98 protein-coding genes, 1 tRNA gene and 1 riboswitch (2 of these 100 cut by a window edge) are annotated in these 115343 nt (G+C 67.3%); of the genes, 37 read left to right on the top strand and 62 right to left on the bottom strand.

What is annotated here, in order from left to right; translation table 11 throughout:
* The 5 genes from DTA22_RS25155 to DTA22_RS25175 all read right to left on the bottom strand — a co-directional run.
* Window positions 1-450, bottom strand: the 5' portion of a protein-coding gene (locus DTA22_RS25155; protein WP_037230656.1) for a PepSY domain-containing protein. Its footprint begins 147 nt before the window's first position; only the first 450 of its 597 coding nucleotides appear in the window; it begins with the start codon at window positions 448-450; the stop codon falls past the left edge of the window.
* A gap of 107 nt (window positions 451-557) precedes the next feature.
* Window positions 558-971 carry a DUF1707 SHOCT-like domain-containing protein gene (locus tag DTA22_RS25160; protein WP_037230657.1) on the bottom strand — a complete coding sequence of 138 codons (414 nt, stop codon included), beginning with the start codon at window positions 969-971 and terminating at the stop codon, window positions 558-560.
* Window positions 972-1027: 56 nt separating this feature from the next.
* Entirely contained in the window at window positions 1028-1315 is a 288-nt protein-coding gene (locus DTA22_RS25165; protein ID WP_112301274.1) for a PLDc N-terminal domain-containing protein, read from the bottom strand.
* Window positions 1316-1416: 101 nt separating this feature from the next.
* Window positions 1417-2583, bottom strand: a complete 1167-nt coding sequence (locus DTA22_RS25170; protein WP_112301275.1) for a pyridoxal phosphate-dependent aminotransferase — start codon at window positions 2581-2583, stop codon at window positions 1417-1419.
* 23 nt (window positions 2584-2606) lie between these two features.
* Entirely contained in the window at window positions 2607-3515 is a 909-nt protein-coding gene (locus DTA22_RS25175; RefSeq protein ID WP_037230660.1) for a LysR family transcriptional regulator, read from the bottom strand.
* A 131-nt stretch (window positions 3516-3646) separates the two neighbouring features.
* Here DTA22_RS25175 and DTA22_RS25180 point away from each other — a divergent pair, with 131 nt between their 5' ends.
* Window positions 3647-5035 (top strand): MFS transporter, encoded by a 1389-nt coding sequence (locus DTA22_RS25180; RefSeq protein ID WP_112301276.1) that lies wholly within the window; start codon window positions 3647-3649, stop codon window positions 5033-5035.
* A complete protein-coding gene (locus DTA22_RS25185) occupies window positions 5032-5784 on the top strand; it encodes a 3-hydroxybutyrate dehydrogenase (protein ID WP_112301277.1) in 753 nt (250 codons plus the stop codon). The genes DTA22_RS25180 and DTA22_RS25185 overlap by 4 nt, the downstream gene beginning before the upstream one ends.
* 72 nt (window positions 5785-5856) lie before the next feature.
* On the opposite strand, the gene purD is transcribed toward DTA22_RS25185, so the two are convergent.
* On the bottom strand, window positions 5857-7110 hold the full coding sequence (gene purD, locus DTA22_RS25190; RefSeq protein WP_037230664.1) for a phosphoribosylamine--glycine ligase: 1254 nt from the start codon (window positions 7108-7110) through the stop codon (window positions 5857-5859).
* Between the two features lie 138 nt (window positions 7111-7248).
* Here purD and DTA22_RS25195 point away from each other — a divergent pair, with 138 nt between their 5' ends.
* Window positions 7249-8337, top strand: a complete 1089-nt coding sequence (locus tag DTA22_RS25195; protein WP_174233858.1) for a serine hydrolase — start codon at window positions 7249-7251, stop codon at window positions 8335-8337.
* Window positions 8334-8807, top strand: coding sequence for an ArsR/SmtB family transcription factor (locus DTA22_RS25200; RefSeq protein WP_112301278.1), 474 nt, complete (start codon window positions 8334-8336; stop codon window positions 8805-8807). The genes DTA22_RS25195 and DTA22_RS25200 overlap by 4 nt, the downstream gene beginning before the upstream one ends.
* Window positions 8808-8828: 21 nt before the next feature.
* Here the strand turns inward: DTA22_RS25200 and DTA22_RS25205 are convergent, their stop codons facing one another.
* On the bottom strand, window positions 8829-10172 hold the full coding sequence (locus DTA22_RS25205; RefSeq protein WP_112301279.1) for an FAD-dependent oxidoreductase: 1344 nt from the start codon (window positions 10170-10172) through the stop codon (window positions 8829-8831).
* Window positions 10173-10301: 129 nt separating this feature from the next.
* On the opposite strand from DTA22_RS25205, the gene DTA22_RS25210 reads away from it, so the two are divergent.
* Window positions 10302-11573, top strand: a complete 1272-nt coding sequence (locus tag DTA22_RS25210) for an ABC transporter substrate-binding protein (RefSeq protein ID WP_255309516.1) — start codon at window positions 10302-10304, stop codon at window positions 11571-11573.
* Between the two features lie 84 nt (window positions 11574-11657).
* Here DTA22_RS25210 and DTA22_RS25215 read toward each other — a convergent pair whose 3' ends face one another.
* The 4 genes from DTA22_RS25215 to DTA22_RS25230 all read right to left on the bottom strand — a co-directional run bounded on the left by DTA22_RS25215 (window position 11658) and on the right by DTA22_RS25230 (window position 17983).
* On the bottom strand, window positions 11658-12455 hold the full coding sequence (locus DTA22_RS25215) for an SDR family NAD(P)-dependent oxidoreductase (RefSeq protein WP_112301281.1): 798 nt from the start codon (window positions 12453-12455) through the stop codon (window positions 11658-11660).
* Between the two features lie 46 nt (window positions 12456-12501).
* Entirely contained in the window at window positions 12502-15066 is a 2565-nt protein-coding gene (locus DTA22_RS25220) for an ATP-binding cassette domain-containing protein (protein WP_112301282.1), read from the bottom strand.
* A gap of 4 nt (window positions 15067-15070) precedes the next feature.
* Window positions 15071-15940 (bottom strand): branched-chain amino acid ABC transporter permease, encoded by an 870-nt coding sequence (locus DTA22_RS25225; protein WP_112301283.1) that lies wholly within the window; start codon window positions 15938-15940, stop codon window positions 15071-15073.
* Window positions 15941-16048: 108 nt separating this feature from the next.
* Complete coding sequence (locus tag DTA22_RS25230) at window positions 16049-17983, bottom strand: oxidoreductase (RefSeq protein WP_112301284.1); 1935 nt, start codon at window positions 17981-17983, stop codon at window positions 16049-16051.
* Between the two features lie 107 nt (window positions 17984-18090).
* Between DTA22_RS25230 and DTA22_RS25235 the strand changes: the two genes are divergently transcribed.
* From DTA22_RS25235 to DTA22_RS25260, 6 genes are all read left to right on the top strand, one after another.
* On the top strand, window positions 18091-18786 hold the full coding sequence (locus tag DTA22_RS25235) for an alpha/beta fold hydrolase (protein ID WP_112301285.1): 696 nt from the start codon (window positions 18091-18093) through the stop codon (window positions 18784-18786).
* A gap of 79 nt (window positions 18787-18865) precedes the next feature.
* Complete coding sequence (locus tag DTA22_RS25240; protein ID WP_112301286.1) at window positions 18866-19903, top strand: ABC transporter substrate-binding protein; 1038 nt, start codon at window positions 18866-18868, stop codon at window positions 19901-19903.
* Window positions 19900-20715, top strand: coding sequence for an SDR family NAD(P)-dependent oxidoreductase (locus DTA22_RS25245; RefSeq protein ID WP_112301287.1), 816 nt, complete (start codon window positions 19900-19902; stop codon window positions 20713-20715). Before DTA22_RS25240 ends, DTA22_RS25245 begins: the two co-directional genes overlap by 4 nt.
* Window positions 20712-21875, top strand: coding sequence for an ABC transporter ATP-binding protein (locus tag DTA22_RS25250; RefSeq protein ID WP_112301288.1), 1164 nt, complete (start codon window positions 20712-20714; stop codon window positions 21873-21875). The genes DTA22_RS25245 and DTA22_RS25250 overlap by 4 nt, the downstream gene beginning before the upstream one ends.
* Window positions 21875-23575, top strand: a complete 1701-nt coding sequence (locus DTA22_RS25255; protein ID WP_112301289.1) for an ABC transporter permease — start codon at window positions 21875-21877, stop codon at window positions 23573-23575. Before DTA22_RS25250 ends, DTA22_RS25255 begins: the two co-directional genes overlap by 1 nt.
* Before the next feature lie 45 nt (window positions 23576-23620).
* Window positions 23621-24385 carry an SDR family NAD(P)-dependent oxidoreductase gene (locus DTA22_RS25260; RefSeq protein WP_112301290.1) on the top strand — a complete coding sequence of 255 codons (765 nt, stop codon included), beginning with the start codon at window positions 23621-23623 and terminating at the stop codon, window positions 24383-24385.
* Window positions 24386-24452: 67 nt separating this feature from the next.
* Here the strand turns inward: DTA22_RS25260 and DTA22_RS25265 are convergent, their stop codons facing one another.
* The 15 genes from DTA22_RS25265 to DTA22_RS25335 all read right to left on the bottom strand — a co-directional run bounded on the left by DTA22_RS25265 (window position 24453) and on the right by DTA22_RS25335 (window position 38878).
* The gene (locus DTA22_RS25265) at window positions 24453-25484 is read right to left on the bottom strand and encodes an NADP-dependent oxidoreductase (protein ID WP_112301291.1); all 1032 of its coding nucleotides are present in this window, start codon (window positions 25482-25484) and stop codon (window positions 24453-24455) included.
* 16 nt (window positions 25485-25500) lie between these two features.
* Window positions 25501-26502 (bottom strand): MBL fold metallo-hydrolase, encoded by a 1002-nt coding sequence (locus DTA22_RS25270; RefSeq protein ID WP_112301292.1) that lies wholly within the window; start codon window positions 26500-26502, stop codon window positions 25501-25503.
* A gap of 11 nt (window positions 26503-26513) precedes the next feature.
* Window positions 26514-26849 (bottom strand): EthD family reductase, encoded by a 336-nt coding sequence (locus tag DTA22_RS25275; RefSeq protein ID WP_174233859.1) that lies wholly within the window; start codon window positions 26847-26849, stop codon window positions 26514-26516.
* A 75-nt stretch (window positions 26850-26924) separates the two neighbouring features.
* Complete coding sequence (locus DTA22_RS25280; RefSeq protein WP_112301294.1) at window positions 26925-27533, bottom strand: TetR/AcrR family transcriptional regulator; 609 nt, start codon at window positions 27531-27533, stop codon at window positions 26925-26927.
* A gap of 90 nt (window positions 27534-27623) precedes the next feature.
* The gene (locus DTA22_RS25285; RefSeq protein ID WP_112301295.1) at window positions 27624-29126 is read right to left on the bottom strand and encodes a class I adenylate-forming enzyme family protein; all 1503 of its coding nucleotides are present in this window, start codon (window positions 29124-29126) and stop codon (window positions 27624-27626) included.
* 73 nt (window positions 29127-29199) lie between these two features.
* Window positions 29200-30267, bottom strand: a complete 1068-nt coding sequence (locus tag DTA22_RS25290; protein WP_112301357.1) for an NAD(P)-dependent alcohol dehydrogenase — start codon at window positions 30265-30267, stop codon at window positions 29200-29202.
* Between the two features lie 15 nt (window positions 30268-30282).
* The gene (locus tag DTA22_RS25295) at window positions 30283-31044 is read right to left on the bottom strand and encodes an SDR family NAD(P)-dependent oxidoreductase (RefSeq protein ID WP_112301296.1); all 762 of its coding nucleotides are present in this window, start codon (window positions 31042-31044) and stop codon (window positions 30283-30285) included.
* Window positions 31045-31081: 37 nt separating this feature from the next.
* Complete coding sequence (locus DTA22_RS25300) at window positions 31082-31843, bottom strand: SDR family NAD(P)-dependent oxidoreductase (protein ID WP_065489208.1); 762 nt, start codon at window positions 31841-31843, stop codon at window positions 31082-31084.
* On the bottom strand, window positions 31840-33042 hold the full coding sequence (locus DTA22_RS25305) for an acyl-CoA dehydrogenase family protein (protein ID WP_112301297.1): 1203 nt from the start codon (window positions 33040-33042) through the stop codon (window positions 31840-31842). The genes DTA22_RS25300 and DTA22_RS25305 overlap by 4 nt, the downstream gene beginning before the upstream one ends.
* Window positions 33043-33092: 50 nt before the next feature.
* Window positions 33093-34055 carry a phosphotransferase family protein gene (locus DTA22_RS25310; protein WP_112301298.1) on the bottom strand — a complete coding sequence of 321 codons (963 nt, stop codon included), beginning with the start codon at window positions 34053-34055 and terminating at the stop codon, window positions 33093-33095.
* Window positions 34052-35257, bottom strand: a complete 1206-nt coding sequence (locus DTA22_RS25315; protein WP_235214533.1) for an acyl-CoA dehydrogenase family protein — start codon at window positions 35255-35257, stop codon at window positions 34052-34054. Before DTA22_RS25315 ends, DTA22_RS25310 begins: the two co-directional genes overlap by 4 nt.
* A gap of 9 nt (window positions 35258-35266) precedes the next feature.
* Window positions 35267-36415 carry a thiolase family protein gene (locus DTA22_RS25320; RefSeq protein ID WP_112301300.1) on the bottom strand — a complete coding sequence of 383 codons (1149 nt, stop codon included), beginning with the start codon at window positions 36413-36415 and terminating at the stop codon, window positions 35267-35269.
* The gene (locus DTA22_RS25325) at window positions 36415-36792 is read right to left on the bottom strand and encodes a Zn-ribbon domain-containing OB-fold protein (protein ID WP_112301301.1); all 378 of its coding nucleotides are present in this window, start codon (window positions 36790-36792) and stop codon (window positions 36415-36417) included. Before DTA22_RS25325 ends, DTA22_RS25320 begins: the two co-directional genes overlap by 1 nt.
* Window positions 36793-36829: 37 nt before the next feature.
* Window positions 36830-37618 carry an enoyl-CoA hydratase/isomerase family protein gene (locus DTA22_RS25330; protein WP_112301302.1) on the bottom strand — a complete coding sequence of 263 codons (789 nt, stop codon included), beginning with the start codon at window positions 37616-37618 and terminating at the stop codon, window positions 36830-36832.
* A 120-nt stretch (window positions 37619-37738) separates the two neighbouring features.
* Complete coding sequence (locus DTA22_RS25335; protein WP_112301303.1) at window positions 37739-38878, bottom strand: acyl-CoA dehydrogenase family protein; 1140 nt, start codon at window positions 38876-38878, stop codon at window positions 37739-37741.
* 101 nt (window positions 38879-38979) lie between these two features.
* Here DTA22_RS25335 and DTA22_RS25340 point away from each other — a divergent pair, with 101 nt between their 5' ends.
* The gene (locus DTA22_RS25340; RefSeq protein WP_112301304.1) at window positions 38980-39366 is read left to right on the top strand and encodes a hypothetical protein; all 387 of its coding nucleotides are present in this window, start codon (window positions 38980-38982) and stop codon (window positions 39364-39366) included.
* Window positions 39350-39748, top strand: coding sequence for a hypothetical protein (locus tag DTA22_RS25345; RefSeq protein ID WP_112301305.1), 399 nt, complete (start codon window positions 39350-39352; stop codon window positions 39746-39748). The genes DTA22_RS25340 and DTA22_RS25345 overlap by 17 nt, the downstream gene beginning before the upstream one ends.
* A gap of 59 nt (window positions 39749-39807) precedes the next feature.
* On the opposite strand, the gene DTA22_RS25350 is transcribed toward DTA22_RS25345, so the two are convergent.
* Window positions 39808-41898, bottom strand: a complete 2091-nt coding sequence (locus DTA22_RS25350) for an ArnT family glycosyltransferase (protein WP_112301306.1) — start codon at window positions 41896-41898, stop codon at window positions 39808-39810.
* Window positions 41895-43148 (bottom strand): bifunctional glycosyltransferase family 2/GtrA family protein, encoded by a 1254-nt coding sequence (locus DTA22_RS25355; RefSeq protein WP_112301307.1) that lies wholly within the window; start codon window positions 43146-43148, stop codon window positions 41895-41897. The genes DTA22_RS25350 and DTA22_RS25355 overlap by 4 nt, the downstream gene beginning before the upstream one ends.
* A gap of 140 nt (window positions 43149-43288) precedes the next feature.
* Here DTA22_RS25355 and DTA22_RS25360 point away from each other — a divergent pair, with 140 nt between their 5' ends.
* Window positions 43289-43714: an HIT family protein gene (locus DTA22_RS25360; protein WP_174233860.1), complete on the top strand. Its 426-nt coding sequence runs from the start codon at window positions 43289-43291 to the stop codon at window positions 43712-43714.
* Between the two features lie 3 nt (window positions 43715-43717).
* Here the strand turns inward: DTA22_RS25360 and DTA22_RS25365 are convergent, their stop codons facing one another.
* Window positions 43718-45100 (bottom strand): sensor histidine kinase, encoded by a 1383-nt coding sequence (locus tag DTA22_RS25365; protein ID WP_037241483.1) that lies wholly within the window; start codon window positions 45098-45100, stop codon window positions 43718-43720.
* Window positions 45101-45180: 80 nt separating this feature from the next.
* Window positions 45181-45897: a response regulator transcription factor gene (locus DTA22_RS25370; RefSeq protein WP_167344067.1), complete on the bottom strand. Its 717-nt coding sequence runs from the start codon at window positions 45895-45897 to the stop codon at window positions 45181-45183.
* A 772-nt stretch (window positions 45898-46669) separates the two neighbouring features.
* Window positions 46670-46731, top strand: a riboswitch (guanidine-III (ykkC-III) riboswitch).
* A gap of 10 nt (window positions 46732-46741) precedes the next feature.
* Between DTA22_RS25370 and DTA22_RS25375 the strand changes: the two genes are divergently transcribed.
* Genes DTA22_RS25375 through DTA22_RS25395 form a run of 5 tightly spaced genes read left to right on the top strand, consistent with a single transcriptional unit; the run spans window position 46742 to window position 50397 of the window.
* A complete protein-coding gene (locus DTA22_RS25375) occupies window positions 46742-47056 on the top strand; it encodes a DMT family transporter (RefSeq protein WP_009477809.1) in 315 nt (104 codons plus the stop codon).
* A 48-nt stretch (window positions 47057-47104) separates the two neighbouring features.
* Window positions 47105-47908 carry a hypothetical protein gene (locus DTA22_RS25380; protein ID WP_005244499.1) on the top strand — a complete coding sequence of 268 codons (804 nt, stop codon included), beginning with the start codon at window positions 47105-47107 and terminating at the stop codon, window positions 47906-47908.
* A gap of 41 nt (window positions 47909-47949) precedes the next feature.
* Complete coding sequence (locus DTA22_RS25385) at window positions 47950-48777, top strand: LLM class F420-dependent oxidoreductase (RefSeq protein ID WP_112301308.1); 828 nt, start codon at window positions 47950-47952, stop codon at window positions 48775-48777.
* Window positions 48778-48826: 49 nt separating this feature from the next.
* Window positions 48827-49177 (top strand): hypothetical protein, encoded by a 351-nt coding sequence (locus tag DTA22_RS25390; protein ID WP_037241490.1) that lies wholly within the window; start codon window positions 48827-48829, stop codon window positions 49175-49177.
* A 56-nt stretch (window positions 49178-49233) separates the two neighbouring features.
* Window positions 49234-50397 carry an epoxide hydrolase family protein gene (locus DTA22_RS25395; protein ID WP_112301309.1) on the top strand — a complete coding sequence of 388 codons (1164 nt, stop codon included), beginning with the start codon at window positions 49234-49236 and terminating at the stop codon, window positions 50395-50397.
* Window positions 50398-50460: 63 nt separating this feature from the next.
* On the opposite strand, the gene DTA22_RS25400 is transcribed toward DTA22_RS25395, so the two are convergent.
* The 3 genes from DTA22_RS25400 to DTA22_RS25410 all read right to left on the bottom strand — a co-directional run bounded on the left by DTA22_RS25400 (window position 50461) and on the right by DTA22_RS25410 (window position 52408).
* Window positions 50461-51426: a ferritin-like domain-containing protein gene (locus DTA22_RS25400; RefSeq protein ID WP_112301310.1), complete on the bottom strand. Its 966-nt coding sequence runs from the start codon at window positions 51424-51426 to the stop codon at window positions 50461-50463.
* A gap of 29 nt (window positions 51427-51455) precedes the next feature.
* Entirely contained in the window at window positions 51456-51683 is a 228-nt protein-coding gene (locus tag DTA22_RS25405; protein ID WP_112301311.1) for a hypothetical protein, read from the bottom strand.
* Between the two features lie 416 nt (window positions 51684-52099).
* The gene (locus tag DTA22_RS25410; RefSeq protein ID WP_037241504.1) at window positions 52100-52408 is read right to left on the bottom strand and encodes a MerR family transcriptional regulator; all 309 of its coding nucleotides are present in this window, start codon (window positions 52406-52408) and stop codon (window positions 52100-52102) included.
* Window positions 52409-52648: 240 nt separating this feature from the next.
* Here DTA22_RS25410 and DTA22_RS25415 point away from each other — a divergent pair, with 240 nt between their 5' ends.
* Window positions 52649-53032: a hypothetical protein gene (locus tag DTA22_RS25415; RefSeq protein ID WP_112301312.1), complete on the top strand. Its 384-nt coding sequence runs from the start codon at window positions 52649-52651 to the stop codon at window positions 53030-53032.
* 15 nt (window positions 53033-53047) lie between these two features.
* Here the strand turns inward: DTA22_RS25415 and DTA22_RS25420 are convergent, their stop codons facing one another.
* Window positions 53048-53374: a MerR family transcriptional regulator gene (locus DTA22_RS25420; RefSeq protein WP_112301313.1), complete on the bottom strand. Its 327-nt coding sequence runs from the start codon at window positions 53372-53374 to the stop codon at window positions 53048-53050.
* A 312-nt stretch (window positions 53375-53686) separates the two neighbouring features.
* Here DTA22_RS25420 and DTA22_RS36345 point away from each other — a divergent pair, with 312 nt between their 5' ends.
* From DTA22_RS36345 to DTA22_RS25425, 3 genes are read left to right on the top strand one after another with little or no spacing between them, the layout of a single operon-like run.
* Window positions 53687-53830 (top strand): hypothetical protein, encoded by a 144-nt coding sequence (locus DTA22_RS36345; protein ID WP_174233862.1) that lies wholly within the window; start codon window positions 53687-53689, stop codon window positions 53828-53830.
* A gap of 59 nt (window positions 53831-53889) precedes the next feature.
* Entirely contained in the window at window positions 53890-54036 is a 147-nt protein-coding gene (locus DTA22_RS36350) for a hypothetical protein (RefSeq protein WP_167344068.1), read from the top strand.
* Between the two features lie 43 nt (window positions 54037-54079).
* Entirely contained in the window at window positions 54080-54994 is a 915-nt protein-coding gene (locus tag DTA22_RS25425) for a SigB/SigF/SigG family RNA polymerase sigma factor (protein ID WP_112301314.1), read from the top strand.
* Here the strand turns inward: DTA22_RS25425 and DTA22_RS25430 are convergent.
* Window positions 54979-55743, bottom strand: a complete 765-nt coding sequence (locus DTA22_RS25430; protein WP_112301315.1) for an SDR family oxidoreductase — start codon at window positions 55741-55743, stop codon at window positions 54979-54981. The two genes, DTA22_RS25425 and DTA22_RS25430, sit on opposite strands and share 16 nt — an antisense overlap.
* Window positions 55744-55848: 105 nt before the next feature.
* Here DTA22_RS25430 and DTA22_RS25435 point away from each other — a divergent pair, with 105 nt between their 5' ends.
* The 4 genes from DTA22_RS25435 to DTA22_RS25450 all read left to right on the top strand — a co-directional run bounded on the left by DTA22_RS25435 (window position 55849) and on the right by DTA22_RS25450 (window position 60911).
* Window positions 55849-56736 (top strand): sigma-70 family RNA polymerase sigma factor, encoded by an 888-nt coding sequence (locus tag DTA22_RS25435; protein ID WP_112301316.1) that lies wholly within the window; start codon window positions 55849-55851, stop codon window positions 56734-56736.
* Window positions 56737-56828: 92 nt separating this feature from the next.
* Window positions 56829-58721, top strand: coding sequence for a glycoside hydrolase family 15 protein (locus DTA22_RS25440; RefSeq protein ID WP_112301317.1), 1893 nt, complete (start codon window positions 56829-56831; stop codon window positions 58719-58721).
* 42 nt (window positions 58722-58763) lie between these two features.
* On the top strand, window positions 58764-59399 hold the full coding sequence (locus DTA22_RS25445) for a TetR/AcrR family transcriptional regulator (RefSeq protein ID WP_112301318.1): 636 nt from the start codon (window positions 58764-58766) through the stop codon (window positions 59397-59399).
* Window positions 59400-59498: 99 nt separating this feature from the next.
* Entirely contained in the window at window positions 59499-60911 is a 1413-nt protein-coding gene (locus tag DTA22_RS25450) for a lipase family protein (protein ID WP_112301319.1), read from the top strand.
* Between the two features lie 10 nt (window positions 60912-60921).
* On the opposite strand, the gene DTA22_RS25455 is transcribed toward DTA22_RS25450, so the two are convergent.
* Both DTA22_RS25455 and DTA22_RS25460 read right to left on the bottom strand, forming a co-directional pair.
* Window positions 60922-61125 (bottom strand): RNA polymerase sigma factor, encoded by a 204-nt coding sequence (locus tag DTA22_RS25455; RefSeq protein ID WP_037241533.1) that lies wholly within the window; start codon window positions 61123-61125, stop codon window positions 60922-60924.
* Window positions 61126-61268: 143 nt separating this feature from the next.
* A tRNA-Thr gene (locus DTA22_RS25460) sits at window positions 61269-61343 on the bottom strand.
* Between the two features lie 72 nt (window positions 61344-61415).
* On the opposite strand from DTA22_RS25460, the gene DTA22_RS25465 reads away from it, so the two are divergent.
* Window positions 61416-61793 (top strand): nuclear transport factor 2 family protein, encoded by a 378-nt coding sequence (locus DTA22_RS25465; RefSeq protein WP_037241536.1) that lies wholly within the window; start codon window positions 61416-61418, stop codon window positions 61791-61793.
* A gap of 1 nt (window position 61794) precedes the next feature.
* Window positions 61795-63234, top strand: coding sequence for a threonine/serine exporter family protein (locus DTA22_RS25470; protein WP_037241538.1), 1440 nt, complete (start codon window positions 61795-61797; stop codon window positions 63232-63234).
* Window positions 63235-63340: 106 nt separating this feature from the next.
* Here DTA22_RS25470 and DTA22_RS25475 read toward each other — a convergent pair whose 3' ends face one another.
* The 5 genes from DTA22_RS25475 to DTA22_RS25495 all read right to left on the bottom strand — a co-directional run bounded on the left by DTA22_RS25475 (window position 63341) and on the right by DTA22_RS25495 (window position 84163).
* Window positions 63341-63592, bottom strand: coding sequence for an MbtH family protein (locus DTA22_RS25475; protein WP_005244517.1), 252 nt, complete (start codon window positions 63590-63592; stop codon window positions 63341-63343).
* Window positions 63589-64935, bottom strand: coding sequence for a lysine N(6)-hydroxylase/L-ornithine N(5)-oxygenase family protein (locus tag DTA22_RS25480; protein ID WP_037241540.1), 1347 nt, complete (start codon window positions 64933-64935; stop codon window positions 63589-63591). Before DTA22_RS25480 ends, DTA22_RS25475 begins: the two co-directional genes overlap by 4 nt.
* A gap of 162 nt (window positions 64936-65097) precedes the next feature.
* A complete protein-coding gene (locus tag DTA22_RS25485; RefSeq protein ID WP_112301320.1) occupies window positions 65098-81822 on the bottom strand; it encodes a non-ribosomal peptide synthetase in 16725 nt (5574 codons plus the stop codon).
* A gap of 291 nt (window positions 81823-82113) precedes the next feature.
* A complete protein-coding gene (locus DTA22_RS25490) occupies window positions 82114-83313 on the bottom strand; it encodes a sensor domain-containing diguanylate cyclase (RefSeq protein ID WP_112301321.1) in 1200 nt (399 codons plus the stop codon).
* Window positions 83314-83359: 46 nt separating this feature from the next.
* Window positions 83360-84163 carry an alpha/beta fold hydrolase gene (locus DTA22_RS25495; protein WP_037241549.1) on the bottom strand — a complete coding sequence of 268 codons (804 nt, stop codon included), beginning with the start codon at window positions 84161-84163 and terminating at the stop codon, window positions 83360-83362.
* A gap of 110 nt (window positions 84164-84273) precedes the next feature.
* On the opposite strand from DTA22_RS25495, the gene DTA22_RS25500 reads away from it, so the two are divergent.
* Window positions 84274-85209, top strand: coding sequence for a methionyl-tRNA formyltransferase (locus tag DTA22_RS25500; protein WP_037241552.1), 936 nt, complete (start codon window positions 84274-84276; stop codon window positions 85207-85209).
* A 61-nt stretch (window positions 85210-85270) separates the two neighbouring features.
* Here the strand turns inward: DTA22_RS25500 and DTA22_RS25505 are convergent, their stop codons facing one another.
* The gene (locus tag DTA22_RS25505; RefSeq protein ID WP_112301322.1) at window positions 85271-87019 is read right to left on the bottom strand and encodes an ABC transporter ATP-binding protein; all 1749 of its coding nucleotides are present in this window, start codon (window positions 87017-87019) and stop codon (window positions 85271-85273) included.
* Window positions 87016-88719 carry an ABC transporter ATP-binding protein gene (locus DTA22_RS25510; protein ID WP_037241558.1) on the bottom strand — a complete coding sequence of 568 codons (1704 nt, stop codon included), beginning with the start codon at window positions 88717-88719 and terminating at the stop codon, window positions 87016-87018. The genes DTA22_RS25505 and DTA22_RS25510 overlap by 4 nt, the downstream gene beginning before the upstream one ends.
* Before the next feature lie 167 nt (window positions 88720-88886).
* On the opposite strand from DTA22_RS25510, the gene DTA22_RS36355 reads away from it, so the two are divergent.
* Both DTA22_RS36355 and DTA22_RS25515 read left to right on the top strand, forming a co-directional pair.
* The gene (locus DTA22_RS36355) at window positions 88887-89060 is read left to right on the top strand and encodes a hypothetical protein (RefSeq protein WP_005262874.1); all 174 of its coding nucleotides are present in this window, start codon (window positions 88887-88889) and stop codon (window positions 89058-89060) included.
* A 33-nt stretch (window positions 89061-89093) separates the two neighbouring features.
* The gene (locus tag DTA22_RS25515) at window positions 89094-90641 is read left to right on the top strand and encodes an alpha,alpha-trehalose-phosphate synthase (UDP-forming) (protein ID WP_037241561.1); all 1548 of its coding nucleotides are present in this window, start codon (window positions 89094-89096) and stop codon (window positions 90639-90641) included.
* Here the strand turns inward: DTA22_RS25515 and DTA22_RS25520 are convergent.
* The 14 genes from DTA22_RS25520 to DTA22_RS25585 all read right to left on the bottom strand — a co-directional run bounded on the left by DTA22_RS25520 (window position 90611) and on the right by DTA22_RS25585 (window position 104400).
* Window positions 90611-91621 carry an NAD-dependent epimerase/dehydratase family protein gene (locus DTA22_RS25520; RefSeq protein ID WP_037241564.1) on the bottom strand — a complete coding sequence of 337 codons (1011 nt, stop codon included), beginning with the start codon at window positions 91619-91621 and terminating at the stop codon, window positions 90611-90613. The genes DTA22_RS25515 and DTA22_RS25520 overlap by 31 nt on opposite strands.
* Window positions 91622-91709: 88 nt before the next feature.
* Window positions 91710-92534 carry a nuclear transport factor 2 family protein gene (locus DTA22_RS25525; protein WP_037241566.1) on the bottom strand — a complete coding sequence of 275 codons (825 nt, stop codon included), beginning with the start codon at window positions 92532-92534 and terminating at the stop codon, window positions 91710-91712.
* 2 nt (window positions 92535-92536) lie between these two features.
* Window positions 92537-93055: a h domain protein gene (locus tag DTA22_RS25530; protein ID WP_112301323.1), complete on the bottom strand. Its 519-nt coding sequence runs from the start codon at window positions 93053-93055 to the stop codon at window positions 92537-92539.
* Window positions 93052-93795, bottom strand: coding sequence for a hypothetical protein (locus tag DTA22_RS25535; protein ID WP_112301324.1), 744 nt, complete (start codon window positions 93793-93795; stop codon window positions 93052-93054). Before DTA22_RS25535 ends, DTA22_RS25530 begins: the two co-directional genes overlap by 4 nt.
* A complete protein-coding gene (locus DTA22_RS25540) occupies window positions 93792-95207 on the bottom strand; it encodes an MCE family protein (protein ID WP_112301325.1) in 1416 nt (471 codons plus the stop codon). Before DTA22_RS25540 ends, DTA22_RS25535 begins: the two co-directional genes overlap by 4 nt.
* A complete protein-coding gene (locus DTA22_RS25545) occupies window positions 95204-96433 on the bottom strand; it encodes an MCE family protein (protein WP_112301326.1) in 1230 nt (409 codons plus the stop codon). Before DTA22_RS25545 ends, DTA22_RS25540 begins: the two co-directional genes overlap by 4 nt.
* Entirely contained in the window at window positions 96430-97722 is a 1293-nt protein-coding gene (locus DTA22_RS25550; RefSeq protein ID WP_112301327.1) for an MCE family protein, read from the bottom strand. The genes DTA22_RS25545 and DTA22_RS25550 overlap by 4 nt, the downstream gene beginning before the upstream one ends.
* Window positions 97719-98774, bottom strand: a complete 1056-nt coding sequence (locus DTA22_RS25555; protein ID WP_037241584.1) for an MCE family protein — start codon at window positions 98772-98774, stop codon at window positions 97719-97721. Before DTA22_RS25555 ends, DTA22_RS25550 begins: the two co-directional genes overlap by 4 nt.
* A gap of 2 nt (window positions 98775-98776) precedes the next feature.
* Window positions 98777-99799 carry an MCE family protein gene (locus DTA22_RS25560; RefSeq protein WP_016883999.1) on the bottom strand — a complete coding sequence of 341 codons (1023 nt, stop codon included), beginning with the start codon at window positions 99797-99799 and terminating at the stop codon, window positions 98777-98779.
* On the bottom strand, window positions 99796-100971 hold the full coding sequence (locus DTA22_RS25565) for an MCE family protein (RefSeq protein WP_037241586.1): 1176 nt from the start codon (window positions 100969-100971) through the stop codon (window positions 99796-99798). The genes DTA22_RS25560 and DTA22_RS25565 overlap by 4 nt, the downstream gene beginning before the upstream one ends.
* Before the next feature lie 12 nt (window positions 100972-100983).
* Window positions 100984-101835, bottom strand: a complete 852-nt coding sequence (locus DTA22_RS25570) for an MlaE family ABC transporter permease (protein ID WP_005244538.1) — start codon at window positions 101833-101835, stop codon at window positions 100984-100986.
* A gap of 20 nt (window positions 101836-101855) precedes the next feature.
* Entirely contained in the window at window positions 101856-102620 is a 765-nt protein-coding gene (locus DTA22_RS25575; protein ID WP_015888557.1) for an MlaE family ABC transporter permease, read from the bottom strand.
* Between the two features lie 567 nt (window positions 102621-103187).
* Window positions 103188-104105 carry a 3-oxoacyl-ACP reductase gene (locus tag DTA22_RS25580; RefSeq protein WP_037241591.1) on the bottom strand — a complete coding sequence of 306 codons (918 nt, stop codon included), beginning with the start codon at window positions 104103-104105 and terminating at the stop codon, window positions 103188-103190.
* A gap of 103 nt (window positions 104106-104208) precedes the next feature.
* Window positions 104209-104400, bottom strand: a complete 192-nt coding sequence (locus tag DTA22_RS25585) for a ferredoxin (protein ID WP_005262894.1) — start codon at window positions 104398-104400, stop codon at window positions 104209-104211.
* Window positions 104401-104647: 247 nt separating this feature from the next.
* Here DTA22_RS25585 and DTA22_RS25590 point away from each other — a divergent pair, with 247 nt between their 5' ends.
* The 3 genes from DTA22_RS25590 to DTA22_RS25600 are packed head-to-tail and all read left to right on the top strand — an operon-like array spanning window position 104648 to window position 108529.
* Window positions 104648-105829 (top strand): acyl-CoA dehydrogenase family protein, encoded by a 1182-nt coding sequence (locus DTA22_RS25590; protein ID WP_112301328.1) that lies wholly within the window; start codon window positions 104648-104650, stop codon window positions 105827-105829.
* A gap of 10 nt (window positions 105830-105839) precedes the next feature.
* Window positions 105840-106961 (top strand): acyl-CoA dehydrogenase family protein, encoded by a 1122-nt coding sequence (locus tag DTA22_RS25595; protein WP_112301329.1) that lies wholly within the window; start codon window positions 105840-105842, stop codon window positions 106959-106961.
* Window positions 106958-108529 carry a long-chain-fatty-acid--CoA ligase gene (locus DTA22_RS25600; RefSeq protein WP_112301330.1) on the top strand — a complete coding sequence of 524 codons (1572 nt, stop codon included), beginning with the start codon at window positions 106958-106960 and terminating at the stop codon, window positions 108527-108529. Before DTA22_RS25595 ends, DTA22_RS25600 begins: the two co-directional genes overlap by 4 nt.
* Before the next feature lie 40 nt (window positions 108530-108569).
* Here the strand turns inward: DTA22_RS25600 and DTA22_RS25605 are convergent, their stop codons facing one another.
* A complete protein-coding gene (locus DTA22_RS25605) occupies window positions 108570-109685 on the bottom strand; it encodes an NAD(P)H-dependent flavin oxidoreductase (protein WP_037241600.1) in 1116 nt (371 codons plus the stop codon).
* Window positions 109685-111337 (bottom strand): acyl-CoA synthetase, encoded by a 1653-nt coding sequence (locus DTA22_RS25610; RefSeq protein WP_112301331.1) that lies wholly within the window; start codon window positions 111335-111337, stop codon window positions 109685-109687. Before DTA22_RS25610 ends, DTA22_RS25605 begins: the two co-directional genes overlap by 1 nt.
* Window positions 111338-111416: 79 nt before the next feature.
* On the opposite strand from DTA22_RS25610, the gene DTA22_RS25615 reads away from it, so the two are divergent.
* The gene (locus DTA22_RS25615; protein WP_112301332.1) at window positions 111417-112241 is read left to right on the top strand and encodes a crotonase/enoyl-CoA hydratase family protein; all 825 of its coding nucleotides are present in this window, start codon (window positions 111417-111419) and stop codon (window positions 112239-112241) included.
* Window positions 112242-112323: 82 nt separating this feature from the next.
* Here DTA22_RS25615 and DTA22_RS25620 read toward each other — a convergent pair whose 3' ends face one another.
* Both DTA22_RS25620 and DTA22_RS25625 read right to left on the bottom strand, forming a co-directional pair.
* Window positions 112324-113271: a hypothetical protein gene (locus tag DTA22_RS25620; RefSeq protein ID WP_112301333.1), complete on the bottom strand. Its 948-nt coding sequence runs from the start codon at window positions 113269-113271 to the stop codon at window positions 112324-112326.
* Between the two features lie 153 nt (window positions 113272-113424).
* A complete protein-coding gene (locus DTA22_RS25625; RefSeq protein ID WP_037241614.1) occupies window positions 113425-114462 on the bottom strand; it encodes an LLM class F420-dependent oxidoreductase in 1038 nt (345 codons plus the stop codon).
* A 79-nt stretch (window positions 114463-114541) separates the two neighbouring features.
* On the opposite strand from DTA22_RS25625, the gene DTA22_RS25630 reads away from it, so the two are divergent.
* Window positions 114542-115343, top strand: partial view of a Zn-ribbon domain-containing OB-fold protein gene (locus tag DTA22_RS25630; protein ID WP_037241617.1) — the 5' portion only. 179 nt of this gene lie beyond the right edge of the window; the window shows 802 of its 981 coding nt (coding positions 1-802); it begins with the start codon at window positions 114542-114544; its stop codon lies beyond the right edge, outside the window.

Below are 115343 nucleotides of genomic sequence, written 5' to 3' on the forward strand. Positions count from 1 at the left end.
CGCGACGGCGATCTGCTCCGCCTGCTCCTGGGTCACCGCTCCGCCGGCGGGTGGCGCGGGTGCGGGTGTCGCGGTGGTCTCCCGATTCTGACTGTCGGGCACCACCGCGCCGGTCGCCGCGTCGACGTTCACGTCGTAGTCCCAGCCCTTGGCATCGCGGATGTGGACGTGCCACACCGTCTTACCGTCCCGCTGCTGTTCCTCGGAGTTCACGACCGTGCCGCCCGGGACCGTCGCCACAGCGATCTGCTCCGCCTGCTGCTTGCCGACCGCCGACGCCGCCGCGGTGCCCGTCGTTGTCGGCGCAGCCGTCGTGGCCGTGGCCGACGCCGTGGCGCTGGCAGATGTCGACGAGGTGTCACTGCTGTCGGAACCGCATCCGCCCAGCAACAGCGCGGAGGCCGCGACAATCGGAATCAGGCTCGCACATCGCACAATTCTGGTGGTCATCGTGGCTCCTCGATCGCTCGACGGCGTGGACCTGCCTGTCAGAGTACGGGAGCGACAACCGACCTCGCGGTAGTTTTCAGCAGTTCTCGCCGGTCCGAGTCAGGGCGTCACCACGCCCGGCACGACCGCCTGCCGAAGCCGCGTCGGGCCAGCACGAGCCAGACGATGGGCAGGAAGACGAGCGGGGGGACGCGGACCAGGGCGACCCACAGGATCGCGGCGAGCACGGCCACCACGAACACCAGTGTCCGCAACGCCGCTGCCTCCCGTCCCGGATCGCGTCGTACGCGATCGGGTTCGGGTGCGAAGCGCTGCTTGTCCGGAAGGTCCGCGAAGAGCGGCGTGAGGTCGGCTGCGGTCTTGGCGAGGTACGCCTGGCGCACCCTCGCGTCGAACTCGTCGGTCTCGAGCCGTCCGGCTGCGAAATGTTCGGCGAGTGCCGCCGCGGCTTGCTCCCGTTCCACGGTCCCGATGCGGACTCCGCCGGGAACGGGTGGCTGTGGATGACTGATGTCGCTCATGTCGTCGCCTCAGGGCCGGTGTGTAACACTGTAATCCTAGCCACAGTGTAGGCCCTCTACTCCTGGTCGCGCCCGTGGAAACCTTCCCGGCGCTGCTCCTCGGCCCGTTCCCGGCATCGCCGCACGAACTCGGCTTCCTCCGGGTCGGCGGGCAGCCGATCGCCCGGGTCCTTCTGCGGCCGCCCGACGACGAGCCACAGCACCGAACCGACGAGCGGAAGCAGCAGCACGATCACCAGCCAGCCCTCCTTCGAGAGGTTCCGGAACTGGTCGTCGTCGGTGGTGATGGAGTCGGCGAAGCACAGGACCCACAACACGAATGCGAACAACGCGACGTACAGCATCGCCGTTCTCCTTGCCTGGCACGCCCGAACACGCAGTGCGCCCAAGTCCATCGAACAACTGCGGCGGCGGCGCCGCAAGAGCCGTGGCCGGGAAACTCCGGCTACAGCCAGCGACTCAGGCGCACCAGCGATTCGCGGACCTCGGCGGTGGATCCGGCGAACGACAGCCGGACCGTCCGGTCGCCGTGGACGGTGTCGAAATCGATGCCCGGGGCCAGTGCCAGACCGGTGTCCTGCAGCAGTCGCGAACACCATTCCGTCGACGTCGCGCCGTGGGATCCGCCGAGCAGGTGCCCGATGTCGGCGTACACGTAGAACGCGCCGTCGGCGGGCGCCAGGTCGGTGATGCCCAGTTCCGGAAGACCGGTGAGCAGCAGCTCCCGGTTGACGGCGTAGCGCTGGACGTGGCCGTCGAGCTCTGCCCTCGATTCCGCGGTGAACGCGGCGATCGCCGCGTACTGGGAGATGGCAGGCGGGCACACGGTCATGTTCGAGGCCAGGCGCTGCAACGCGCGGCGCAGTCCCTCGGGGACCAGCATCCAGCCCAGCCGCCAGCCCGTCATCGAGAAGTACTTGGACACCGATCCGACGACGACGGATTCGCGCGACGTCTCCCAGGAGCTGGTCATCGCCTGCTCGCCGTACCCGATGCCGTGGTAGATCTCGTCGGAGATCAGCAGCGTCCCGTGATCGTCGCACCAGCGGGCGAGGGCGGCCAGTTCGTCGGGGTCGATGACGGTGCCGGTGGGGTTGGCGGGGCTGGCCACGATCAGTCCGGCCGGCGGCTCGGGCAGGGCGTCGAGCATCGCGACCGTCGGCTGGAACCGGGTGTCCGCTCCGCAGTCGATCTCGATGACGTCGCAGCCGAGCGCGGCGAGCGTGTTCCGGTAGGCGGGGTAGCCGGGGCGGGCCACCACGACGGTGTCGCCGGCGTCGAAGGCGGCGAGGAACAGCAGCGTGAACGCGCCCGAGGATCCGGTGGTCACGACGACGTCCTCGGCGTCGACGTCGATACCGGACTTGGCGGAGTGGTATCCGGCGATCGCCTCCCGCAGCGGCAGGATCCCGAACGTCTCCGTGTAGCCGAGCAGGTGCCCGTCGAGCACTTCCCGTGTGGCGCGAAGCACCGGCTGCGGTGCGGGAGTGGACGGCTGCCCCGCCGCGAGCGTCAGCACGTCACCGTGTGTGCGCTGACGCTCGGTGGCCGCCTTCCACACGTCCATCACGTGGAAGGTCTGGATGTTGGACCGCTGGGATTCGGGACGCACCCCTTGACGCTAGCGTGACGCGCTCACTGCCCCGCCAACGCGTCCCGCTGCGACTCCACCGTCTCCCGGATCGCCCCCACCACCGCGGCGACCTCCGGTCGGCGCAACGACTCGGGTCGCGCGACGAGCCAGTAGGCCAGCGTGGCCTCGACCTGCCCGGGCAGCACCCGCACGAGGTCGTCGTGGCGGTCGGCCATGAAGCACGGCAGCAATCCGATGCCCGCCGACGCCCGGGTGGCCTCGACGTGGACGAACACGTTGGTCGACGTCACCGATTCGCGCATGGACACGGTGAGGCGGCGCGCGAGATCGAGTTCGTCGACCTGCAGCATCGAGTCGATGAAGTAGACGAGTGAATGATCGGCCAGATCCCCCACCTGTCTCGGTGTGCCGTGTTCGTCCAGGTACGACCTCGCGCCGTACAGGCCGAGGGTGTAGTCGGCCAGCCACAGCGCCTCCGCCCGGTGGACCTGCGGCTTGCCCACGACGATCTCGATGTCGAGCCCCGAGCGATGTTGTGAGGCCCGTCGGGTGATCGCGACGATCTCCACAGACACCTCGGGGTGTCTGCTGCGGATCAGTGCGCCGGCGGGTGCCGCGATGTAGGCGCTGAACCCGTCGGTCGCCGATACCCGGACCACGCCCTTCAGGTGGTCGGCGCGGCCTGGTTCGGCGACGAGCCCGTGGACAGCGGCCTCCACGCGTTCGGCCGCGGTCAGCGCCTGCCGCCCGAGGTCGGTGAGTTCCCACCCGCCCGCGGCCTTCACGAGTACCCGGCCGCCGAGGCTTTTCTCCAGACTCGCGATCCGACGCGAGATGGTCGTGTGGTTGACACCCAGGTCGTCGGCGGCGGTGTTGAAGCGGCCGGTTCGCCCGACTGCCAGCAGTACGAGCAGGTCGTCGGCGCTGGGCAGGGCTGTTCCAGAGCTCATCTCTGCATATTTGCACATGCCGACTGCAGGTTGCGTCATTGTGTGCGCACAAATATGCATCAATACTCGGCAGGACCAATGAACTGTGTCCCCAGTCACAACGGGGTACGGAGTGTAACGAGGAGCGACAGATGAGCGTCGACGAAACAGCGCACGCGAAGGAAGCCCCGCCGTCCGGGCTGAAGAAGGTGGTCGGCGCGTCCATGGCCGGCACCGTCGTCGAATGGTACGAGTTCTTCCTCTACGGGACCGCGGCGACGCTCGTGTTCAGCAAGGTCTTCTTCGCGGCCGGAGGCAACGAACTCGACGCGATCATCGCGGCATTCGTCACCTACGCCGTCGGCTTCGTCGCCCGGCCTCTCGGCGGCATCGTCTTCGGTCACTTCGGCGACAAGTTCGGCCGCAAGCAACTACTCCAGTTCAGCCTGCTCCTCGTCGGCACGGCCACGTTCCTGATGGGCTGCCTGCCCACGTACGGCCAGATCGGGTACTGGGCCCCGGCCCTGCTCGTCACCCTCCGCTTCATCCAGGGATTCGCAGTCGGCGGCGAGTGGGGTGGCGCGGTGCTGCTGGTGGCCGAGCACAGCCCGAACAAGTCCCGCGGCTTCTGGTCGTCGTGGCCCCAGGCCGGCGTGCCTGCGGGCAACCTCGTCGCGACCGTCGTCCTGCTGATCCTGACGACGACGCTGTCCGACGCGGCATTCCTCAGCTGGGGCTGGCGTGTGGCGTTCTGGCTGTCGGCCGTGATCGTCCTCGTCGGTTACTACATCCGCACAAAGGTCACGGACGCCCCGATCTTCATCCAGGCGCAGAAGGAAGCGGAGCACATCAAGGAGACGTCGTTCAGCGTCTTCGAGGTGCTCAAGCGCTACCCGCGTGGCGTGCTGACGGCGATGGGCCTGCGTTTCGGTGAGAACGTCATGTACTACCTGGTGGTCACGTTCTCGATCACCTATCTCAAGGTGGTCGTTCACACGGACACCGCGCAGATCCTCTGGTGGATGCTGATCGCGCATGCCGTGCACTTCGCGGTGATCCCGCTCGTCGGGCGGCTGTCCGACACCATCGGCCGGCGTCCCGTCTACATGATCGGCGCGCTGACCGCGGGCACGTGGGGCTTCTTCGCCTTCCCGATGATGAACAGCGGGCACAATGCCGTCATCCTCGGAGCGATCATCATCGGCCTGGTGTTCCACGCCTTCATGTACGCCGGCCAGCCCGCGATCATGGCCGAGATGTTCCCGACGCGCATGCGGTACTCGGGTGTCTCCCTCGGCTACCAGGTGACGTCGATCGTGGCCGGTTCGCTGGCGCCGATCATCGCGGCCAGCCTGCTCAGCAAGTACGACTCGTCCGTTCCGATTGCGATCTACCTGGCGATCGCGTGCCTCGTCACCGTCGTCGCCGTGATCGTCGCCCGGGAGACCAAGGGCATCTCGCTCGAATCGATCGACGCCGCGGACGCCCAGATCCTGGCGGACGAGAAGGCGGCCGGCGCGAAGGACGGGGTCCCCGCATGACCGAGCAGAGCCTCACCGGACGCACCGCGCTCGTCACCGGCGGCGCCAGCGGGATCGGCGCAGCCTGCGCCCGGACGCTCGCCGCACGCGGAGCCCACGTCACGGTCGCCGATCTCGACGACGTGGCCGCCAAGAGCCTCGCCGACGAAATCGACGGAACCGCGTGGCACGTCGACCTCCTCGACACCGATCCGCTCACCGAGCTGCAGCTCGAGACCGACATCCTGGTCAACAACGCCGGTATCCAAACCATCAGTCCCATCGAGGAATTCCGCCCCGAGGACTTCCGGCGCATCCAGACGCTGATGGTCGAGGCACCCTTCCTGCTGATCCGTGCCGCCCTGCCGCACATGTATTCCACGGGATTCGGGCGCATCGTCAACGTGTCGTCCGTGCACGGGCTCCGCGCCTCGGCGTACAAGGCCGCGTACGTCACCGCCAAGCACGGACTCGAGGGACTGTCGAAGGTGACGGCTCTCGAGGGCGGCCCGCACGGCGTCACCAGCAACTGCGTCAACCCTGGTTACGTGCTGACACCGTTGGTGCAGAAGCAGATCGCGGATCAGGCACAGGTGCACGGCATCAGCGAGGCAGACGTGATCGAGAAGGTGATGCTCACCGAGAGCGCGATCAAGCGACTGGTGGAACCGTCGGAGGTGGCGTCCCTCGTCGCGTGGCTCGCGTCCGCCGACGCCGGCATGGTCACCGGCGCCTCCTACACGATCGACGGAGGATGGACCGCCCGCTGACGTGACGATAAAGGCGTGCACCCCCGGATGTTCCGGGGGTGCACGCCTGTCAGTCGTCGGAGTTCCTCGACCTCAGGGAATGGCGATGCGTCCCTCGACAGCGGCCAGACCGATGTCCTTGCGGAAGTGGCTTCCCGGCAGCTTGATCGCGGAGATCTTGGAGTACGCGTCGGCGCGCGCCTCGTCGAGGTCCGCTCCGACTCCGACCACGCTGAGCACGCGTCCGCCGGCGGAGACCACCTGATCGTCTACGAGCTTGGTGCCTGCGTGCAGGACACCCTCACCGTCGGCGCCCGTGATCACGTCACCGGTGCGCGGGGTGGCCGGGTAGTGCTCGGCCGCGACCACGACGGTCACCGCCGAGCCGTCCTGCCATTCGAGCGGCGCGACCTGATCGAGCGTTCCGGTGGCCGCCGCATTGAGCAGTTCGCCGAGCGGGCTCTTCAGCAGTGCGAGTACGGCCTGCGTCTCGGGGTCGCCGAAACGGCAGTTGAACTCGACCACTGCGGGGCCGTCCTTGCCGATCGCCAGACCGGCATACAGCAGGCCACTGAAGGCGCTGCCCCGGGCGACGAGCTCGGCCGCGACGGGCTTGACGACGTCGTCGACGATCTGAGTCACGGTCTGTTCGGGCAGCCACGGCAGCGGCGTGTAGGCGCCCATGCCGCCGGTGTTGGGTCCGGTGTCGCCGTCTCCGACGCGCTTGTGATCCTGGGCAGGCAGCAGCGGCACGACGGTCTCGCCGTCGACGACGCAGAACAGCGACACCTCGGGACCGTCGAGGAAGGATTCGAGGAGAACGGGGTGACCGTTCTCGAGCAATTCGGCCGCGTGATCGCGGGCGGCGTCCCGATCGGTGGTGACCACGACGCCCTTGCCTGCGGCGAGGCCGTCGTCCTTGACCACCCAGTTGGGACCGAAGCGGTCGAGCGCCTCGTCCAGCTTGGCGGGCGAATCGACGATCTCGCTGTGCGCGGTCTTCACGCCGGCGGTGGCCATGACGTCCTTGGCGAATGCCTTGGAACCCTCGATGCGCGCGGCGTCGGCCGACGGGCCGAAGCAGGCGATGCCCGCCGCGCGGACGGCGTCCGCGACACCCAGCACCAGCGGGACCTCGGGACCCACCACGACGAGGTCGGCGTCGAGCTTCTTCGCGAGGGCGGCCACCGCCTCCCCGGACGCGATGTCGACGGGGTGCTGCTCGGCGATCTTGCCGATCCCGGCATTGCCGGGCGCGCACATCAGGGCACTGACACCCGGATCGCGGGCGAGGGCGAGAAGGAGGGCATGTTCACGGGCTCCGGAGCCGATAACGAGTACGCGCACGGGTGTCAGCCTACGGGCCCCGCCGAACGGGTTGTTCGGAGCGTGCGGTCTCGACAGTCCCGCCGGTTCGGGCTACCGTGATTCTAGAATTCCGCAATTCCGAATTATCGAATTTCCACAGGTGGAGGGATCTACTCGATGACCAGGAAGCTGGGCACGATCACAGCAGCAGTCGCGGTCGCGGTGAGCCTGGGCGCGTGCAGCACCGATGGCGGCGCCGCCACCTCCAGCGAGCACGCAGCGCCGCCGGCCGTATGCGCACCCCTGCCGCCCGCCGACATCACGACCGCCTCCGGATGGGTCGGATACGTCGGCTCCCACCCCGACGACGTCGCCTTCGTCGTCGACGACGGTCGCGGCCGAACGGTCGAGCACCGCGCCGCCGACACCGTTCCGCTGGCGTCCGCGATCAAGGTGGTGCACCTGGCCGCCTACGCGCGGGCCGTCGCGTCAGGTGAACTCGACCCGGCCGAACCGGTACCGCTGTCCGACTGGGAACGGTGGTATCTCCCGAACACCGACGGCGGCGCCCACCCGAAGGCCCTGCAGCGGCTCGGCGTCACCGATCCGGACGCCACGGTCCCGCTCGAGCAGATGGTGACCGCGATGATCCAGGAGAGCGACAACGCCGTCCCCGACTATCTGCGCGACCGGCTCGGCGACGCCGCCCTCGCCGACGCCGCCGCGCAGGGCGGCTGGGACGACCTGGAGGTGCCGACCCTGCTGGGCTCGACCATCGCCCTCCTCGACCCGGCGATGTCGCGGGATGCCCGGTGGGACGCCGCCCAGCGTTACGCGCACGACGGCGCCTACCGCGAACAGGTGATGCGGATGGCGCCCGGCGACGACTTTCCGGCGGTCACGGCCCGGGTGCAGGAATCCGGGGTGACGGGTTCGGCCGCGGGCCTGGCCTCGCTGCACCGCGCGATCGCGACCGGCGACTTCGGCCCCGGCTCCGACGTCGCGCGGGAACACCTCGAATGGCAGCCCGCCCCACCCGGGCTGGACGGCCTGGGTTTCAAGGGCGGCAACCTTCCGGGGGTCGTCACCGAAGCGATGACGATCCGCCGTTCCGACGGCACCGTCGCCACCGCGGTGCTGCTGACGTCGCACCTGTCGAGCGAGGACTACCTGAACGTCATCGGCGGGAACTTCGCGCACCAGCAGCTGCTTCTCGAGGCGATGACCGATCCCGACACGGCGTCGCAGCTAAGTTGTGCCGTGTGAACGACGAGTACGACGCCCGGCTGGCCGACCTCGAGGCGCGCGTCCACGCCCTCGAAGCGGCCCGGCCCGCCGGATCCCCGACAGCCGACGTCGGCGAGAGCCTCGGACAGATCGGGTATCAGGGCACCGTCGACCTGGGCGGCGAGATCCAGTGGACGATCCGCTACGACGCCGGCGCCACCCTCGACCTGTCCCCCACCGCCGTATCGAATGTGCTCGCCGCCCTGGGACATCCGACCCGACTCGAGATCGTCCGCACACTGCTGCGCGGTCCTGCCGGCGCGGCCGAACTGCAGACCGCGGTCGGGCTGTCCTCGCCCGGTCAGCTCTACCACCACCTGCGCGCCCTCGGCGGCGCACGCATCGTCGAGCAGGAGTCGAGGAACCACTACCGCATCGCGGCGGCGAAGGTGGTGCCGTTGCTGGTCATCACCCTCGCCGCAGCGGATGTCGGGGAACACCACCTGTGAGTACTTGTTAACCGCGGGGGGTTAACAAGTACTCACAGGTGGGGTGAGGTCGGCCACCGCTCGATCCGCGGCGGCCAGGCCGAACACCAGTGCAGGGGCGATACCGCCGGTGTACGCGCGGTTGTAGAGGCCGCCGGTATCCGACCCGGCCGCGAACAGTCCGCTGATCGTGTCGCCCTTCGCATTCAGGACACCGCCATGCTCGTCGATGCGGATGCCGTGGAAGGGGAATGTCAGCGCCGGGCATGCCTCGACGATGTAGTACGGCCCCTCATCAAGTGCCTGCGAGTCGTAGCGACGCGGTGGCTGACTGTCCGGACCTGCCGCGTCGAGTGCCCGGATCTGATCCGCGATCGCGGCACCGTCGTAGCCCCATTCCTCGGGAAGATAGGCGAACTCGTCGAGATTCTCGGCGATTCCGCACCGCCCACCCCGGCGCTGCGCGAGGTCGAACTTGTCGAGCGCCGCGGCGCCCTCGACGTAGCTGCCGGTGATCCACTCGCGGTACACCCGTGCGTCGGCGACGAGCAATCCACGCGACTCGGGCTGCTCCAGCAGATCCATCGTGGTCAGATGGTCACCGACGGTCTCGTCGGTAAACCGACGGTTGTCGAGATTGAACAGCAGCGCATGCTCGCTGTAGTAGAGCGACAGCGCGACGAAGTCGGCCGTGTCGCGGAAACGCACGCCCGTCGGGATGAGATGCCCGTAGAAGCCGGACCGGTCCGTGCCGGAGGCAGCCCCGACGGCCTCGGCCAGACGTAGTCCGTCACCCGCACTCGTAGGATTCGAGCGCAGTTGCATCTCGGTCGCGGCGGGATGGATGTGCTCACCGGACAGTTCGGGACTCGCCTGAAATCCCCCGGTCGCGAGAATCGTCGCGTGGGAACGTATCTCACATTCCTCTCCGGTCGCCAGGCGCACACGGGCACCTATGACTCCGCCGTCTTGTGTGAGCAACGACAGGGTCTCGGCGCTCATGTACAACTCACCGCCGTGATCGCGAATTCGCCGACGACACTCGTCGATGTATCCGTTGGTGTCGAACTGGTGACCCGTGCCGTAACGGAGAACTGTCACCGCATCGGCGCACTCGATGCCGAGTGAGCGGATCCAGGCAATTCCGTCCGCAAATCGGTCGACGAGCGCCCGACGTAGTGCGGGGTCGCCGTTCGGGTTGACCTCTTCCATGACCTCGTGTGAGGGCGCAGTCCACGCGTATCCCGCGAACTGGGCGGACCCGCCAATCGTTGCAGACTTCTCGACGACGACGACCGACCGTCCTCCGGCCACCGCCCGAGCCGCCGCGGTCAACCCGGCCATGCCGGCGCCGATGACGAGTAGATCGGTGTCGATTCCTGGCATCTGGTGCTCCTCATAGTGCGAACAGTTGCATTGTCACCCAACACCGTAGTTCCTCAACTGAAGTCAGTTCAAGCATTGGGGATGCATTTGCGACGAACAATCACCCCACCCCCTTACCCCCCATGCCCCGTGACGACATCGACCACCGGTAGGAATCCACATTTCGGTCCGCGATGTGATTGCCGACACAACAATTCCTCGATAGCATACTTTGAACTGAACTCAATTCAAGGAGTGGATGTGCGGAAAACCCTTCTCACAGTCGGTGTAGTCCTCGCCACGGCATTGACGGCATGCGGAACACAAGCCGGCGGGGGCGATGCGGGCGGGCCGATCAAACTCGGCGCATGGCTTCCCCTTTCGGGGCCACAGGCCTCGGGGGGTCTGCCCCAGGAAGCCGGCACCCACGCGTTCTTCGATCAGCTCAACGAGGCTGGAGGAATCCACGGTCGCCCCGTCGAGTGGACCCCAGTCGACAACGCTTTCGACCCACAGCAGACGATTCAGGTGGCTCGACAGTTGGTCTCTCGCGACCGGGTTGTCGCGATCGTCAACGCAAACGGCACGGCAACCACGGAGGCGACGTTTCCATTCGTGCTCGAACAGAACGACATACCCATCTTCGGAACCTACGGCGGCTCCACCGCCTGGTACGACCCGCCGCGGGACGCTTTGTTCGGCAGCCAGACGCTCTACGAGAACCAGGCGCGCGCCGCCGCGCAGTGGGCGCTCCACGAGGGTGCCAAGAAGGTCACGATCATCCGCAACGATCCGGCAGCGTTCGTCAATGTGGGCGCAGTCGCCACGACCGAACTCGAGAAGGCCGGCGCGGAGGTCTCGACGGTGGAGGTCAAGCTCGGTACCACGGACTACAGCCCGTTCGTGTCCCAGATCCGTTCGGCTGCACCCGATGCAGTCCTGACGATCCTGCCGATCCAGGAGGCCGCTGCGTACCTCAACGAGATGGCTCTGCAGGGTGTCAAGATTCCCAGTTACGGCTACTCCCCCACGGTGGGTAACAGCTTGCTCGACCTCGCAGGTACGAACGCGGAAGGGTTCCGCGCCGTGTCACTGACGCTGCCGCCCACCGCCGATAACCCTGCGGTCGAGGAATACCGACAAGCGCTTGCGAAGTACAAGCCGGGCGAGAAGCCCGATTTCTACTCGCTGGCAACCTATGGCTCGGCGAAAGCGTTTGCTCAGGTCCTCGCGAGCATCGACGGCGAGATCACGTCCAAGTCAATCACCGACGCGATAGTCACGAGCGGCACCCTCGACACCGGCGTGATGCCTCCACTCACGTTCGGTGTGGATGAGCACCTCGGTACCGACAGCGTGGTCCGAGTCCAGGTAGAGGGCGGCAAGTTCGTTCCCATCGGAGACTTCGTGTCACCGCAGTAACACGTCGAGCGCATCCAGCTCGACGAGTCCGACCTGGATGCGCTCGTGGCGAATACCGTCTTCCTGTTCCGCTCGGATGACCAGTCAGACGGTGAACCGTCCACGGTTGCTGAGTAGCACCGCACCCACGACGTTTCTGGCCTGCTCCGAAGCGAGAAACAGCACATTGTCCGCGATCTCGTCCGGGGTCGCGTACGGCACCGGTGTGTTGTTGACCCACTGCACTTTGAGTTCTTCTGGTGTGCGAGCGGCCATCCCGGTCTCCGTCGGGCCGGGAGCGACGAGGTTGAGTCGGATACCGAACGCCACGACCTCCTTGGCGACAGCCTGGCAGAAGGCATGGACAGCAGCTTTCGACGCCGCGTAGTGCGGGTATCCCGTCAAGGTATCGAACGCTGAGGACGAGCCGATCACGACGATCGAGCCGCCTTTCGGTTTCATCGCCCGTACGGCGGCGCGAACGACATGGAATGTTCCGTCCAGATTGACCGACATCACTCGGCGCCACTGCGTATCAGTGAGGTTCGCCGTCAGGTCGATCGGTCTGCCGGCGGCGGTCGCCTCCGTGATGATCTTCTTGGACTCCGCGTCGTCGACGCCGGCGGCGTGCACGACGACGTCGAGCCGCCCCTCGGCGTCGAGGACCTCCGCCATCGCGGCATCGACGGCCCCCGGGTCCGAGACGTCGACCCCTCGTGCGACCGTCGTGGAGTCGTCCCCGTACCGTCGGCGCACATTCTCGACCACGATGTCGGCCACGTAGACGCGGGCAGCTCCCTCACCGACGAGTTGCGCGACGACGGCCGCTCCGATTCCTGATCCGCCTCCAGTGACCAGGGCAACCGCGCCCTCGAATCTGCCGTGTCCTGCTGTTCTGTCCATCTTCGTCGGTATTCCCTTCGTCAGAGCCTGATCGAGCGCACTGCAGTCACCGGTCGATCTCGCCGACAACTGCAGGGATGTCTGTACCGAAGTAGGCAGCCTCGGCGATGCGGCTGAAGCCCGGAGTACTGCTGTTGCCGCGCGCGACGGCCTCACCTTGGCGCAGAACAATGACCTCGCTGCAGGCTTCGAGCGCGCGGGCGAGCGACTGGTCCAGCAGGATGGTCGTAATGCCCCGGCGCGCCATGTCGTTCACCTGTGAATACACTTCGTCGACCATCGCCGGGGACAGACCCAGCGCGGGTTCGTCGAGGATCAGAACTTCGGGGTCGGCCATGAGCGCCCGGGCGATGGCGACAAGCTGTTGTTCGCCGCCGGACAGCGAGCCGGCCGGTATGTCCATGCGGGTGCGGACCCGTTCGGGAAGGCCTTGCCGCAACTCGTCGAGCCGATCACGCAGCGTACGACCGGAGATCCCCGCGGCATACGCCGCGACCTCGAGGTTCTCGCGCACCGACAGGGTGCGGAACAAGGCGCGCCCCTCGGGAACCAGGCTGAGCCGCAGTGCGTCTGTGCCATTGACTGTCCGGGTGCCGCCGGTCGACTGCAGATCGCCGTGCAGGATCCGCCCCAGCGTGCTCTTGCCGGCGCCGTTCGCGCCCACGATGCCGAGGATTCCGCCTGCATGGACGTCGAGATCAATGCCGGACAATGCCTGCACACCCTCGTAGTGGTGCTCGATCCCCCGCACGGAGATCAACGGCGCCTCCGTGCGATCGATGTCGGGTGCGATCAGTGTGGTGTCGGTGTTTCCCAGATACGAGTCGCGGACCAGTTGGTTCTGCAGGACCGTGTCCGGGGTTCCATCGGCGATCAGCTCGCCGAAGTCGAACGCCACCACCCGATCTGCGACGGAGAACAGGTCGTCGAGGACGTGGTCGATGATGACGACGGAGGTACCGGAATGCGAGAGCCGGCGGATGTGGTCGGCGAGGGTGTGACGTTCGTCGGCGTCGAGGCCACCGAATGGTTCGTCGAGCACGATCAATCGTGGGTTGTCGGCCAGCGCCGCGATCGCACGGGCCAGATCGACCCGTTTCTGCAGCCCGAACGGCAGTTCTGCGGGGAGTCGGTGCACGTGGTCGGCCAATCCGACACTCTCGAGGACCTGCAACGCCGTGTCGCGATCAGCGCGCCGCCCCCAACGGTTGACGACACTGACATTTTCGAGAACGGTCAGTTCAGCGAAAAGCTCAGCATGCTGAAAAGTCCGGCCGAGGCCGAGCGAGCGTCGACGCGTCGCCCGCACGCCGTGCAGGGGCCGGCCACCGAGTTCCATTGTCCCCACGAGTTCACCGCCACCGATCAGGCCACACAGGGCGTTGACGAAGGTGGTCTTGCCGGCGCCGTTCGGCCCGATGATCGCGAGCACCTCACCTGCATCTACGCGGAGGTCGATGTTGTGCACGGCCTGAAGGCCACCGAATCGAACACCGAGTGCCTCCGTTTTCAGCACGGCCGCCGCGGCGGTATCGGCCCGCGTGTCCGGAACCGATCCCTCAGTGTCGAGAAGGCTCGGTTGGGAGGTGGACAGCGTGGGGCGGCCGAGCGCACGGGTGAGCGGGACGAATCGGCGCAGCACTCTCCCGGCCGTCGGGACGATTCCATCGGCGAGAAACAGCAGGGTGAGAATCAGGACACCCCCGATCAGGTAGGGCTGGTCGATCGACAGCGACGACGCCAGAGTTGGTGCGGATGCGAGGAACGCACCACCGAGAACGGCTCCGATCACGCTGCCGGTCCCGCCGAGAACGGTCGCGGCAATCAGGTTGACCGCGAAGACCATCGAAAAGCCCTCCGGGCTGATGAAGCCCGAAAGCAAGGCAAGAAGCACACCGGACAAGCCGGCGACACCCGCGCTGATCGCGAAACCGAGGCTCGCCTGCAGTTCGGGAGCGATACCGATCGATCTGCCCGCCAGTGGGTGTGTCTTGGCCGCAACCATGCGCATACGTATGGTCGTGCGGCGCAGGAACACCGACACTGCCACAGCGAGACCGAGGACTCCGACGGAAAGGTAGGTGACTGCGTCGGATGACGGAACGAGTTCGCCGAGCGCGGTGTCGAATGCGTCAACCGGCACTCCTTGGTCGCCGCCGGTGACGCTCTTCCACGCACCGATGATTTCGAGAGTCACCAATGTGAACGCCAACGTGAGAAGCGCGACGTACAGCACGGAGAAGCGGGAGCCGGCGAACCCGAGGAAGCCTCCCAGCATTGCGCACAAAGCCACGGCGACAACGGACGTGAAGGCCAGTCCCCAACCGTTACCGCTGCCGTAGGCGGTCACATACGCGCCGATCGCGACCATTGCGGGATGCCCGATCGACCAGATACCCGTCCACCCGGCCAATAACGAGATGGACAAGACGATCAGTCCGTACACCGCAGCGAGTCCGACCGTGTAGATCTGGTAGCCGGGCACGAGTCCGGCAGACAGCATCATTATCGTCAGGATCGCCGCAGCCGGTCCGCCGAGAAACTGAGCGGCGCCGTACAGGCGCTGGGCAGAGCGTCCGGGACGCTGCGCCGAGTCATCTTTTGTGACCATGGAATCAGACCCTCTCGAAGGTTTGGCGGCCGAAGATGCCCTGGGGACGGATGAGCAGCACGAGCACCGCCACGCAGAAGACGAACGTGTCTCGGAAGCTGGCGGAGATATACGCTGCGGCCAGGTTGTCCAGGACACCGATGACGAGCCCACCGATGACCGCGCCGTACATGCTTGTGAGGCCACCGAGCAGGATGCCTGCGAAGGCACGGAACAACACGGGGGCGAGGATCACCGGCGAAACCCCGGTCTTCGGGGCGTACAAGAAGACACCCAGCACCGCCAGCGCCATGCCGAGTGCCCAGGCGATCCGCGCGACCTTGTGCGCGTTGATGCCCAAGATCTCTGCGGTCTCAGCAGATTCGGCGACCGCGCGCATCGCGGATCCGACCGGCGTACGCGTGAACAGATACGCAATGGCCGACACGGCCACCGCGGCGAGGAGAATCGTGGCGATGTCCTGCAGCATCAGGTTCGAATTGCCGATCGAGATCGTGCCGTCGACGAGCTGCGGGAATCGACGCGGCTGCTCACCCCAGTAGTGGCCGATCAGATGCTCGACAATGATCGACAGCCCCATTGTGACGACGAGCGCAGCGAAGAGCTTCCCTTGCCCGAGCGGTCGAATCAGTGCTTCCCGCACCACGACTCCGCTGAGAGCTCCGAAGGCCACTGCGACCACCAGTGCGACAGCAATGCCCACGCCGGCCCCGTACGCGCTGAGGGCAACGTAGATGGCGAGGGTCGACAATGACGCCATTGCGAAATTCATGACGTCGGTGGATCGGAAGATGATGACCAATCCGAGTCCGATGAGACCGTACACGGCACCGTTGGCGATGCCGGTGGTCAAAGTGATGAACAACTGGTCCACGATGCCTCCGAGGGGCGGCCGGATATCAAATTGAGCTGACTTCAGTTCAAGTAACGTAAAGGACCTTGGGTGTGAGCGCAACCACACTTCCGTCCCCGTGAGTACTTGTTAACCGCGGGCGGTTAACAAGTACTCACGGGCGACGGCACGGCCTTCGGAGATGGCGTGTGCGACCTTGCGCGGCACGAGCGCGTCGCCGATGACGTGCACGCGTGCGTTGACCGGTGCGAGTTGCGACCAGTCGCGTGGGCGTCGCTCACCGGCCACGACCACCCGGTCGACGTCGAGACGCGTCCTCTGCCCCGACAGGGTGTTCTCGAATTCGACCGAACCGTCGCAGACCGCGACGAGAGACGACAGCACGCGCACGTCGACCGGTTTGCCCGACAGCCGACGCAGGTACTGCACCCGGCCCTCCGCCGGAAGACCCGAGGCGAAGGCCGCGGCGGGCGTCAGAACCGTCACGCGGTCGGCACCCGCGGCAAGCGCCGCTTCGACGGTGCTCGCTGCGGGCCAGAGCCCGAATCCGTCGTCGACCACCACGACGTGGCCGGCCCCGCGAAGAGCTTCTCCCCCACCCAGCAGGGCGTGAGAGGTGAGCACGGACGCCGTTCCCGCCAACGTCTGGGGCAGTTCTTCCACGGCACCGACGGCCAGCACTACGTCGTCGAAGTTCTCCAGTTCGACGGCGCTCACGGTGCGCGCAAGATGGATTGCGACCTTCGGCATGTTGTCGGAGTAGTAGTCGAGGAGGCGACGCCAGCCGCTGCGGTGTGGCGCGTCTGCCGCTGTCGCCAGCTGGCCTCCGATCCGCTCTCGCCCTTCGAAGAGCGTGACGTCGTGGTCGGGTCCGAGCCGCATCGCGCACTCGAGCCCGGCGGGACCGGCACCGACGACGGCGATCCGTCTCCGCTCTCTCGACCCGCGCGTGGGCCCCAGCGTCAGCGGGTACGCGGGACGTGCGGAATGACCCGGCGGCGCGAGGTCGGGATTGACCGAGCACAGTAGGACGGGGTCGAATGCCCGGCAGTCCTCGTTGCAGGACACGCACGGGCGGATCGACGCCTCGCGGCCGGTCAGTATCTTCCGCGGGAAGTCCGGGTCGGCGATCAGCGGTCGTGCCATACCGACGAGGTCGGCACCCGACTGCAGCGCGGTTTCGATGGACGCACCGGTCCGGAACGACTGCGACACGAGCAGCGGGGTCACTGCGGCGGCGCGCAACTGTCCGACCGAATCGAGCAGCGGCGGGTCGGTGACAGCCATGTCCCGGACGTAGGTGGTGCGGACGCCGACCGTGACGTTGACGTAGTCGAAATCGGAGAGGTACGGCAGGACGTCGCAGAGTCCGTCCATGCTCAGGCCGGCCTCGTCGCTGCCGTCAGCGGAGACGCGGACTCCGAGGACGATACCGGGGCAGGCGTCGCGGACCGCGCGGGCGATGCGGTCGAGGAGGTGCGTCCGCTGAGACGTTGTCGCGGCATCTCGGCCGAGGTTCGTGTTCGGTGAGAGGAATTGCGCAAGTAGGTATCCGTGGGCCGCGTGCAGTTCGACGACGGGAAAGCCGGCCGACCAGGCGTGGACAGCGGATATGCGGAATGCGTCGACGATCCCCTCGACGTCGGCGCCGGAGAGGGCGCGCGGTCGCGTCGGTTCGCGGGGCGAGCGGACAGCGGACGGCCCGACGGGATGACTCCACATCTCGGCACCCAGCGTTTCGCGTCCGAGGTGCACCAGCTGGCAGGCGGCGATGGCTCCTTCGTCGGTGATCGCCCGCGCCCGAGCCTCCAGGCCGGCGAGGACTTCGGGACGCCAGGCCTCGGTGATGTTGCCGTTGCGATTGGTCGAACCAGGCGACACCACGGTGCCGCCGACGATGAGCATCGCGGCACCGCCGGCCGCGCAGCGCCGCCAGTAGTCGTCGTCGCCGCGTGAGGGGATGCCGCCGGCGACGGCTCCCGAGGCGTGCGGCGTACCGACGAGCCGGTTTGCCAGCCGAATCGGGCCTAGCTGGAGCGGCCGCGCCGCACGTGGAGTCGTCATGCAACCTCCTAAGTGAACTGGATTCAGTTCATGTTATCAGGTGATTGACATCACACGGCGATTTCCCTACATTCAAACTGATATCAGTTCAATTGCTGAGGAGCATCATGTCGTTCGTTCTCGTCCACGGCGCAGGAATGGGTGCCTCCTGCTGGGGACCACTTCTCCCGTTGCTCGAAGGTGCCGCTCTCGCAGTCGATCTCCCAGGTCGGGGACGACGACGCTCCATCGACCCCCGGTCCGTCACTCTCGACGACTGCGCTGCCGCCGTCATCGATGACGTGGAGGCGGCAAACCTCGAGGACGTCGTACTCGTCGCACACTCTTTCGCGGGAGTGACGGCCCCTCGGGTCATACAGGCACTCGCGCACCGACTACGGCACGTCGTCTTCCTCTCCGCCGTCGTCCCGCCCGACGGGACGCGAGTGATCGACCAGATCGACCCGGGCGTCCGCGCCGCGGTGGAAGCCTCGATAGAAGATGGTGTGTATCGCCAGGATCCGATGGGCGCCGCCGCGATGCTCTGCAACGACATGGACGCGGAGCAGACCGACTGGATGATCGACCAGCTGGTCGACGATTGCGGCGCGTTACTCACCGAGTCCGTCGATCTGTCCGGTCTCCGCGCCGACATACCCCGTACATACGTACGTTTGACCAAGGACACGTGCTATCCACCCGAACTGCAGGAGAGGTCGGCTGCCCTCGTCGGCGGCGACTCCGTCTTTCTCGAATCCGGTCACATGGCCATGGTCACGATCCCCGATCGCGTTGCCGCGCTGCTCAACGGTGTCGCGTCGTAGGCCTCATTCGACTCCTCCATCCATCACCGAACACACGGGTTCGCATTCGTCGAACCGATACCGGAAGGGCTTTCATGCCATGAGAAGTATGCCGATAAAGCTGATGGCCGTCGCGGTGGTCGCCGCTTTCGCCTCGGCCGCTTGTGGATCCGGCGGTTCCGGTTCCAGTGGACCCGTGTCCGGCACATGGGACGACGTCGTCGCAGCCGCTAAGGGCGAAGGCAGTGTGCTCCTGTACTCGAGCCAGAACCCCGCCAATCTCGACGCTCTCAAAGTGGCCTTCGAGCAGGAGTATCCCGAGATCTCCCTCGAATACGTCCGGGGAACCGACGCCGATATCAACCCGAAGGTCGAGGTCGAGAATCAGACGAAGCGCGGTACCGCTGACGTGCACATGCTGACGGACGCCGCGTGGATCGAGACGGCCGCCGAGTCGGGCACCTACTCGACCGATCTCGTCGGCCCGGCATTCGATGCGCCGGAGTACGAACCGCAGAAGAGCATCATTTCCGACAAATTCTTCCTGACGAGTGCGGCGGTGTTCTCTCTCGGATGGAACACGTCGGCACTTCCGGGAGGGCTGCAGAAGCCGGCAGACCTCCTCGACCCGGCGTTGAAGGGCAAGATCGGAATCGTCAACCCGTCCGGTATCGCCTCGTACGTCGACTTCTACCGATTCTTCGAGAAGAACTTCGGCGCCGACTATCTTCAGAAGCTCGCGGAACTGAAACCACGCATCTACCCGAGCGCACTGGGTGTCGCTCAGGCCTTGACCTCCGGCGAGATCGTCGCGACCCCCGTGGTGCAACCCCTGGTGCGGGAAAAGGAATCGGGCGCACCGGTGGACTGGGCATTGCCGTCCCCTCCGTGGGGGACCCCCTGGTTCACACACGCACTGTCCGCGGCGCCGCACCCGAATGCGGCACAGGTGCTGGCGAACTTCATGGCCACCCCCGCCGGCCAGAAGGCGCTGTCACTCGGCTACGCGAGCGCCCTTCCCGACATCGAAGGAAGCGTCGCGCGAGCCCAGGACATCGCGCTGCCCAACCCGTCCGATCTGACGCCCGAATCACTCACCGAATACCAGTCCGGCTGGGAAAAGAGATTCATCCAGTGACAACCAACGACGGGCGACTGCGTGACACCTGCGCACTCGTCACCGGTGCTGCACGAGGAATAGGCGCCGCGACCGCGGAACTCTTCCACGCCCACGGGGCCACGGTCTACCTCGGCGACGTCGACGACGAGCTGGGCGAAAGTGTCGCGGCGAAAATCGGTGCGAGAGCGCACTACCGGCACCTCGACGTCACCGACGAATCCCAGTGGACGCGCGTCACCACCGACATGGCGGATCGCGGGCATTCGGTGCGTGTTCTCGTCAACTCCGCGGGCGCCGCATCCAAAGCGTCCATCATGCAGACGTCGCTCGCAGATCTACGACGCATGATCGACCTCAACCTCGTGGGCACCTTCCTCGGTCTGCAAGCCGCAGGCGACGCGATGACCACCGGCGGGTCCGTCGTCAACTTGTCTTCGCTGCGTGGCGTCCTCGCGACTGCCGAGCTCGGAGCGTACGGCGCGTCGAAGTTCGGTGTTCGTGCCTTGACACGCGTTGCGGCGTTGGAGTTCGCGGAATCGAATATCCGGGTCAACGCGGTCTGCCCGGGCAGCATCGAGACGGCAATCACCGCCGGTGCCGACTTCGCCGACGACGACATGGACGCGTATGTGAAAAGCATTCCGCTGCAACGCCGGGGTCTACCGCTCGAGGTCGCGAAGGCCATCCTGTTTCTCGCGTGCGAGGACAGCAGCTACATCACCGGCTCCGATCTCATGATCGACGGCGGAACCTCCGCGGGCGCCAGGACTCCGAAGCGCCCACAGCCAACCCTCGACAACCCACTCGCAACCAAGCAGGTGCCAAGGTGACATCGCAATTCCGGGTTTCCAACCTGACCAAGACCTTCGGGTCCAACACCATCGTCGATCAACTCGACCTCGACATTCAGGACGGTGAATTTCTCGTCCTGCTCGGCCCCAGCGGTTGCGGGAAAACGACCACGTTACGATGCATCGCCGGTCTCGAGACACCCGAAGGCGGGTCGATCACGTTCAAGGACCACACTGTGTTCGATGCGTCGAGCCGTATCAACGTTCCGGCGTACAAGCGCAACATCGGCATGGTCTTCCAGTCCTACGCGTTGTGGCCCAACATGACGGTGCGAGAAAACATCCGGTACCCCTTGAAAGTTCGGGGGATGAAGAGCGCCATCGCCGCCGGACAGGTCGAGACCGCAGCAGGCATGGTTGATTGCGGCGCCCTGCTCGACCGGTATCCGTCCCAGCTCAGCGGTGGACAGCAACAGCGAGTAGCCGTGGCCCGCGGCCTGGTCGCCCAACCCGACCTGGTGCTGTTCGACGAACCCCTGAGCAATCTCGATGCGCGGCTGCGTGATCAGGTGCGGTCTCAGATTCATCAACTACACCAACGACTGGGTTTCACTGCCGTATTCGTCACCCACGATCAGGCCGAGGCGTTTGCGCTCGGTGACCGACTCGCCATCATGAAGGCGGGCAAGATCGAACAGTACGACACCCCGGAGCGGGTCTACGAGACCCCTTCCTCCGACTATGTCGCGGCGTTCATCGGGATGGCGAACCGGCTCGAACTCGTCCGCCGGCACGAGGGGTGGACCACGCGAGCGGGGGCTCCCGTCGATCTCGACGCGGCCGGAGTCCAAGGCGACTACATCAGCGGCGATACGGCTCTGGGAAGGCTCCGGCCCGACGACCTCGCACTTCATCATTCACTCGACGAGGTCCGTGCGGGTGACGTCGGCTTCGTCGGCGATCTCGTCACCTCGGAGTACGGAGGCCGCTATTTCGACGTGACGGTCGATGCCGGAGGTGAGCAGTTGTTCGTCCGCGCAGATGCGGAACTGCACGGACGCTGGTTGCGTGGTGCCGCCATCGGATCTCCTCTGGTGGTGAGCTTCTCGCCCACCAAGCTGCGAGTGTTTCCGCATCCGGACGGCCACGTGGATCTCCAGGTTCCCGTGCTCGCCCAGGCCGCCCGATCGGAGGCGTGATGGCTACGGTTGCGGTGAGCCGCGGCGCACGTCCGTTCGTCGTCAGTACGGTGTGGCGTACCCGGCTCGGGTACGGCGCGCTGCTGGCGGTTCTGGCGTATCTCGTCGTGCTACCGCTCTTCCGATTGCAGTCGCTGGCGTTCGAGGACGGCGGTCGCGGATATCAAGCCCAGTACGGCCGGTACGACATCGGCCAAACCATCCGGACGACCATCGCGCTCGCTGTCTCGTCACTCGCCATCGCCATGGTCCTGGGAACGATTCTTGCGTTCGCGGCGACCAGGCTGCCACGCCGGCTGAGCTTTCTCAGGATCGTCCCCATCCTGCCCATCGTGATGCCGGCGGTGGCCAATGTGGTCGGGTGGGCATTTCTCCTCTCCCCCGGACCCGGGTATCTGAACGCGCTCCTGCGCAAGCTTCCCTGGTGGAACCACGTGGACTCCGGACCGATCGACGTCTACAGCACACCGTGGATCATCATTCTCACGGGTTTCGGACTCACGTCCTTCGTCTACCTCTTCGTCAGCGCGGGAATGCAGAACATCAGTTCCGAGCACCTCGAGGCAGCACAGATCAGCGGTTCGTCGACGCTCGGGGTGTTCTTTCGTGTAGTGCTCCCGCTGCTTCGCCCCTCCCTGGTGTACGGCGGTGGCATTGCGCTGCTTCTCGGTCTGGGCCAATTCACCGGACCGCTCCTGCTGGGACAGAACACCGGCGTGAAAGTCCTCACCACCGAAATGTATCGGCGGGTGTCCGAGTCGCCGGCGGACTTCGCCGCTGCAGCCGCGGCGGGCTCGCCGCTCGTCATCTTCGGCGTCGTGGTCGTGCTGGCGCAGAAGATGCTTCTCGGTAATCAGTCACGCTTCGTCACTCACGGGGGAAAAGCGTTCGCACCGAATACCGGTCGTTCGGCGTGGGCCGCCGTGTGCATCTCGGGATACGCGATGCTCGCACTCGTCGTTCCGTTGATCGGACTCGCCATCGTGGCCGTGTCTCCCTATTGGTCGGAGACACTGTCCTGGAATCTCTTCACACTCGACAACTTCCGGGCGCTTTTCCGGACGGCGAGCATCGTCGACTCGGTGTACACGAGTCTCCTCACCTCCGTGGTGGCGGTCGCCATCTGCGTGCCGATCGGTTACCTCACCGCCACGCTGCTCGTGCGAGGTCGCAAACACAGGGTGCTGGCAACCGTCGGTGACGTCATCACCGCTCTCCCCCTGGGCATTCCAGCGGTGATCTTCGGCGTCGGGTTCCTGCTCACGTACACCCAGCCTCCGCTGATTCTCTACGGGACCAAAGCGGTCATCATCCTCGTCTACATCGTGCTGATGGTGCCCTTCTCGACCCGAATGCAAATGACGGCGATGCTGTCACTCGGGGAGACCTATGCCGAGGCGTCGGCCACGAGCGGTGCGAGCCCGTTCGTCACCAACATCCGTGTGATTCTGCCGCTGATGAGGCCCACCGTGCTCAGTTCCGTCGCGTTGATGTTCATCCTGCTGACCCACGAGTTCGCCGCCTCACTGCTCGTCCGTGCCGCCACGACACAGGTGATGGGTACGCTGCTGTTCGACCTGTGGGAGAACGGCTCCTACCCGCTGGTGGCCGCGATGGCCCTTCTCATGACCGCCGTGACCAGCATCGGTGTCGTGATCGCGATGCTCGTCGGCGGCCGAAACGTATTGAGCAATCTCTGATGTCGATCTGCCCCGCCCGATCCGAACGAGTGACAAGGAGTCCAGATGACTGTCGGCCCTGACCGACTTCGAGACAAGGTCGTCCTGCTGACGGGTGCGACCGGTGGTATCGGCGCCGAGATCGTGCGAAGGCTCGCCGACGAGGGTGCTCACGTCGTCCTGACCGATCTCGAGAAATCGGCCTGCCAGGAATTGCTCGATACTCTCACCCAGCCCGAGCGACACGCGGCGCTCGCCCTCGAGGTCTCCTCCGAGAAACAGTGGGAAGACGTCGTGGCAGCAACCGAGAGCACGTTCGGCGCGCTGCACGCCCTGGTCAACAACGCTGCCATCGGCAGCGTCGCAACGGTCGACGAGGAAACCCGATCCCATTGGGATCGGGTGATCGGCGTCGGCCAGACCGGCACATGGCTGGGTATGAAACATGCCGGCCCGCTCATCGAGCGGAGCGGCGGCGGTTCGATCGTGAACATGTGCTCGATACTGGGGACCGTGGGCGGTCTGGGCAACAGCGTTGCCTATGCAGCCGCCAAAGGCGCAGTCCGGACGATGACGAAGAACGCCGCCCTGCACTGGGCGAAAGCGGGAGTGCGCGTCAACTCGCTGCACCCGGGATTCATCGGTACGCCCCCGCTGCTCGAGCGCTGGGAGGGCAGCGAGCGTCACCGCGAAATGCTGGCCGGCACACCGATGGGCCGTCTCGGGCGGGGTGAGGAGATCGCGGCCGTAGTCGCCTTCCTGGCCGGCGACGACTCCACATTCGTCACCGGGTCGGAGATCTACGCCGACGGTGGGTGGACGGCGGCCTGAGCGAGACAGAAGAACATGGCCTCCGCGTGATGCGGAGGCCATGTTCTTCTGTGTAGCGGCCGGAGCGTCAGCGTAGGCGGCACAGCGTCTTTCCCACGGTGCGGCCGTGCAGCATCGCGACGATGGCGTCCGGCGCCGACTCGAGGCCGTCGAACACGGTCTCCTCGACAACGAGACGACCGTCGCGGAGGTAGCTCCCGACCTCGGCCCGCATGTCGCCGAGCAGATGGTCGTAAGCACCAGCTCGGAAACCCCGCACCGTGAGGTTCTTCGCCACGATCTGAAAAAGATTGCTCGGACTCGCCGCCGCCGTGTCCGCGTCATAGGAGGCGACAGCGCCCGCCATGGCCACCCGACCGCCTGGTCGGAGGTGATACAGGGCGGCCTCGAGATGCGTTCCACCCACGTTGTCGAAATACAGATCGATGCCGTTCGGTGCCGTGCTTGCGAGGGCTTCGGCCAGGTCCGGGCTGTGGTAGTCGAATGCGCCGTCGAGTTTCAGTTCGTCCAGGAGGAACCTGACCTTCTCGCCGGAACCGGTGCTGCCGACCACGTAGTGACCTCTGAGCTTCGCAATCTGGGCGGCGAGACTGCCGACCGCACCCGCGGCCGACGAGATCCACACGACGTCTCCACTCGTGAGTCCACCGATGCACTGCAATCCCACGTACGCCGTGAGCCCGGAGCTGCCCAGCGCTCCGAGATAGGATTGCGGCGGGTGCACGCTCGTGTCGAGGCGAGTCACGCCGCCGGCCCCGGCCAAGGTTTCGCTGCCCTGCCGGACCACCGCGAACTCACGGAAACCCTTGATGTGCAGAACCGTATCGCCCGGCTCGAAGCCGGGGTCGCGGGACTCGAGTACCTCGCCGACAGCCAATCCGGTCAGCGTCTCCCCGATGCCGAACGGCGGCAGGTAGCCTGCCGGGCCGGAAGGGCCGAGACGTATCCTGACGGACGGGTCGATCGACAACCACGAGTTGCGAACGAAAATCTCACCGGGCTCCAGTTCTTCGGGAACCGTCACCACGTCGAGGTGGAAGTCCGATGGCCGGACCTTCCCCTGGGGGTGGCGCGCCAGTTTCAGCTCATGACTCTGCACAGGAATCCTTCCGCACTCAGACCACGGAGAAGACGTCGCGGTCGTCTCGTCTTCGGACTGCGAGCCGACCGCGATCGACCAAAGTGTCGAGGTGCGCGAGGGTCTCACAGATGGCGATCATTTGATTGAACGGGTCGAGAGTGGAGAACGGCCTTTCGCGACGGGTCCACGTGACCGCGTCTGCGACGGCAGTCGCGGTCGCCGGCCCGAGCGAGACCAGCGCGTTGCGCATGGCCGCGAAACGCCGGTCATGATGCGCGAGAAGTTCTTCGACGCGCAGGTGCACGCTCGGTGTCGGATCTCCGTGCGCCGGCAGCAGTTGCGAGTCGGGGCGTTCGAGCAGTCGGGTCAGCGACTCGAGGTAGCGCCCCAACGGCAGATCCCACTCACCGAGTTCGAAGCCGATCGACGGTGTGATCGTGGGCAGGACGTGGTCGCCACTGAAGAGCAGCCCCTGCTGTTCATCGTGAAAGACCATGTGCCCCTTAGTATGCCCCGGCGTGTGCACGACGTCGAGTGCGTGCCGTCCGATCCGGAGCGGACCGGCCGTGAGCCAGTGGTCGGGCTGTTCCCAGTCCGAGGGGTAGAAGGGTTCCGCGGCGGTCAAGACCTCGACCGTGTCTGCCAGGAGGGGGGCACCGGCGCGGCGGAGTTCGCGCAGAGAATCCGTCGGCACGTTACTGCCGAGTGCACTGACGGCTGCCAATCCGTCGGCCTCGGCCATCCCGAGGTGGACGCGGGCGCCGTGACGACGGCGGAGTTCGATCGCGAACGTGTAGTGATCGCGGTGCACGTGAGTGACATAGATGTCGTGAATCTGCTCGGTGCTGTGCCCGATGTGGAACAGTGCGCGCTCCATCTCGTCGAAAGTCGTGTCGACTCGCCAGCCACCGTCGACGAGGGCCAGGCCGTCCTCGGTCTCGAGGGCGTAGACGTTGACCGCTCCGAGGCCGTCATCGGGCATCTGGAGGGGCACTCGATGCACACCGGGCGCCACCTCGTAGCAGCCCGGTTCCATCCAGTGCGCCCTCATGATCGACCGCTGTCCACTTCGACCATCGTTTTCTCCTCGCCCATGACGAGGATGCGCTTTCCCCGCATCTGGCCGACGTTGTCCACTGCGGCTTGCCATTCCGGGCTGGCGAGCGCGGCATCGAGGTCCTCGCGGGAGTCGAAGCTCAGAATCGAGACGCCGTCCCATTCCCGTGACCTGTCGTCCATCGCGTCGAGCACTTCGGTGTGCTGCCATCGCCGCAGCCCTGGGAGCGGGTAGGTCACGTCGGCATGTTCGCCGCGCCACCACTGGATGAACTGCTCATGGCTCCAGTCGTGCGGACGGGCGGCCAAGACGATCAAGTTGTACATCATCACTCCGTAACTGACCTGAATTTGGTTCAAATCTCGAGGGAAAGGAGAGCCACCCCTCCGCACACGCCCGCATCACGCGCGGACGATGCGCAGGGTGGCGTCTCGAACGTGCTGGTTGAGCTGGTCGAGGGTCATGTCCCCGTCGGGTCGGTACCAACGCCACACGCTGACGACGAGTCCGAGGATCAGCCGGGCCATCAGTCGCGGATCACTGTCGGCGAATACGCCTGCGCCCATCCCCCGCGCGATGAGGAGCGACCACTCTTCTTCGATCGAGTTCACCAGCGCGCGTGAGGTCTGGCGCTCGGCCTCTTCCTTCTCGGATTGGCGGGGAGTGGCGAGCAGGTCCATATGACTCTGGAGGATGCGCCGCTGAAGGGCGTCCCGCGGGGTCGCTTCCAGAGCGCTGGTGACGGCGGCACTCAACGCCTCGACCGGGTCGTCGACGCCCTCGATCGCGGCAGCGAATCGCTCGAGTGACTGCGCCAGTTCGAGACGCATGATGGTCAGCAGGCAGTGACCCTTCGACTCGAAATAGTGATAGAGCGCCGTCTGACCGATGCCGACCTCGTCGGCGATCGACGCCCACTTCGTATGCTCGAAGCCGACCTCCCCGAAGCGTTCGATCGCGGCTGTCAGGATCAACCCGCGCTTCGAACGCGGACCATCGCGGAGCGTCATGGCTTCTACGGACACTGAATCCCCATCCATCGGTTGGTTGTCGGGTCGGTACCGGTCAGACTACCTGAACTGAGGTCAGGTCGGGTCGAATCAGCGGCTCTCGCTACTGGTGAGCAGGCGTGTTGCGAGGTCCACCGCATCCGGTCGAGACAGCTTCCCCACCCGGTTCTGCGGCAGATCGTCGATCGTGAAGACGAACTCCGGCCACTTGAACTTCGGGAACTCGATGTCCCCGAGGTGCGCAACGACCTCGTCGAGGGTAATCGGATCGCCGGTGCTCACGACCAGGGCCGCCGCACGTTCACCGAGTAGCTCGTCCGGCACCGGGACCACGCACACCTGGGACACGGTCGGGATGCGTGCGATCGCGGCCTCGACCTCGTTGATGTCGATGTTGCGGCCCCCGCGAATGATGATCTGCTTCTGGCGCCCCATCACCCGGATGCTGCCGTCTTCGGCCACTTCGACGAGGTCGCCGGTAGGCAGGAATCCGTCCGCGGTGAGTTCCGGGGGTGCGGGAACACCTGCCCGTGCATAGCCGACGAAGAGGGAGGGCCCCTTGACCTGGGCATCGCCCACCCGGCCCGGTGGCAGAGGAGCGCCGTGTGCGTCGACCGCTCGGACGACGGTCCCGGGGAAGGGACGACCGTCCCGCCCGAGCCGGACGTCCGGTACGTCCGCGGGCAGCGGGGTCGTGTGCCCGAGACACTCGGACATACCGAACACACGCAGGAACGTGGTGCCGAGGGTCTGTTCGGCGCGACCGAGCGCGCCGGCATCCATTGGACCGCCGCCGACGGTCATTGCGCGCAGCGACGCGAGTGCTCCCGCAGCGTCCGGCGCGACGGCCAGCTGAAGAGCCATGGTCGGGACGAGCATCGTCCAGGCGACCCGGTGTTCCCGGACGATCTGGAGGGCTGTCGCAGGCTTCCAGCCGTCCATGCAGACCATCGGCGCGGCAAGCATTGCGGGGAGATAGAGCCCGAAGCAGAATGCCGCTACCGACGAGAGTGGTACGAACGCCGCGACGGGATCCCCGGGTTCGAGGCCGACCGCCTCGATCGTGCAACGGCAGGCATAACGAATCGCGGATTCCGACTGCACCACGCACTTGGGATGTCCGGTCGACCCGGACGTCATCGCGATCGCAATTCCGCCGTTCCACCGCTCGACGTCACTGACCGGTGATCGCGACCAGCGCATCACCCAGCCGGCCGGTGCGGTCGCTTCCTCGCAGAACCGGTCCTCCGGTACACCCCAGTGCGCGAGCGACTGCCGGTCGGCGATCACGACGTCGGGTGTGATGTCGTTCAACGCCACGATGAATTCCGACGGGGTGGCATGCCGGCTGAACACCGCAATCAGACCGCCGCGCAGTCCGACGGCGATTGCCGCGGCGAGCGTGCGCCACGTGTTGTCAGCCTGCACGAGCACGGTCGGCGAGCCACCCGTCGCGGCGTCCAACTGGGCGGCGAGCTCGGTTGCCGCCGCGACAACCTCCGCCATCGTGTGCTCCCCCGTTGCATCGACGACTGCGATGTCATCCGGAGAATTCGCTGCGCGAGCAACGAAATCGCGTGCCAGCTCCCACATTCCGCCGACCTTCCATTGAAGTGAACTAGTTTCATTATTGACTATGACACGCACCGTACCCAGCTTTCGTCCGTCACGGAATCACGACGGCTCTCCCGGTGATCTCGCCGCGCCGCAACCTCGCATACACGTCGAGGACGTCGTCCAATGGGTACGTGGTCGCCTCGACGGCCAGCAGACCCTTGTTTGCGAGGTCGACCACGGCCTCGAGGTCTGCGCGAGTTCCCCAGAACGGCGCAGTCACCTGCCAGCCCGTCGCGAGTCCGACGTCTTTGCCCACCGTGAGCCGGCCGCCGGCGCTGCCGACAGTCACCAGTCGTCCCCCGGGGGCGAGCAGCTGCGCCGCCGATTCCATCGTGTCCGGCGCTCCTACGAAATCGAAGACGACGTCAGCGCAGTGAAAGCCGGCGGTACCGGACCGAGATGTCGCAACCTCCGCAATGTCCGACACCGCCACGTCCGCCCCCAGCCGACGCGCAAGGTCGCGTGAGCTCTCACGCGGATCGACCGCAATGATCGTGCCTGCGCCCAGTGCGCGGAGAACCTGGACCGCGATGTGGCCCAGTCCCCCGACTCCGACCACCACGGAAACGGAGTCGGCGTCGACGAGATCCCGATTGGTACGAACTGCGTGATACGCCGTCAGGGCGGCATCGGCGAGTGGGGCGGCACTCTCGGGGGCGAGTCCGTGGGTGCGGACCAGGCACCGTCCCGAGGGAACGGTCATGGTGTCGGCCAGACCACCGTCGTAGCCGATGCCGTTGCCGATCGCGGCGAGACGGCCGTCCTCGCGTTTGCTCAATTCGAAGCAATAGTTCTCGCGGCCTCGGCGGCAGTTGCGGCATCGCCCGCACGACCAGACACCATGGACGACGACGGATTCGCCGATCCACGACTTGTCGGCCTCCGGGCCTGCGCCGACCACGGTTCCCGCCACCTCGTGCCCGAGGGTGAACGGGAGGGAATAGTCGAATACTCCCGCGGGTGCGTCCATCACGTGCAGATCGGATCTGCACAGTCCGGCGGCGTCGACGCGGAGGAGCAGCTGATGCCCCTGCGGTTCGGGAACAGGGATGCGCACAACGCGCGGACCGTCGCCCCAGCTGGTCAGGCGTACTGCGCGCATCGTCGGAACTGCCATGAGTGTCACCTTTGCCTACCGTGCGGTCCAGCCGCCATCGACCACCAGAGTCTGACCTGTGACGTATGACGACGCGTCCGATGCCAGGAAGAGCACGGCGCCGTCCACTTCGCCGGGGCGTCCGCCGCGGGCGAGCATCGTGTTGCGGCGCACCCAGTCCGCCGAGCGCTGGTTGCTGAACAGTCCATCGGTCATTTCCGTGTCGAACCAACCCGGCACGATGGCGTTCACGCGGATGCCGCGTCTACCCCACTGCCCGGCGAGCTCACGGGTCAGCCCGAGCACGCCGGCTTTCGATGCCGCATAGCTCGCACCGCCGATGGGTGCCGTCGAGACGAGCCCGACGACGGAGGAGATATTGATGATCGATGTTGTCTCGCCCGCCGGTGTGGCCGAGGCGACGCACGTGGCGAGATGAAATCCCGCGGCCAGATTGACGTCGAGAATCGAGGAGAATTCCTCCGGGCTCTCGTCCTCGGCGTTCGGTCTGCCGGGTCTGCCCGCGTTGTTGACGAGGACGTCGATCCGCCCAGCCTGCGAGAGGGCCCGATCCACGAGCGCGCGCCGGTCCGAGTCCACGGTGATGTCGCACTCGACGGGGACGACCCCGTCGACCTCGCCGGCCAGCGCCGCGAGACGCTCGACTCGGCGGGCGGCGGCGAAGACCGTCGCGCCTGCCGACGCCAGCGTCCGCGCGAAGCCCATTCCCAGTCCGGACGATGCACCCGTGACGACGGCGACGCGACCGCTCAGCTGGAACAGCTCGGGTACCTGCATGTGGTTGGCTCCTACTCGTGTTCGTGGCACGCGCGCGTCAGTAGACGGCGGTGCGGCCGCCGTCGACCGGGATGACGGCACCCGTGGTGTAGCCGGCTCGGTCGCCGGCCAGATGCACGACGAGGCCCGCGATTTCATCCGGGTGCCCGAGTCGGCCGGCCGGGAGTCGGTCGATGATCTTGCCGACGAACTCGTCGTCCCAGTCCGCCGCCATATCGGTTGCGAATCCGCCCGGCATGATGCAGTTCACCCGTACCCGGGGCGCGTATTCCTGAGCGAAGGCCATCGTCAGCGCGTTGAGACCGTTCTTCGACGCCGCGTACATCGCCTCCGGCGGGCTGGGCCGCAGTGCGCCGATGCTCGAGATGTTGATGATCGAACCGCCTCCGGCCGCGCTCATCCTGGCACCGGCCACCGCCATGAGCCGGAACGGGCCCTTGAGGTTGACCTCGATCGTCTTGTCGAAGAGCGACTCGGAGACCGACTCGAGGTTCGGCGACAGCGGAGCGATGCCGGCGTTGTTGACGACGATGTCGAGACTTCCGAACTGCGTGAGAATGTGGTCGACGGCGAGTTCGATCGCGTCCCACTTCCCGACGTGCAGTGCGAGCGGTTCGGCGATGCCACCGGTGTCCCTCGTGATCGCGAGGGCCGCGGAGATGCACGCGTCCTCCTTGCGGCTCGACACGATCACGGTGGCTCCCGCGGCGGCCAGCCCGCTCGCGATGGCGTATCCGAGCCCTCGGGTGGCCCCCGTGACGAGTGCGACCTTGCCTGTCAATTCTCGCGTGGCGTTCATGCGTACTTCTTCAGTTCGAGACGCGCAATGGTGCGCAGATGGACTTCGTTCGGACCGTCGGCGATCTGCAGTGCCCGGGTGATCGCATACAGCCGGGCCAGGATCGTGTCGTCACTCACCCCGGCCGCGCCGTAGGTCTGGACGGCGTGGTCGACCACTCGATGAGCGACCTCCATGGCCGCAACCTTGATCGCGGCGACTTCCGACCGGGCGGCGGCGTTGCCGCGGGTGTCCATCAGCCACGACGACTGGAGAACCAGCAGCCGGATCTGGTCGATCTCCATCCGGCTGCGCGCGATCCACTCCCGTACCACACCGCGATCAGCGAGCGGCGCACCGAAGGCAGTGCGCTGCAGAGCCCGTCGGCACATCAGCTCGAGGGCGCGCTCGGCCATGCCGATCGCTCGCATCGCGTAGTGCATGCGCCCCGGCCCCAGCCGGCCCTGCGCAATCGCGAAACCGTCTCCCTCGGCGCCGAGCATGTGGTCGGCCGGCACCCGGACATCCGTGAACTGGACCTCGCCGTGACCGAGCCGGTCCCGGTACCCGAACATGGGCAGATCGCGAAGGACCTCGATACCGGGAGAATCCGCGGGCACCAGGATCATGCTCTGCTGCCGGTAGGTCGGAGCCTCGGGATCGGACTTGCCCATGAAGATGACGAGCTTGCAATCAGGGTCGAGAATGCCTGAGGTGTACCACTTCCGGCCGTTCAGGACGTACTCGTCGCCGTCCCGGCGGATGGTCGACGTGATGTTCGTGGCGTCCGAACTCGCCACATCCGGTTCCGTCATGGCGAACGCCGACCGGATCGTGCAGTCGAGGAGCGGCGCGAGCCACCGTGACTGTTGTTGCTCGGTGCCGTACATGGCGAGGATCTCCATGTTGCCGGTATCGGGTGCCGAACAGTTGATGGCCTCGTTGCCGATCACCGAGCGTCCGACCATCTCGGCGAGCGGGGCGTACTCGAGGTTGGTGAGACCGGCGCCCCACCCGCCGTGCGTCATGAAGAGATTCCACAATCCGAGCTCGCGCGCCTTCGCCTGCAGGTCGAGCATGACCTTGGGCTGCTCGTGTGGGTTGTCGTTCGACTTGATCTGCTCGTCGTACACGGCCTCGGCCGGATAGACGTGCTCTTCCATGAAGTTCCGCAGCTGCTCGAGCAATCGCTCGGTGCGCGCGGAGTATTCGAAGTCCACGTGAGGTCCTCTCTGTTCCGTCATCGCGTCACGCGGTGGACGGAGGTTGATCAGGCAAGTAGCGCAGTCCCGCTGCGGATGAGCTGCGCGATGGTGTCGGGCAGCCGTTCCTGGTCGGGGTCGTGGTGGCGGCCTTCGCGGTGCCGGCGCAGGTTGTGGCCCATGATCGCCGCCATCTTCAGACGGCCGAGTGCGTTGAACCAGTTCATGTCCGGCAGCGCCGGGTGATCCCCGGTGTAGAGGTCGATCAGTTCGTCCTCGGACGGCAGGTCCGGCACCGCGCGCCCCACCCCGGGAAAGTTCGCACCGTCGGCGAACACGAGGAACCAGCCCAATTCGACCCGCGGATCGCCCAGGCTCCAGATCTCCCAGTCGATCAAAGCCACCGGCTCCGTGCCACGGGCGATGATGTTGCCCAGCCGGTAGTCACCGTGTACCAACGTCGGTGCCAGCGCCTCGGGAAGATCTGCGGCGAGGAGGCGCAGGAGTTCGTCGCCGCCGCTGACGAGGTCGGGGGGAACGGCATCCAGGGTTCGTTTCCACCGCGCCAGCTCCGCACCGGGTGACAACGGATCTCCGGCCGCCAGGATCGTGTCGACCGGCACCGCGTGCAGCAGCGGCAGCACCGCGGCGGCCCGGCGCATCCGCGCCGCCGCGACAGCCGGTTCGACCGGAGGCGAATCGAGCACCGGCTCGAGTGACTCCCCGGCCACGCACTCCATCGCGAACCACGCCGGGCCGTCCTCGTCGACGGCGACGATCCGGGGTACGGGGACCTCTGTCGCCCCCAGAGTTTCCATGATCCTCGCCTGGCGCACCATGTCGTGTCGCCCGATGGGGCGTTGCCCCTCGGGAACCGCCTTGACCACGAGGTCGCCGTCGCTGGTCTGCACCTTGTACGTCAGACCCGAATGCCCCCCGAGCAGCGGCTCGAGTGTGCCGACGTCCAGACCGGGGTTCTGCTCGCGCAGCCGATGCGCCACACGGTCGTCGAGGGTGATCGTTGCGCTCACGCGCGCGGCTCCCTCGGCAGGCCGAGCACGCGCTCGGCGAGGATGTTTCGCTGGATCTCGTCGGTACCGCCCGCGATGCGATACCCGGGCGCGCCGAGCACATGCTCCGTCCACGCGAACGTTCCCCACTCGCCCGAGTCGGCGATCAGATCGCGCCCCAGCAACAGCCGGACGACTTCCGATGTACGTGCCATGGTGTCGGTGGCGAGCAACTTACCCACCGATGCCTCGGGACCGGGGTCCTTGTCGGCGACGACTGCCGCGGCCACCCGCATACCGGTCACCCGCTGGACGTAGCTGCGCGTCACGAGATCCGCGACCTTGTCACGTTCGATTTCGGTCAGCTGCCGGTCGAGGTGATGGGCCAGTTCGACGGCGTGATCGGCATTGGCCAGACCTAGGTTCCCGGCGTCGAGTCGTTCGGCTGCCAGTACCGTCAGGGCGACCGGCCAACCCTCCCCCACCGGCCCCAGCCGGTAGTCGTCCGACAGTTCGACGCCGTCGAGGTAGACCTCGTTGAAGGAACTGCCCCCGGTCATCTGGCGGATGGGCCGGACGGTGACTCCCGGAGCGTCCATCGGGATCAGGAAGACGGTGAGGCCTGCGTGTTTGGTCGCGTCGGGGTCGGTGCGGCACACCGCGACCCCGACGTCGGCGACCCGGGCGCCGGACGTCCAGACCTTGTGCCCGGTAATCGTCCACCGGCCATTCCGTTCGACTGCCCTCGTCCGTACCGCGGCAAGGTCGGATCCGGCTTCGGTTTCCGAAAACAGCTGGCAGGCAATGATGTCGGTCCGAAGCATCGCACGCACATACCGCTCGCACTGTTCCGGTGTTCCCCATTGGGCGATCGCCGGAGCGACCAGTTGCTGAGTCACCGAGAACATTTCGGTCCGGCGCGGCACGTCGAATGCGTTCTCCTCCCGCCGGAACGCGAGCACGTAGGACATCGGCAGACCACGGCCACCGTACTCGGCCGGCCAGTTCATCGAGCCCCAGCCGGCGTCGAACTTCGTCTGTTCGTACGCCCGGATATGGTCGGTCTCGTCGCGCTCCTGCTCGGCCGTCCAATTCTCGAAGACGGCGACCGAGTCGGATCCCACTCCCCATTTGATCTGGGTGCGCGGTTCCGCGACAGTTCTCAGCCACGCCCGCGCTTCATCCACGAACTGGTCCAGGTCGGGCATCGTTGCTTGATTCATGGCTCTTCCTCAGACGGACAGGACGGTGCAGGCACTGATTCCGGGCGCACCGTAGACGTGGGTGAATCCGACGCGCGGGTGTCCGGGAACCTGCCGGGCACCGGCCTCCCCGCGCAATTGCGTGACGATCTCGTGTATCTGCCGGAGGCCGGAGGCACCGATCGGTTCCCCGTTGGCGATACATCCGCCGTCGGTGTTGATCGGGATTCGGCCGCCGATCTCCGTCTCGCCGGCCGCAATCAGTTTTTCTTGTTCGCCGTGCTCGCAGAATCCGCATTCGGCCATGTGCATGATCTCGGCACCGCTCTCCGTGTCCTGGAGTTGCGCGACATCCACATCCGAGGGACCGAGTCCGGCCTGCTCGAATGCGGCGGCGGCGGTGGACGTGCTCACACTCGACGGGGTTCCCTGGCCCTGAATCGACGGACCGAACACCTCGAAGGAACCGAACCGGCGGGTACCCGCCGAGATTCCCCGTATGTGCACCGGTCTTCCGCCGAGGCGCCGGGCGGCGGCCTCACTCGCCACGACCACGGCGGCTCCGCCCTCGCCGGGCGAGCAGAACATGTATCGCGTCAGCGGGTCGTTGACCATGTCCGCTGCGGCGATCGTCTCAGCGGAAATCGGTTCGCGGCGCCAGGCATTCGGGTTCAGCGAGCCGTTGCGATACGCCTTCTCCGCCACGGCGGCCAGAGTCGGTGCGCTGATCCCGTGTTCGCGCATGTAGCGCGCGATCTTGATGCCGAAGAACTGGGTGGTGACCATCAGGCCTGCCTCGCCGTAGCCGACGGGCAGACCCCAATCCTGCGGTGCCGGGTCGAAGGCGCCGCGCGGATGCTTGTCGAAGCCGACCGCGAGTGCGATGTCGGCGGCCCCCGAGCGAATCGCGTTGACGGCCGACACCAACGCACTACCGCCGGTCGCGCAACCGTTCTTGACGTTGGTGAAAGGTATGCCGGTGAGCCCGAGCTCGGCGACCAGGGTGTCGGCGAGCCCGGACCCGTCGCTGCCACCGAATGCGACCTGAACATCGGTCCACGCGATGCCTGCGTCGGTCAGCGCGGACGCAATTGCATCCAGCGCCAGCCGGCGGCCGCTCTTGCCCGGCTGACGTCCGAACTTCGAGAGTCCGGCCCCGACGATCGACACGGCGGACATCAGCGGATCTCCTTCAGATAGGCGTCGGTGGCGAAGTGGGGCACCGGTGCCGTGGCGATCAAGGTCACCGGCGCCCCGTCGTCCAACTCGTCGAAGTCGTGGCATTCGAGCACGGCTTCGATCCTGATTCCCTCGGGGAGTTCGACGTATCCGACGGCGAACGGCGCGAAGCCGTTCGGCGGCGGGACGTACGGCGGAGATTTCGGGGCGAACCGCTGAACCGTGTACGCCCAGACCGTTCCGCGTGTGCTCAGAGTGAACGGCGACATCGCCGGTCGTGAGCACTGCGAGCACAGACTGGTGGCCGGGAACGCGACAGTCGAGCAGTGGGAGCACCGGCTCGCGCCGAGCGCCGGCGCGGTGTGTGTCTCGCCCATCCTCATCCTCTCCTCGGGATTCGTCGTCGGTGTCGGATCAGCGACCGACCCAGACCGGCTCACGCTTTTCGAGGAAGGCGTTCACGCCTTCGCGTGCGTCCTCGGACTGCAGCGCATTGCCGACGGCGAGGTGCTCCATCACCATCAACGACTGGATGTCCGCGTCGAGACCGCGGTCGATGCACATCTTGGTGAGCTTCATCATGAACGGGCTCTTGTCGACGATCGGGGCGATGAACTCGGCGACAAGCTTGTCGAGGTCTTCGGCCGGCGCCGAGGCGTTGATCAGGTCGAAGGCCTCCGCCTCCTTGCCGGTCAGGAGTTTCCCGGTCAGCATGAGCTCCTTGGTCTTCCGAATGCCGATCATCCGCGGGAGCCGGTAGATCGGGCCTGCCCCACCGAACAGCGCGCGGCGGATGTGGAAGTCGCCGATGCGAGCGTCCTCGGCGGCGACGGCGAAGTCGCAGGAGATCATGAGCTCGAAACCGCCTGCGGTGACGAAGCCTTCGAGGACCGCGACGGACGGCGTGTTCATCGAGTACAGGCGGTCGCACACCTTGGCGGACAGCACGGCGACGTCCATCGCGGTGGTGGAGCCGACGTACTTCTCGCGCAGTTCGTCGAGATCGAAGCCCGAGCAGAAGGTGCCGTCGCGTCCACGCAGGACGAGCACCTTGAGGCTGGGGTCGTTGTCGACCTCCACGATGATCTCGTCGAGGCGATGCAGCAGCTCGACGGTGACCGCGTTCTTCTTGTGCGGGCGGTTGAGCCATACGCGGGCGACGTCGCCGTCCTTCTCGAGCACGATGTGGTCGGTGTCCACCATGTCGGTGTCCTTTCGAGGGAGAAACTGAACTGGATTCACTTCAGTTCTACTGGGTGGGAGATGGTCCGTCAATAGGGCGGAGCAAGAGGTTTCGATTCAGCCGGGGGGAGGTGCTGGGATTCAGAGCCCGACGAGATCCGCGACGCGTCTGCGGTGCGCTCGTGAATCACCCAGAAGCGGTTCGTCACCGAGCGCGCGGCGAACGTAGGAATGCGCCGCATGTTCCCAGGTGAAGCCGACACCGCCATGCAATTGCACGGCCTCGAGGGCGGTGCCGATCGCGGCCTCGGTGCAGATTGCCCCCGCGACCGCGGCCGGGAGCGCCGCGGAGTCCGGGTCTTCCGAGAACACGGCGGCCGCATACCGCGCCGCCGATCGAGCCTTCTCCAACTCGACCAAAGTGTTGGCCAGTCGATGCTTGACGGCTTGGAAGGAGCCGATCGCTCGCCCGAACTGGTGGCGCTGCATCGTGTAGTCCGTTGTGCTTTCGAGTAAACGATCGACGATTCCCACATGTTCGCAGGCCAGCCCGATCACCCCCAGGCTGTGCAGTGATGCGGCCGTCCGCAGTGCGTCGCGGGGTCCGACGAGACGCACGGCGTCCGCGTCGTCGAAGAGCAGATTCGCCTGCCGCCGACTGGGATCGATGACCGGAAGCTCCGTACGCCGCATCGCGGCGGTACGCAGGTCGACCGCATAGAGGCCGGGCCCCTCGTCACCGCGCCCGAGTAGCACGACGATATCGGCCGCGCCGCCCTGCACGACGTTGGTCGCGCGGCCGGACACCGACCAGCGACCTCCGGCTCGGGTGGCGTCGACGAAATCGGTGTCCGGGCTCAGAGCTGTCACGGTGGCGACGAGTTCGCCCTGGACGACCCGCCCCAGCAGGTCGTCGACCTGCGGGCACCGGTCGGCCGCGAGCAGGGCGCGCACTCCCAGCGTCGCGGACGTGAGCACCGGTTCACAGACCAGCGCGCGCCCGCATTCTTCGAGAACGATCCCGAGTTCGACCACGCCGTAACCCAGGCCCCCGCGATCTTCCGGCACCGCCAGCGCGGCGACGTTCATCTCCTTGACGAGAAGCGACCACAACTCAGGGGAATAGCCGATCTCGGACTCGGCGGCGAGACGGCCGGCCTCGAGCGTCGAATGTCGATCCAGCAATTGGCGGACTACGGCCCGGATATCGTCGTGCTCGGCGACGGGCGTCATCGCCGGGGGTTCGGTCTCGGGCCAGGGACGGGCATGGGGGAACGGCATGGAACTCTCCTCTAAATTGACGTGAGTTCAGTTTAGTTTCGCGGAAGCTGCCGCGGCAAGAACCCTCGACAAGCCCCACCGGGTTGAACTAAGTTCATTTCATGACCGATGCACTCGTGATCGAGCGGTACTACGCGATCCTCGACAGCGGCCGGATCGACGACGCGGTGGCCCTGCTCGACGAATCGATCGAGTTCGCCATAGTCCTCCCGGGTACCGTCCGCCGGGGGTACAGCCGCGCCGACATGCTCGACTACCTGAAGGGACGGCCCCCGGTCGATCGACGACACGTGCTGCTCCGAACGAGCAGCGCCGGCGACGTCCAGTTCGCCTACGGTTCCGTCGTGGAAAACGACGTGAAGACGACCGGCTACTTCCTTGCCGCCATGCACCTCGACAGCGACGGCGCCATCGATGCGTACGAGGTGTCGTTCGATACGGAATTCAGCATTCTCACAAAGGAGTTGGCCCATGGGAAGCGCGACTGACCTGAACGAGACGACGTCTGCGACACCCGTGCTGGTCGCGTGGTTCGCGATCATGGATTCGGACGATCCCGACCGCGTCCTGAACATGATCACCGACGATTTCCGGATGTCGGTGCAATTCTCCACCGGCGGTGGGAATGCCGCCGAGTTCGTCGGGGATCGCGCCGGTCTCGTCGAGTACCTGCAGCAACGCGAGAAGAGTGTGCTCATACACGAGATCCTCGCGGGAGCTCGTGTCGGAGAGGTCGAACTGGCGCTGGGACGCACCACGCGGAACGGCGAGTTCGAGGCATCGTTCAACACCTCGGCGCAGCTCGACGGATCGGGCCGCGTACGGAGGTTGCTGATCTGCCGCACGCCCGAAATCTCGTTCGACCTCTGAAACAGCTGTGAGTACTTATTAACCGCGGGCGGTTAATAAGTACTCACAGGGGGTTTCGGTCAGGACGTGAGGTCGTACAGGGTCACGCCGTCGACGGTGACGGCGGTGAAGTTCTCCTGCACCCAGGTGGAGATCTCCGATGCCGTTCCGTCTCCACCCATTCCGCCGCCTCGGCCGCCGGAGATGAAGTAGTGGATCTTGCCGTCCGCCACGTACTGCTGGAACTGCTCCAGCGTGGGTGACGGATCGCTGCCGTTGAAACCGCCGATCGGCATGACCGGGTCCTCGGTGGCCAGCTGGTATCCGGATGCGCTGTTGGATCCGATCGCCGCTGCCACCCAGGTGTAGTTGCCGGAATCCTGTTCGAGCAACGACACCAGTTCCGCGCCGGGGGTGCTACCGGACAGCAGTCCCCCGGCGGCGCCGCCCATGGCACCCATACCGCCCGTGCCGTCGGTGGCACTTGCCGTCGCACCGTCGGTTGCGCCGGGTGCGGTGGTACCGCCGGGCATTGCCGGTGCGGTGGCACCGTCGGTGCGGCCGCCCATGCGTCCGGCACCGTCCATGCCGCCGGGGCCACCCATTCCGCCGGGGCCGCCGCGGGCGCCTTCGACGTTGGGTCCGGCCGAGACGATCGAACCGGTGTGCGGCGTCGCGATCGTGTCGACGGCGTAGGCCGTCGGTCCGGCGAGCCCGGTGAACAGTGCGGCCAGCGTGACCACGGCAGCGATGCGGCCCCGGGTCAGCGCCGGGATCAGCACGGCAACCGCGGCGACGACGCCGACGACGACCACCGCCCACTTCAGCCACGGCACGAACGACGCGCTGCGTCCGAGCAGAACCCAGGACATGGCAGCGGTGGCCAGCAGTGTCACCGCGAGAACCGCCCGCACCCACAGCGCGTCCCGTCGACGCCACAGCGTCACCGAACCGATCGCCACCAGCGCTGCCACCGCCGGTGCGAGCGCGACGGTGTAGTACGCGTGGAAGATGCCCGCCATGAAGCTGAACGTCAGCCCGGTGACGAGCAGCCACAACCCCCACACGAGGAACGACGCACGCTGGGTGTCGACGCGAGGCGCCCTGCCGCGCAGCGCGAGACCGGCGACCAGCAGGATCAGCGCGGCCGGGATCAGCCAGGCGATCTGACCGCCCTGAGCCGACTCGAACATGCGCGTGATGCCGGTGCTGCCCCACATACCGCCACCGCCGCCGGGGCCACCTGCGGGGAAGCCGCCACCCGCCATGGCCTCGCCGGCACCTCCCAACGCCGCAGTGGCGTCACCGCGACCGCCGCCGGGCGTGACGCTGCCGGTCTCCTCACCGTTCAACCGGCCGAGACCGTTGTAGCCCAGCGTGAGTTCGAGGATCGAGTTGTTCTGCGAACCACCGATCCAGGGCCGCGACGACGCCGGCCACAGTTCGACGATCAGCAGCCACCAGCCCGCGGAGACGATCATCGCGCCGAGCGCCGCGAAGCACTGGGCGAGGCGTTTGCCGAACTTCGGCGGTCCCGCGACGAGATAGGTCAGAGCGAGCGGCGGGACGACGAGCATCACCTGAAGCTGCTTGGTCAGGAATCCCAAACCGACGAACACGCCGGTCAGCACCATCCACCGGGTGCGTCCGTCCTCCACGGCCCGCAGCATCGCCCACACGGAGGCGATCATCAGCAGCACCAGCAGGGCGTCGGGGTTGTTGAATCGGAACATCAGCACCGCGATCGGCGTCAGCGCGAGCACGAAACCCGCGAGCAGACCGGCCGGGGCGCCGAACCACCGCTTCACCGTGGCGTACAGCAGGGCGACGGAACCGACACCGAGCAGGGCCTGCGGTACCAGCATCGCCCACGAGCTGAGCCCGAAGATCCGGACCGACAGCGACATCAGCCACAGCGACATCGGCGGCTTGTCGACGGTGATGGAGTTGGCGGCGTCGGAGGATCCGAAGAAGAACGCCTTCCACGACTCCGAACCCGCCTGGACCGCGGCGGCGTAGAACGAGTTGGCCCAGCCGGAGGCGCCGAGCCCCCAGATGTACGCGACCGCGGTCCCGGCCAGCAGCGCGGCGAGCGCCCAGGGCTCCCACCGCCTCCGGGCCGGGGGTGGTTCGGCCGCGTCGACCTTCGGTTGTTCGAGGGTCGTCGTCATGCGTGAGCTCCTTCGGGGCGTGCGTTCCGGAACACCCAGCGAAGGGCTATGAAACGGCTGATGGTGGCAACGAGATTGGCGAGAACGAGGACGGCGAGTTCGACGTGCTTGGACACGTCCGGGGCCGCCCAGTGGAGGACGTACAGCGAACCGCTGGTGAGGAGCAATCCGAAGGCGAACACGAGCAGGCCCTGCATCTGATGCCGGGCCGCGCCTTCGGATCCGCGGACACCGAACGTGAACGCGCGGTTCGCGGCCGTGTTGAGCACGGCGGTGACGAGCAGTGAGACGGCGTTGGCCCACTGCGCGCCCATGATCGGATGCAGGATCAGGTAGAGCAGCGCGTACGCGACGGTCGACGCGATGCCGATCACGGCGAACCGGGCCAGCTGCCCGACCATGCCGCGGGGAACTCCGGGCACCAGCGGCTCGCGACCGAAACTGTCGCGGAGGCTGCCGAGCGGCAGCGATCCGGTGGACAGGGCCCGGCCCACCCGCCACACCCCCTTGAGGTCGGCGACGGCGGTCGCGACGATGTCGACGCGACTGTCCGGGTCGTCCACCCAGTCGACGGGGACCTCGTGGATGCGCAGGCCTGCGCGTTCCGCGAGCACCAGCAGCTCGGTGTCGAAGAACCATCCGGTGTCCTCGACCAGCGGCAGCAGGCGCTGCGCGACGTCTGCCCGCATCGCCTTGAACCCGCACTGGGCGTCGGAGAACCGCGCGTGCAGGGCGCTGCGGAGGATGAGGTTGTAGCTGCGGGAGATGAACTCGCGCTTCGGGCCTCGGACCACCCGCGACGAGCGGGCGAGACGGGAGCCGATCGCGAGGTCCGAGTGCCCCGACAACAAGGGCGCGATGAGCGGCATCAGGGCGTTGAGGTCCGTCGACAGGTCGACATCCATGTACGCCACCACCTCGGCGTCGGAGGCACTCCACACCGCACGCAGAGCGCGGCCTCGCCCCTTCTCGTCGAGGTGGACGACGTGGATGCCGTCGATCTCGGCGGCCAGCCGGTGGGCCACGGTGAGGGTGGCGTCGACGCTGGCGTTGTCGGCGATGGTGATGCGGGCGGAGTAGGGAACGTTCTCGTCGAGGTGCCGCCGCAGCCGGCGCACGCAACGTTCGAGTCCGGCTTCCTCGTTGTAGACCGGCACGACAACGTCGAGCACGGGCGCGGTCTCGGAGGTTTCGGGGGTCTCGAGTCGTCCCATGGCGCCCGGTGCGCGGGAGAGGGAATTCGTCGTCATGCGTCCAAGATTCGTCCCGTACGCTCCGATGACTCTGGACGGAGGCTGGGAGTTTCCTGTGCGCTTCGCGCCCGTGAGTACTTATTAACCGCGGGAGGTTAATAAGTACTCACGGGGGGCGAAGCCGCATAATGGCGGCCATGGGATCTGTATTCAGCGCCATCATCAACGGAGATCTGCCCGGACGTTTCGTGTGGGAGGACGAGGACGTCGTCGCGTTCCTCACCATCGCTCCCGTCACGCAGGGCCATGCCCTCGTCGTACCCCGCAAGGAGGTGGACCAGTGGCAGGACGTCGACGGTGAGATCTGGACGAAGGTCATGGACGTCGCCCGCACGATCGGGCAGGCCGTCCGCCCCGCGTTCGACGCGCCGCGCGCGGGTCTGCTGATCGCGGGCCTCGAGGTGCCGCACCTGCACGTGCACGTGTTCCCGGCCTACGACCTCGGTGATTTCAACATCAGCAACGCCGAGCAGAACCCGTCCCAGGAATCGCTCGACGAGGCGCAGGCGAAGCTCAAGGCAGCGCTGCGCGAACTCGGCCACGCGGACAACGTCCCCGACTGACGGTCAGCTCGACCGCGGCAGTTCCACCCGGAACGTCGCACCCTCGCCGGGCCGGCTGTCGACGGTCACCGACCCGCGGTGGGCGGCGACCAGGGCCGCCACGATCGACAGGCCCAGGCCGCTGCCGCCGCTCTCCCGGGTGCGGGAGGCGTCGGTGCGGTAGAACCTCTCGAACACCCGGGCCGCGTCCTCCTCACTGAGTCCCGGTCCGGTGTCGGCCACCTCGAGCACGACGCTGCGTTCGGTGGTGCTCAGCCGCACCGTCACGTCCGCGGTGGCGGGGGTGTGTTTGACGGCGTTGGCGAGCAGGTTGCCGAGGACCTGCCGCAGCCGGGCCTCGTCACCGATCACCTCCGGGGTCCCGGGACCGGGACGGACGTCGAGCGCGATGGACCGGTCGGGGGCGACGGCGCGTGCGCCGTGCACGGCGTCCGAGGCCACCGACAGCAGGTCGACGGGCCGGGTCTCGAGGGGACGCTGGGCGTCGAGCCGGGCGAGCATGAGGAGATCCTCGACGAGGAGCCCCATCCGCGACGCCTCGCCTTCGATGCGACTCATCAGGGTTTCCGTGTCGGTCATCGCGCCTTGTCGATACAGCTCGGCGAAACCGCGGATCGTGGTGAGCGGGGTGCGCAGTTCGTGGCTCGCGTCGGCGACGAATCGCCGCATCTTCTCCTCGGAGCGGCGCGCCGATTCCTCCGACGCCTCGGTGGCGGCGAACGCGTGCTGGATCTGGGCGAGCATTCCGTTGAGCGCCACGGACAGTCGACCGATCTCGGTACGATCGTCCCGTTCCGGAACACGCCGGTGCAGGTCGCCCGAGGCGATTGCCGCGGCGGTCTCCTCCACTTCCACGAGGGGGCGCAGACTGCGCCGGACCACGAAGTAGGCGACCACTCCGAGCGCGATCAGCACGACCACGCCGATGATGAGTTGCAGGACGATCAGCCGATTCACCGTTTCGTCGTTCTCGGTGAGCGTCATCGCGACGGTGGTCTCGGTTCCGTCCGGCGCGGTGGTCGTCAGCACCCGCCACCGCACGTCGGAGTTGTCGGTGGAACCGACCGTCTCGGGCCCGGACGCGGGGTCCTCGGGCAGTGCGGGAGAAACGGATTCGTCGTTGATCTCGCGCAGCACCGTTCCGTTCGCCAGTGTCGTGCGGACGTAGAACGGGCTCGGCGGGCGGCCGGGGTTCGGTTCGTCCGGCGGCGGCAGGGGGCGCGACTTGCCGGGCTTCGCCCACCCCTGCGCCGCGTCGTGCAACTGGTGATCGACGCGGTTGGTCAGCGAATTCTCGAGCGCCGACGTCACCGCGACACCGGATGCGAGGAGCCCGAGCGCCGAGAGAAGCAGCACGGCGCCGACGAGGGTGATGCGCAGCGGCATCGCGCGAATCCACCGTCGCGCAGGACTGTTCGAGACAGCGGCGACCGCCTCGGCCGGCTCCCGAGGAGCCGCGGGCGCGGTCATCGCCGCGGTTCTCGCATCACGTAGCCGACCCCGCGGAGGGTGTGGATCAACGGAGTCTCGCCCGTGTCGACCTTCCGACGAAGGTAGGACACGTACGACTCGACCACCCCGACCTCACCGCCGAAGTCGTAGTTCCAGACGTGGTCGAGGATCCGCGGCTTGCTCAGCACGGTGCCTGCGTTGACCATGAAGTACCGCAGCAGCGTGAACTCCGTCGGCGAGAGCGACACCAGGTCGCCCGCCTTCCAGACCTCCCGCGTGTCGTCGTCGAGTTCGATGTCGGCGAACTTGATGCGGGCGGACTGCTCCTCCACCGACACCTTGCCGGCCCGCCGCAGGATGACGCGCAGCCGCGTCACCACTTCTTCGAGGCTGAACGGCTTGGTGACGTAGTCGTCCGCGCCGAGGGTGAGGCCGCTGATCTTGTCCTCCACCGCGTCCTTCGCGGTGAGGAACAGCACCGGAGCGTCCACACCGTCGGCACGCAGCCGCTTGAGCAGCCCGAATCCGTCCATTCCCGGCATCATGACGTCGAGGATGACGGCGTCGGGCCGGAACGTGCGGGCCGTGTCGAGTCCCTCGGCCCCAGTCGGCGCCGTCGCCACCTCGAATCCCTGAAATCGCAGACTCACGGAGAGCAACTCGAGGATGTTCGGTTCGTCGTCGACGACGAGGACGCGGGCTTCGACAGGCTTCTCATTCACGGAACCCATCATCACTCGTGACGCTGGATCGTCGCTGTAGGTTTCCTGGGAGATTCCTGTGAGCCGGTACCGCCGGCCCGTGCGGGTGGGATTCCGCTCGTCAGTTCACCACGATGTTGAGGTTGAGTACTACCCCGCCGAACGTCAGGATCGTGTTGGCCAAGCCGAGTGTGACGCCGCTGTTGAGTGCCCCGAGCAGTCCGAGCATCATGACCTCCATCGTCGCCCCTGGGAAGGGGTGGTTGCGCGCTGTCCGTGCGCGTTGCGGATGACACTAGGTCAACTCCGGAGAATTAGCGGCGACACACGCGAGCAATTTCCCTGAATAAAATCACCCATTCTTCTTCGCCGAAAAAGGGGCGAAATTCTCGGCGCATGAGCAAGGATGGGAAAGTTGCGCTCCGCGGGCCGGCGCCTCCGGGCGTCGCATACGTGACAACCCCGCTGTCGAGCCGACAGCGGGGTCGCGGGAGTGGAGTTGTCTTGACAGGCAGTAAGTTCAGGCGACGACGTTCAGGTTGAGCACCACTCCACCGAACGTTCCGATCGTGTTGGCGAGTCCGAGGGTGAATGCGCTGTTGATTGCGGCGAGCAGTCCGAGCATCATGATGTGCCTCGTTATCTTCCGTGGTATATGCACAGAATTCACTGTTTCGCTCGACAATAAATGAGGCGACATCGATCTGCGAGATATTCGGCGCATTCGCGCCCGTGCGCGCCGGAGGAGTGTGTGTACTCGCTCACCACTCACGGGCGCGGAGCGCCCCGTTGGGTACCGTGGAAATCGTCGACACGACATCCGGACGAGCGCACCGTACCCGGCCAGCGACAAGACGGTGCCCGGAGGTTTGTCATGGCGTGGATCGTGCTTGTGCTGTCGGGAATCCTGGAGGCCGTCTGGGCCACCGCCCTCGGCCGGTCGGAAGGCTTCACCAAACTCGGACCCAGCGTCGTCTTCGGCGTCGCGTTGATTCTCAGCATGGCGGGTCTGGCGTTCGCGATGCGCAGTCTCCCCATCGGAACGTCGTACGCGGTCTGGGTCGGCATCGGCGCAGCCCTCACGGTCGGGTTCGCGATGGTGACCGGCGCCGAAAGTTCCTCGCTGGTGAAGATCCTCCTGATCCTGGGCATCGTGGGATGCGTCGTCGGACTGAAGGTTCTGCACTGACCGGATCGTGACACTCGATGCTTGTGTGTCGCGGGTTACAGTAATTCCATGAACCTGGTGTCGTTGATGACCCTCCCGGTGCGCGTCGGTCTCGCGGCGGCCGATGTCGGTCTCGGAATCGCCGAAGCCAGCCTGGTGACCGTCCGGACGGCGGTCGCCGGGACCGGCGTGGTCACTGGGATGAGCACCCAGGGCAGCCCGTTGCAGGTGATCAGCCAGCTGTCATCGCTCGCGGCCAACGACCGGCCGCTCGGGCAGGCCCTCCAGCCGGGGGGTCCGCTCGACCGCCTGCTCGCTCCGGGTGGTCCCGTCGACCGTCTCACCTCGGAGGGCGGCACCCTCGAACGGCTGCTCGAGCCGGGCGGCCCGCTCGAGCGGGTTCTCGCCAAGGACGGCCCGCTCGACCGAGTGCTCGCCGAGGACGGCACCCTGGAACGGCTTCTCGCGAAGGACGGTCTGCTGGACCGTCTCACCGCCGAGCAGGGACCGCTCGAACGGCTGACCGCGCAGGACGGCGCCGTCGAGCGGCTCACGGCGCCGGGTGGACTCGTGGACCGGGCGCTCGCCGAGAACGGCATCCTCGAGACCCTGCTGTCGGAGGGTGGCGCGTTCGAACGTCTCATCGCCGAGGGCGGCCCACTCGACCAGATCGTCGCGCTGTCCGAGACGTTGACGGCGCTGGCGCCAAACCTCGAGCGGATGAGCGCCAGCATCGACCTGCTGCAGGAAACGGTGGGGATTCTCAGTGCCGCGGTCGGGCCGCTCGGCGATCTCGCCGGCAAGTTGCCGGGCCGCTGGCTCAAGGGCAAGGGCGACCGCCCGGGCGTCGACTACACACTCGGGCCCGCCTGATCCCTTGACCTGAACGTAACTCGAGGTTTTACGGTCGGGTCATGACTCGCATCGAAGGCCTCGGACCCGTCGGCATCTCACTGAACATCACACCGGACGAGACGTATCTCGATGAGGCGGCCCGGCTGGAATCCCTCGGCTATTCGGCGATCTGGTTGCGGGGCGGTCAGATCGACAGCCTGGACCGGATCACGGCTGTCGTCCGGGCGACGGACTCGATACCTGTCGCGACCGGCATCATCCCGGTCGACGTGTACGAGTCGGAGGCCGTCGCACAGCTCCATGCGGATCTACAGACCACGGCGCCGGACCGGTTCGTCGTCGGACTGGGCGGCCCGCAGGTCCCCCGGCCGCTCCGGGGGTTGAACGAGTATCTCGACAGGCTCGACCGGTCCGCTCCGCCGGTGCCGGCGGAGCGACGGATTCTGGCCGCGCTGGGCCCGCGCAAGCTGGAACTCGCGCGGGACAGGGCCGCGGGGGCCGTCCTGCTCCTCGTCACCCCCGACTACACCGCCGAGGCGCGGCGCATCCTCGGTCCGGACGCCACGCTCGTCGTCTCGCTGATGACGGTCCTCGGCACCGACGCCGCGCAGGCCCGCGACACCGCCCGCGTACCGCTCCGTTTCCTGTCCGGGGTGGGCGGCTACGCCACGAATTTCGTGCGGATGGGTTTCGGCGCCGACGACATCGCGGGGCTGAGCGACCGGCTCGTCGACGACCTGGTCGCCTGGGGCGACGCGGACGCGATCGTCGCGCGGGTCCACAGCCACCTCGCGGCCGGCGCCGATCACGTCGTCGTGAGCGAACTGGGTGAGGAGCCGGACGAGGTGGCCCGGCAGCTCGCGAGATTACTGCCGCTTCGTGCATAGGACCGACCGGCCGACAGCAGCCGACCGATGCCTCTGGTATGTATTTCGCATGACACGAACCATCGTTGCGCTGTTGATCCCTGCTGCCCTGCTGCTCGGGGCGTGCAGTTCCGAATCGGCCACCACCGAGGCCGAGTCCCCGGCGAGCGCAACGACCGAGGCCACCGAGGCGTCCTCCGCGGACCTGCCTGCAGTCGCTGACCTGTGCAAAGGCCTGCTCCAGTACGCGAACGGCGCGGAGGCTCGCGCGCAGCAGAGCGGCGAGACGTTCGACCGCACGAAGGCCCTCGACGACCTCTTCACCCAGTCGGCCGAGACGCCGGAGTGGAAGGACGCTCCGCAGGACCGCAAGGACCAGATGATCCAGGCCTACGACGCCGCCAAGACCGGGGCCTGCTGACCCGGCTTCGCAATCGAGGACCCGAACTGTCCTCAATCCTTCGTAGCGTGCTCACTATGACCGACACGACGAAGACCATCCGTCCGTTTCGCATCGACATCGCGCAGGAGCAACTCGACGATCTCGCCGATCGCCTCGCGCGCACCCGGTTCGGCACACCCCTCCCCGGTGACGACTGGGCGAGCGGTGTGCCCACGTCCTACCTGGTCGAACTCGTCACGTACTGGCGCGACGAGTTCGACTGGCGGGGTCAGGAGAAGTCGCTCAACACCATCCCGCAGTTCGTGACCGAGATCGACGGGCAGAACATCCACTTCCTCCACGTGCGCTCGCCCGAACCGGACGCCCTGCCCCTCGTCCTCACCCATGGCTGGCCGGGTTCTTTCGTCGAGTTCCTCGACGTGATCGGACCCCTCACCGACCCCGCGGCGCACGGGGGCGACCCCGCCGACGCGTTCCACGTGGTCGTGCCGTCGCTGCCCGGATTCGGATTCTCCGGACCGGTCCGCGAACCGGGCTGGGACACCAGCCGTATCGCTACCGCGTGGGCAGAGCTGATGAGCCGGCTCGGCTACCACCGCTACGGGGTCCAGGGCGGGGACATCGGTGCGGCCGTCTCCCCCGAGGTCGCCCGCATCGCCCGGGACGCGGTGGTCGGGGTGCATCTCAACGGCAACGTCGGAGTTCCGTTCCACGAGCTGGACGAGGCGGAGCGGTCCAGCCTGTCACCGTTGGAACGGGACCGCCTGGACCGGGTGTCCCGGTTCATGTCCGAGGAGTTCGGCTACATCTCCATCCAGTCCACGAGACCCGCGACTCTCGGTGCCGCGCTTGCCGATTCGCCAGTGGGTCAGCTCGCGTGGATCGTCGACAAGTTCCGCGAATGGACGTATCCCCGGGAGGCGCTCCCCCACGACGTCGTCGGCATCGACCGACTTCTCACCAATGTCATGCTGTACTGGCTCTCCGACACCGCGTCGTCGTCCGCGTATGTCGGCTACGCGCAGGAATCGTCCTGGGGCGCCGAAAAATCCGCGTCCGGGATCCCGACCGCGGTCATCGTCTTCGCTCACGACGTCGGCATCCGCCGCTACGCCGAACAGGAACACGCGATCACGCGATGGACCGACGTCGAGGACCGTGGCGGTCACTTCGCCGCACTCGAAGATCCCGAGACGCTGACCGCGGACATCCGGGAGTTCTTCGCCGGACTCCGCTGAGCGGGACACGACGAAACGCCGGCCCCGAGCAGCGGGACCGGCGAGTTCGTCGATGGTGTTGCGTCAGTTGCCGATACCGGCAACCTCCTGGGCGATACCGGCGAGCCGCGTCTGGGCCGCGGAGACCACACCCTGACGGTCCTTGTGAGCTTCCTCGTAGGCGACGACGGTGCGCACGTCGGAGGGATCGGTCAGTTCCTTGACCGCGGCGACGACCTGGGACACGTTGAGGTCGTCGTAATCGGCGATCGGCAGTTCGCCTGCCTCCAGGACGCCGCCGGCGGTGCGTGCTGAATGAATCGCATCGGCGATTCCGTCGGCGCCTTCGTCGCGAGTGACCTGCTCGGCCGTTTCGAGGGCGGCATCACGCGAGGCGGCAAGCGTCTTCACCGCGACGTCGCCCGCGTGGGCGCCTCGCCCGAGCAACGCGCTCAGCATCGGCGGGGTGGTGCGGGCCGTGTCGAGAGCACGGTCGATGCCGCGCGCGGACCACGAGACGGGGACGTTGATCAGCCGGATCGTGGCACCGGTCGCCGCCTGGAACGGGGTGCGTCGCAATGCCGCCGGTCCGCCGAGCGCCTCCTCCGCGAGCACCGTGGTCAACCAGTCGACGGTCGCCGCGTGCGCGGTGACCAGTCGATCGGCCAACCGGACGACGTCCTGCTTCCCGGCCGTGGTCGCGAGGGCCTTCACGTACCGCGCCCGGTCGAGCAGCTGGTGCTCGAGGACGAGGTCGCCGAGCAGAGCCTCGTCGAACGGCTGCGCCTGTTCCGCCATCGCCTTCAGCGCCGCTGCGAGCCGGCCGAGCAGCGGGCCGACGATCTCCGGCACTCCTCCGAGATCGCGGATGGCGCGTTCGATCGCCGCTGCGCGGAGGCGTCCGTTCTCGGCGTTCTCGGTCAGTTCTCGGCGCACGGCCTCGGTGCGCGCCTGCGCGACGCGGGTTTCGGCGACCTGGATTTCGGTGTTGGTCAGATCGAGTACGGCGTGCAGCTGGGTGATGAGTGTGGGGACGGTGGTGAGGGTCATAGTGTGTCCTTCCGGTTCGTGGGGTGCGATCAGATCAGGCTGGAGATGAGATACGCAGCGAGGAGGACTCCGACCAGAACGGCCGCAGCGGTGACGGCCGCGAGGACCGCCGATCCGGTCACCGACATCGCGGGCACGGCGGCAACGAGCGCAGCGACGAGAGCGGTCCCGAGCGAGAAACGACGGTCGGGCTCGTCCTGCTGGTTCTTCGCGTGCCGGGGCGCGTGCGTGCGGAGTGCATTGTGGGCAAGGGTCATGGTTCGATTTCCCGTCTGGAGTCGAATGCGGACCAGAGTCGGGGCGTACACGAGAGGGCATTCGCCGGACGACGCTGTCGGCGCCTTCGTGCAGGGCCCGGGTTTCGCGATTTACAGCGGTAGTGCGCTGACGACATCGACTGCACGGGCGGTGTCTCGTTCGGCCATTGCTTGTTCTCTCCCTGCCGCAACGTCACATGCTCGTACGTGTGCGGCTCGTTCGGGTCGTCAACTTATCTGCTCTGGCGGATACAGATTTCATCTTATCTACTCGACAGTAAAGGTCAACCCGTTGAAGCATGTGAATCGGCCGACGCGGGGATTCCGCGTACCGAAACCACCAGGACCAGCGCGGATGACACACCCACGGGATCCCGTTTCCCGAGAAGACCGGAGGCGGACGCCGGCCTGACGGATCACTCTCCGGCCGAGCCGCGCTCCGATCCTTCCAACCGGGACGCCAGATCCGCATTCTCGGATTCGAGCGCGAGAATGCGCTGAATGCCCGGGACGTTCACTCCGTCCTCCATGAGCTGGGCAATGCGCGCCAACCTGACCAGATCGTCTTCGCTGTATCTGCGGGTGCCGCCACTGGTCCGGGCCGGGGTCAGCAATCCGCGACGCTCGTACAGCCGCAGAGTCTGCGGGCCGATGCCCGTCAACTCCGACGTCACCGCAATTCCGTAGACCCCGCGACATGAGCGGGGTAGGGCGTCGATGGTCACAACAGGCTCCCTTCTGCTTAAGGAACACCTGATATTAACAAACGAATGAAACGAATCTATAACGAGGGATATAGATTTTGCATATTCCGCCCATCATGACGGCTCGGCCGTGGCGAGGACCAGGACCGGGTGACGTAATCTCGGGTCCGAACCGAACACGAACCGCGGCCGCCCCGGCAGGGTTCGTGGAGGTGTCGTGGCCGCGAGTGCCACGGCCTCAGCGCCAGAGACGAGAAGACGGTGCCCCGCACTCAGGAACACGCTGATCGTTACCGCGACGCCCTCACTGCGCTCGCCGCGGCCACCCAGCGACCGGCAAATGTCGTCAACACCGGTACGGGCTACGCGATCCGGGTCGACTTCGAGTACAACCGCTACCTTCTCGCATCCAACGCGGCCGACGGACTGACCGACGCCGCCGAGGACACGTCCGAATGGCGAGTCAGCCTGTACCAGGGCGCCGCCGACGGCACTTCCGACGAACTGCTGGCCGCCGCCGAGCACGCATGGCTCGTCGACGCGTTCGACCTGGCATTCGCCGACATCCGGGCCGAGGGCAAATGGCAGTCGGCCGACGCATCGTTCGACGAGTTCAACCCCACCAACGACCAGTCTGCGAGCTGAGCCGGTCAGCGCGGCTCAGGCGCGACCCGGGACCTCGGACTGCACGAGCAGCTCCAGCTCGGCGTTGCGCGCCGCGAGGATCGCGTTCTCGGCTTCGAGCTGAAGGATCTGACCGATTCCGATCAGATTGACACCGGCCGCGACGAGTTCGGTGATTTTCTGGAGGCGGGCGACATCCTCCTCGCTGTACCGGCGTGTTCCGCCGCCCGTGCGAGTCGGTGTGATCAACCCTCGCCGCTCGTACAAGCGCAGCGTCTGCGGCCCGATACCCGTCAGCTCCGACGTTACCGAGATCCCGTACACACCCCGCTGCGAACGAAGGGGCACTTGAGAGGACGTCACCGGATCTCCCTTCTTCTCAGGGCGCATCAATCTTAGCAAGGCCCGGACGACACAATGTGCCGCAGGGGGTACAGGTTCGCTTCGTTATACATGCACTGCCGTCCCGCAGTTCGGTCGCCTGGATCTCGGCGGCCCGGTAGGTCACACGGCCTCGCCTGATGTCGTCCTGGTCCAGTTCCCCGTCCGGTGATCGCCCCTCGAGCAGCAATCTTGTCGATTCCGCTTGAACTTCCTACGCTAGGACTGTAGAACAAATCTATATTCTTCAACGCAGATAAGTTCTCACCACGAGGTGGGCACCAAGGAGAACAGATGACCACACACGACCCGCAGAACGCTCCCCCTGACGGAGAAGTCCTCGTTCTCGGCGCAGGCAGCGGCGGAGCGATCGCCGGCGGCCTGATCGCCACGCTGGCGCTCAGCGCGCTCACTCTCCTCTCGTCCCTGCCGACCTGACGGCCGGCCCTGCCACCTTTTCCACCCCGACCCTCCGCACCCGACAGGACACAGCGCTCATGCCCGCTAGCTCCACATCCCACGCTTCCGCCACCACTACTGCCTCGCGAGGCGGAGCAACGATGAGCACCGAGGAAATCAAGGCCCGGATCGAGGCGATGTTCGCCGACGAGGCCACCGATACCTCCCCCGCACTCGTCGAATAGCGACGCCATTGCCGATGCCGGCAGGTCAGAGAAGGGCAGAGCCATGAATGTGTCCACCCAGCTCGTCGCACCATCCTGCGAAATCCGTCGCATCCCCTCGAGGACGACGCCGACGCATCGCACGATGCCTGCGCCGGATGTCGCAGCGGAAGACCGCCGGGCGGAACGCCCGGAGGCCGGGCGCCGCGAGCGCGACCAGTACCGTGACGTGCCCGCGCAGTGCGCGGCCATCGGCAGGCTCTCCGCCTCCGACCCCCGCCGCGAACTGTTGCGGCAGCGGCTGATCGAACGTTGCCTGCCGCTCGCCGAACACATCGCCCGGCGTTTCCACGGTCGCGGCGAACCACTCGACGACCTGATTCAGGTCGCCCGCCTCGGTCTGGTCAAGGCCGTCGACCGCTTCGACGCCCGCTGCGGAGCGAACTTCGTGTCCTACGCCGTGCCGACCATCACCGGCGAAGTGCGCAGGCACTTCCGCGACACGGGCTGGGCTATGCGCGTCCCGCGCAGCATGCAGGAACTGCACCTCTCCCTCACCAACGCGACGACGGAACTGACCACCACACTCGGACGCGCCCCGACGGCGAGCGAACTGGCCGAGGCCGTCGGGATCGACAAGGACGAAGTCGTGCAGGGGCTCCGGGTCGCCGACGCGTACAGCACCCTCTCCACCGATTTCCCGCTCGGCGAGAACGAACGACCGCTGTCGGAGACGATCGGCGACGTCGACCCGGCCCTCGCCCACGTCGAGGACCACGCGGTCCTCGCGCCCCTGCTGGAATCGCTTCCCCACCTCGAACGCACCGTGCTGGTTCTGCGCTTCTTCGGCAACATGACCCAGTCGCAGATCGCCGCTCGGGTGGGTGTCTCGCAGATGCAGGTGTCCCGGCTCCTGTCCAAGACCCTGGCGGACCTGCGCGGGAAACTCGCCGACGCCGGGGGTCAGATGCTCTCGTGAGCGGCCAGGAAGTCCTCCCACGTCCGCTTGCCCGTCGCTGCGACGTCGAGTGACAGGTTCGCGCCGTTTCGGTACGCACGGCCGGCCTTTCCCGGCATCCGGACCGGCATCATCGGCCGACGCCGTCCGGTCGCCTGCAAATATCCGCGCATCAGATCGGCGATTCCGTAGACGGTCGGCCCGGGCAGGTCGGGAACCAGGCCGGCCGGGGCGCCGAGCGTCAGTTCCACCAGACGCGCCGCGACCTCCCCCGAGTCGACCGGCTGGAAACGCAATCCGCCCGGGACCGGGATCACCGGCAGTTTCACCATCTTCTGCAGCATGGCCAGCACCAGGTCGTGGAACTGGGCCGCGCGCAGCGTCGTCCACGGCACACCCGAGTCGGCCACCGCGCGTTCCGCGGCCAGCTTGGATCCGAACCAGCCGAGCGGAACTCCGTCGGCGCCGATCACCGAGATGTACACCAGGTGCTGCACCCCGGCGCGCGAGGCGGCCTCCACCAGGTTCCGCGTCGCCACCTCGTCCCCCTTGGGGCCGCCCGCCAGGTGCAGAACGGTCTCGACCCCCTCCAGTGCAGGCTCTATTCCCTTGCCCTCGAACAAGTCATCGGTCACGTACTCGACGCCGTCGCCGGGCTCGCGGCCGTGCCGGCTGAGAACGCGCACGTCCCGTCCCGCCGCCCGCAGTAGTGGGACGACCTGACGTCCCAGCGTGCCCGTACCGCCGGTGATCAGAATGGGTGATGTCATGATCTCTCCAGATTCGTTGGGTGCGGGACTCGGTTTCCCGGTCTCGACAGCTGGTTTTCGGTGGATCTACTGCTAGGACACGCGGCGAGGAAGGAATGTGACACGGTGGACGACCGCGATCGGCTGACGGAGCGTTTCGAGGAACACCGCCCCCGGCTGCGGGCTGTCGCGTACCGGATGCTGGGCTCGGTGAGCGAGGCCGACGACGCCGTCCAGGAGGCGTGGCTGCGCATGAGCCGCGCCGACACCGGCGACGTGGAAAATCTCGAGGCCTGGCTGATCACCGTGGTGTCGCGGGTATGCCTGAACGTGCTGCGCTCACGCGAGCAGCGGCGCGAGGAACCTCTCGACGTGCAGGCACACGACCCGGTCGTCGGCCGCGAGGACGGTGGCGATCCCGAACACGAAGCGATGCTGGCCGACTCGGTCGGTCTGGCACTGCTCGTGGTGCTCGACACGCTGACCCCGGCCGAACGGCTCGCGTTCGTGCTGCACGACATGTTCGACGTGCCCTTCGACGACGTCGCACCCATCGTGGGTCGCTCCTCCACTGCGGTGCGGCAACTCGCCAGCCGGGCCCGGCGACGGGTCAAGGGAGCCTCGCCTGCCCCGGACACGGCGGATCTGGACCGCCGGCGCCGCGTCGTCGACGCCTATCTGGCCGCCACCCGCGGCGGCGACTTCGACGCTCTGGTCGCCCTGCTCGATCCGGACGTGGTGCTCCGGGCCGATCCGGCTGTCGGCCCCACCCCGGCACCTCTCGTGATCCGGGGTGCTCGTGTCGTGGCCAAGGGCGCGCTCGCCTCCTCGGAACGGGCCCGGTTCACTCAGATCGCCCTGGTGAACGGGGCGGTCGGACTCGTGATGGCTCTCCACGGACGGCTGCACCTGGTGCTGGAGTTCACGATCGAGGACGGCAGGATCACCGAGATCAACGTCATCGCAGAACCCGATCGCGTCGGCCGACTCGATCTCGCGGTCCTCGGTGACTGAAGGGACCCCGGTCACCCTTACCGGGTGATGCCCCTGCGCGCCCCGACCCGCAGCATGGAGGTTGCCGACACTGCGCGGAGAGGGGCGCGAACGTGACCACTGCCTCGGACGACGATGCCCCACCTCAGAGCGCGGCCGCGCCGTCGCCGTTCCCGCCGATCGCCGACTACGCCTTCCTCTCGAACTGCCACACCGGGGCGCTGATCGCACCGGACGGTTCCGTCGACTGGCTGTGCGTGCCCCGGTTCGACTCGCCCAGCGTGTTCGGTTCCCTCCTCGACCGCGAGGCGGGGATGTTCCGGATCGGCCCGTTCGGGCTCAATGTTCCGGCGTCCCGGCAGTACGAGCCGGGAAGCAACACCATTTCGGTGGTGTGGAACACGCCGACCGGTTGGGTGACCGTGCGCAGCGCGCTGACGATGGGTCCGAGCCGCGGCGAGGACACCGTCACTCCCCACACACGACCGCCTGCAGACGAGGACGCCGATCACATGCTGGTCCGCACGGTCACCTGCCTCGACGGCAGCGTGGAGGTGGAGTTGGTGTGCGAGCCCGTGTTCGACTACGGACGCACGCCGGCGGAGTGGGTTCTCGTGGACGGCGATCGGCACACCGCCGACGCGAGCGGCGCGGGTCGGACCCTGCGCCTGCGGACGGACATGGCGCTCGGCATCGAGGGTGGGCGGGTTCGCGCCCGCCACGTGCTCGAGAAAGGTGAAACCCTGTACTGCGCGCTGTCGTGGGCTGCGGGACTCGCCGCGCCGGAAACGACGGAAGAGGCTGTCGCGCAACTCGATGCAACCTCGGCGTTCTGGCGGCGCTGGTTCAGCCACGCACGTTTCCCCGACCACCGGTGGCGGGAGGCGATCCAGCGGTCCGCCCTGACCATCAAGGGACTCACGTACATGCCGACCGGCGCCACCGTCGCAGCCCTCACGACGTCCCTGCCGGAAACCCCGGGTGGCGAACGCAATTGGGATTACCGGTACACGTGGATGCGGGACTCCACGTTCACACTGCAGGCGCTGCACTACCTGAATCTGGACTGGGAGGCCGACGAGTTCATGCAGTTCGTCGCCGACCTCGAGTCGAACGGCGATGGTGCACTACAGATCATGTACGGAATCGACGGCACCCGCGACCTGACGGAGTCGACCCGCGACGACCTGTCCGGCTACGCGGGGGCGCGCCCGGTGCGCATCGGCAACGGGGCGTTCGACCAGCGGCAGAACGACGTGTTCGGCGCCGTCCTCGACTCGATCCTGTTGCACACGGTGCGCAGCAAGCGGCTCCCCCGCCGGCTGTGGCCGCTCGTGCAGCAGCAGGCGACGTGCGCGTCCGCGGTGTGGCGCAACCCCGATCAGGGGATCTGGGAGGCCCGGGGCGCACCGCAGCACTATGTGTCGTCGAAGTTGATGTGCTGGGTGGCACTGGACCGGGCGTCGAAGATTGCGGGCATCCGCGGCGATCGCTCGGCCGGGGAAACCTGGCGTGCCACAGCCGAAGAGATCCGCGCGGACATCCTCGAGCACGGGGTGAAGAACGGGGTGCTGCGCCAGCACTACGACACCGAGGCGCTGGACGCGTCGACCCTGCTCGCCGCGGTGTTCGGATTCCTGCCTCGTGGGGACGAACGCCTGCGCGCCACCGTCGACGCCATCGCGAACGATCTCACCGAGGACGGATTCGTCCTGCGCTACCGCACCGGTGAAACCGACGACGGGTTGTCGGGCAAGGAAGGCAGTTTCCTGATCTGCTCGTTCTGGCTGGTGTCGGCACTGACCGTGGTCGAACAGGTGCAGGAGGCAACCGATTTGATGGAGCGGTTGCTCAGCGTGTCCTCGCCCCTGGGGTTGTACGCCGAGGAGTTCGACACGAGCACCGGCCGCCATCTCGGCAATTTCCCACAGGCGTTCTCCCACCTCGCGCTGATCGAGGCCGCGGGTCGCATCATCCTCCACGAGCGGATGCGGGAACTGATGTGAGCCCGGACGGGATCCGACGTCCCGTCACCGTAGGCTGAGATCGTGTCCCGAGCAGAGTCGAATCGGACGTACAGCGGCCAACCGGTTGCCGAACGTCGCGTGGCCCGCCGGGTACGGTTCCTCGACTCCGCCCTGTCGGTCTTCGCGGAGAAGACGTACGCCCGCAGTTCGATCAGCGACATCTGCGCCCGGGCCGGACTGTCGCGTCGCCAGTTCTACGAGGAGTTCGGCAGCCGCGAGGACATCCTCCTGGCGCTCTACGACACGATTCAGGACGAGGCCCGGGACGCGGTCCTGGCCGCGAACGACCGGGCGCCTTCGCGGGATCCGCGGACCGTCGCAGGCACCGTCATGACGGCGTACATCGAATCGGTCGGCACTGACGAGCGGCGGGCCAGGATCATCTTCGTGGAGGTGGTCGGGGCGGGCCCCCGGGTCGAGCAGTACCGACTCGAGCGCCGCACGCAGTGGGCGCGACTCTTCGAGACCGTCACCCGCACGATCGACGGCGGCGTCGTCGACCCGCCCGAGCGGTTCGCGATGGTGTCGATCGCCTTCATCGGGGCAGTCAACGACCTCGCCCACCACTGGAGCACCGCCTCCCCCCGACCGTCTGCGTCGGTCCTGGTGGACGTCCTGAGCACGATGCTCATCGCGCTGGTCACCGATCAGACCTGAGCCGAACTTACTCGCGAGTATTGCGATACCCGTCGCACCTGATCTAGGGTCTGCCTCAAAGTGAGACATAGCCGTCTCACTTCGGCCGGGGAGGACCACATGATCGGATCGAGAGCGCTTCGACGGCGAATGCTGCTGGTGGGAGCGATGGTGGTGGGCGCACAGCTCGCCGTCGCCCCGCCGTCGGTCGGGGGTCCCGTCGACGGCGGAACGTCCGTGGACGTGCAGCCGGCACCTACCGTTCCCGCCTGGCCGGAGGCCGACCGGGATTTCTACGAACCACCGGCCGACGTGGTCGCGGCGGCCGAGCCGGGCGAGGTCATCGCCGCCCGCGAAGTCCACCTGGCGAACCTGTCGGTGCTTCCGGTGAACGTCGACGCGTGGCAGCTGTCGTACCGCTCCACCAACTCGCGGGACGAGCCGATCCCCGCCGTCGCGACGGTGGTCAAACCGAGGGGCACGATCGACGGCGTCCGCAATCTGCTCTCGCTCCAGCCGGCGGAAGACTCCCTCGGCAAGTACTGCGCCGCCTCGTACGCACTACAGCAGTGGTCCGTGCCCGCGCCGCTGACCGGTCAGATCGTCGCGCCGCTGCAGTTCCTCGAGGCGCAGGCCGCCCTCGCCCAGGGATGGGCCGTCGTGATGCCGGATCACCAGGGCCCGAACGCCGCGTATGCGGCCGGGCCCCTCGCCGGCCGCATCACCCTGGACGGGATCCGGGCTGCGGAGAACTTCGACCCACTGGGGCTGTCGGGCCGGCAGACTCCGGTCGGGTTGATGGGCTACTCCGGAGGTGCGATCGCGACGGGTCACGCCGCCGAACTCCACGCGAGCTATGCGCCGGACCTGAACATCGTCGGCGCGGCCGAAGGCGGCATCCCCGCCGACCTCGGCGCCCTCGTCGATCTCGCGGACAACAACCTGGGTGCGGGAATCGTGCTGGGCGGCGTGTTCGGCGTGAGCCGTGACTATCCCGAACTCGCCGAGTATCTCGACACGCACCTGAATCCACTCGGCAAGCAACTCCTGGCCGCCAAGGGCAATCTCTGTGTCAGCTATCAGGCAGCACTCCTGCCGTTCGCGAACCTGAGGGGCCTGTTCGACAGCCCCGGCGGCGACCCGCTGCGCGATCCGGTGGTCGAATCGGTGCTCGACCGGACGAAGATGGGTCATCGGGTCCCGGACGTGCCGATGTTCATGTACCAGGCGAACCCGGACTGGCTGGTACCGGTCGGGCCCGTCGACGCACTCGTCGACACCTACTGCCAGGACCCGAACGCCCGGGTGACGTACACCCGCGACCACGCCAGCGAGCACCTGTCCCTCGAACCGGTCGCGGCCGCGAGCGCACTACTGTGGCTGCGGGACCGGTTCGACGGGGTGCCCGCCGACGCCGGATGCACCACCCGCGACGTGGGATCGATGGCCCTCGACCAGGCGACGTGGCCGGTGTGGTCGTCGATCGTCGGTGACACGATCGCGAGTCTGCTCGGTCAGCCGATCGGTACGTGAGGGCGCGGGTTCAGAGGCCGCCGACACCGGCGAGCAGTTTGCGCGCCCCCTCGTGGAGGCGGTCCCGGACGGTGGCGACGCTGGTCTGCATCGTGTCCGCCACCTCGTCGCAGGACATTCCCCGGTAATACACGAGGGCCAGTGTCTCCCTTTCGAGGGCGGGCAACGATTCCACTGCATCCAGTACCGCCGACCTGCACGAATTCACTTGCATGCATTCATCGTCAATGACCGGCGGGGTCGGAAACAGGGACCCCAGGGTGACGAACCGCCCACCCCGGGGTGACCGTGCGGCAAAGACAGAGGGCCACCTTCCCGGGGGAAGGTGGCCCTCTGTGTGCGGAGGCGATTCCGCGGTGGAGCCTCCTGTCAGGATTGAACTGACGACCGCTCGCTTACAAGGCGAGTGCTCTACCACTGAGCTAAGGAGGCGGACACGCGCGCCCATCATATCCATTGCAGGAACGTCGGCTACTTCCGCCCACATTGGATAGCGTTGGAGCCATGAGTACCTCGGAGATCGCCACCGTCCTCGCTTGGCACGACGCCCTCAACTCCGGCGACATCGACACTCTGCTGTCGCTGTCGAGCGACGACATCGAGATGGGTGGCCCGAAAGGCGCGACTCAGGGCCTGGCGGCGCTGCGGGAATGGGCGTCTACCGCGGGCATCACGCTGATTCCGCAGCGAATGTATTACTACGACGGCGTGCTGGTGGTCGAACAGCAGGCCACGTGGGCGGACCCCGCGGAGACGCGTATCCTGGCCTCTGCATTCCGTGTCGTCCACGATCAGGTCATCTCCACGTTCCGCCACGAGACACTCGAGTCTGCACTCTCCGCTACCGATTTGACCGAGAAAGATCTTGTCTCCGACACGTAGTATGGCCAAGCTCACAGAATCCCTCCAACGGCTCACAGGCGACCGTCGCGCAACGGTCGATGCGGTCACCGCTGCACCCACACCGCTGCAGCCGATCGACCTCACCGACGACGCGGTGGTCGCCGAAGTACTCGACCTCGCCGTGAGAGTCGGTGAAGTGCTCCTTGCGTCGGGCACCGGTGCGATGGACACCGCCGAGCAGGTGCAGTTCATCGCCGCCACGTACGGCCTCGCCCAGTGTGATGTGGATGTCACGTACAACTCCATCGTGCTGTCCGCGTACCGCGGGCCGACCCTCCCGCCGGCGAGCACGATGCGGATAGTGCACTACCGCTCGATGGACTTCACCCGTCTCGCGGCGGTGGACCGGCTCACGCGGCGGATCCGCCGTGAGGCCGTCACCCCCAGCGAGGCGCACGAAGCCCTGACCGCGGTCACCACGGCGCCGCACCCGTACAACCGCTGGATCGCGACGCTCGCCTGGGCGTCCATGGCCGCGTCGGTCTCCGTGTTGATGGGCGGTGGGGTGCTGGTCGCATCGGTCGCCTTCCTGACGACGATGGTGATCTACCGGGTCAACCGGGTCCTCAACCGCATCGGCCTGCCGTTCTTCTTTCAGCAGGTGGCGGGCGGTCTGGTGGCGGCGACCCCGGCGGCGACGCTCTACACGTTCCAGGATCAGCTGGGTGTCGAGATCAGACCCTCGCAGATCATTTCTGCCGGTGTGGTGGTGCTGTTGTCCGGGTTGTCGCTGGTCGGTTCCGTGCAGGACGCCATCACGGGGGCACCGATCACGGCGGCGGCGCGATTCTTCGAAGTGGTCATGATGACCGGCGGCATCATCGCCGGTGTGGCCATCTCGTTGCGTCTGACCGGCGTGCTGGGTTCGACGCTGCCGCCCGTCAACGTCGAGATCACGGAACTCGTGCAGCTACCCGTGCTGGTGATGTCGGGCGCTTTCGCGTCGATGTTCTATGCATTGGCCTGTTACGCCGAGCAGCGCGCCCTCACGGCCGCGTGGTTCGGCGGCGCGGCCGGCGCCCTGGTCTACATGGTGGCGCACCAGTTCGGCATCGGCCCCATCATCGGTTCGGCGCTCGCAGCCACAGTGGTCGGTTTCGCCGGTGGTCTGATGGCCCGCCGCGCGCTCACGCCGCCGCTGGTCGTCGTGGTGGCGGGTATCACACCACTGCTGCCGGGTCTGTCTCTGTACCGGGGTCTCTACGCCCTGCTCAACAACGAAGTGGTGATCGGACTGAGCTCGCTGCTGGCGGCGTTCGGTATCGGTTGCGCGCTCGCGGCGGGCGTCACGCTAGGCGAATGGATCGCCCGGACCCTGCGGAGGCCGCGCATCCTGCGTCGCACAGACGACATCCGCCGCCCCGTCTTCAAGACGAGGCGGCGGAAGGCGGTCGAAACACACACACAGAAAGCGGCGTGAGGCAGTTTCAGGTGACGGCCTCTCGGCCGTCTGCCGGGTACGACCGCCGGTGTCTCACCGGACGGTCGTCCCGGCACGTCGTCGCCGACACGCGGCGACGGGGAGGTCAGCTCTTGTCGACGCTGTGCCGTCCGCCCGACTTCTCGTCGGCCTCCATGGCCTCACGCAGGCTCTTCGGCCGCATGTCGGTCCAGTTCTTCTCCACGTACTCGAGGCATGCGGCCCGGCTTTCCTCGCCGAAAACCACGCGCCAGCCTGCCGGCACCTCAGAGAACGTGGGCCACAGTGAGTGCTGGTCCTCATCGTTCACCAGCACGTAGAAGCGGCCTTCTTCGTCATCGAATGGATTGGTGCTCATCTCGCCTCGCTTGTCGCATACGTGTCCTGTGCGTTCACACTAGCAAGCGCGCCGTTACGGCCACGCCTTGTTACGACAGATGTAACGATCTCTCCCGCCCGCACGGCAACGTTCGACAGGAGCGACGACGTGATTCCGTGCGTTTTCTCCGTGCCGCCCTGCAGATAGATTCCCGCTGTGACGTCCGGTGAAACCGCCAATCTGTAATCTCGGCCCACTTCACGTGGCGGGTGGGTTTTCGGCGCGAGATCGCCGAGCAGAGGCTCGAGGGGTGCGGGAGTGAAGCCGGTGGCCAGAATCAGTGCGTCGCAGGCGAGAGTGTCGGTGAGGCCGTCGACACCGCTGCGGACAGCCACCTCGATTCCGTCCGAAGTCTCGTCGACGGCAATGATCTCCGACGCGCGGCGCATGAACAGGCGGCGACGCCCCCGTACGCGTTCCTGGTATTCGGTCGCGTAGAGCTCGTTGATGAGCTCGATGTCGACCACCGAATAGTTAGTACTCCTATGGACATCCAGCAATCGCAGTCGCTCCGCCTCCGGGGCGCCGTGCAGATCGTCCACCGCCTCCGGATCGAAGATGCGGTTGGCGTACGGGCTGTCGTCGGCCGGGCTGTAGCCGTAACGCGAGAAGACGCTGTGGACTTCGGCTTCGGGGTAGTTTCCGTGCAGGTACTGCACGATCTCGGCGGCGCTCTGGCCTGCCCCGAGGACGACGAATCGATGGTGGACCGGGGCCGGCATCTCGCCGAGCCGGAACAAGAACTGGTGATTGTGGAAGCACCGCGCAGAGGGGTTGGCCCACTCGGGGATTCGTTCCCGCAGACCGGCGCCCATCACGACGTTGCGCGCGATCACCGTGCTGCCGTCGGCGGTGCGGACCTCGAAACGGTCGATCACCCCGTCGTCGCCGCGGATTCCGCGTACGGTCTCCACTGCGGTGCCGTATCGCACGTCGGCGTCCACTCGGCGTGCCGCCCACTGCAGGTAGTCGTGGAACTCGTGACGCGTCGGGAAGAAGGTCTGGTGATTGACGAAGTCGACGAGGCGACCCTGATCGAAGAGGTAATTGAAGAAGGTGAATGCGCTACGCGGATTCCGGAACGTCACCAGGTCCTTCGGAAACGCGATCTGCATCGTCGCGCCGTCGAGAAGCATCCCGGGATGCCACCCGAATCGATCCTGCTTCTCGAAGAACTGCGCGCTGATCCGCTCACGCGGGGGGCACTCCGCATTGTGTTCCTCGATGGCAATGGCCAGGGCGAGGTTAGCGGGACCGAATCCGACACCCACGACATCTCGCACTGGGAGATCTGTACCGACCGTTTCCGGCGATTCACTCATAGCTCGTTGTCCGTCCTCGACGCCGCGCCGCACCCGACCCAGCCGCCGTCTGCCTTCCGAAAAGATAGTGAAGCCTATCCTTATTTCCAGCACAGTACCAAGTACTTCCGGCCCTCGCGGCGGCGAACTCCGCCCCGGAACTGCGATCTAGATCACTCTTGATCATCGGGATCCTTCCGCCCATGCGGTGACCAGCGACGACAACTCCGACGCCCAGCCACGAACCTTCTCGGCGTCCAGCACATCCGAGGAGAACGAGAAATATGCGTGGACGGGCCCGTCACCGATCGGCTCGTAGAAGCTCAGCGTCAGGTCCGAATCCGGAACACCCACCGGCACCGGCATCACGCCGCCCAGCGCGTCGAGATGACCGAGCCTGGCCTGCTCGTGATGAACGAGCATGATCTGCGGACGGAGCACCGGCGTCTCGCCGACCGCCTCCACGACGTCGGCGAACGCCACGTCCTGGTTGTCCAGCGCGTCGAGATTCGCGGTGCGGATACGCCGCAGCAACTCCACGGGATCGGGATCACCGCTCGTATCCGTTCGCAACAGAACGATATTGAAGAAGCAGCCGACCAGCGCGTCCAGCGCCTCCTCCGTGCGTCCCGCGACGAGTGACCCCAGCGGAATGTCCGTGCCGGCGCCGTGCCGTGTCAGCACGGTGGCGAGCGCGGCCTGCAACACCATGAACAGGCTGGTGCCCGTGTCGCTCGCGAACTTCTCGACCGCACTGTGGAGATCTGCGTCGATCTCGACCGGGACGATCTCCGCCGTCCGCGGTCCGCGAACCGCCGGGGCGGGCAGTGCGAGCCGGGACGGCATGCCGTCCAGCGTCTCCCGCCAGTAGTCGAGCTGACGCGACCGACGGCTGTCCGGGTCCTCGGGATCGCCGACGAGTGCCTGCGACCACACGACGTAGTCGGCGTATCCGACGGGCAGCGGTTCCCACGCGGGTTCCTCGCCGTGCGACCGGGCGGCGTATGCGCCCATCAGATCGCCGAGCAACGGCACCACGGACCACTCGTCGACGGCGATGTAGTGCATCGCGAGAAGCAACGCCTGGGTGCCGTCGGCGCCGGTCACGAGATGCACGCGCAGCGGTTCGTGCTCGGTGAGATCGACGGGTTCCTGCGCCAATTCGAAGACCGTGCGGTGCACGTCTCCGTCCCCGACGTCGACGAGTTCGAGGGCGGGCCGCATCGCTTCCTGCGCGACGACGGTGTCCCCGGCCTCCACATACACGGTCCGCAACGGCTCGTGCCGGGACGTGACGTCGTCGAGGGCCTGCGCCAGGATCTCGGGGTCGACGGTGTCGCGAAGCTGCAGCGACAGTGCGTGGCTGGCTCGCGACTCGGCGCCTGCCGCCCGGAACTGCTTCCAGAACCGGCGTTGCGGCCCGGACAGCGGCAGCGCCTCCGGCCTCGGGTCCGCCGCCGTCAGCACCGGCCTGCCCGTGGACGAGGCCCCCGCGACGATCGCGGCGAGTTCGGCCACCGTGGAATTGTCGAACACGTCCCGGATGCCGATGTCGACGGCGAACCGCCCACGGATCCGTCCCACCAACCGCATCGACGCCATGGAGTTGCCACCCAGGTCGAAGAAGTTGTCGTGGATGCCCACCGACGGCAGGTGCAGGATGTCGGCGAACACGGCCGCGATCTCCTTCTGCTCCGGCGTCTGCGGCGTGCCGTCCCCGGTCAGGGCCGACCAGTCCGGCAGCGGAAGCGCCTTGCGGTCGAGTTTGCCGTTGGGTGTCAACGGGAGATCGCCGTCCAGCACGACCACGAGAGTCGGCACCATGTAGTCGGGCAACCGCGTGGCGGCGTGATCCCGCACCGCCTGCGGATCGATCCGCCCGGCTCCGTGACCGTCTGCCGGTGTCACATAGCCCACCAGCCGGACGATGTCGCCGGTCCGGTCCGCGACGACCGCCGACTGTTTCACCGCCGGATGGCTTCCGAGTGCCGCGATGATCTCGCCGAGTTCGATGCGGAATCCACGGATCTTCACCTGGTCGTCGACGCGTCCGAGGAAGTCGATGTTGCCGTCGGCCCGCCAGCGCGCCCGGTCGCCGGTCCGGTACATCCGGGTGCCCGCTTCGCCGAAGGGGCTGGGCACGAACCGGGCCGACGTGAGGTCGGGCCGGCCGAGGTATCCGCGGGCCAGCCCGCGTCCCGCGATGTACAACTCGCCCGCCACGCCCGGCGGCACCGGTTGCAGGCGGTCGTCGAGGACGTACGCCTGCTCGTTCGGATCGGGGATACCGATCGGCACAGCCGAGTTCCATCCGGGTTGTGCCTGCCACAACGTGTTGTTGACGGTGGCCTCGGTGAGACCGTACGCGGCGAGCAGGTTGAGGCGTTCCGCCCAGCGTCCGATCAGTTCCGGCGGCACGGTCTCGGTGCCCACCAGCACGGTGCATCCCTCCGGGACGTCGCATCCCGACGGCAGCGCCGCCAGCAGGGACGGCGGAATGATCGCGTGCGTGACGTCGTGTGCGGCCATGAAATCGGTGAGTTCCGGTCCGGCGACGCGGGACTCGTCGGGCACGATGACCAGGCGGGAGCCCGTGCACAGTGCCATCGACAACTCGAAGACCGCGACGTCGAATCCGATCGACGCGAACTGCATCACCACCGAACCCGGCACGAGCTTCATCCGCTGTTCGGCGGTGGCGACGAGGCTGGGTATCCCGTCGTGAGTGAGGATCGCGCCCTTGGGTTTTCCGGTGGAGCCCGACGTGTAGATGACGTACGCGGCGTGGTCCAGGCCCTGCGGGGGTTGCGGCACCTGCAGGGCGGGCCCGGTCTCGAGTTCCGTGACGACGGACTCGTCGTCGAGGAGAACGCGAGCGAGACCGTCGACGTCCGCGATGCGCGGGCTCTCCCCCACCGTGGTCACCAGCACCCGCGCGGCGGAGTCGGCGAGCATGTAGGAGATGCGGTCGGACGGGTGGGTCAGGTCGAGCGGAAGGTACGCCGCCCCGAGCTTCAGCACCCCGAGCACCGTCGCGACCATCTGCGCCGATCTCGGGACAGCCAGTCCCACAACGTCTTCGACGGAAACTCCGCGGCGATGCAGCAAGGCCGCGATCCGGTCGGCGCGGACACTCAGTTCCGCGTACGTCACCGCACCGTCGGCGTCGACGACGGCCACGGCGTCGGGGGTCGCCGCCACGTGGCGCGCGAACGCCTCGGAGAACGTCTCCTCCGCCACCGGCTGTGACGTGTCGTTGAAACCGCACACCACCAGTTCGCGTTCCTCGCCGAGGAACACGTCGAGGTCGCCGACCGCGCGACCCGAGTCGGACGCCAGAGCATCGAGCACCACGACCTGTCTGCGCGCGATGTCTTCCGCGGTGGCCCGGTCGAACAGGTCCGAACCGTATTCGAGACGCAGTTCCACGCGGTCGTCGTCGAGGTACTCGGTGAAGTTGAACACCAGGTCGAACTTGGCCGTGCGTTCCTCGAACGCCACCGGGGTGAGGGCCGACCCCGGCGCGAGCGCCGAATCGGACGTCCGGCTGTGGTAGCCGACCATCACCTGGAACAGGGGGTTCCGGGCCAGGGTGCGCGCCGGATTCACCTTCTCCACGACGGTTTCGAACGGGACGTCCGCATGGGAGAAGGCCGCCAGGTCGGTGTCGCGGACCCGTGCCAGCAACTGGTCGAACGTGGGGTTGCCCGACACGTCCGTCCGCAGCACCACGGTGTTGACGAAGAATCCGACCAGGTCGTCGAGACCCTGTTCGCTGCGGCCGGCGACCGGCGCTCCGATCGGCAGGTCGTCGCCCGCACCGAGGCGGTGCAGCAACGCCGCCGACGCCGCGTGCAGCACCATGAACATGCTGGTGCCCGACGTCCGGGCGAGCGAACGCAGGGCCCGTGTCGTCGCGGCGTCGAGCGTCGTCTCGATCGCGCCGCCTGCGAAGCTCGGCCGCGCCGGACGGGTGCGATCGGTGGGGAGCACCAACTCCTCCGGCGCACCGTCGAGAGTCTTCGCCCAGTAGTCGAGTTGGCGGCTGACGAGGCTGGACGGGTCCTGCGGGTCACCCAGGACGTCGCGCTGCCACAGCGTGTAGTCGGCGTATTGCACGTCGAGCGGCTCCCACGCCGGCGCCGAGCCCTGCGCGCGAGCGGTGTACGCCGTCATCAGGTCCCGCAGGAACGGGCGGTCCGACCATTCGTCGGTGGCGATGTGGTGCAGCACGATGGCCAGCACCTGCTGGTCCGCGACCCGGATGAGGCTCGCGCGCACCGGGATCTCCGTGGTCAGGTCGAACGGGCGGCCGACGGTCTCGGTGACGAGCCGCACCAGATCCGTCTCGGTGCCGTCCATCACCGCGACGTCGGGGCGAGCGTCGTCCAGGATCACCTGCACCGGTTCGCCGTCGTGCTCCCCGAACACGGTTCGCAGCGATTCGTGCCGCGACACGACGTCGGTCAGCGCCCCCTCGAACAACCCGGGGTCGAGTGCACCGTGCAGGCGCAGGACGATCGGGAAGTTGTAGGCAGCCGACGACCCCTCCATCTGCTGCAGCAGCCACAGCCGTTGCTGCGCAGCGGAGAGCGGCAGATGCTCGGGCCGCGGCCGGGCCACCAGCACCGGGCGTGTCGAACCGGTGTCGTCGCCGATCCGGGCGGCGAGTTCGGCGACCGTCGGCGCCTCGAACAGGTCGCGCATGGTGAGGTCGGTGTCGAGCGCCGCCCGTGCCCGGCTGATCAGCCTGGTGGCCAGCAGCGAATGCCCGCCGAGGTCGAAGAAGTCGTCGTCGACGCCGGGGGCGGGGACGCCGAGGATCTCGCCGAACAACGCGGACAGCACCCGTTCGGTGTCGGTGCGGGGTTCGGTCCGCGCGCCGCCACTGCGCCCGAGCGCGTCGTCCGCCGACGGCAGCGCCTTGACGTCGAGTTTGCCGTTGACCGTCATCGGCAGGCTGTCGACCTCGATGACCGCGGCGGGCACCATGTAGTCCGGCAACGTTGCGCGCAGCGCCCGTGAGTACTTGTTAACGTCCCGCGGTTGACAAGTACTCACGGGTACGGCGTAGCCGACGAGCCGCTTGAAACCACCCGGGCCCGAATCGACGACGACGGCCGCCTGGCGCACGTCGTCCAGAGCTTCGAGCGCGGACGCGATTTCGCCCAATTCCACCCGGTGACCACGGATCTTCACCTGATCGTCCGTGCGGCCGAGGAAGTCGAGGTTACCGTCTCCGCGGCGGCGCACGAGATCGCCCGTCCGATACATACGTACGGCTTCCTGGAACGGGTCGGCGACGAACCGCTCCGCCGTCAGCACGAACCGGTCGAGGTAGCCGCGTGCCAACCCGACCCCGGAGATGTACAGCTCACCGGGAACGCCGTCCGGAACCGGACGCAACCAGGGGTCCAGCACATACGCGGACGTGTTCCAGATCGGGGTGCCGACGGTGGGTGTCTCGCTGTCGGCAGTGCCGGCGCCGAGGGTGTTGATCGTGTATTCGGTGGGACCGTACAGGTTGTACCCGCACGTTCCGTCCGTGTCGCGCAACCGGTTCCACACCGAATCCGACACTGCCTCGCCGCCGAGGAGCACCAGCGGCGGTCGGTGCCGCCCCGGACCGTCGTCGAGCAGACCCTCCTCGATCAGGTGCTGCGCGTACGTCGGCGTCACGTTCACGACGTCTATCGCATGCGTGTCGCAGTAGGCCACGAGCGCCTCGGCGTCACGCCGCAGGTTCTCGTCGCAGATGTGGACCTCGTGGCCTTCGACCAGCCACAGCAGTTCCTCCCACGACATGTCGAACGCGAACGACACGGTGTGCGCGATGCGCAGTCGCCGACCGCCCGCCGCGGTCACGACGGGTTCGAAGATCGCCTCGCGATGGTTGAACTGCATGTTGGTCAGGCCGCGGTACGGGGTGACGACGCCCTTCGGCTTGCCCGTGGACCCGGACGTATAGATGACGTACGCCGGATGGTCCAGGCGCCCGGGCATTCCGGGCGCGAATCCGCCGAGTTCGGCCCCCGACAACGGTCCGGACGCGACCGCGCCGAAGTCCAGGGTGTCGACGGCCAGCGTGTCGACCGCCGCTGCGGCGAGCGTTCCGGCGACGTCCGACGTGGTGACCAGGACCGTCGGACTTGCGTCGTCGAGCATCGCGACGAGCCGCTCGGCGGGGTGGTCCAGCTCGAGCGGCAGATATGCGGATCCGGTGCGCAGCACGGCGAACAGCGCGACCACCATCTCCACCGACCGCGGCAGTGCGAGTGCGACGATCCGCTCCGGGCCCGCGCCGTGGCCGAGCAGGAGCCGGGCCATCCGGTTCACGTCGGCGTCGAGTTCGGCGTAGCTCACGGTGCGGTCCCCGAACACCAGGGCCGTCTCTTCGGGGCGGCCGCGGGCCGCGTCGGCGAACAGGTCCGCGATGGTCGCGTCGGGCAGGACCTTCGGCTCGACCGGCACGGGCGTTGCGGCACCGGCGATTGCGCCGACCACACCCGACAGGTCGGTGGACCATTCCTCGAGCACGGTCAGGTACCGGGACAGCATGCGTTCGACCCGCGACTCCGAGATCTTCTCGGGGTGGAACTCGAACTTCACCTTCACGCTCGCGCCCGGCGTCACGACGACCGTGACCGGGTAGTGCGTGTGATCGATGCTGTCGCCGCCACTGATGTCGTGCGCCGCATTGAGCGCCGACACCTGCTTCTCGTCGACGAAGTTCTGCAGCACGTACAGCACGTCGAACAGCTGCCGGTGCTCGGATACCCGCTGGATGGAGGCGAGCCCGAGGTAGTCGTACGGGGTCAGCGCCAACCGCTCCGACTGGATTCGCCGGAGCAGGTCGGTGACGGTCTCGTCGGCGCGCAGCGTCGTCCGGACGGGGACGGTGTTGAGGAACATTCCCGCCACCGCGTCGATGCCCGGGACCTCCGGTGGGCGTCCGGCCACGGTGGTGCCGAACACGAGGTCCCGGCGTCCGGTCTCGATTCCGAGGACGACGGCCAGCGCGGCGTTCAGCACCGCGTTGAACGTGACACCGGCACCGCGTGCGCCGGCCCGGAGCCGTTCGCTCAGTTCCTCGGACAGCACGGCGTCCCGGCGCTGCGGAGGCTGCGGCTCCCCCGAAACCGTCGCTGCGAGCAGCGTGGGCTCGTCGAGCCCGCCGAGCGCGTCGGTCCACGCAGATTGCGCGGCGTCCGCGTCCCGGGTGGCCAGCCACCGCAGGTAGTCCTCGAAAGATCCTTCCGGGGCGGCGAATCCGGAGTCGTCGCCACCCGATTCGTAGAGGGCGAGCAGCTGGCTGACGACGAGGCCGTTGGACCATCCGTCCCACAGCAGGAACTGCCGGTTGATCACCAGTCGGTCGTGGGCGTCGTCGAGCCGCAACACCATTGCCCGCCACAGCGGCGGGGAGGTGAGGTCGAACGGTGTCAGCCGGTCCTGCGCGGTCAGCTGTTCGGCGTAGGACGCGCGTTCGGGCTCGTCGAGTTCCCGGAGGTCGAACTCGGCGATGGGCACGTCCAGCCCGGCGCCGAAGAACTGCACCGGCGCGGGCAGGCCTGCGCTGACGAATCCCGCTCGCAGCGTGGGGTTGCGTCGCTGCAGGGTGCGCAGCGCGGCGGCGAGCCTGTCGGTGTCGAGGCGGTGCGCGAAGTCGAGTGAGAACTGCGCCGTGTAGATGTCGGCGCCGGAGTCGAACCCGGCCTGGAAGTACAGACCCTCCTGCAGCGGCGACAGCGGCAGCACCGCGTCCACCCCACTCGGGCTCGCCTCGACGATCCGGTCGATCTCCTCCTGTGTCAGCGTGACGAGGGGAAGGTCGGACGGCGTGAGCATCGCCGGTCCGTCGTGTTCTCCTGCGGCGTCGGCCAGCTCACGAAGTGCTGCCACCCAGCCGTCGCTCAACGCGAGGACGTCGGCCTCGCTCAGGTCGGCCTCCGACCAGGCGAAAACTGCCTGCAGTTCGGTGCCCCGCTCGGACTCCTCGCACAGGGCGTTGATCACCAGCCGGTAGGGGCCACCGAGATCGGCATCGGGATCGGTTGCCAGCGAGTCGGATTCGACCGCGGGCGTCCAGGCCCCGGGCACCGCGTGCGGCATGCGGCCCAGGTAGTTGAACAGCACCTGCGATTCCGCCCGGGCCGCGAGAAGACCCGCGGTGCGCGCGTTGACGTACCGCAGCATGCCGTAGCCGATGCCGCCGTCGCGGGCGCCGCGCAGCTGCTCCTTGACGTCCTTGAGCGTCTCGAGCGCGCCCGTGCGGCTGCGCAACCGGACGGGGGTGACGTTGGTGATCCAGCCGACGGTACGGGACAGGTCCACGCCCTCGGCGAGTTCTTCGCGGCCGTGCCGCTCGAGGTCCACCAGCAGGTCGTTCTCGCGGCCACGGCCCGCGAGCCATCGGTCGGCCGACAGTCGCAGCGCCGCGAGCAGCACATCGGTGACGTCGGCGCCGGCCACGGCGGGAACGCGGGTCAGCAGCGCCGTCGTGAGTTGCGGGTCCAGCAGTACCGTCCGCCGTGCGCCGCTGCTCACCACCGCGTGCCCGTCGGTGCCGGGCACCAGATCGGCACCGGGTTCGGTGACGCGCACCCAGTGGTCGAGTTCGGCGAGCCGGGCGGGGTCCTGCGCCTGCTCGGTGACGATGCGGGCAAACCCGCGCAGCGACGTGGGCACCGGGTCGAGCGCCGCGTCCTGGCCGCTGTCGGCCGCCACCCACGCCATGGCCAGATCCTCGATCAGCGTCCGCCACGACACCCCGTCGATCACCAGATGGTGCGCGACGAGGAGGAGCCTGCCCAGCTCCTGCGGGCCGGCGTCGAACCACACCGCCGACAGCATGGTGCCGTCGTCGGGGTCGAGCCGGTCGGTCGCGGCGTCGGATTCTGCTGCCACCGTCTCGCGCAGCGCCACGGCGTCGAGTCCGGTGACGTCGACACGACGCAGTTCCAGGTCTGCGGATTCGGTGATCTCGAGCGACCACACACCCGGGGCGTGCCGGGTCAGCTTCTGCCGCAGGCCGTCGTGGTGACCGATCACCGAGTGCAGGGCGGCCGTCAGGACGGTGGCGCTGGTGCCCGCCGGTGTGTGGAGCAGAACGGCCTGGTTGAAACGGTTCTTACCGCCACTCCATTCGGACAGCCGATGGACCACCGGTAGGGGCGACAGGTTGCCGGTGCCCGACTCCTCCACGCGCGCGGCGGGCGCGACGACGGTGGCCGCGACAAGCCGGGCGAGCGCGGCCGGCGTCCGCTGTTCGAAGATCTGCCGCGGGGTGACGGTGATTCCCTCCCGGCGAGCGAGATTGACCAGGCGGATGGCGAGGATGCTGTCGCCGCCGAGCGCGAAGAAGTCGTCGTCCACCCCGACGGCCCCGAGACCGAGGACCTCGGCGTAGTGGCCGGCCAGGACCGCTGCCGGTCCGCTGTCCACGGCCGGCGCGGACGTCGCCTGCCCCGGACTCGTGTGCGCGGAGAAGTCCGGCGCGGGAAGAGCTTTGCGGTCCAGCTTCCCGCTGGGGCCGAGCGGGAACTCGGCCACGGTGACGAACGCGACGGGCACCATGAACTCCGGCAGGGCCGCAGTCAGGCGCGCACGGACGTCGTCGACATCGGCGTCCCCGACGATGTACCCGACCAGCTGTTGCTGACCGGGGCGGTCCGAGCGCACGACGGCGGCAGCCTGCCGCACTCCGGGGCAGGCGGCCATCTGGGCTTCGATCTCGCCCAGTTCGATGCGGAAGCCGCGCAACTTCACCTGATCGTCGATCCGGCCGAGGTATTCGACCGCTCCGTCTGCGTCGACCCGGGCGACGTCACCGGTGCGGTACATGCGGGACCCGGTGCGGGAGAACGGATCGGCGACGAAGCGCTCGGCGCTCAACCCGGGCCTGCCCAGGTAGCCGCGGGCAAGCTGTGGTCCCGACAGGTACAGCTCACCGGCAGCGCCCGCGGGCACCGGCTGCAGGTACCGATCGAGCACGTAGAGGCCGGTGTTGGACGTCGGCAGGCCGATCGGCACGGACGGCGCGGACGCGTCGATTCCCTGGACGGATGCGGCGTAGCTGACGTCGACCGACGCCTCGGTGGGGCCGTAGAGGTTGTCGAGTTCCACTCCCGGCAGGATGTCGGCGACGCGCCGGGCGGAGGCCACGGGAAGCGCCTCACCGCTGCACGAGATGATCCGGAGCCCGGTGCACCGGGCGGCGGCGGGCTCGGCGAGGAACACCTCGAGCATCGAGGGCACGAAATGCACACGCGTGATCGACTGCCGGATGATGACGTCGGCGAGGTACGCCGGGTCCTTGTGGCCGTCCGGCCGCGCCAGCACGAGGGTCGCCCCGGCGAGCAGCGGCCCGAAGAATTCCAGCACCGACACGTCGAAGCTGGACGGCGTCTTCTGGAAGATGTTGTCCGAAGGGGTGATCGGCCGGAACCGCTGCACCCACAGCAGACGATTGACGATGCCGGCGTGCGGCACGACGACACCCTTGGGCCGTCCCGTCGAACCCGACGTGTAGATCACGTAGGCGGGGTGCTGCGGCGCGAGCGCGACACCGGTCAGCGGCTCGGGCGAGAACCGGTCGGCGTCCGACACCCGGACCTGCGGAACGCCGGACCCGGCGAACGGCACGGTGCCGTCGGTGAGAACGCAGACCGGTTCCGCGTCCTCCAGCATGTACGCCAGCCGGTCTGCGGGGTAACCGGTGTCGAGCGGAACGTAGGCGCCGCCCGCCTTCCCGACCGCGAGGAGCGCCACCATCAGGTCCAGCGAACGGGGCAGTGCCACCGCCACCTTCGACTCGGGTGCCACCCCACGGTCGGCGAGCAGCCGGGCCAGGCGGTTGGCGCGCGCGTGCAGCTCCGCGTAGGTGAGGTGCTCGTCCTCGAACACGACGGCCACCGCGTCGGGTGTCCGCTCCGCCTGCTCCTCGAGCAGTGCCGTCACCGTCGTCTCGGGGAACTCCACCTCGACGTCGCGCAGCGCCGCGTCGATCGGCTCACGCGACGTCAGCGCGACGGAAGACACGTTCTGGTCGACGTCCCGCGTCAGCTCCGCGAGATACGCCACCGTCGACTCCGCGAACCTGGTCGCGGTCGCCGCATCGATGCGGGCGGCGTCGTACTTCAGCTCGAGTGTCAGCGCGTCACCGGGCACGACGATCAGCGTCATCGGGTACGGCGGGTGCTCGTCGAACCGGATACCGGTCACCTGCACCGCACCGGTGGGATCCGCCACCGCGCCGTCGCCGAGCGGATAGTTCTCGAACACGACGAGCGTCTCGAACAGGTTCTGCAGTCCCGCTTCCCGGCGCACCTCGGGCAGGCCGAGGTACTGGTGGTCGAGCAGCGTCGCCTGCTCGTGCTGCCACCGGGCGAGGGCCTCGGCCACCGTGTCGGTGGGCCGGAACCGCAGCCGGGTGGGCACGGTGTTGATGAACAGGCCCACCATGGTCTCGATACCGGGCAGGTCACCGCCGCGGCCCGACACCGTCGAACCGAACACCACGTCCTCGCGGCCGGTGAGCCGGCCGAGGACCAGACCCCACGTGCCGTGCACGAGTGTGCTGAGCGTCAATCCGCGGGCCCGGCCCACCGCGGAGAGCGCGACGGTGTCGTTCGACGGCAGTGTCACCCGGACACTGCGGATCCCGGGCTCCCCCTTCGACGAGGGCTTCGGCAGTTCCACCGGCTCGGGGGCGTCGGCGAGCGCCTCCCGCCACACGGCGAGCGACGCCTGACGGTCGCGGGCTCCCAGCCACTCGAGGTAGCTCCGGTACGGGGTGGGCGTCGGCAGTGCCAGCGGCTGCCCCTCGACGCTGTAGAGGGCCATCAATTCCCGCAACATCACCGGCACCGACCACCCGTCGGCGACGATGTGGTGAATCGACTGAAGCAGAAGGAACTTCCGGCTCTCCAGCCGGGTGAGCGTGTAGCGGAGCAGGGGTCCGCGGCCGAAGTCGAAACCCCGGGCCCGGTCCGCCGCCAGCACCTGTTCGACGCGTTGCTCCGGATCCGCGACGCCGGTGAGGTCGAGCACCTCCATGGGCACCTGGACGTTGTCGCCGACCACCTGCACGACCCGGCCGTCCGATACCGCCCGCACTCCGACGCGGAGGGCCGCGTGCCGGTCGACGACCGCCTGCAGCCCGCGGTGCAACGCGGCAGCGTCGACGGGACCGGTCAGTTCGATCGCCTGCTGCACCACGTACGGGTCCGTGCCGGTGTCCTCGAACGCCGACTGGAAGTAGATGCCCTCCTGCAGCGGTGTCAACGGCAGCACGTCGACCGCACCCGCCAGCGCGTCCACATCCGGCTGCGTCAACGACACCAGCGGGAAGTCCGAAGGCGTGTGAACGCCGAGACGGTCGACTCCGGCCAGCACCCGCAGCACCGCGGTCCACTCGTCGGCGAGCGCCACGACGGCGTCACGATCGAGCACACCGGGCGCCCACGTCAACGTCGTACGCAGGACGGGGCCGTCGGCGCCGTCCTCCGCGATCACGTCGAACGCCAGCGCGTGCCCGAGCGGCATCCGCGGGTCGTCGGCACCGCCCATGGCGCGGGGCAGCCAGTCGACGCCCTCCGCGGACGTCACCCGCCCGAGGTAGTTGAACAGCACCTGCGGGGTCGGCGTGTGCGCGAGTGCCGGCTGCGGGACACCGAGGTAACGCAACGCGCCGTAGCCGAACCCGGAACCCAGGATGCGGCGCAACTGGTCCTTCACCGCCTTCAGCGCGTCGGCGAGCCCCGTCTCGCCGACCGCCGCACCGGGGTCGAGCACCACCGGGTAGACGGTGGTGAACCAGCCGACGGTCCGGGAGAGGTCGAGGGCGGGCCCGTCGCTGCGGCGCACGAGGTCTTCCTCGCGTCCGTGCCCCTCGAGGTCGAGGAGCACGGGGCCCGGCCCTCCGTCGCGCCACCTCTGCAGCGCCACCGCGACACCGGTGAGGAGCGCGTCGTTGACGTGGCCGTGGAACGCTGCGGGCACGGTGGAGAGCAGCGGCCGGGTGAACTCCGGAGGCAGTGTCACCGTGAGGGTTTCGGCGTCACCGGCGAGGTCGAGGGCCGGATCGAGCGCGCGCGAGCCGAGGAGCGGGTCTTCCGTGGTCGCCGCGTCCGCCCAGAAGGACAGTTCGTGGTCGAAGGCACCCGACCGCGTCTGCTCGTCGAGCAGCTCGGACCAGCGGCGCAGCGACGTCCCGACCGGAGCGAGTTCGGGGACGCCCCCGGCCGCCACGGCGGTTCCCGCGCGGGCGAGGTCTTCGAGGATGATCCGCCAGGACACCCCGTCGACCACCAGGTGGTGGCCGATCAGCAGCAACCGGCCGGGCCCCTCGGCTGCGGAGAAGAGGACGGCCTGCACCATCGTGCCCGCATCCGGGTCGAGCCTTCCGATGGCCGCCCGCGTCTCGATGTCGAGTTGCTGGGCGCTGCCGTCTAATTCGACCACCCGCAGGATTCCGTCGACCGCCGCCGGGGACGGCTCCGGCACGGACAGCGTCCAGCGGTCACCGCGGACAAGCGTCGCGCGCAGGGCGTCGTGCCGCTCGAGTACCGTGGCCAGGGCCGCCTTCGCGGCATGCCCGTCGAAGGCCGCGGGAGTCTGCACGAGCACCGACTGGTGGAAGGCGGCGATCTCGCCGCCCCGCTCCGCGGTGCGGGCGAGGATCGGGGTGCTGCGGACGTCACCGACGGCGACGTCGTCGGAGTCCACGGCGGCCCCGGTCCGGCCGTCCTGGACCCGGGCGAGGGCCTCGGCGGTGCGGAGCTGGAAGATCTCCCGCGGGCTGATCGAAAGACCTTCCCGCCGAGCGTGGTTGACCAGTTGGATCGCGACGATGCTGTCGCCGCCCAACGCGAAGAAGTCGTCGGTGACGCCCACCGCTTCCACCCCGAGGACACCCGCCATCAGCGCACACAGGGTTTCCTCGGCGGCGGTGCGGGGCGCGACGTTCTCGCCGGCCGCGCCGAGGTCCGGCTCGGGCAGCGCACGCCGATCCAATTTTCCGTTGGGGGTGAGCGGGAATCGGTCGAGGACGACGAACGCCGACGGCACCATGTACTCCGGCAGCTTCGACGACGCCCACACCCGCAGCTCGGCGACGTCCGGCACCGAATCCTGCTTCGCCACCACGTAGGCCGCGAGATACTGTGCACCCGACGGTGTCTCCCGCACGACGACGGCACTGTGCCGGACGGCGGGATGCGACACGATGCCCGCCTCGACGTCCTCGAGTTCGAGTCGCATGCCCCGGATCTTCACCTGATTGTCGGCGCGGCCGAGGAAGTCGAGGGAACCGTCCGCCGCCCACCGGGCGAGGTCACCGGTTCGGTACAACCGGGAGCCGTCGTTCGCGAACGGGTTGGCGACGAAGCGGGACGCCGTCAGCCCCGGGGCGTCCACGTATCCGCGGCCGAGGAGGAATCCGCCGGCGTACAGCTCACCGCCCGTGCCGAGCGGCACCGGGTTCAGGTGTTCGTCCAGGACGTACAGCTGCGTGTTGGGGTTCGGGCGACCGATCGACGTCGCGATCCGCGCGGCGTCCTTCCGGTAGATCACGTGCGACACACCGATCGTCGCCTCCGCCGGGCCGTAGCCGTGATACAGCGTGATGGCGAGCTGCGATCGGAACCTCTCGAACAGACGCGGTGTGAGGACCTCGCCGCCGCACCACACGTGCTTCAGCGCCGCCAGCCGATCCGTGCCCCGCGCCAGGTCGAGCAGCACGTCCAGCATCGACGACACGAGGTAGACGAACGTCACCGACTCGCCGGCGATCAGGTCCAGCAGATACTGCGGGTCCCGCTCCCCGCCGGGCTCGGCCACCACCAGCCGGCCACCCGCGACCAGCGGCAGCAGAATCTCGTTCACGGAGATGTCGAACGACAGCGGGGCCTTGAACAGCGACGCGTCCGCGGGCCCGAAGCTCAGGATCTCGTCACGCTGCCACAACAGCCGCGCGCAGACGGCCTCGTGACGGATCATGGCGCCCTTGGGCCTGCCCGTCGAACCCGACGTGAAGATGACATACGCCAGCCGCGAACCCTGCACGGTCACCGCGGGCGGCTCGGTGGACTGCTCGGCATACGCCCACGCCGCGAGGTCGACCGGCACGGCCCGCTCCCCCGCGTCGGCGACTCCGCCGGGGCCGGTGAGAACGAGCGCGGCCCCGGCGTCGGCGAGGACCGACATCCGGCGGTCCGCCGGCCACGACGGGTCGAGGGGCACGAACGCCCCACCCGAGCACATGACGGCGAGCAGTCCGATCACCATCTCCGCGGAACGCGGGAGACCGACCGCCACAACTGTTTCCGCCTCGACCCCGCGGGCGCGCAGGTGATGGGACAGCTGCGCCACGTGTTCCCCGAGTTCCCGGTAGGTGAGCCGGGTGTCGCCGGCGATCACGGCCTCGGCATCCGGTGTCCGCGACACCTGAGCGTGGAACAGGTCGGGAACCGTCACCGATTCCTGCGGGGACGCGGTGTCGTTGAACTCCACCAGCAACTGCGTGCGCTCGGCCTCCGTCATCGGATCGAGCGACGCGATGGGCTGCGACGGGTCGGCGACGAACTGCCCGACGAAGTGCTCGAGCCCGCGGCGATGCTCCTCGAGCTCGGCGCCGAGACCGGCCGGCGCCCGGAGATCGATCTGGATGGGCTCCGCATCCTGCCCACCGCGGATGGAGAAATCGAGGTCGCGGACCGGTCCGGTGGCCGAACCCCGCACCCACGCCGGGAAACCGCCGAACGTCAGCGAGTGCTCGAACATCATGGAATTGATTCCGGGACCGAAGATCTGACGGTCCGGATCGATCGCTCGCAGGTCGCGGGCGAGGTCCTCGCCGCGGTAGCGGCCGTGCCGCAGCACCGAGATCAGCGTCGTGTCGATGCGGGTGGCGAGCTCACCGACGGTCATCTCGGGATCCACCTGCACCCGGAGCGGCAGGATCGTCGAGCACATTCCAGGGATGCGGCGCAGTTCGCGTCCGACCCGGGCCGTCATCGGCAGCGACAACGTGAGGTCGCGGCGGCCGGTGAACCGGTGGATGTACGCCACGACCGCGGCGAGCGGCAGCCGGGTGCGCCTGATCCCGGCGTCGGAGGCGAAGGTGTAGATCGCGTCGGCGTCGTCGCCGTCGATCTCGACGAGGGCGGAGATCGGCGACCCGGAGTGGTCGACGACCTGCGGGAGCAGCCGAGGCGGCTCCGGCGCGTCGATCACCTGCTGGATCCAGAAGTCGCGGTCGGACTCGAAGCGCGTCGACGCACGGTAGTCGCGGTCGGACGCCACGATCGTGTCGAGGGGCCACGGCGCCGTCGACGTCTCGAGTTCCGGGTGCTCGTATCGATCGACGACATCGGCCACCAGCAGGGTGATGCCGTATCCGTCGATGATGCTGTGGTGGTAGCGCTGGTACCAGATCACCGACTCGTCGCCGGTACGCAGCAGGGCGTGCCGGAACAGCGGTTCGTCGCCCTCGATGTCGACGACGATCTCCATGTCGCGGTCCATCCACGCGCGCGCACTCGCTTCGGGATCCTCGTCGCCGCGCAGGTCCACGACAGCGAGGGTCCACTCGCCCGCGGCCGTCGGCACCTGCAGCAGTTCGTTGTCGGCGCCTCGCTCGAAACGCACATGCAGGGCTTCGGCCCGTTCGACGGTCTTACGAATCGCGGTGGCGGTGCGGTCCAGGTCGATCCGGCCCGCGACCTCGACGACGAGCGAGAGGTTGTAGACCGGGCTGCCCGGATTCAACTGCTGTCCGACCCACACCTCGGACTGCGCGGCCGTCACCGGCAACGCGACAGGCGTCGAACCGACGCGAGCAGGGGAAGAAATGCCCTCAGCCGAAGAGCGCTGTGGGCGAGCAGCCGCCGAGTGGTCCGGAGACATGGGGTGATCCGATCGTCCGTCGAGAGCGCCCGTCCAACGACGGGCACCCGAAGGAGTTTAGGTTAGGCTACCCACCAGCAACAAGCCGGTTGCCAGCAACTTCACAGGTGCCGGGTATCACAGCCGTAATTCGAGTTCAATCTCCACGATCGCGTGTCCCCCGCACCGCCGACGGCATTCACCGCACCAAAACGGTCCCGACGTCGCGTTTGACCGCGTAAACATACCGTGCATCCGCGGCGTCGGCACACGACCGGCGGCGTCGACCTCCCGGGGCAGCCGCCCAGCAACCTAGTGGTGCCAGACCGCGGTGTTCCCGCCGCGACGCTTGGCGGCGTACAGCGCGGTGTCCGCGTGGTGGAGCAGTTCGTCGACCGTGCGAGCCGACGTACTGCGCGCCATCCCCACGCTGATCGTCACGACGAGGAGTTCGTCGCCGACGTCGATCGGCGTCGTGATCGACGCGAGCATCCGGGTCACCACGTCGTCGACGTCGTATTCGTCGACGTCGGGGAGGATGGCGACGAACTCGTCGCCACCGAGCCTGCCGACCGCGGACGGCGCGCGCATCGCGTGGCGCAAATGCGCGGACACCCCCTGCAGGATGCGATCTCCGACGTGATGCCCCCGGGTGTCGTTGACATCCTTGAAGCCGTCGACGTCGAGGAACAACGCGACCGCAGGCCCCGCACCGGGCTCGAACAGGCGCTGCAGGTGCTCCGTGATGGCGGCGCGATTGAGCAGTCCGGTGAGACTGTCGTGCGTGGCCTCGTGCAGGAGAAGAGCGTGCGCCTCGTCCGCCTGTTGCTGAGCGGTGACTTCCGCGGTGACGTCCCGGAAATGCACGACCAGCGCGCCGGAATCGGCTGCGGCGGTCACCTCGATCGTCATCCCCGGCGAATACAGCGAGTCCACCCGGGTCCGCTGCTCGCGGCCGGTGGCGAGCACCTTGCGGCACAGTGCGTCGAAGTAGCTGCCCTGCGTTTCGGGAAGAACCTCGGTGACGACACGGCCGAGCAGTTCGTCCCGCGACCGCCGCACGTGCCGCAGGCAGCCGGAGTTGACGTAGATGATCCGCAGGTCCTCGTCGAGCGCCATGAACCCCAGGCCCACTCGATCGAGCAACGACGCGAGCTGCGCGTCCCGGCCGGCCACGTGTCCCAGTTCGATGACCACCCCCGTCAGCTCGACAGGGGCACCGGACGCATCGGTGGTGACGTCGATGCTGCGGGTGAGGATGTATCGGGTCGACCGATCTGCCAGCACGATGCGGAACACGCATTCCGCGCCCACGGACCCGGCGGTGTCACCGAACATGCGACGCACCGCGCCGATGTCTTCGGAATGGACACGCTGACGCCATAATTCGAGCGGTGGCCGGGAACCGTCGTCCCCGAAGATGGCGGCGGCCTTCTCATCCCACCACAACGTCCCGTTCACGATGTCGTACCGGACGATGCCCACCCCGAGGCGCGGAATACCCAACGCCATCAGAACCTCGCCGTCACCGTGATCGCCCCCAGCCGCTCGGAAACTGTCAGTTGGCGAGGAACTCGAGCAGCACCTTGTTCACCACTTCGGGCTGTTCGAGGTAGCCGTAGTGCCCGACGTCGGGGATCTCGTAGTACCGAGCCGACGGGATCGCCTCGGCCACCTCACGCGAGAGATACGGCGGGATCATCCGGTCGTCGGCGAAACCGACGGACAGGCACGGTGTCGTGATCGCCCGGTAGGCCTGCCTGCGATCGAAGCTGCGGTCCATCTCCATCTGCGCGCGCACGCCGTTCGACGTCCGGCCGCCGCTGAACTCGAACAGGTCGAGCCAGTCGCGGGCCGTGTGCGGGTCGACGAGCGATGCGGGCGACAGATTCATCACGGCAGTCACCGCGGCCCGGTACTTGGCCGGGAGTTCGACACCGCTGTCGTGCAGGGCGCGCTCACCCTCGGTGAGGGTCTGCTGGAAGTAGTCCATGCGGGCGTGACCGGCGAGGAAGGCCGCCTTGTGCACGAGATCGGGGCGGGTCAGGGCCAGTTCCTGCGCGACGCGGGCACCCATCGAGGTGCCGACGACACGGGCCGGGCCACCGCCGAGATGCTCGATCAGGCCCGCGGTGTCGGCGACGAGGTCGTCCATGGTGATCCCGTCGACGCTCTCACCGGACGGTGCGATGCCACGGTTGTCGAACGTGCAGACGCGGTAACCGGCGTCGATGAGCGCAGGGGTCTGATGCAGATCCCACACCCGTCCCGGACTTCCGGTTCCCATGATGAGCACCACTAAATCGCCGGATCCCTTGACCTGGTAATTCAGGGGGATCCCATTGATCGTGGCGATCGTCATCTTGCCTTCCTTCCATGGCCGGTCTCACCGAAATAGATTGGATAGCCTAAGCTGGCTTCGCTGCCGCTCGCATGCGGCGCTGACCGACAAGCTCGTCCAGGAGGACCGCGTTGAGAGTCGCCACACTCGGATATCAAACCTGGGGTCACCGTACCCTGCAGGCCCTGCTCCAGTCCGACCATGAGGTCGTCCTCGCGATCACCCACCCCAAGAGTGACCACGTCTACGAACAGATGTGGGCGGACTCCGTCGCCGACCTGGCCACCGAGCACGGGGTCCCCGTGCACATCGCCACCAAGCCCGACGAAAACTTCAAGGCCGCGCTGAAGCAGGCCGACCCCGACATCGTCGTCGCCAACAACTGGCGCACCTGGCTGCCACGGGACGTCTTCGACTCTCCCCGCTACGGCACCCTCAATATTCACGACTCGCTCCTGCCCAAGTACACAGGATTCTCCCCGCTCATCTGGGCGCTCATCAACGGTGAAGAAGAAGTAGGCCTCACCGCGCACCTCATGGACGAGGAACTCGACGCCGGCGACATCGTTTTGCAGAGGTCGACGCCCGTCGGACCGACGGACACCGTCACCGATCTGTTCCACCGCACCGTCGACATGATCGGCCCGATCACCCTCGACGCACTCGAGCTGATCGCGTCCGGTCGCACGGACTGGACGCCGCAGGACCGCTCGCAGGCCACGTTCTTCCACAAGCGTGCCCCCGAGGACAGCCTCATCGACTGGACGTGGCCCGCCGACGCCATCGAACGGCTCGTCCGCGCGCAGTCCGACCCGTACCCGAACGCCTTCACCCATTACAAGGGACAGCGTGTCCGGGTTCTGCAGGCCGCCGTATCCGAGGGAAATTACGGTGGCACGCCCGGGCGTGTCTTCATCCACGAAGGCGACGGAATGGTCATCGTCGCCGGACCCGACGCCCGCACGGGCCGGAACAAGGGCCTCAAGATCCAGCGCGTCCGGCTCGACGACGGCACCGAACTCGCCGGAACGGACTTCTTCCCCCACGGCGGCGGCTACCTCAGCTGACGCCCGTGCGCCTTTTTGGTAGCGGGGGCTACCAGAAAGGCGCACGGGGCGGAACGCCCTGCTACCGCCCCTCCCACGCCGACCAGAGTTCGGCGTAGCGTCCGCCGGCGGCGACGAGGTCGGCATGTGGACCCTGCTCGACGATCCGGCCGTGTTCGAGGACGACGACCCGGTCCGCGGCGGCCGCCTGTGTCAACCGGTGGGCCACCACCAGCGTCGTGCGACCGCGGGTCGCGGCCTCGGCCGACGCCTCGAGTTCCCGCGCACCCGCGCTGCCTGCTTCGGCTGTCGCCTCGTCCAGGATCGCGACCGCGGGGTTCGCCAGGACCAGTCGCGCCAGAGCCAGTTGCTGCGCCTGGGCGGCGGTCAGCTCGTGGCCGCCCTCCCCGACCACGGTCTGGACGCCGTCGTCCAGCGCGGTGACCCAGCCGTCGGCGCCGACGGCCTTCAATGCCATCGCCGCGTCCTCCTCGGAGGCGTCGGGTGCGGCGAGCCGAAGGTCGTCGATCAGCGGTCCGGCGAACACGTGGACTTCCTGGCTGACGATGGCGACCCGGCGGCGGAGACCACCCGGCTCCAGGTCCGGCAGCGCGGTGCCGCCGATGCGCACCGAACCGGACGTCGGGGCGATCGAGCCGGCCGCGATCGCCGCGACCGTCGTCTTGCCCGCTCCCGTCGAACCGACGAGGGCGACGCGTTCGCCGGACTTCACGTGCAGGCTGATGCCGTGCACCACTTCGTGGCTGCCGTCATAGGTGTGCCGGACGTCGGCGAGTTCGAGCGTCGAATCCGCGAACTCCCGGACGGTGGCGGTTCCGGTGCCCGAGGCGTCGTCGAGGTCGACGACGCCGACGAGCCGTGCCAGGCTCGCACCCGCAGACTGCACCTCGTCGAACGTGTACATCAGCATGCCGATCGGATTGAACAGCCGGTGGAAGAGCAGTGCCGCGGTTGTGGTCTGCCCGACGGTGACGATGTCGGCGTTCACCAGTGCGAATCCTGCGGCGAGAATGGTGGCGAGCCCCACGAACTCGGCCCGGTTGCCGCGTCCCGCAAACCGGGTGAACAGTGCGAAGACGCCGACGGACAGGTCGCGGGCCTTCTCCGACGCACCGTTGATCTGCCCCAGATGGCTGTCCTCGAGACCGTAGGCGCGCACCGTCCGGGCGCCCTGCATGCTGCTGATCAGCGCCTGCGAACGCTCCCCCATCGCGACGCGTTCGGCGGCGTACACCGGTGCGGACCGCGGCAGGTACCAGCGCATCGCCAGGGCATACATCGGCAGCGCCACCATGCCGGCGAGCCCGAGCCGCCAGTCGATGCCGAGCATCGTGACCATGCTCAGCACCACCAGCAGGACAGCCGTGACGAGGTTGGGGACGACGTCGGTGACGGCCTTGCCGATCACCGCGACGTCGTCGCCGACCCTCGACAGCAGGTCGCCCTTGCCGACGCGTTCGACCGTCTGAATCGGCAGTCGGAGCGCCCGGTCGACGGTGCGTTCGCGCAGGTCCGCCAGGATTCCCTCGCCGAGGCTGCGGATCAGGAACGACGCGAACCCGGCACACACGCCGCCGATCACCGCGGCGGACGCAATGACCGCGACCACCCACCCGATGGTGGACGGCGGCGCACCGTCCTGCACACGGTCGACGAGGACACCGAACACGTAGACCGGGACCAGCGCCATACCGGCCGCGACAGCGGCCACCAGCAGGGTGAAAACGCTCCGGCCGCGGCGGCGTCCCAGTTCGGACTTCAGCCACGCCCACGTGTCGCGCGCGTTGGCGATGGGCAGCAGTTCACTCATCGCAGGACCGCCTGACGGTAGTTCGCGTTCTCGGTCGCCAGTTGCGAGTGTGTGCCCTCGCCGACCACCGTTCCGTCGTCGAGCACGACGACGCGGTCGGTCACGGACAGCAGCGCGGGGCTGCTCGTGATGAGGATCGTCGTCTGGCTGCCCGCGGAGCCGCGATGTCGCAGGTCGGCGATGCCGCCCGCGATCGTGTGTTCGGTGACGGCGTCCACCGCGGTCGTCGGATCGTGCAGCACCATCACCGGCGACTGCGCCACCAGTGCGCGGGCGAGGGCGACTCGCTGCCGCTGACCGCCGGACAGCGAGGACCCCCGGTCGGCGACCTCGTGGTCGAGGCCCTCGGGGTGTGCGTCGACGACGTCCACCGCCGCGGACGCGGACAGCGCCGCCTGCACCTCGGACGCCGTCGCGCCGGGTCGGCCCGCGGTCACGTTCGACGCGACGGTTCCGGAGAACAGGTCCCCGTTGTGCGGTTCGACGAGCAGCGCCCGGCGGGCCTGCGCGAGATCCGCGTCCGACAGCCGGACTCCGCCCACCGTCAGTTCGCCGTTGTACCGGTCGGGCGGAACCTGCCCGGACAGCAGCGCGGCCAGCGCCTCCGCGTCCTGCGGGCGGTACGCGACGACGCCGAGCAGTTCGCCGGGGGTGACCCGGAGATCCACTGCGCTCAGGGACCGGTACGAGACGCCGCTCAGGCTGAGTTCGCTGCCGTCGAGTGTCCGGCCGGACCCCTCGGGCAGCAGCGGTTCGGCGTCCAGGACCAGGGCGAGGCGGTCCGCCGACGCGCGGGCGAGGGCGAGGAAACCGGGCAGCCCGGCCAGGACGCCGAGCGGTTCGATGAAGAACTGGGACAGTCCGACGACGGTGATCAGCTCGCCGATGGTGATGCGTCCCTCGAGGGCGAACCAGCCGGCGAAACCCGCGACACCGACGGCGAGGAGGGCGCTGACGGTCATCGACACCCCGGCGAACACGGCGGAACTCTTCGCCGTGTGCAGGGTGGCACCGAGCGCCTCGCGGCTGGCTGTTCGGTATCGCCGCGACGCCGACACCTCGGCGCCGATCCCGCGCAGGGGCCGGAGCCCGCTCACGAGGTCGGTGGCCATGGCGGACGCCCGCGCGACGGCGGCCTGCTGATCGGTGGCACGGCGGGTGATCAGCGGCGCCGCGAGCTGGAGGAGACCGAGGATGACGGGGGTGCCGATCAGAACGGCGAGCCCGAGGGGCACGTCGATCAGCAGCAGGGCGACGGCGGATCCGATCGCGGCGGTGAGGGCCGCCGCGGCCCGCGGTGTGATGTCCGCGATCCACGCCGCGCGGTCGGCGTCCGACGTCGACACGGACAGCAGCTCACCGGCACGCAGGTCGGTGCGCACTCCCCGCGGGTCGAGGATGCGGTGCGCCACCTCCATCCGCAGCTGGTGCGCCTCGTTCTGCATCGCCACGACGATGAACCGCGCGCCGAAACGCCACGCCGCTGTGAGCACCAGGAACAGCAGTGCCAGGGCGCACAGCCACACCGCGAGTGCGAACACGTCCCCGGTGGCGACGGCCCGGTCGACGATCACGCCGATCGAGATCGGGACCAGCGTCTCCGCCACCTGATGCAGGCAGACGAGCACGGTTCCGATCCCCAGCCGAACACGATTCCGCACCAGCGTGCGACGCAGAATTGCGGTGCCACCAGTCTTCACGCGCGTAACTCCCAACGCCGACGCTTCCCCACCCACCAACCAAGTAAGCAGACCCTAACTAGATGAACCCTAATCGATGGGCAACTAGCGTTGACATGCCCGGTTCTCATAGAGTCGCCGATACGAACTACTGCGCGTGACGCAGCAGCAAGCCCGAGAGGACAAAGATGGCCGCGAAGACGACCGCCGAAAACGACATCGCGGACGAGGATCTCGAACCCCTAGCCGACGAGACCGCCCGCCAGGCGCAGCGCGTTGTCGCTGCATACGCCGAAGATGCCGACGAGTGCAGGATGCTGCTCTCCATGCTCGGAATCGGACCCACCAGCAAGCTCGACTGAGAATTTCATCCACTTCGACTGCGAAGGAAGCCCGTGGCTGCCAGTTCGGAATCGTCAGCATCGTCATCACGCTCGACTTCTGATCCTGTTTCCGGGCAAGCCGACTTCGTCGTCGTAGCGAACCGACTCCCCGTCGACCTCGAACGCCTTCCGGACGGCACCACGCGCTGGAAGCGCAGCCCCGGTGGCCTCGTCACCGCGCTCGAGCCGATCCTGCGCCGCAACAAGGGCGCATGGGTCGGCTGGGCGGGGGTCGCGGACGCCGAGCTCGATCCCGTCGTCGAGGACGACCTCGAGCTCTACCCCGTTCCGCTGAGCGCCGCGGAGATCGCCGACTACTACGAGGGCTTCTCCAACGCCACCCTCTGGCCGCTCTACCACGACGTCATCGTCAAGCCCGAGTACAACCGCGACTGGTGGAACGCCTACGTCGAGGTCAACCGGCGCTTCGCGGAGGCCACGTCGAAGGCGGCCGCGCACGGCGCCACGGTGTGGATCCAGGACTATCAGCTGCAGCTCGTTCCGAAGATGCTGCGCATGCTCCGCCCCGACCTCACGATCGGGTTCTTCCTGCACATTCCGTTCCCGCCGGTGGAACTGTTCATGCAGATGCCGTGGCGCACCGAGATCATCGAGGGCCTGCTGGGCGCCGACCTGATCGGGTTCCACCTCCCGGGCGGTGCCCAGAACTTCCTGTACCTGGCCCGCAAACTCGCCGGTCAGCAGACGTCCCGCGGCAACGTGGGTGTCCGCTCCAAGCTGGGCGTCGTGCAGGTGGGGTTCCGCACGGTGCGCGTCGGCGCATTTCCGATCTCCATCGATTCGGGGCAGCTGGACGAACAGTCCCGGTCCAAGTCGATCCGGGACCGCGCCAAGAAGATCCGCAAGGAACTGGGCAATCCCAAACACATCATGCTCGGCGTCGACCGCCTCGATTACACGAAGGGCATCGACGTCCGCCTCGCCGCGCTGCACGAACTGCTCGACGAGCACCGCATCGACCCCGCCGACACCGTGATGGTGCAGCTGGCCACGCCGAGCCGCGAGCGGGTCGACAGCTACGTGCAGATGCGCGACGACATCGAACGCAAGGTCTCGCGGATCAACGGCGAGTACAGCGAGGTCGGCCGGCCGGTCGTGCACTACCTGCACCGGCCGATCCCTCGCGAGGAGCTGATCGCCTTCTTCGTCGCCGCCGACGTGATGCTGGTGACTCCGCTGCGCGACGGTATGAACCTCGTCGCCAAGGAATACGTGGCCTGCCGTAGTGATCTCGGCGGCGCGCTGCTGCTCAGCGAGTTCACCGGCGCGGCCGCCGAACTGCGTCAGGCGTTCCTGTGCAATCCGCACGATCTCGACAGCGTCAAGGATGCGATGGAGCAGGCCCTGGGCCAGCCGAAGGAGGACGGCCGACGCCACATGCGGGCCCTGCGCAGGCAGGTCCTCGCACACGACGTCGACCGGTGGGCCAGGTCCTTCCTCGACGCCCTCGCTCACGGCGGCGCCGCCGGCCCCGCGCTGATCGCTCCCGCCGAGGCTTCCGAATCCGACTACAACGAGGACGCGACCGGGGAGAACTGACCTCCCCGGCTCAGCTGACCGGACGTCACCAGGAAGGCGACGAAGTCGCGGATCGTCTCGTCGGCGGGACGCGGAACGTAGCCGAGTTCGGACCGCGCCTTGCTGCCGTCGATGACGGGCGCCGCGAGCAGCGCCGCCATCGCCGACCGCGACAGCACGTCGGAGCCGAACCGGGTCCCGATCGGTTCGGCGATCGGCAGCACGCGTTCGATGACGCTGAGTGGGAACGAGTACAGCGGCCCCCGACGACCCGCCGCACGCGCAGCCCTCCTCACGGCATCGTGCATGCCGAGCATGTGCCCCGAGATCAGGTAGTTCTCACCGGTCCGGCCCTTCTCCCCGGCGGCGATCAGTCCGGCGGCGACGTCGCGGACGTCGACGAAGTCGAACCCGCCCTGCACGGCAGCGGGAACGCGGCCGCGAGCGGCGTTGCGCAGCAACGCGTTCACCCGCGACAGTCCGTAGTCGACGGGCCCGTACACCCCGGTCGGATTGCAGATCACCGCATCGAGCCCGGCCTCGACCACTTCGCGGAGTTCGATCTCGCCCGCCCATTTGGACCTGTCGTACACCGGGATCGACGCGGCGACGGACCGGGGCGAGTTCTCGTCGAGCGTTCCGCCGCAACTGGCCTGATCGAAGGAGTGCACGGAACTGCAATGCACCATCCGCCGAACACCCACTGCGAGAGCGGCTTCGGCGACGGTCCGGACGCCCTTGGTGTTGACGGTCCAGGCCAGGTCGTCCTTCTGTGCGAGGGTGATCATCGCGACCAGGTGGTAGACCACCTCGGCGCCCTCCAGCGCCCGCTTCATGGATTCGACGTCGAGCACGTCGGCGTTCACCCACGTGACCCCGTACTCGGGTGCGTACCGGGAACGCACGCGGTCGATTGCGGTCACCTCGTGGCCTGCCTCGACCAACAGATTCAGCAGATTGTTGCCCACGAATCCCGCGGCGCCGGTTACTGCAACCTTCATCGACGACTCCCCGTTCGGTTGTGGCCCCGCGACGCAGCGTCGTGCGTCGGCAATCGGCCAGGAGATCCCGACAGTACTAGAACTTGTTTCATTTTGTGAAGGGGGTGACCGCCTCGACGAACATTCGCACCCGCGAGATCTCGTGAGATCGCTTCGCGAACTCCAGCAGGGCGACCCCCTCCCACGCGGCCGAACGCACGGATGCGGTGACGGCGCACCCCGCCACGATCATCTTGCTCCACTGCAGTTCACGAAGGCTTTCCGCGAAGTGAGCGAGCGCGATCGGGGAACCCGACGACAGTTCGAGAACCGCACCGGGAGCAAGCCGCTCCGACATTGCGGCCGTGTCCTGACGGCGGACGGCGACCAGAAATCCGGTGGCGGCGTTCCTGCCCGGACGTCCGACGGTCCGCAGTCCTCGCATGAAACCTGTTACACCGAGCACGCCCTGATTCGACAGCAGTTGCGGCGCCAGCTTCACCGACGCCGCCGCGCCCCGCCACCCCGCCCCGGCCAGCTGGGCGATCATCACGGGCAGTTCCCAGTGCGCGTACAACCCGTCGACGGTCACGACACCCGACTCCACCACGAGGTCGTAGCGCAGGTGCATCGGCACCGTCAGCACCACTCCCGTCGACATCCGGGTCTCGAGGTCGAGGTCGCGGACCACCGTCATCCCGCACACCACATCCCGCTTCACGTGGAACGTGATCGAGTTGGGGGCGATGAACGTGTCGTAGAACCGTTCGATCGCCGCCGTGCCGACGTGCGGCCGCGAGCCCACCGGGTCGCTGACCCGAGCGCCGTCCGAGAACAGCCCGACCCACGCGGCGCGGTCGTGCACCGCGACCGCGGACGGTGAACGCCCAACGACAGCAAGGAGTTCCGCCACGGTCGGCGTCGGGTCCGGCACCGTTACACCGGGGTCAACTGATCGACGAGCCAGCGGTCGTCGACCTTCTGCAGCGACACCCGCACACGGCTGCCCGACGTTCGGGCGTCGGGAGCGTCGGCGCTCGTCGTCGTCTGGTTGAGGTACAGCAGGACCACCGCCTCGTCGGGTGTGGTCGACACGGGCGCGGCGGCCTGCACCGACACCTGCACGGTGAGTTGCTTCTCCTTGGCGCCCGGCGCGATGGTTTCCTGCACGAGCGTGGTGTAGTCGTCGCGGAACGAGCCGGTGAGTCCGTCTGCGGCAGCCGCCAACTGGTTGTCGACGTCGGCGAAATCGTACGCCAGCATCGCCACCGCCTGCTTGCCCGCGGCGTCGACGGCCTCGGTGCGCGCCTGCTCCGAGAGTTGATCCTGCCGGTGGTCGTACCAGAGGAAACCCACCCCGACGGCGAGCGCGACCACCACGACCGCGGCCGCGATCTTCAGCGCTGTCTGCTTGGTGACGGCGAACTTTCGCTTGTCTTCGTTGTTGTCGCTCATGGGACGAACTCCACCTTCGATGCGGTCAACTTGCCGTCGACGTCGCTGACCGTCACTCGCATCCGGAAATCGCGCGGTGAGGGTTCCGGTTGCTCCTTACTGCTCACCATCGTCCGGGCGGCCACCAGAACATTCGCCGAGATCGAGGTCTCGCTCCCGTTCTCGACTCCTGCCTCGACGACCTGGCCCTCGGTGGTCACATTCGCGTCCTGCACGACACCGACGAACGGATCCTCCCGGCCCTGGAACTCTTCGAGGAACTGACCCGAGGCGCCGGCGATGATCCGGTCGACGTCTTCCTTCGCCGTCTCGGGATGGATGGTCGTCAGGTTGAGCACCGTCTGCCGGGCGGTGTCGACGAACGCCTGACGGCGATCGTCCCGTTCGCGCGCGGACCGTAGGTCGAGCAGAAGCACCACCGCCGCGACGACCAGTGCGACGACGACCACCGCGGTAACGCCCCACGCGAGCAACGACTTCAGCGATCGACGCTGCTTCGGTGCGTCGGGCGCCGGAGGTTCCGGGGACGCGACCTTCGCCGTCGACACCTTCGCCGCCTCGGGCGCGGCGTGCGCGCCCACCGGCTTGGCGAGGACCACCGGCTTCGGGGCCTCGGTCTCCCCCACCGGCGGGCCGGCGTGCCGGACGGCCCTGCGCCTGCTCCGGTCCTTCGCCGCGGACGTCTGCTCGGTCGCCCGCTCCGTGGAGTCGGTGGCGCGTTCGTCTGTGCTGGAACTCAAATCTGCTGACCTGTCATCATCGTCTGCCACGTCGAGTCCTTTCCCTGCACCGCCAGATCCGGTTGGGTGTACGTCTTTCCATCCGAACCAATGAAGCTACCGGTGGCCGGGTCGTAGGGCACGGCCGCGACCGGTGCACCCGCGGCGCCTTCGTAGGAACTCGGAACGGCTGTGTACGAGGGTACATCCGGCGGCATGATCGGCCCGTACGGCGGGTTGTTGCCCGACGCCTCCCAGCCCTCGCGGCACGCCTCGACCGTCGGTGCGCGGCGTCCCGGGAACTCCATGCACGGCAGGTTCCGCGCGCCGCGCACCACGGACGGGTCATCCGGAGCGGCCTTGCAGTACAGGTCGTTCGGTGTCGCGATCGGGTCGGTCTGATCTCCCGACCGGCGTTGCTCCGGGGGCAGGAAGCCCGTCGTGCAGGCCGGCGGGTCGTGCAGTTGCAGGGCGAAGTCGACGATTGCGCCGTCCTCCACCGGCCCGCCCGTCGCCGCCGTCACGAGTGCCGCGGTCAGGGGCGGGTAGATGACCAGAACCTGCTCGATGCTCTTGTTGTAGATCACCCCGACCTGGCCGACGCTCACCAGATTCCGCAGCAGAATCGGCAGGGTCGGCTGCAGGTCCTGGAACAGCTGGGTGGCCTCCTGCGCCGTTCCCGGGCCCTTCTCCAGCACCGACCGCAGGCTCGGGTCGCTCGCCCGCAACTGGTCGGTGAACGTCACCAGGTCCCGGGTCCACGACCGGATGGCGTCGCTGCTGACCGTCTGCGTGTCGAGCAGGGGGCCGACCTGGTCGATCAGGGCCTTCGTCGCGTCGCTGTTCGCGTCTGCCTCCTCGACGAACAACCGGGCCGAGTCGATGAGCCGCTGCAGGTCGGGACCGGATCCGTTGAACGCCGTGAACGCCTCGTCGATCACCGTCTGCAGCCTGGTGTCCGAGATGCTCGCGAGCAGTTCGTCGGCCTGGTCGAGCATCTCGCCGACATCCTGCGGAATGGTGGCCCGATCCAACGGGATCACGTCGCCGTTCGCGAGGTACGGGCCGTCGGCCTCGGCCGCGCCGTCCCGGGGAATCAGGTCGACGTACTGCTCGCCGACCGCCGACACGCTCTTGACCGCCGCGTCGACGTCCGCCGGAATCTTGTAGTCGCTGTCGAGCGACATCTTCGCTTCCACACCGTCACCGGTGAGCGTCACGTACTCGACGACACCGATGTTGGTGCCGCGATAGGCGACATTGGCGTGCGAGTAGAGCCCACCGGTGGACGGCAGTCGGACACTCACCTCGTAGCGCCCGACGCCGAACAGCACCGGCACCTTCACGTACTGGATCGACATCACCACGAGCCCGATGACGGTGAGAATCGAGAAGATGATCAGCTGAATGCGAACGAATCTCGTCATTCTCATGGTGTCGGCGCCCCTCCCAGTTGCGGCGGAAGGCCCGGAATCTGCGGCAGTCCGGGTATCTGCGGAAGCCCCGGAATCACCGGCGGTGCGGGTGCCGGCTTCGGAGCCGGCTGCAGGGGTGCCTGCAGCGGATCGCCCGACTGCCCGGCCACCCCGGCGAGCGATCCCACGGCGCCCTCGACGCCGCCGAGCGATCCGCCGAGACCGGTTCCGGTCAGGAAGTTGCTGTCCACGCGCTCGTTGGTCATGTCGATCGTCATCATGAGGTTCGCGTAGTCACCCTGAATCGCCTTGTCCATCGTCTTCATCGGGAAGGGGTACGTGAGCATCAGGGTCAGCACCTCGGTCAGCGCGCTCCCCGAGTTGGCGAGTTCACGCAGCACCGGTGTGAGGTTCGCCAGGTTCGCTTTCAGTTCCTCGCCGCTGCTCTCCACGAGACGGGAAGCGGTGTCGCTGAGCTTGCCCACCTCGACCAGCGCGGTGGTGAGGTTCTGCCGTTGGGTGACGAGCACTTCCAGCGCGGGCGGGATGCCGTCCAGCGCCGCGTCCAGGGTGGCCTTCTGCGCGTTGACGGTGCCCGCCAACCGGTCGAGTCCCTCCATCGCGCCGATGATGTCTCCGCGCTGCTGATCCAGGCTCGTGACGAGCCGGTCGAGTTGCGGGAGAAGATCCCGGATCGAGTCCTCCCGGCCACCCAGTGCGGCGTTGAGCTCGAGAGTGATGTCGTGGATCTGGGCGATGCCGCCACCGTTGAGTACCACCGACAGTGACGACAACGTCTGCTCGGTGGTCGGGTAGGCGCCCGCCCGCTCGATGGGGATCACGTCGCCGTCCTCGAGCCTGCCCTCGGGCTCGGCATCGGTCGGCGGAGCCAGTTCGAGGTGCTGCGAGCCGAGGAGGCTGGTCTGGCCGATCTTGGCGGTCGCGTTGGCAGGCAGTTGGACGTCGCCGTTGATCGAGACGGTGACCAGTGCATGCCAGTCCTGCACGTCGATGCCCGTCACCGATCCCACCGTCACGTCGTTCACGCGGACCGGCGAGTTCTGCGACAGCGTCGTGACATTGGGCATCTGGATCTCGACCGTGTAGGCGTCGTCGCCCTGGCCCTCGGTGCCCGGCAGGGGAAGAGAATTCAGCCCTTCCCACTCGCACCCGGTCAGGGTGAGGGACAACGTGATCGCGACGGCCGCGACGGCGCCGCGACGCACCCGTGTGTGCTTCGTCATCGCCCACCTCCCGGCTGCAGCAGATCGTTCAGGTCCTTGGGCACGGCGACGGTCGGCATCCCGGCGAGGGTCCCGGTCATCGGCGGCGCGGACCGCGGAGGTACGGAGGCCTCGAGGCTCGGCGGGGTGTACTCGATCTGGTCGGGGAATGCGTTCACACCCGTCGTCGGGTTGGTGAGGATGGGCAGGTAATTCGCCGTCAGCGAGTTCAGGACCGGCGACAGGTACTGGGTGCACAGGTCCGCGCTCCGGTTCGCCTCGTTGGCCTGCAGGCTCTGGATGGCACCGCACATGAAGTTCACGGGGTTCCCGAAGTTCGCCATCGCGACCGCACCGACCAGTGATCCCTGCGCCGGCTTGTAGATGTTGCTGAAGTTGGCCAGCGCCGTGGGCGCGACGTGGAGCACCTGCTCGATCTGCGGCCTCTTGTCGGCGAGCACCTGGGTGGCGTCGGCCAGGCGGCCGACCTGTTCGCTCAGGCTCGCCCGGTTCTCCACGACGAACCGGTTGACGTCGCCGAGCGCGAGGTCGAGATCGTTCAGGGCGGTGCCGAGTTCGTCGGAGTTGGTGGCGAGCATGTTCGACACCGACGCGAGCCGTCCCTCGAACTGGACGATCTGCTCGTTGCTCGACGACAGAGCCGCCACGAACGTCTGCAGGTTGCGGATGGTGGAGAACAGGTCGGTGCGGCCGTCGGACAGCGTCCGCATGGTCTCCGACAGTTCCCGCAGCGTGTTCCGCAACGACTCTCCGTTGCCGTCGAGATTGTCGGCGGCGGTGTCGATGAACGTGCCGAGCGAGCCCTGCGGGTCGGCACCCTGCGGTCCGAGCGCCTCCGACAGCTTGTTCAGCTCCGTCTTGATCTCGTCCCATTCCACCGGGACGGCGGTGCGCTCCACGGGGATGCTCGCGCCGTCGCCCATCGTCGGCCCACCCGCGTACACGGGTGTCAGCTGGACGAACCGTCCCGACACCAGGCTGGGTGCGACGATGACGGCCTTCGCGTCGGCCGGGATCTCGACGCTCTTCTGCACGTTCATCGTGACCCGTGCGAAGTCGGCGCCGGGCTCGATCGAGTCGATCGTCCCCACCTTCACACCGAGGACGCGGACGTCGTCGCCCGAATACAGGCCGGTGGTCGCCGGGAAGTACGCGGTGATCGTGTTCTGGAAGAGTTTGGGCACGAACATCACTGCGGCGCCGACGATCAGCACCACCACGGCCGCGGCGACGCCGCCGCGGATCAGCCACTTCTTCCGCGTGTTGGTGATTTCCGGGTTCGTCGTCATCGCGGCGGTTCCCTCAGCTCGATGGACGGACCTGTCTGCAGGTAGGCCTGGAGGTCGTTGGGGAGATGCTCCGGCCACGTCACCGCGTCGCTGAGCCCCTGGAACAGGTTGCCGATGCCGATGTTGTAGACGTACGCCATGAAGAACGGACCGCTACCGACCGACTCACCGAGCTGAGTCGCGTACGGGGCGAGGCCGTCGAGTGCCTGCGAGATGTTGTCCTTGTTCCGCTGCAGGACGTCGACCACCGAGTTCAGCTTGTCGAGCGTCGGTTTCATCTGCTCCTCGTTGTCCTGGACCAGTCCCGTGAGCTGCCGGGACACCGCGGAGATGTTCACGATCAGCTGGCTGATCGCCGTGCGGCGACGGTCGAGCTCGCCGAACAGCTGGTTCCCGTCGACGATCAGCGAGTTGATCTGCCCGCTGCGCTCGGCGAGGATTCCGGTCACGTTCTCGGCACGCGAGAGCAGCTGTCTCAGCGTCTCGTCCCGCGAATTGATGCTCTCCGACAACCGGGTCAGGCCGTCAAGAGCGGTGCGCAGCTCGGGCGGTGTGTTCTCGAGAGCACCGGACATCGCGTTCAACGCGTTGTTGACCTCGTCGGTGTCGAGCTCGGACACGGTGTTCGACAGATCGCCGAGCGCGTCGTTGAGAGAGTACGGAGAGTTGGTGCGCTCCAATGGAATCGTCGACCCCACCGACATCGTGTCGTACCCGAGCGGGGTGACGGCCAGCGACTTCCGTCCGAGAACCGTGTTCGTCTTGATGTTCGCCTCGGTGGCGTCGCCGAGGACGATGCCGTCCTGGATCGTGAACGTGACGAGCACGTGCTGATCGTCCAGTTCGACCTCGGCGACCTTCCCGACGTCGACGCCGGCGAGCGTCACCGCGTCGCCGGTCATCAGCCCACCCGCGTCCTCGAAGTAGGCGGAGTACTGCGTTCCGCCCGAAAGGAATTGCAGCTGATCGTATTGCAGGGTCGCGATCACGATCATGCTCGCGATGGCGACACCGATGATTCCCACCTGTACGGGATTACGTTCGCGCTTCATGGCTACGGTGCACACCTCCCTGCCGTCTGACCGCCCGGCATGTTGAGGAGCAGATCCGATCCGTCCGGGCCGGAGAACTTGAACTTGACCGTGCAGACGTACATCTGGAAGAAGCTGCCGTAGGTGCCGATGCGGATGAGCCTCCGATAGGCGTCGGGCAGATTCTGGAACACCCAGTCGAGGTCGTCCTCCCCCGCCTGGAGTTGGGTTGCAGTGCGGTTGGCCTCGGCGATCGTGCTCTGCAACGGTGGCCGCGCACCTTCGAGCAGATTCGCGAGATCCCCCGTCGCCCCTGCGATGCGGGGAATGGCGTCGCCGATCTGATCGCGGTCCTGGGAGAGCCCGCTGACCAACTGCTGCAACTGGTCGAGCGTCGACCGGAACTGGTCGCCGCGGTCGTTGATGGTGCCGAGCACCTGGTTGAGGTTCGTGATCACCTCACCGATCAACTGGTCCCGGTCGGCCAGGGTGTTCGTGAACGAACTCGTGCTGCCGAGGAGAGAGACGAGGGTTCCGCCCTGCCCCTGGAACACCTGGACCAGCGCCTGGGACAGGTCGTTGACCTGCTGCGGGTCCAACGCCCGCAGGAGTGGCTTGAACCCACCCAGCAGAAGGTCGAGATCGAGTGCGGGAGAGGTGTTCTCGACGGGAATGGATCCACCGTCCGGCAGCGGTTCCACCGAACCGGCGCCTTCGAGAAGTTCCATGTACCGGTCGCCGACGAGGTTTTCGTACCGCACCGTGGCCTTGGTCCCGTCGAACAGCGAGTACTTGGTGTCGACGGTGAAGTCGACGTCGGCGAGGTTGTCGTCGTCGATGCTCACCTTCTCGACGGCGCCGACGGGAACGCCGGCGATGCGCACCTTGTCGCCGGGCTTGAGCCCGGACACGTCCGTGAAGGTGGCGTGGTAGCCGTCGGAGCTGCTGAACCGGTACTGGCTGAACACCAGGGCGAGTCCGGCGAAGATCACCGACATCACCGTCGCGAAGATCAGCAGTTTGACCGTGGTCGCTCGCACTGTCACTGCCCACCCTGCCCGGGGTACACACCCGCGAACAGCAGCTGGAACACCTTGGGCAGGTGCACCTGGACTTCCGTCGACGGCACGAACGGCACCGTTCCGGTGTCGGCCACGACGAAGTTCGCATGCTTGCTGAGATCAGGGTTGGGAAGACCGTGGCAGTTCGGCCCACCTGTCGCGTTCACTTTCGGCAGGTCCTTCGGATAGGTGTACGGCTCCTGCCCGTACATGAAGCTGGCGCTCAGCGCGATGCCCGGCTGATTGCCGCCGATGAGCTGTTCGGCGAGGGGAATCACGTTGTTCAGGCCGACGATGAAGCAGGAGATCTCGGGCGAGTACTCGGCCAACAGGTCCGTCGTCGGGAGCAGCAGGTCGAGAGAGGAGTTCAGGTTCTGCTCGTTCTCGGTGAGTACGGTGTTCGCCGTGTCGGCCAGCCCGGTGACGTTGAGCAGCACGGCATCCAGGTTGTCCTGTTCGTCGACGACGGTGCCGCTGGTGGCCGTCGCGTTGTCGAGCACTCGCAGCAGATCCGGTGCCGTGTCGGCGTACACGTCGGTGACCTGCGCGGCTTTCGCGAAATCTTCCTGCAGCTGAGGCAGACTCGGATTCATCTTCGCCAGGTAGCTGTCGCTCTGCTCGAGCAGGGCGCCGAGTTCCTCTCCGCGCCCGCGCAGCGCCGAGGAGATGGCCCCGAGGGTGGCGTTGAGCTTCTCCGGCTGTACCTGCGCCAGCACGTCCGACAAGTGCTGGAAGACCGTGTTGAACTCGACGGTGACGTTGTCGGACGCGATGACGTCACCTGCCTGAAGAGGGGTGGACGACGGGTTCTCCGGCATCACGAAGTTGACGTACTTCGCGCCGAACACGGTGGTGGACTTGATCTCCACGGTGGCGTTGGAGGGGATCAGCGACATCATGTCGGGGTACATCGCCAGTTTCAGCTCGGCGCCGTCCGTCACGTGTTCGATGGAGCCGACGCGGCCGACCTCGACGCCGAGGAGCTTGACCTTGGCGTCGGGTTCCATCACCAGCCCGGAGCGATCCGACGTGACGGTGACGGGCGTGGTCTCGCTGAAGGTTCCGTTGAACATGGCCAGTGACACACCGATGATCGCGAGAAGACTCACGACGAGAACGAGTGCCGCGAGCTTCTTCTTCCCACTCGAATCAGACATCTACCGGCACTCCTATCCCGAAAGGTTGAAGTTGCCGGACCCGCCGTAGATGGCGAGCGAGATGAGCAGGGTGACGGTGACGACGGCGATCAGCGAGGAGCGCACCGCGTTGCCGACGGCCACACCGACACCGACCGGACCGCCCGAGGCGTTGAATCCGTAGTAGGTGTGGATGAGCATGATCGCGATCGCCATGACGATGGCCTGGGCGAACGACCACAGAATGTCCGTGGGTATCAGGAACGTCGAGAAGTAGTGGTCGTACACGCCGGACGACTGGTCGTACAGCACCACCGTCGCGAACCGGCTGGCCATGAACGACGCGATCACTGCCAGGGCGTACAGCGGAATGATGGCGATCATGCCCGCCATCACTCGTGTGCTGACCAGGTACGGGATCGACGGGATCGCCATCGTCTCGAGCGCGTCGATCTCCTCGGAGACGCGCATGGCGCCGAGCTGGGCGGTGGAGCCGGCGCCGATGGTGGCCGCCAGACCGATGCCCGCGATGACCGGCGCCGCGATCCGCACGTTGATGAAGGCCGCGAAGAATCCGGTGAGGGCCTCGACGCCGATGTTGCCGAGCGAGCTGTACCCCTGCACCGCGATGGTGCCGCCGGTGAACAGGGTCAGGAAGCCGACGATGACGACGGTTCCGCCGATCACCGCGAGCGCACCCGTGCCCATGCTGATCTCGGCGATGAGCCGCAGCGTCTCCTTCGGGTAGTGCATCAGGGCGCGGGGCGCCCATCCGATGGCACGCGCGAAGAACAGCGCCTGCTCACCGAGCCGGTCGATCGAGCGGGACGCCGACGCGAACCGTTTCCGAGTTCGGGGAAAGCGCCCGGCCGCCGCTAGTGCCATCTACTCCACCACCATGTCGATCACCCTGCCGTCAGCTTGATGCCGACGGCGGTGACGAGAACGTTGACCACGAACAGGGCCATGAACGAGAACACGACGGTCTGGTTGACGGCGTCACCGACGCTCTTCGCGCCACCCTTGACGTTCAGGCCGAGGTAGGCGGCGACGAGGCCGGCGATCATGCCGAACAGACCGGCTTTGACTTCCGAGATCACGAGCTCCCCGAATCCGGTGAGCAGGGTGATGCCGTTGACGAACGCACCCGGGTTGACGTCCTGGATGTAGACCGAGAAGACGAAGCCGCCGAGGATGCCGATGGTGCAGACCAGGCCGTTGAGCAGGAGCGCAACGACGGTCGACGCCAGCACTCGTGGCACGACCAGGCGGTGGATCGGATTGATGCCCAGCACCCGCATTGCGTCGATCTCTTCGCGGATGGTGCGGGCCGAGAGGTCTGCGCAGATGGCAGTGGCTCCTGCACCCGCCACGATGAGCACGGTGACGATGGGACCGACCTGGGTCACGGTGCCGAGAGCGGCGCCGGCGCCACTGAGGTCTGCCGCGCCGATCTCACGGAGGAGGATGTTGATCGTGAAGCTCACCAGCACGGTGAACGGAATGGCCACCAGCACGGTGGGCACCATCGAGACCCGGGCGACGAACCACGCCTGGTCGACGAACTCGCGACGTTGGAAGGGCCTCGAAAAGACTGCCCTCAACGTTTCGCCCGACATCGTGAAGAACCCGCCGACCGCACGCAACGGCACCTCGAGGAGGTCTACCATCCGTCCTCCTCGTCCATGATCTCGCCCAGCACCGACTGTCAGTTCGAGCCCAGCCCCCCGACGGTCTGTGACTCAGGTCATATTAACTAGAACGTGTTCACCTGTCAAAGGTGGTCGCTCATCAGCAAGAATCGTCCCACATTCAGCACGCTCAGAGTGCCGAATTCGACCGAAATTCCGGGCGTGTCCCCGGCCGATCGAACTCGATGATTCGCGCCGAGCGGAAATCCGATTCGTGGCCATAAAATGTTATAGCACAAGAACTTTGAGAGAAATTCACCGCATGTCGGCGAACGGCGGATACACCTTTTGCAGCTGCCACGCGCACGGGCCGACCTCGGCAGCTGCCGCGCCGGATGGGCAGGCGCGATCGAACTGGTCGACGACAGCAGAACTAGAACACGATCTAGTCATATCCGGCACACCTCTCGAACACCCCACCACGGTCTCCCGGCCCCCGTTCCGCCGCTCTTCAGTTGCCTTCAGTATCGCCCATCGCGCGGGCATTACCTGCGGAAACGATACGGAAACAACCTTCGTGTCGGTTATTCGGCCCCGGCGACGCAGTCAGCCCAGTTCGCGGAGCGCCGCGGAGGCCGAGAACATGGCGGCAGGATCCCGATCCGCGAAATAGTTTCCGAGCTCCGCCGCGAGCGCACCGGGTGTCCACCGACCGTCCGCGGCGTCGAACCGCCGCTCCACGACCGGTGCCGCCATCAACGCCACCATCGGGCCGTAGACGACGAAGACCTGACCGTTCACCGAGTCGGCGGCGGGCGAGGCGAGGTAGGCGACCAGCGCGGCCACATGCTCGGGCGACAACGGGTCGATCCCCTCGGCCGGTGCCTCCCCGAAGACGTTCTCCGTCATCGACGTGCGGGCCCGAGGGCAGATCGCGTTGGCTCGGACGCCGTACCGGGACAGCCCGCGGGCCGCCGACAGCGTGAGCGCCGTGATGCCCGCCTTGGCGGCGCCGTAGTTCGCCTGCCCCTCGGGGCCCAGCAGTCCCGCCTCGGACGAGGTGTTGACGATGCGTCCGTAAACAGGCGCACCGGCCTCCTTCGACTTGCCCCGCCAGTACGACGCGGCCGCGCGGCACAGCAGGAAGTGTCCGCGCAGATGAACCTTCAGCACCAGATCCCAGTCCTCGTCGGACATGTTGAACAGCATGCGATCCCGCGTGATACCCGCGTTGTTCACCAGGATGTCGAGGCTACCGAGCCGACTCTGCGCCGCCTCCATGATCGCGTCGGCGGTGGACCGTTCCCCGATGTCGCCTGCCACGAACTCGACCTTCGCGCCCAGGCCCCGGATCTCCTCGAGCGTTGCCTCCACGGCGTCGTTCGCGGCCAGGTCGTTGACGACGACGGACGCACCCGCGCGGGCCAGTGCGATCGCCTCGAATTTTCCGAGGCCGGATCCGGCGCCGGTCACGACGGCGACCTTGCCGTCCACGTTCACATCGCGGTCAGCCACAGCATTCATGAACACGCTCTCCTGGTTCTGTGCACTCGCCGGAGGTCGCGAACACGACACGGCGGTAGGTCGACGTCACTGTAGAACGTGTTCTCATTCCGGGCAACAATCCTCAGGGGTGTTCGGTGAGCGCAGCCCTCGGACACTGGGCGATCGCCGTACGCACGTCTTCCTCCCGGTCAGCGGGAGGAACAGCACTCGAAATGTGCAGCTGATCGTCGTCGTCGAGCTCGAAGATGTCGGGTGCGATCCCCACGCACACACCATTGGCCTCGCAACGGTCGAAATCGACTCTGACCTCCATGGTAACCCTCACTTCTCCTCGTCTCGTCACTCGTGGACCCAGGTGCCGCCGGGCTGTGGCGCACTCCGTTCCTGCGATAACACTAGAACCTGTTCCAGTCGTGTGCAATGATTCGTTCCACGACTGCGAGCACGCCTACCGGGCACGCTCCGGGGCCGGCCGGGGCCGACTCCGCGAATGCACCGCAGAGACTGGAACCTGTGCCAGATTTCAGCTGATTCCGCTCTCGGACTGGAGAGGTATTTCGATGCACATCACCTACACACCGCAGCAACAGCAGCTGCGGGAAGAGCTGCGCGCGTACTTCGCGAAGCTGATGACGCCGGAGCGTCGAGAGGCACTGGCCGCCACCACCGGCGAATACGGCGAGGGCAATGTCTACCGCGACGTCGTCGCCCAGATGGGCAAGGACGGCTGGCTGACGCTCGGGTGGCCCAAGGAGTACGGCGGCCAGGAACGGTCGGCCATGGAACAGCTGATCTTCACGGATGAGGCCGCCATCGCCGGCGCCCCGGTCCCCTTCCTCACCATCAACTCGGTGGCGCCGACCATCATGCACTTCGGTACCCCCGAGCAGAAGTCGTTCTTCCTGCCCAGGATCTCGGCCGGCGAACTGCACTTCTCCATCGGCTACTCCGAGCCCGAAGCGGGCACCGACCTCGCCAGCCTGCGCACGACCGCCGTCAAGGACGGCGACGACTACGTCATCAACGGCCAGAAGATGTGGACGAGCCTGATCGCGTACGCCGACTACGTGTGGCTGGCGTGCCGCACCGATCCCGAAGCCAAGAAGCACAAGGGCATCAGCATGCTGATCGTCCCGACAACCGCCGAAGGCTTCTCGTACACCCCCGTCCACACGATGGCGGGTCCGGACACGAGCGCCACCTACTACCAGGACGTTCGGGTTCCGTCGTCCGCGCTGGTCGGCCCCGAGCACGGCGGGTGGGCGCTGATCACCAATCAGCTCAACCACGAGCGCGTCGCCCTGACGTCCGCCGGGCCGGTCCTCACCGCACAGCGTGAGGTGCGCGAATGGGCGCAGAACACCAAGTTGCCGGACGGCCGCCGCGTCATCGACCAGGAATGGGTGCAGATCAACCTGGCCCGGGTCCACGCCAAGGCCGAGTACCTCAAGTTGATGAACTGGGAGATCGCCTCGTCCACCGACCACGCGCCGGGCCCGGAAGCGGCGTCCGCCAACAAGGTCTACGGCACGGAGTTCGCCACGGAGGCGTACCGGCTGCTGATGGAGATCCTCGGACCTTCGGCCACGCTGCGGCAGAACTCCCCCGGGGTCCTGCTGCGCGGGCGACTCGAACGGATGCACCGGTCGTCGCTGATCCTCACATTCGGCGGCGGAACCAACGAGGTGCAGCGCGACATCATCGCCATGACCGCCCTCGGCCTGCCCCCAGCGAAGCGTTAGGACTACGACAATGGACTTCACCCCCACCGAGGCCCAGCAGGATCTGGCCGGGCTCACCCACGGAATCGTCTCGGACCTCGTCACCAACGACCGGCTGCGCGAACTCGACAACGCGGACGACCGCCTCGATCGCCGGCTGTGGTCCGCACTCGCGTCGTCCGGCGTCCTGAGCGCCGCACTGCCGGAGTCGGTGGGCGGCGACGGTTTCGGCGTCCTCGAGCAGTGCAGCATCCTCGTCGAGCTGGGCCGCGCCGTCGCGCCGGTTCCCTACCTGTCGTCGATCGTGATGGCGGCAGGCGCGATCGCGAAGTACGGGACCGAACAGCAGCGTTCCGACTGGGGCACTCCGGCCGCGGATGGCGAGAAGATCCTCACCGTCGCGCTCGACGAGGAACTCAACGACACCCCGGGTGCGCCCGTCACGCGTGCCGAACGCGGCGCGGACGGCTGGACACTGGACGGCACCAAGATCGTGGTCGACGCGGCACCGTCCGCCGACCTCTTCCTGGTCCCGGCGACCACCCCGGACGGTGTGGCCGTCTTCCTCGTCCGCCCCGACGACGCCGGAGTGACCGTCACCCGCCAGCAGACCGTCGACCTGGCCAGCACCGGTGAGGTGACCCTCCACGGAGTGTCGCTGACCGAGGACCGCGTGCTCGGCGCCGTCGACCAGGGCGGCGAGATCGTGGACTGGCTCGTCGAGCGCGGCTCGCTCGGCGCCTGCGCATTTCAGTACGGCGTCCTCGACGAATCCCTGACACTCACCGCGGCCTACGCCCGCGAGCGGGTGCAGTTCGGTCGGCCCATCGGCAGTTTCCAGGCCGTGGCCCAGCGACTCGCCGACGGCTACATCGACGTGAAGGGCGTCCGGCTCACGCTGTGGCAGGCGGCGTGGCGGCTCAGCGAAGGCCTGCCCAGCGAAGGCGACATCCAGACCGCCAACTTCTGGGCGTCCGACGCCGGACACCGAGTGGCCCACACCCTCGTCCACGTCCACGGAGGCGTCGGACTCGACGAAGACCACCCCGTGCACCGGTACTTCCTCGCCGCCAAGGCACTCGAGTTCCGGCTCGGTTCGGCCACGCAGCAGCTGCGGATCCTCGGCGCCGAACTGGCCACCGTCCCGGCATGACCGCCACGCTCGCGCGCACGGTATCGGACCTGCTCCTCGGCGTCTCGAAGTCCGACGCCCAGGGCCTGTACTTCGAAGACCGGTTCCTGTCGTGGTCCGAGCACGTGCGGGCGAGCCTGCGGCGCGCCGCGATCCTCGACGACCTGCTCGATGCGCAGCGGCCCCGGCACTTCGGTGTCCTGATGGACAACGTCCCCGAGTTCTCCCTCCTCGCCGGGGCGGCGGCGCTGTCCGGCGCCGTCCTCGTGGGGCTCAACACCACTCGACGCGGGGAGGCGCTGGCCCACGACATCGCGCTGGCCGACTGCCAGGTGGTCTTCACCGAATCCGGGCGGTCCGCGCTGCTGGACGGTCTCGACCCGGGTGTTCCCGTCGTCGACGTGGATTCGCCGGCATGGTCCGCCCTGCTCGCCGAGGAGCGTCCCGCATTCAGGCCGAGGGTCGCCGCCGCAGACGACCTGTTCATGCTCATCTTCACGTCCGGCACGAGCGGCGACCCGAAGGCGGTGCGCTGCACCCACGCGAAGATCACCGGCCCCGGCATCATGCTCGCCGAACGCTTCGGGTTGACCCCGGACGACGTCGTCTACATGTCGATGCCCATGTTCCATTCCAACGCCATGATGGCGGCATGGTCCGTGGCGCTCGCGGGACACAGCTCGATTGCGCTGCGACGGAAGTTCTCCGCATCCAACTTCCTGTCCGATGTGCGGAAGTTCGGCGTCACGTACGCCAACTACGTCGGAAAGCCGCTGTCGTATGTGCTGGCGACCCCCGAGATGCCCGACGACGCCGACAACACGCTGCGGGTCATGTACGGCAACGAGGGGTCCGCGCCCGCGGTCGCGGCGTTCTCGCGCCGCTTCGGCACCGCGGTGGTCGACGGATTCGGCTCCACCGAGGGCGGTGTCGCCATCTCCGCCACCCCCGGGTCGCCATCGGGCTCGCTGGGCAGGCTCCCCGAGGGCATCGCGATCCTCGACCCCGAGACCGGCAACCCCTGCCCCCCGGCCGAATTCGATTCCGCCGGCCGGGTGCTCAACGCCGAGGCCGCGACCGGCGAACTCGTCAACGTCGCGGGGTCGGGGGCGTTCGCGGGTTACTACAACAATCGCGAGGCCGACGCCGAGCGGATCCGCGACGGCAAGTACTGGAGCGGCGACCTCGCCTACCGGGATGCCGACGGGTTCGTGTACTTCGCGGGACGCAGTTCCGGATGGTTGCGCGTCGACGGCGAGAACATCGGCTCGGCGCCCATCGAACGCATCCTGATGCGGTACGACGGCTTCGCCCAGGTGTCGGTGTACGCGGTGCCCGACCCCGACGTCGGGGACCGGGTGATGGCGGCCGTCGTTCCGACGCGTGACTTCGATCCGGTGGCCTTCACGAGTTTCCTCGACGCTCAGTCCGATCTGGGGCCGAAGCAGCGCCCGAGCCTGATCAGGGTGTGTGCCGAGTTCCCGCGGACCGCCACGTTCAAGGTCCTCACCCGCGTGTTGAGCGCAGAGGCCGACAATTGCGCCGATCCGGTATGGGTCCGCGCCGGGTCCGCCTACTCCCGCACGTGAGTGGCAAAGTGTGCTGGCGCACGCTTTGCCACTCACGTGCCTAGCGGAGCGTGTCGAGCCGCGACACCGCCGAGTCGAAGCCCTCGACGAGTTCGTCCATCACCTCGGCCACCGGACGGATCTCGTTCATCCGGCCCACGATCTGACCCACCGGCATCGCCACGACATCCGGGTTCTCGGACGCGGCGATCCGCTGATGCGCCTCGCTGACCAGCAGATTCTGCAGCGGCATCGGCAGCGGCGCCGGCGCGTCCGGCTTCGACCAGGCGTCGGTCCATTTGGTCTTGAGCAGGCGCGCGGGCTTACCCGAGTAGATCCGGGACCGCACCGTGTCGGCGGACGTCGCACCGAGCAGGGCACGCTGGATCGCGGACGGTCCCTCGGACGACGCGCTGCCGAGTTTGTACTCGGAGGTGGTGAGCCAGTACGACCCCATCCACACCCCCGCCGCCCCCAGCGACAGCGCAGCGGCGACCTGACGTCCACTGCCGATACCACCGGCCGCGAGGACCGCGGCGGAATCACCGATGGCATCGACGATCTCGGGAATCAGCACCATCGACGCGATCTCACCGGTGTGCCCACCGGCCTCGTACCCCTGCGCGATGACGATGTCGACACCGTTCGCGACGTGCCTGCGCGCGTGCTCGACGGCGCCGGCCAGCGCCGCCACCGGAACGCCCTTCTCGTGGGCCTGGTCGATGACATCCTTCGGGGGCGAGCCGAGTGCGTTGGCGATCAACGCAATTCGATGATTCAGGGCGACGTCCACATGTGAGCGCGCCACCGAGTGCAGCCAGCCGAGCACGCCGGTCGCGTGTTCGGCACCCGAATCGAGTGGCGGCACCCCCAGCTCGGCTAGGGTCCGGTCGACGAACGCGCGGTGTTCCGCGGGGATCAGCGACTCGAGGTCCACCGACGTGCCCTCTGTCGGAACCTTGGCGGGCATCACGATGTCGACGCCGTACGGCTTGCCGTCGGTGTTCTCGTCCATCCACGACAGGACGGCCTCGAGTTCCTCGGGGTCGTTGAACCGGACGCAGCCGAGCACACCCAGACCGCCGGCGCGGGAGATCGCCGCGGCCACGTGTTCGGAGGGAGTGAACCCGAAGACCGGGTACTCGATGCCGAACTTCTCGCTCAAACTCGTGTGCATTACGCGCCTTTGCTTTCGGGCGAACCGTTGCCGTTGTGGTCGTCGGCCGGACGGGTCTCGGTCTGTTCCTTGGCCCAGCGGTAGTCGGGCTTACCCGCAGGCGAACGCTTGATCTCGTCGACGAACCAGAGGCTGCGCGGAACCTTGTATCCCGCAATCTCCTTGCGTGCCGCCTCGGCGATCTCGTGCAGGCCCGGACGCGCCCCTCCCCGGGTCTGGATGACGGCGGCGACACGTTGGCCGAAGCGTTCGTCGGGAATGCCGACCACGAGGGCGTCGAAGACGTCGGGATGCGACTTGAGTGCGCCCTCGACCTCTTCGGGGAAGATCTTCTCGCCGCCGCTGTTGATGGACACCGAGCCGCGGCCGAGCATCGTCACCGTGCCGTCCGCCTCCACCTGCGCGAAGTCGCCCGGGATGGAGTAGCGAATGCCGTTGATCTCCTTGAACGTGGCCTTGGTCTTCTCTTCGTCCTTGTAGTAGCCGATCGGGATGTGCCCCTTGCGCGCCAGGATGCCGACCACGCCGGACCCGGGCTCCACCGGGTTGCCGTCCTCGCCGAGGACGGACGTGGACGCGTCGATCTTCACCGTCGGGCCGCCGCCGTGCGAGTCGCCCTTCGCGACCACGCTGAGGCCGCCGAAACCGGTCTCGGACGAACCGATGGAGTCGGTGATCATCCGGTTGGGCAGCAGCTCGAGGTACTTCTCCTTGATGCTGGGCGAGAACAGCGCCGCCGAACTCGCCATCAGGAACAGCGTCGACAGGTCGTAGGGTTCGCCGCTCGCCTTGTCGCCCTCCACCAGCGCGTCGAGCATCGGGCGCGCCATCGCGTCGCCGGTGATGAAGATGAGGTTGACCTTGTGCTGATCGACGATCCGCCACACGTCGTGGCCGTCGAATTCGGGGTGCATCACGCATTTTCCGCCGCCGAACAGACTCTGGAACACCGCCCACTGGCTGCCGCCGTGGATCATCGGCGGGATCGGGAAGCGGGTCATGCCGGGGCTCTCGGCGCCCAGCTTCGCGAGGTCCCACTCGTCCTCGACGTACTCACCGGTCATGAAGTTGATGCCGCCACCGAGAACCCGCCAGACGTCCTCGTGACGCCACATGACGCCCTTGGGCTTTCCGGTGGTGCCACCGGTGTAGAGCATGTACAGGTCGTCGTTGCTGCGCTCGCCGAAGTCGCGGTCGGGGGAACCCTGCGCCAGCGCCGCCTCGTATTCGAGGCCCTCATAGGCGAGATCGGTGCCGTCCTCGACCACGACGGTGGTCTTCAGGAGCGGCGTCTCGGGGAGCACGTTCGCCACCTTGTCGGAGTAGCGGCGCTCGTGAACGAGCGCGACCATGTCCGAATTGTCGAAGATGTATTGCAACTCGTTCTCGATGTACCGGTAGTTGACGTTCACCATCACGGCACGGATCTTGAAGACCGCCACCATGGCCTCGATGGCCTCGATGGTGTTCCGGCAGTAGATGCCCACCTTGTCGCCGGGCTGGACACCCTGTTCGCGCAGGTAGTGGCCGAGGCGATTGGCCCTCTCCTCCATCTGCGCGTACGTCACTTCCCGGTCGTCGGACACCAACGCGACGCGGTCCGGAACGAGGTCGATTGCGTGCTCTACGAGGTCTGCGATATTAAGGGCCACGTCAACAAAGTAGAACGTGTTACCGTTTCTGGCAAGACCCAATTTGAGAGCCAGCTCACACACCCTTCGGGAGACTTCAGTGTCCTCTACAACGACCGAGAAATCCGACATTTCGGCACAGTCGCCGCACTGCCTCGTGGAGAAGCGCGGGCACGTCCTCATCGTGACGATGAACCGACCCGAGGCGAAGAACGCGCTGTCCGGCGAAATGATGGCGATCATGCGGGACGCGTGGGATCAGGTCGACTCCGACTCGGACATCCGGGTCGCCATCCTCACCGGCGCCGGCGGCGCATTCTGCGCGGGCGCCGACCTCAAGGCCATGACGTCGCAGCACCCCGGCGACTCGTTCTCCGGGGGCGGCTGGGACCTGTCCAAGATCGAGGCACTCCTCAAGGGGAGACGCCTCACCAAACCCCTCATCGCCGCGGTCGAGGGCCCCGCCATCGCCGGCGGCACCGAGATCCTGCAGGGCACCGACATCCGGGTCGCCGGAGAGAGCGCCAAATTCGGTGTCTCCGAAGCCAAATGGGGACTCTTTCCACTCGGCGGCTCCGCCGTGCGCCTCGTCCGGCAGATTCCGTACACCGTCGCAGCCGACATCCTGCTGACCGGACGGCACATCAAGGCCCCTGAGGCCAAGGAGATCGGCCTCATCGGACACGTCGTCCCCGACGGTCAGGCCCTCGACAAGGCCCTCGAACTCGCCGACCTCATCGCCGCCAACGGACCCCTCGCCGTCCAGGCGATTCTGAAGACCATCCGCGACACCGAAGGCATGCACGAGGAGGAGGCATTTCAGATCGACGCCGCCCTCGGCACCGAGGTCTTCAAGAGCGCCGACGCGAAGGAAGGTCCCCGCGCCTTCTCCGAAAAGCGTGCGCCGAAGTTCGAGGGTCGCTGACCCTTCGGTCCCTCCCCCTTGTGCACGAACGGGACGCTCGTTGCGTCAGATCGAACGAGCGTCCCGTTCGTCGAGCACGCGGCTAGGGCAACATGCGAACATTCGGCCTCGGACGCGACGCGGCGAGCTCGAAGTGAGCCCGGAGGTCGGCGATCACCCGCTCCGGCTGGTCACGGACGGCGCTCGGCAGTGTCGGAAGCACGATGATGCCGGCGTTCTGCATTCGCGTCCGACGCTCCACGGTGTGCTTGTACTGCTGAGGCGCGAGGTGCCAATCGAGCGAGTCGATGTCCCAGGCGAACGCGACCTCGTCGATCCAACCGTCCGGCATCGCGATGAACCGTCCTTCGATATCGACGATCTTCCTGTTGAAGACCATCTCGGGAAGCCCACTGCGCAGCCACAACCGACGCGCATGCGCCTCTGAGACGGAGTGCACGTTGGCTGTCATTTCCCGCAGCACGATCCGCGGGATCGCGGATCCGCGACCACTGCCCGCCTCGAGTTCGACGACGAGCTCTTCCGCCGTGACCGCTCCGCGCTGGACGACTTCCGCGATCGTCGCCCGCGCCGCGTCGACGGTCGTGCACCTGCGCGCAGCATCGAGCAGTGCCCTCGGTAGTGGTGCGCAGGCGATATTTCCTCGCATGTCGGCATCGGGCATGCGCGACGTGCGCTCCACCTTGACGAATCCCGTCGACTGCACGCGACGATCGACCGCGACGAGCACGTCCACGTCACCGGAGTAGCTCCCGAAGCCGTGACACCTCAGGGCCGAGCGTCCTGTGACGAGCGAGTCGCGACCGCAGAACAGACGAGCTGCAAGCACTCTGTGTTGGAACGACGGCTGTCCGTTCTGGAGTAGGACGATTCCCGGCAGAAGCCGCTGCCACGGTCCACCGGACCGGCATCGCGCAGAGATCGTCGATCGGGCCAAACCGAGACGTTCCAGCTCCGACGTCCGGACGACGCCGGCCACTCCCACCTGATCGAGCAACTCCGGCCGCTGTCCCCAAATCCCCCGTCGCATCAGCTCATGCTGCCAGCGGGCGGTCCGTCACGACAGGCTGAATCTGCGCGCCTGTGGATAACTCACTTGCCCGCATCGAACGAACGGGACGCTCGTTCGATCTGACGCAACGAGCGTCCCGTTCGTCCGGAAAAGGGGGAGTCAAAGCGGGGGTCAGCCGAGGACCGCCGCGGACAGTTCGCGGACGTGGTCGGCGTCGCGGCAGGACACGAGGAGCATGGTGACGCCGGCGTCGGCCCACCGTTTGACGTCGGCGCGGACTTCGTCGACGTTGCCGATGATCATGGTCTCGGTGACCATCTCGTCGGGGACGACGGCGGCGGCTTCGTCCTTGCGGCCTGCGCGGAAGAGGCGCCCGATTTCCTCGACCTGTTCGCCGTAGCCCATGCGGGTGTAGACCTGGGCGTGGAAGTTGAGTTCGGGGGCGCCCATGCCGCCGACGTACAGCGCGGTGATCGGTTTGAGGCCGGCGATGGCGGCGGCGCGGTCGTCGGTGACGATTACCTGACAGGTGGCCGCGACCTCGAAGTCTTCGCGGCTGCGACGGGCGCCGGGCCGGGCGAAGCCCTCGTCGAGCCATTCGTTGTACATGGGCGCGAGGCGGGGCGAGTAGTAGATGGCGAGCCAGCCGTCGGCGATCTCGGCGGTGAGCGCGACGTTCTTCGGACCTTCGGCGCCGAGCCAGATGGGGATGTCGGCCCGCAGCGGGTGGGTGATCGGCTTGAGCGGCTTCCCGAGACCGGTGCTGCCGGGTCCGGTGTAGGGCAGCGGGAAGTGCGGGCCGTCGCTGGTGACGGGTCCCTCCCGCGACAGCACTTTCCGGATGACGGAGACGTATTCGCGGGTGCGGGCGAGCGGTTTCGTGAACGGCTGCCCGTACCACCCCTCGACGACCTGGGGCCCGGACACGCCGAGCCCGAGGATCGCCCGGCCGCCGCTGAGGTGGTCGAGGGTGAGTGCGTGCATGGCGGTGCTGGTGGGTGTGCGCGCGGAGATCTGGACGACGGACGTGCCCAGGCGGACGCGTTCGGTGCTCGAACCCCACCAGGCGAGGGGGGTGAAGGCGTCGGAACCCCACGATTCGGCGGCGAAGACGGCGTCGAATCCCTCGGCTTCGGCCGCGGCGATCAACTCCGGGACATTCGCCGGTGGCTGTGCGCCCCAGTATCCCAGTTGCAACCCGAGCTTCATCGTGTGCCTCCGCATCGACCGTCGTCAGAAGTGACCCTTGCCACAAACACTAGAACCTGTTCTACTCGAAGTTGTGAGCATGGGAAAGAGCGCGGTGGCCGAAAAATTCTCGAACGAACCGTTGAGCGCCCCGCTGAAACTTCAATTCGACTACACCCGATCGGTGGGTCCGACCATCGGCGCCTTCGTGACCGCGCTGCGCGACCGCAAGGTCATCGGCGCCCGCGGCTCGGACGGACGCGTCTACGTCCCCCCGCCCGAGTTCGACCCGAACACCGCCGAACCTCTCACCGACTTCGTCGGGGTCTCCGACGCCGGGACCGTGGTGAGCTGGACGTGGATGCCGGAACCGATTGCCGGACAGCCACTCACCACGCCTTTCGCGTGGGCCCTGATCAAGCTCGACGGCGCGGACACGTCCCTCGTACACGCGGTGGACGTCCACTCTCCCGCCGCCATGAGCACGGGCATGCGGGTCCGGGCGCGATGGGCGCAGGAGCGGGTCGGGCGCATCCAGGACATCGTGTGCTTCGAGCCCGGGGAGTCGACGAACGAACCCGAGCCGTCCTCGGAGTCGGAACCGGTCACGATGGTCACGACGCCCATCGATCTCGACTACATGCACTCCGCCTCCGCCGAGGAGAGCTACTACCTCCGAGGGTTGAAGGCGGGCAAGCTGATCGGTGGCCGCACCGGACCGGACGGCAAGGTGTACATCCCGCCGCGCAGCGCCAACCCCACCGACGGCATCCCGACGAAGGAGCAGGTGGAACTGCCGGACAGGGGCATCGTCACCACGTTCTGCATCGTGAACGTCCCCTTCCTCGGACAGCGGATCAAGCCGCCGTACGTCGCCGCCTACGTGCTGCTCGACGGCGCGG

It is taken from the genome of Rhodococcus wratislaviensis, from assembly GCF_900455735.1.
Lineage (GTDB): Bacteria > Actinomycetota > Actinomycetes > Mycobacteriales > Mycobacteriaceae > Rhodococcus_F > Rhodococcus_F wratislaviensis.

Excerpts from the sequence above, each read along its gene's own strand:
- DTA22_RS25160 (WP_037230657.1), bottom strand. The coding sequence starts at position 971 with ATGAGCGACATCAGTCATCCACAGCCACCCGTTCCCGGCGGAGTCCGC.
- DTA22_RS25165 (WP_112301274.1), bottom strand. The coding sequence starts at position 1,315 with ATGCTGTACGTCGCGTTGTTCGCATTCGTGTTGTGGGTCCTGTGCTTC.
- DTA22_RS25175 (WP_037230660.1), bottom strand. The coding sequence starts at position 3,515 with ATGAGCTCTGGAACAGCCCTGCCCAGCGCCGACGACCTGCTCGTACTG.
- DTA22_RS25180 (WP_112301276.1), top strand. The coding sequence starts at position 3,647 with ATGAGCGTCGACGAAACAGCGCACGCGAAGGAAGCCCCGCCGTCCGGG.
- DTA22_RS25185 (WP_112301277.1), top strand. The coding sequence starts at position 5,032 with ATGACCGAGCAGAGCCTCACCGGACGCACCGCGCTCGTCACCGGCGGC.
- DTA22_RS25195 (WP_174233858.1), top strand. The coding sequence starts at position 7,249 with ATGACCAGGAAGCTGGGCACGATCACAGCAGCAGTCGCGGTCGCGGTG.
- DTA22_RS25205 (WP_112301279.1), bottom strand. The coding sequence starts at position 10,172 with ATGCCAGGAATCGACACCGATCTACTCGTCATCGGCGCCGGCATGGCC.
- DTA22_RS25215 (WP_112301281.1), bottom strand. The coding sequence starts at position 12,455 with ATGGACAGAACAGCAGGACACGGCAGATTCGAGGGCGCGGTTGCCCTG.
- DTA22_RS25220 (WP_112301282.1), bottom strand. The coding sequence starts at position 15,066 with ATGGTCACAAAAGATGACTCGGCGCAGCGTCCCGGACGCTCTGCCCAG.
- DTA22_RS25230 (WP_112301284.1), bottom strand. The coding sequence starts at position 17,983 with ATGACGACTCCACGTGCGGCGCGGCCGCTCCAGCTAGGCCCGATTCGG.
- DTA22_RS25235 (WP_112301285.1), top strand. The coding sequence starts at position 18,091 with ATGTCGTTCGTTCTCGTCCACGGCGCAGGAATGGGTGCCTCCTGCTGG.
- DTA22_RS25240 (WP_112301286.1), top strand. The coding sequence starts at position 18,866 with ATGAGAAGTATGCCGATAAAGCTGATGGCCGTCGCGGTGGTCGCCGCT.
- DTA22_RS25255 (WP_112301289.1), top strand. The coding sequence starts at position 21,875 with ATGGCTACGGTTGCGGTGAGCCGCGGCGCACGTCCGTTCGTCGTCAGT.
- DTA22_RS25260 (WP_112301290.1), top strand. The coding sequence starts at position 23,621 with ATGACTGTCGGCCCTGACCGACTTCGAGACAAGGTCGTCCTGCTGACG.
- DTA22_RS25270 (WP_112301292.1), bottom strand. The coding sequence starts at position 26,502 with ATGGAACCGGGCTGCTACGAGGTGGCGCCCGGTGTGCATCGAGTGCCC.
- DTA22_RS25275 (WP_174233859.1), bottom strand. The coding sequence starts at position 26,849 with ATGTACAACTTGATCGTCTTGGCCGCCCGTCCGCACGACTGGAGCCAT.
- DTA22_RS25280 (WP_112301294.1), bottom strand. The coding sequence starts at position 27,533 with ATGACGCTCCGCGATGGTCCGCGTTCGAAGCGCGGGTTGATCCTGACA.
- DTA22_RS25285 (WP_112301295.1), bottom strand. The coding sequence starts at position 29,126 with ATGTGGGAGCTGGCACGCGATTTCGTTGCTCGCGCAGCGAATTCTCCG.
- DTA22_RS25290 (WP_112301357.1), bottom strand. The coding sequence starts at position 30,267 with ATGGCAGTTCCGACGATGCGCGCAGTACGCCTGACCAGCTGGGGCGAC.
- DTA22_RS25295 (WP_112301296.1), bottom strand. The coding sequence starts at position 31,044 with ATGCAGGTACCCGAGCTGTTCCAGCTGAGCGGTCGCGTCGCCGTCGTC.
- DTA22_RS25300 (WP_065489208.1), bottom strand. The coding sequence starts at position 31,843 with ATGAACGCCACGCGAGAATTGACAGGCAAGGTCGCACTCGTCACGGGG.
- DTA22_RS25315 (WP_235214533.1), bottom strand. The coding sequence starts at position 35,257 with ATGAATCAAGCAACGATGCCCGACCTGGACCAGTTCGTGGATGAAGCG.
- DTA22_RS25320 (WP_112301300.1), bottom strand. The coding sequence starts at position 36,415 with ATGTCCGCCGTGTCGATCGTCGGGGCCGGACTCTCGAAGTTCGGACGT.
- DTA22_RS25325 (WP_112301301.1), bottom strand. The coding sequence starts at position 36,792 with ATGGGCGAGACACACACCGCGCCGGCGCTCGGCGCGAGCCGGTGCTCC.
- DTA22_RS25330 (WP_112301302.1), bottom strand. The coding sequence starts at position 37,618 with ATGGTGGACACCGACCACATCGTGCTCGAGAAGGACGGCGACGTCGCC.
- DTA22_RS25335 (WP_112301303.1), bottom strand. The coding sequence starts at position 38,878 with ATGCCGTTCCCCCATGCCCGTCCCTGGCCCGAGACCGAACCCCCGGCG.
- DTA22_RS25340 (WP_112301304.1), top strand. The coding sequence starts at position 38,980 with ATGACCGATGCACTCGTGATCGAGCGGTACTACGCGATCCTCGACAGC.
- DTA22_RS25345 (WP_112301305.1), top strand. The coding sequence starts at position 39,350 with ATGGGAAGCGCGACTGACCTGAACGAGACGACGTCTGCGACACCCGTG.
- DTA22_RS25350 (WP_112301306.1), bottom strand. The coding sequence starts at position 41,898 with ATGACGACGACCCTCGAACAACCGAAGGTCGACGCGGCCGAACCACCC.
- DTA22_RS25355 (WP_112301307.1), bottom strand. The coding sequence starts at position 43,148 with ATGACGACGAATTCCCTCTCCCGCGCACCGGGCGCCATGGGACGACTC.
- DTA22_RS25360 (WP_174233860.1), top strand. The coding sequence starts at position 43,289 with ATGGGATCTGTATTCAGCGCCATCATCAACGGAGATCTGCCCGGACGT.
- DTA22_RS25365 (WP_037241483.1), bottom strand. The coding sequence starts at position 45,100 with ATGCCGCTGCGCATCACCCTCGTCGGCGCCGTGCTGCTTCTCTCGGCG.
- DTA22_RS25370 (WP_167344067.1), bottom strand. The coding sequence starts at position 45,897 with ATGGGTTCCGTGAATGAGAAGCCTGTCGAAGCCCGCGTCCTCGTCGTC.
- DTA22_RS25375 (WP_009477809.1), top strand. The coding sequence starts at position 46,742 with ATGGCGTGGATCGTGCTTGTGCTGTCGGGAATCCTGGAGGCCGTCTGG.
- DTA22_RS25380 (WP_005244499.1), top strand. The coding sequence starts at position 47,105 with ATGAACCTGGTGTCGTTGATGACCCTCCCGGTGCGCGTCGGTCTCGCG.
- DTA22_RS25385 (WP_112301308.1), top strand. The coding sequence starts at position 47,950 with ATGACTCGCATCGAAGGCCTCGGACCCGTCGGCATCTCACTGAACATC.
- DTA22_RS25390 (WP_037241490.1), top strand. The coding sequence starts at position 48,827 with ATGACACGAACCATCGTTGCGCTGTTGATCCCTGCTGCCCTGCTGCTC.
- DTA22_RS25395 (WP_112301309.1), top strand. The coding sequence starts at position 49,234 with ATGACCGACACGACGAAGACCATCCGTCCGTTTCGCATCGACATCGCG.
- DTA22_RS25400 (WP_112301310.1), bottom strand. The coding sequence starts at position 51,426 with ATGACCCTCACCACCGTCCCCACACTCATCACCCAGCTGCACGCCGTA.
- DTA22_RS25405 (WP_112301311.1), bottom strand. The coding sequence starts at position 51,683 with ATGACCCTTGCCCACAATGCACTCCGCACGCACGCGCCCCGGCACGCG.
- DTA22_RS36345 (WP_174233862.1), top strand. The coding sequence starts at position 53,687 with ATGACCACACACGACCCGCAGAACGCTCCCCCTGACGGAGAAGTCCTC.
- DTA22_RS36350 (WP_167344068.1), top strand. The coding sequence starts at position 53,890 with ATGCCCGCTAGCTCCACATCCCACGCTTCCGCCACCACTACTGCCTCG.
- DTA22_RS25425 (WP_112301314.1), top strand. The coding sequence starts at position 54,080 with ATGAATGTGTCCACCCAGCTCGTCGCACCATCCTGCGAAATCCGTCGC.
- DTA22_RS25430 (WP_112301315.1), bottom strand. The coding sequence starts at position 55,743 with ATGACATCACCCATTCTGATCACCGGCGGTACGGGCACGCTGGGACGT.
- DTA22_RS25450 (WP_112301319.1), top strand. The coding sequence starts at position 59,499 with ATGATCGGATCGAGAGCGCTTCGACGGCGAATGCTGCTGGTGGGAGCG.
- DTA22_RS25455 (WP_037241533.1), bottom strand. The coding sequence starts at position 61,125 with ATGCAAGTGAATTCGTGCAGGTCGGCGGTACTGGATGCAGTGGAATCG.
- DTA22_RS25465 (WP_037241536.1), top strand. The coding sequence starts at position 61,416 with ATGAGTACCTCGGAGATCGCCACCGTCCTCGCTTGGCACGACGCCCTC.
- DTA22_RS25470 (WP_037241538.1), top strand. The coding sequence starts at position 61,795 with ATGGCCAAGCTCACAGAATCCCTCCAACGGCTCACAGGCGACCGTCGC.
- DTA22_RS25475 (WP_005244517.1), bottom strand. The coding sequence starts at position 63,592 with ATGAGCACCAATCCATTCGATGACGAAGAAGGCCGCTTCTACGTGCTG.
- DTA22_RS25480 (WP_037241540.1), bottom strand. The coding sequence starts at position 64,935 with ATGAGTGAATCGCCGGAAACGGTCGGTACAGATCTCCCAGTGCGAGAT.
- DTA22_RS25485 (WP_112301320.1), bottom strand. The coding sequence starts at position 81,822 with ATGTCTCCGGACCACTCGGCGGCTGCTCGCCCACAGCGCTCTTCGGCT.
- DTA22_RS25490 (WP_112301321.1), bottom strand. The coding sequence starts at position 83,313 with ATGGCGTTGGGTATTCCGCGCCTCGGGGTGGGCATCGTCCGGTACGAC.
- DTA22_RS25495 (WP_037241549.1), bottom strand. The coding sequence starts at position 84,163 with ATGACGATCGCCACGATCAATGGGATCCCCCTGAATTACCAGGTCAAG.
- DTA22_RS25505 (WP_112301322.1), bottom strand. The coding sequence starts at position 87,019 with ATGAGTGAACTGCTGCCCATCGCCAACGCGCGCGACACGTGGGCGTGG.
- DTA22_RS36355 (WP_005262874.1), top strand. The coding sequence starts at position 88,887 with ATGGCCGCGAAGACGACCGCCGAAAACGACATCGCGGACGAGGATCTC.
- DTA22_RS25520 (WP_037241564.1), bottom strand. The coding sequence starts at position 91,621 with ATGAAGGTTGCAGTAACCGGCGCCGCGGGATTCGTGGGCAACAATCTG.
- DTA22_RS25530 (WP_112301323.1), bottom strand. The coding sequence starts at position 93,055 with ATGAGCGACAACAACGAAGACAAGCGAAAGTTCGCCGTCACCAAGCAG.
- DTA22_RS25540 (WP_112301325.1), bottom strand. The coding sequence starts at position 95,207 with ATGAGAATGACGAGATTCGTTCGCATTCAGCTGATCATCTTCTCGATT.
- DTA22_RS25545 (WP_112301326.1), bottom strand. The coding sequence starts at position 96,433 with ATGACGAAGCACACACGGGTGCGTCGCGGCGCCGTCGCGGCCGTCGCG.
- DTA22_RS25550 (WP_112301327.1), bottom strand. The coding sequence starts at position 97,722 with ATGACGACGAACCCGGAAATCACCAACACGCGGAAGAAGTGGCTGATC.
- DTA22_RS25555 (WP_037241584.1), bottom strand. The coding sequence starts at position 98,774 with ATGAAGCGCGAACGTAATCCCGTACAGGTGGGAATCATCGGTGTCGCC.
- DTA22_RS25565 (WP_037241586.1), bottom strand. The coding sequence starts at position 100,971 with ATGTCTGATTCGAGTGGGAAGAAGAAGCTCGCGGCACTCGTTCTCGTC.
- DTA22_RS25570 (WP_005244538.1), bottom strand. The coding sequence starts at position 101,835 with ATGGCACTAGCGGCGGCCGGGCGCTTTCCCCGAACTCGGAAACGGTTC.
- DTA22_RS25575 (WP_015888557.1), bottom strand. The coding sequence starts at position 102,620 with ATGGTAGACCTCCTCGAGGTGCCGTTGCGTGCGGTCGGCGGGTTCTTC.
- DTA22_RS25580 (WP_037241591.1), bottom strand. The coding sequence starts at position 104,105 with ATGAATGCTGTGGCTGACCGCGATGTGAACGTGGACGGCAAGGTCGCC.
- DTA22_RS25585 (WP_005262894.1), bottom strand. The coding sequence starts at position 104,400 with ATGGAGGTCAGAGTCGATTTCGACCGTTGCGAGGCCAATGGTGTGTGC.
- DTA22_RS25590 (WP_112301328.1), top strand. The coding sequence starts at position 104,648 with ATGCACATCACCTACACACCGCAGCAACAGCAGCTGCGGGAAGAGCTG.
- DTA22_RS25595 (WP_112301329.1), top strand. The coding sequence starts at position 105,840 with ATGGACTTCACCCCCACCGAGGCCCAGCAGGATCTGGCCGGGCTCACC.
- DTA22_RS25600 (WP_112301330.1), top strand. The coding sequence starts at position 106,958 with ATGACCGCCACGCTCGCGCGCACGGTATCGGACCTGCTCCTCGGCGTC.
- DTA22_RS25605 (WP_037241600.1), bottom strand. The coding sequence starts at position 109,685 with ATGCACACGAGTTTGAGCGAGAAGTTCGGCATCGAGTACCCGGTCTTC.
- DTA22_RS25620 (WP_112301333.1), bottom strand. The coding sequence starts at position 113,271 with ATGCGACGGGGGATTTGGGGACAGCGGCCGGAGTTGCTCGATCAGGTG.
- DTA22_RS25625 (WP_037241614.1), bottom strand. The coding sequence starts at position 114,462 with ATGAAGCTCGGGTTGCAACTGGGATACTGGGGCGCACAGCCACCGGCG.